The 114,242-nt window shown below is 65.3% G+C and carries 103 protein-coding genes and 1 riboswitch (1 of these 104 cut by a window edge); of the genes, 54 read left to right on the top strand and 49 right to left on the bottom strand.

The window, feature by feature from the left end; translation table 11 throughout:
* The 6 genes from AM586_RS09105 to yghU all read left to right on the top strand — a co-directional run.
* A protein-coding gene (locus AM586_RS09105) for an Hsp70 family protein (RefSeq protein ID WP_047823643.1) crosses the window boundary here: on the top strand, positions 1 to 923 show its end. The gene continues 937 nt to the left of window position 1, outside the view; the window shows 923 of its 1,860 coding nt (coding positions 938-1,860); its start codon lies off the left edge, out of view; its stop codon occupies positions 921 to 923.
* A complete protein-coding gene (locus AM586_RS09110) occupies positions 920 to 3,784 on the top strand; it encodes an Hsp70 family protein (RefSeq protein ID WP_047823641.1) in 2,865 nt (954 codons plus the stop codon). Before AM586_RS09105 ends, AM586_RS09110 begins: the two co-directional genes overlap by 4 nt.
* A gap of 97 nt (positions 3,785 to 3,881) precedes the next feature.
* Positions 3,882 to 4,244, top strand: coding sequence for a DUF6232 family protein (locus tag AM586_RS09115; RefSeq protein ID WP_047823639.1), 363 nt, complete (start codon positions 3,882 to 3,884; stop codon positions 4,242 to 4,244).
* Positions 4,245 to 4,381: 137 nt separating this feature from the next.
* Positions 4,382 to 5,380, top strand: coding sequence for an aldo/keto reductase (locus AM586_RS09120; RefSeq protein ID WP_082439724.1), 999 nt, complete (start codon positions 4,382 to 4,384; stop codon positions 5,378 to 5,380).
* A gap of 48 nt (positions 5,381 to 5,428) precedes the next feature.
* Positions 5,429 to 5,764, top strand: coding sequence for a TfoX/Sxy family protein (locus AM586_RS09125; protein ID WP_047823637.1), 336 nt, complete (start codon positions 5,429 to 5,431; stop codon positions 5,762 to 5,764).
* An 85-nt stretch (positions 5,765 to 5,849) separates the two neighbouring features.
* Entirely contained in the window at positions 5,850 to 6,704 is an 855-nt protein-coding gene (gene yghU, locus AM586_RS09130; RefSeq protein WP_060567044.1) for a glutathione-dependent disulfide-bond oxidoreductase, read from the top strand.
* A gap of 57 nt (positions 6,705 to 6,761) precedes the next feature.
* On the opposite strand, the gene AM586_RS28075 is transcribed toward yghU, so the two are convergent.
* Entirely contained in the window at positions 6,762 to 6,908 is a 147-nt protein-coding gene (locus AM586_RS28075) for a hypothetical protein (protein ID WP_156328131.1), read from the bottom strand.
* Positions 6,909 to 7,574: 666 nt separating this feature from the next.
* On the opposite strand from AM586_RS28075, the gene AM586_RS09135 reads away from it, so the two are divergent.
* On the top strand, positions 7,575 to 8,570 hold the full coding sequence (locus tag AM586_RS09135) for an endo alpha-1,4 polygalactosaminidase (protein WP_156328130.1): 996 nt from the start codon (positions 7,575 to 7,577) through the stop codon (positions 8,568 to 8,570).
* 67 nt (positions 8,571 to 8,637) lie between these two features.
* Here the strand turns inward: AM586_RS09135 and AM586_RS09140 are convergent, their stop codons facing one another.
* The 8 genes from AM586_RS09140 to AM586_RS09170 all read right to left on the bottom strand — a co-directional run bounded on the left by AM586_RS09140 (position 8,638) and on the right by AM586_RS09170 (position 20,777).
* Positions 8,638 to 10,617 (bottom strand): hypothetical protein, encoded by a 1,980-nt coding sequence (locus AM586_RS09140; protein WP_156328129.1) that lies wholly within the window; start codon positions 10,615 to 10,617, stop codon positions 8,638 to 8,640.
* Between the two features lie 51 nt (positions 10,618 to 10,668).
* Entirely contained in the window at positions 10,669 to 10,935 is a 267-nt protein-coding gene (locus AM586_RS28080) for a hypothetical protein (protein WP_156328128.1), read from the bottom strand.
* A gap of 113 nt (positions 10,936 to 11,048) precedes the next feature.
* Positions 11,049 to 12,428 (bottom strand): exopolysaccharide Pel transporter PelG, encoded by a 1,380-nt coding sequence (gene pelG / locus AM586_RS09145; RefSeq protein WP_229411084.1) that lies wholly within the window; start codon positions 12,426 to 12,428, stop codon positions 11,049 to 11,051.
* On the bottom strand, positions 12,425 to 13,933 hold the full coding sequence (gene pelF / locus AM586_RS09150; protein WP_109370452.1) for a GT4 family glycosyltransferase PelF: 1,509 nt from the start codon (positions 13,931 to 13,933) through the stop codon (positions 12,425 to 12,427). The genes pelG and pelF overlap by 4 nt, the downstream gene beginning before the upstream one ends.
* Complete coding sequence (locus AM586_RS09155; RefSeq protein WP_156328127.1) at positions 13,923 to 14,936, bottom strand: hypothetical protein; 1,014 nt, start codon at positions 14,934 to 14,936, stop codon at positions 13,923 to 13,925. Before AM586_RS09155 ends, pelF begins: the two co-directional genes overlap by 11 nt.
* Entirely contained in the window at positions 14,933 to 16,243 is a 1,311-nt protein-coding gene (locus AM586_RS09160) for a PelD GGDEF domain-containing protein (RefSeq protein ID WP_047823624.1), read from the bottom strand. The genes AM586_RS09155 and AM586_RS09160 overlap by 4 nt, the downstream gene beginning before the upstream one ends.
* Positions 16,244 to 16,359: 116 nt before the next feature.
* Entirely contained in the window at positions 16,360 to 19,944 is a 3,585-nt protein-coding gene (locus tag AM586_RS09165; protein ID WP_162600533.1) for a tetratricopeptide repeat protein, read from the bottom strand.
* Positions 19,941 to 20,777 carry an endo alpha-1,4 polygalactosaminidase gene (locus tag AM586_RS09170; protein WP_060567048.1) on the bottom strand — a complete coding sequence of 279 codons (837 nt, stop codon included), beginning with the start codon at positions 20,775 to 20,777 and terminating at the stop codon, positions 19,941 to 19,943. Before AM586_RS09170 ends, AM586_RS09165 begins: the two co-directional genes overlap by 4 nt.
* A 1,014-nt stretch (positions 20,778 to 21,791) precedes the next feature.
* Here AM586_RS09170 and AM586_RS09175 point away from each other — a divergent pair.
* The 6 genes from AM586_RS09175 (at position 21,792) to AM586_RS09195 (ending at position 25,093) form a co-directional block, all read left to right on the top strand.
* Positions 21,792 to 22,346, top strand: coding sequence for a PRC-barrel domain-containing protein (locus AM586_RS09175; RefSeq protein ID WP_047823590.1), 555 nt, complete (start codon positions 21,792 to 21,794; stop codon positions 22,344 to 22,346).
* An 84-nt stretch (positions 22,347 to 22,430) separates the two neighbouring features.
* The gene (locus tag AM586_RS09180; RefSeq protein WP_047823588.1) at positions 22,431 to 22,799 is read left to right on the top strand and encodes a nuclear transport factor 2 family protein; all 369 of its coding nucleotides are present in this window, start codon (positions 22,431 to 22,433) and stop codon (positions 22,797 to 22,799) included.
* Positions 22,800 to 22,809: 10 nt separating this feature from the next.
* On the top strand, positions 22,810 to 23,379 hold the full coding sequence (locus AM586_RS09185) for an alpha/beta fold hydrolase (protein WP_052233386.1): 570 nt from the start codon (positions 22,810 to 22,812) through the stop codon (positions 23,377 to 23,379).
* Positions 23,277 to 23,720 carry an alpha/beta fold hydrolase gene (locus AM586_RS28790; RefSeq protein WP_229411080.1) on the top strand — a complete coding sequence of 148 codons (444 nt, stop codon included), beginning with the start codon at positions 23,277 to 23,279 and terminating at the stop codon, positions 23,718 to 23,720. Before AM586_RS09185 ends, AM586_RS28790 begins: the two co-directional genes overlap by 103 nt.
* Positions 23,684 to 24,427 (top strand): helix-turn-helix domain-containing protein, encoded by a 744-nt coding sequence (locus AM586_RS09190; RefSeq protein ID WP_229412957.1) that lies wholly within the window; start codon positions 23,684 to 23,686, stop codon positions 24,425 to 24,427. Before AM586_RS28790 ends, AM586_RS09190 begins: the two co-directional genes overlap by 37 nt.
* A 129-nt stretch (positions 24,428 to 24,556) precedes the next feature.
* Entirely contained in the window at positions 24,557 to 25,093 is a 537-nt protein-coding gene (locus AM586_RS09195; protein ID WP_047823584.1) for a DUF6622 family protein, read from the top strand.
* Here AM586_RS09195 and AM586_RS09200 read toward each other — a convergent pair.
* Positions 25,045 to 25,878, bottom strand: a complete 834-nt coding sequence (locus AM586_RS09200; RefSeq protein WP_047823583.1) for an alpha/beta hydrolase — start codon at positions 25,876 to 25,878, stop codon at positions 25,045 to 25,047. The two genes, AM586_RS09195 and AM586_RS09200, sit on opposite strands and share 49 nt — an antisense overlap.
* Complete coding sequence (hrpA, locus tag AM586_RS09205; RefSeq protein ID WP_060567050.1) at positions 25,875 to 30,101, bottom strand: ATP-dependent RNA helicase HrpA; 4,227 nt, start codon at positions 30,099 to 30,101, stop codon at positions 25,875 to 25,877. The genes AM586_RS09200 and hrpA overlap by 4 nt, the downstream gene beginning before the upstream one ends.
* Before the next feature lie 46 nt (positions 30,102 to 30,147).
* Here hrpA and argA point away from each other — a divergent pair, with 46 nt between their 5' ends.
* The 4 genes from argA (at position 30,148) to AM586_RS09225 (ending at position 35,188) form a co-directional block, all read left to right on the top strand.
* Positions 30,148 to 31,470: an amino-acid N-acetyltransferase gene (argA, locus tag AM586_RS09210; protein WP_373887923.1), complete on the top strand. Its 1,323-nt coding sequence runs from the start codon at positions 30,148 to 30,150 to the stop codon at positions 31,468 to 31,470.
* A 154-nt stretch (positions 31,471 to 31,624) separates the two neighbouring features.
* Complete coding sequence (locus AM586_RS09215) at positions 31,625 to 31,897, top strand: oxidative damage protection protein (RefSeq protein ID WP_047823576.1); 273 nt, start codon at positions 31,625 to 31,627, stop codon at positions 31,895 to 31,897.
* 242 nt (positions 31,898 to 32,139) lie between these two features.
* Entirely contained in the window at positions 32,140 to 33,837 is a 1,698-nt protein-coding gene (locus AM586_RS09220; protein WP_047823574.1) for a triacylglycerol lipase, read from the top strand.
* The gene (locus tag AM586_RS09225; RefSeq protein ID WP_156328126.1) at positions 33,830 to 35,188 is read left to right on the top strand and encodes a T6SS immunity protein Tli4 family protein; all 1,359 of its coding nucleotides are present in this window, start codon (positions 33,830 to 33,832) and stop codon (positions 35,186 to 35,188) included. Before AM586_RS09220 ends, AM586_RS09225 begins: the two co-directional genes overlap by 8 nt.
* 13 nt (positions 35,189 to 35,201) lie before the next feature.
* Here AM586_RS09225 and AM586_RS09230 read toward each other — a convergent pair whose 3' ends face one another.
* The 3 genes from AM586_RS09230 to rpiA form a co-directional block, all read right to left on the bottom strand.
* Positions 35,202 to 36,434, bottom strand: a complete 1,233-nt coding sequence (locus tag AM586_RS09230) for a glycosyltransferase family 9 protein (protein WP_082439728.1) — start codon at positions 36,432 to 36,434, stop codon at positions 35,202 to 35,204.
* Between the two features lie 228 nt (positions 36,435 to 36,662).
* Positions 36,663 to 36,998, bottom strand: coding sequence for a hypothetical protein (locus tag AM586_RS09235; protein WP_047823568.1), 336 nt, complete (start codon positions 36,996 to 36,998; stop codon positions 36,663 to 36,665).
* 14 nt (positions 36,999 to 37,012) lie between these two features.
* Positions 37,013 to 37,690, bottom strand: a complete 678-nt coding sequence (gene rpiA / locus AM586_RS09240) for a ribose-5-phosphate isomerase RpiA (protein ID WP_047823566.1) — start codon at positions 37,688 to 37,690, stop codon at positions 37,013 to 37,015.
* A 149-nt stretch (positions 37,691 to 37,839) separates the two neighbouring features.
* Here rpiA and AM586_RS09245 point away from each other — a divergent pair, with 149 nt between their 5' ends.
* Positions 37,840 to 38,319 (top strand): VOC family protein, encoded by a 480-nt coding sequence (locus AM586_RS09245; protein WP_047823563.1) that lies wholly within the window; start codon positions 37,840 to 37,842, stop codon positions 38,317 to 38,319.
* A gap of 224 nt (positions 38,320 to 38,543) precedes the next feature.
* Positions 38,544 to 38,630: riboswitch (cyclic di-GMP riboswitch) on the top strand.
* A gap of 91 nt (positions 38,631 to 38,721) precedes the next feature.
* A complete protein-coding gene (locus AM586_RS09250) occupies positions 38,722 to 40,518 on the top strand; it encodes a S8 family serine peptidase (RefSeq protein WP_229411079.1) in 1,797 nt (598 codons plus the stop codon).
* Between the two features lie 85 nt (positions 40,519 to 40,603).
* On the opposite strand, the gene AM586_RS09255 is transcribed toward AM586_RS09250, so the two are convergent.
* The 5 genes from AM586_RS09255 to edd form a co-directional block, all read right to left on the bottom strand.
* Complete coding sequence (locus AM586_RS09255) at positions 40,604 to 41,296, bottom strand: PEP-CTERM sorting domain-containing protein (RefSeq protein WP_082439729.1); 693 nt, start codon at positions 41,294 to 41,296, stop codon at positions 40,604 to 40,606.
* A gap of 219 nt (positions 41,297 to 41,515) precedes the next feature.
* Positions 41,516 to 42,013: a hypothetical protein gene (locus AM586_RS09260; protein ID WP_060567052.1), complete on the bottom strand. Its 498-nt coding sequence runs from the start codon at positions 42,011 to 42,013 to the stop codon at positions 41,516 to 41,518.
* Positions 42,014 to 42,117: 104 nt separating this feature from the next.
* Entirely contained in the window at positions 42,118 to 42,696 is a 579-nt protein-coding gene (locus tag AM586_RS09265; RefSeq protein ID WP_047823560.1) for a hypothetical protein, read from the bottom strand.
* An 18-nt stretch (positions 42,697 to 42,714) separates the two neighbouring features.
* Entirely contained in the window at positions 42,715 to 43,341 is a 627-nt protein-coding gene (eda, locus tag AM586_RS09270) for a bifunctional 4-hydroxy-2-oxoglutarate aldolase/2-dehydro-3-deoxy-phosphogluconate aldolase (RefSeq protein ID WP_047823558.1), read from the bottom strand.
* 24 nt (positions 43,342 to 43,365) lie between these two features.
* Entirely contained in the window at positions 43,366 to 45,282 is a 1,917-nt protein-coding gene (gene edd, locus AM586_RS09275) for a phosphogluconate dehydratase (protein ID WP_047823557.1), read from the bottom strand.
* Between the two features lie 272 nt (positions 45,283 to 45,554).
* On the opposite strand from edd, the gene pgi reads away from it, so the two are divergent.
* Both pgi and AM586_RS09285 read left to right on the top strand, forming a co-directional pair.
* Complete coding sequence (pgi, locus tag AM586_RS09280) at positions 45,555 to 47,195, top strand: glucose-6-phosphate isomerase (RefSeq protein WP_047823555.1); 1,641 nt, start codon at positions 45,555 to 45,557, stop codon at positions 47,193 to 47,195.
* Positions 47,196 to 47,208: 13 nt separating this feature from the next.
* The gene (locus AM586_RS09285) at positions 47,209 to 48,105 is read left to right on the top strand and encodes an SMP-30/gluconolactonase/LRE family protein (protein ID WP_047823553.1); all 897 of its coding nucleotides are present in this window, start codon (positions 47,209 to 47,211) and stop codon (positions 48,103 to 48,105) included.
* A 14-nt stretch (positions 48,106 to 48,119) separates the two neighbouring features.
* Here AM586_RS09285 and AM586_RS09290 read toward each other — a convergent pair whose 3' ends face one another.
* On the bottom strand, positions 48,120 to 48,296 hold the full coding sequence (locus AM586_RS09290; protein WP_156328125.1) for a hypothetical protein: 177 nt from the start codon (positions 48,294 to 48,296) through the stop codon (positions 48,120 to 48,122).
* A 202-nt stretch (positions 48,297 to 48,498) separates the two neighbouring features.
* On the opposite strand from AM586_RS09290, the gene zwf reads away from it, so the two are divergent.
* The 4 genes from zwf to AM586_RS09310 are packed head-to-tail and all read left to right on the top strand — an operon-like array spanning position 48,499 to position 52,208.
* The gene (gene zwf / locus AM586_RS09295; protein WP_047823549.1) at positions 48,499 to 49,968 is read left to right on the top strand and encodes a glucose-6-phosphate dehydrogenase; all 1,470 of its coding nucleotides are present in this window, start codon (positions 48,499 to 48,501) and stop codon (positions 49,966 to 49,968) included.
* A gap of 18 nt (positions 49,969 to 49,986) precedes the next feature.
* Entirely contained in the window at positions 49,987 to 50,841 is an 855-nt protein-coding gene (locus AM586_RS09300) for an SIS domain-containing protein (protein ID WP_047823546.1), read from the top strand.
* 9 nt (positions 50,842 to 50,850) lie between these two features.
* The gene (locus tag AM586_RS09305) at positions 50,851 to 51,474 is read left to right on the top strand and encodes a glutathione S-transferase family protein (RefSeq protein WP_047823545.1); all 624 of its coding nucleotides are present in this window, start codon (positions 50,851 to 50,853) and stop codon (positions 51,472 to 51,474) included.
* Between the two features lie 35 nt (positions 51,475 to 51,509).
* Positions 51,510 to 52,208, top strand: coding sequence for a YjjG family noncanonical pyrimidine nucleotidase (locus AM586_RS09310; protein WP_047823543.1), 699 nt, complete (start codon positions 51,510 to 51,512; stop codon positions 52,206 to 52,208).
* Here the strand turns inward: AM586_RS09310 and nhaA are convergent.
* Positions 52,205 to 53,368 (bottom strand): Na+/H+ antiporter NhaA, encoded by a 1,164-nt coding sequence (gene nhaA / locus AM586_RS09315; protein ID WP_060567054.1) that lies wholly within the window; start codon positions 53,366 to 53,368, stop codon positions 52,205 to 52,207. The two genes, AM586_RS09310 and nhaA, sit on opposite strands and share 4 nt — an antisense overlap.
* Before the next feature lie 148 nt (positions 53,369 to 53,516).
* Between nhaA and AM586_RS09320 the strand changes: the two genes are divergently transcribed.
* Positions 53,517 to 54,014 carry a GAF domain-containing protein gene (locus AM586_RS09320; RefSeq protein WP_047823539.1) on the top strand — a complete coding sequence of 166 codons (498 nt, stop codon included), beginning with the start codon at positions 53,517 to 53,519 and terminating at the stop codon, positions 54,012 to 54,014.
* A 67-nt stretch (positions 54,015 to 54,081) separates the two neighbouring features.
* A complete protein-coding gene (tal, locus tag AM586_RS09325) occupies positions 54,082 to 55,011 on the top strand; it encodes a transaldolase (protein WP_047823537.1) in 930 nt (309 codons plus the stop codon).
* Positions 55,012 to 55,077: 66 nt separating this feature from the next.
* Here the strand turns inward: tal and AM586_RS09330 are convergent, their stop codons facing one another.
* Entirely contained in the window at positions 55,078 to 56,139 is a 1,062-nt protein-coding gene (locus AM586_RS09330; RefSeq protein WP_047823535.1) for a nitronate monooxygenase family protein, read from the bottom strand.
* A complete protein-coding gene (locus AM586_RS09335) occupies positions 56,136 to 57,362 on the bottom strand; it encodes a YbfB/YjiJ family MFS transporter (protein ID WP_047823533.1) in 1,227 nt (408 codons plus the stop codon). Before AM586_RS09335 ends, AM586_RS09330 begins: the two co-directional genes overlap by 4 nt.
* A 64-nt stretch (positions 57,363 to 57,426) precedes the next feature.
* Here AM586_RS09335 and AM586_RS09340 point away from each other — a divergent pair, with 64 nt between their 5' ends.
* On the top strand, positions 57,427 to 58,308 hold the full coding sequence (locus tag AM586_RS09340; protein ID WP_047823531.1) for a LysR family transcriptional regulator: 882 nt from the start codon (positions 57,427 to 57,429) through the stop codon (positions 58,306 to 58,308).
* On the opposite strand, the gene AM586_RS09345 is transcribed toward AM586_RS09340, so the two are convergent.
* Complete coding sequence (locus tag AM586_RS09345; protein WP_109370454.1) at positions 58,277 to 58,732, bottom strand: hypothetical protein; 456 nt, start codon at positions 58,730 to 58,732, stop codon at positions 58,277 to 58,279. The genes AM586_RS09340 and AM586_RS09345 overlap by 32 nt on opposite strands.
* 2 nt (positions 58,733 to 58,734) lie before the next feature.
* The gene (locus AM586_RS09350; RefSeq protein WP_229411078.1) at positions 58,735 to 59,271 is read right to left on the bottom strand and encodes a TetR family transcriptional regulator; all 537 of its coding nucleotides are present in this window, start codon (positions 59,269 to 59,271) and stop codon (positions 58,735 to 58,737) included.
* Between the two features lie 279 nt (positions 59,272 to 59,550).
* On the opposite strand from AM586_RS09350, the gene AM586_RS09355 reads away from it, so the two are divergent.
* The 6 genes from AM586_RS09355 to AM586_RS09380 all read left to right on the top strand — a co-directional run bounded on the left by AM586_RS09355 (position 59,551) and on the right by AM586_RS09380 (position 69,099).
* Positions 59,551 to 60,831, top strand: a complete 1,281-nt coding sequence (locus AM586_RS09355; protein ID WP_047823526.1) for an efflux RND transporter periplasmic adaptor subunit — start codon at positions 59,551 to 59,553, stop codon at positions 60,829 to 60,831.
* A 25-nt stretch (positions 60,832 to 60,856) separates the two neighbouring features.
* Positions 60,857 to 64,012: an efflux RND transporter permease subunit gene (locus AM586_RS09360; protein ID WP_047823523.1), complete on the top strand. Its 3,156-nt coding sequence runs from the start codon at positions 60,857 to 60,859 to the stop codon at positions 64,010 to 64,012.
* Positions 64,012 to 65,463 carry an efflux transporter outer membrane subunit gene (locus tag AM586_RS09365; RefSeq protein WP_047823521.1) on the top strand — a complete coding sequence of 484 codons (1,452 nt, stop codon included), beginning with the start codon at positions 64,012 to 64,014 and terminating at the stop codon, positions 65,461 to 65,463. Before AM586_RS09360 ends, AM586_RS09365 begins: the two co-directional genes overlap by 1 nt.
* Before the next feature lie 115 nt (positions 65,464 to 65,578).
* Positions 65,579 to 66,568, top strand: a complete 990-nt coding sequence (locus AM586_RS09370; protein WP_082439730.1) for a M28 family peptidase — start codon at positions 65,579 to 65,581, stop codon at positions 66,566 to 66,568.
* A 14-nt stretch (positions 66,569 to 66,582) separates the two neighbouring features.
* Positions 66,583 to 67,311: a haloacid dehalogenase type II gene (locus AM586_RS09375; protein WP_047823519.1), complete on the top strand. Its 729-nt coding sequence runs from the start codon at positions 66,583 to 66,585 to the stop codon at positions 67,309 to 67,311.
* Positions 67,312 to 67,452: 141 nt separating this feature from the next.
* A complete protein-coding gene (locus AM586_RS09380; RefSeq protein WP_307163301.1) occupies positions 67,453 to 69,099 on the top strand; it encodes a methyl-accepting chemotaxis protein in 1,647 nt (548 codons plus the stop codon).
* Positions 69,100 to 69,112: 13 nt separating this feature from the next.
* On the opposite strand, the gene AM586_RS09385 is transcribed toward AM586_RS09380, so the two are convergent.
* The 7 genes from AM586_RS09385 to AM586_RS09415 form a co-directional block, all read right to left on the bottom strand.
* Positions 69,113 to 70,738 (bottom strand): glycosyltransferase family 39 protein, encoded by a 1,626-nt coding sequence (locus tag AM586_RS09385; RefSeq protein ID WP_060567058.1) that lies wholly within the window; start codon positions 70,736 to 70,738, stop codon positions 69,113 to 69,115.
* Positions 70,739 to 70,903: 165 nt separating this feature from the next.
* Positions 70,904 to 71,248, bottom strand: a complete 345-nt coding sequence (locus AM586_RS09390; protein ID WP_047823515.1) for a hypothetical protein — start codon at positions 71,246 to 71,248, stop codon at positions 70,904 to 70,906.
* A 20-nt stretch (positions 71,249 to 71,268) separates the two neighbouring features.
* Entirely contained in the window at positions 71,269 to 71,847 is a 579-nt protein-coding gene (locus AM586_RS09395) for a DUF4337 domain-containing protein (RefSeq protein ID WP_052233380.1), read from the bottom strand.
* A gap of 2 nt (positions 71,848 to 71,849) precedes the next feature.
* Positions 71,850 to 72,548: a hypothetical protein gene (locus tag AM586_RS09400; RefSeq protein ID WP_047823513.1), complete on the bottom strand. Its 699-nt coding sequence runs from the start codon at positions 72,546 to 72,548 to the stop codon at positions 71,850 to 71,852.
* Positions 72,549 to 72,614: 66 nt separating this feature from the next.
* Complete coding sequence (locus tag AM586_RS09405; protein WP_047823511.1) at positions 72,615 to 73,982, bottom strand: ATP-binding protein; 1,368 nt, start codon at positions 73,980 to 73,982, stop codon at positions 72,615 to 72,617.
* Entirely contained in the window at positions 73,963 to 74,664 is a 702-nt protein-coding gene (locus AM586_RS09410) for a response regulator transcription factor (RefSeq protein ID WP_047823509.1), read from the bottom strand. The genes AM586_RS09405 and AM586_RS09410 overlap by 20 nt, the downstream gene beginning before the upstream one ends.
* An 88-nt stretch (positions 74,665 to 74,752) precedes the next feature.
* A complete protein-coding gene (locus tag AM586_RS09415; RefSeq protein WP_047823507.1) occupies positions 74,753 to 75,946 on the bottom strand; it encodes a pyridoxal phosphate-dependent aminotransferase family protein in 1,194 nt (397 codons plus the stop codon).
* A 323-nt stretch (positions 75,947 to 76,269) separates the two neighbouring features.
* Here AM586_RS09415 and AM586_RS09420 point away from each other — a divergent pair, with 323 nt between their 5' ends.
* A complete protein-coding gene (locus AM586_RS09420; RefSeq protein WP_047823605.1) occupies positions 76,270 to 77,592 on the top strand; it encodes a carbohydrate porin in 1,323 nt (440 codons plus the stop codon).
* A 10-nt stretch (positions 77,593 to 77,602) separates the two neighbouring features.
* Here the strand turns inward: AM586_RS09420 and hemW are convergent, their stop codons facing one another.
* The 4 genes from hemW to AM586_RS09440 are packed head-to-tail and all read right to left on the bottom strand — an operon-like array spanning position 77,603 to position 81,787.
* Positions 77,603 to 78,847, bottom strand: a complete 1,245-nt coding sequence (hemW, locus tag AM586_RS09425; RefSeq protein WP_047823505.1) for a radical SAM family heme chaperone HemW — start codon at positions 78,845 to 78,847, stop codon at positions 77,603 to 77,605.
* Positions 78,844 to 79,440 (bottom strand): RdgB/HAM1 family non-canonical purine NTP pyrophosphatase, encoded by a 597-nt coding sequence (gene rdgB, locus AM586_RS09430; protein ID WP_047823502.1) that lies wholly within the window; start codon positions 79,438 to 79,440, stop codon positions 78,844 to 78,846. Before rdgB ends, hemW begins: the two co-directional genes overlap by 4 nt.
* 28 nt (positions 79,441 to 79,468) lie before the next feature.
* A complete protein-coding gene (locus AM586_RS09435; protein WP_047823501.1) occupies positions 79,469 to 81,028 on the bottom strand; it encodes an ATP-binding protein in 1,560 nt (519 codons plus the stop codon).
* Positions 81,029 to 81,037: 9 nt separating this feature from the next.
* Positions 81,038 to 81,787 (bottom strand): alpha/beta fold hydrolase, encoded by a 750-nt coding sequence (locus tag AM586_RS09440; protein WP_373887924.1) that lies wholly within the window; start codon positions 81,785 to 81,787, stop codon positions 81,038 to 81,040.
* A 219-nt stretch (positions 81,788 to 82,006) separates the two neighbouring features.
* Here AM586_RS09440 and AM586_RS09445 point away from each other — a divergent pair, with 219 nt between their 5' ends.
* Entirely contained in the window at positions 82,007 to 82,450 is a 444-nt protein-coding gene (locus tag AM586_RS09445; RefSeq protein WP_047823497.1) for a nuclear transport factor 2 family protein, read from the top strand.
* Between the two features lie 6 nt (positions 82,451 to 82,456).
* Here the strand turns inward: AM586_RS09445 and AM586_RS09450 are convergent, their stop codons facing one another.
* From AM586_RS09450 to AM586_RS09465, 4 genes are read right to left on the bottom strand one after another with little or no spacing between them, the layout of a single operon-like run.
* On the bottom strand, positions 82,457 to 83,539 hold the full coding sequence (locus AM586_RS09450) for a glycoside hydrolase family 43 protein (RefSeq protein WP_047823494.1): 1,083 nt from the start codon (positions 83,537 to 83,539) through the stop codon (positions 82,457 to 82,459).
* The gene (gene rph, locus AM586_RS09455; protein WP_047823492.1) at positions 83,536 to 84,270 is read right to left on the bottom strand and encodes a ribonuclease PH; all 735 of its coding nucleotides are present in this window, start codon (positions 84,268 to 84,270) and stop codon (positions 83,536 to 83,538) included. The genes AM586_RS09450 and rph overlap by 4 nt, the downstream gene beginning before the upstream one ends.
* An 11-nt stretch (positions 84,271 to 84,281) precedes the next feature.
* Positions 84,282 to 85,226, bottom strand: a complete 945-nt coding sequence (locus AM586_RS09460; protein WP_047823490.1) for a PP2C family serine/threonine-protein phosphatase — start codon at positions 85,224 to 85,226, stop codon at positions 84,282 to 84,284.
* 7 nt (positions 85,227 to 85,233) lie between these two features.
* Complete coding sequence (locus tag AM586_RS09465; RefSeq protein WP_047823488.1) at positions 85,234 to 86,208, bottom strand: serine/threonine-protein kinase; 975 nt, start codon at positions 86,206 to 86,208, stop codon at positions 85,234 to 85,236.
* Positions 86,209 to 86,428: 220 nt separating this feature from the next.
* On the opposite strand from AM586_RS09465, the gene AM586_RS09470 reads away from it, so the two are divergent.
* From AM586_RS09470 to AM586_RS09485, 4 genes are all read left to right on the top strand, one after another.
* A complete protein-coding gene (locus AM586_RS09470; protein WP_047823487.1) occupies positions 86,429 to 87,316 on the top strand; it encodes a YicC/YloC family endoribonuclease in 888 nt (295 codons plus the stop codon).
* 165 nt (positions 87,317 to 87,481) lie between these two features.
* Positions 87,482 to 88,129: a guanylate kinase gene (gene gmk / locus AM586_RS09475; RefSeq protein WP_047823484.1), complete on the top strand. Its 648-nt coding sequence runs from the start codon at positions 87,482 to 87,484 to the stop codon at positions 88,127 to 88,129.
* A 120-nt stretch (positions 88,130 to 88,249) separates the two neighbouring features.
* Positions 88,250 to 88,453, top strand: coding sequence for a DNA-directed RNA polymerase subunit omega (rpoZ, locus tag AM586_RS09480; RefSeq protein WP_047823482.1), 204 nt, complete (start codon positions 88,250 to 88,252; stop codon positions 88,451 to 88,453).
* A gap of 111 nt (positions 88,454 to 88,564) precedes the next feature.
* Positions 88,565 to 90,805: a bifunctional (p)ppGpp synthetase/guanosine-3',5'-bis(diphosphate) 3'-pyrophosphohydrolase gene (locus AM586_RS09485; protein ID WP_082439733.1), complete on the top strand. Its 2,241-nt coding sequence runs from the start codon at positions 88,565 to 88,567 to the stop codon at positions 90,803 to 90,805.
* A gap of 38 nt (positions 90,806 to 90,843) precedes the next feature.
* Here the strand turns inward: AM586_RS09485 and AM586_RS09490 are convergent, their stop codons facing one another.
* Both AM586_RS09490 and AM586_RS09495 read right to left on the bottom strand, forming a co-directional pair.
* Entirely contained in the window at positions 90,844 to 91,209 is a 366-nt protein-coding gene (locus tag AM586_RS09490) for a VOC family protein (protein WP_047823481.1), read from the bottom strand.
* Between the two features lie 23 nt (positions 91,210 to 91,232).
* A complete protein-coding gene (locus tag AM586_RS09495; RefSeq protein ID WP_047823479.1) occupies positions 91,233 to 92,030 on the bottom strand; it encodes a prohibitin family protein in 798 nt (265 codons plus the stop codon).
* Between the two features lie 97 nt (positions 92,031 to 92,127).
* Here AM586_RS09495 and AM586_RS09500 point away from each other — a divergent pair, with 97 nt between their 5' ends.
* Positions 92,128 to 92,958, top strand: coding sequence for a YdcF family protein (locus tag AM586_RS09500; RefSeq protein ID WP_229411077.1), 831 nt, complete (start codon positions 92,128 to 92,130; stop codon positions 92,956 to 92,958).
* A gap of 202 nt (positions 92,959 to 93,160) precedes the next feature.
* On the top strand, positions 93,161 to 94,840 hold the full coding sequence (locus AM586_RS09505; RefSeq protein ID WP_047823477.1) for a bifunctional diguanylate cyclase/phosphodiesterase: 1,680 nt from the start codon (positions 93,161 to 93,163) through the stop codon (positions 94,838 to 94,840).
* A 3-nt stretch (positions 94,841 to 94,843) separates the two neighbouring features.
* Here the strand turns inward: AM586_RS09505 and AM586_RS09510 are convergent, their stop codons facing one another.
* From AM586_RS09510 to greB, 3 genes are read right to left on the bottom strand one after another with little or no spacing between them, the layout of a single operon-like run.
* Positions 94,844 to 95,161 (bottom strand): hypothetical protein, encoded by a 318-nt coding sequence (locus AM586_RS09510; RefSeq protein ID WP_047823475.1) that lies wholly within the window; start codon positions 95,159 to 95,161, stop codon positions 94,844 to 94,846.
* Positions 95,162 to 95,167: 6 nt separating this feature from the next.
* Positions 95,168 to 95,761 (bottom strand): biliverdin-producing heme oxygenase, encoded by a 594-nt coding sequence (locus AM586_RS09515; RefSeq protein ID WP_047823473.1) that lies wholly within the window; start codon positions 95,759 to 95,761, stop codon positions 95,168 to 95,170.
* A 5-nt stretch (positions 95,762 to 95,766) separates the two neighbouring features.
* Positions 95,767 to 96,333, bottom strand: coding sequence for a transcription elongation factor GreB (gene greB / locus AM586_RS09520; protein ID WP_047823471.1), 567 nt, complete (start codon positions 96,331 to 96,333; stop codon positions 95,767 to 95,769).
* A gap of 102 nt (positions 96,334 to 96,435) precedes the next feature.
* Here greB and AM586_RS09525 point away from each other — a divergent pair, with 102 nt between their 5' ends.
* The 3 genes from AM586_RS09525 to AM586_RS09535 are packed head-to-tail and all read left to right on the top strand — an operon-like array spanning position 96,436 to position 99,170.
* Positions 96,436 to 97,017 carry a hypothetical protein gene (locus tag AM586_RS09525; protein WP_047823469.1) on the top strand — a complete coding sequence of 194 codons (582 nt, stop codon included), beginning with the start codon at positions 96,436 to 96,438 and terminating at the stop codon, positions 97,015 to 97,017.
* A 12-nt stretch (positions 97,018 to 97,029) separates the two neighbouring features.
* A complete protein-coding gene (locus tag AM586_RS09530; RefSeq protein WP_052233378.1) occupies positions 97,030 to 98,526 on the top strand; it encodes a histidine kinase in 1,497 nt (498 codons plus the stop codon).
* Complete coding sequence (locus AM586_RS09535; protein WP_047823467.1) at positions 98,523 to 99,170, top strand: response regulator transcription factor; 648 nt, start codon at positions 98,523 to 98,525, stop codon at positions 99,168 to 99,170. Before AM586_RS09530 ends, AM586_RS09535 begins: the two co-directional genes overlap by 4 nt.
* A 52-nt stretch (positions 99,171 to 99,222) precedes the next feature.
* Here the strand turns inward: AM586_RS09535 and AM586_RS09540 are convergent, their stop codons facing one another.
* Positions 99,223 to 100,656, bottom strand: a complete 1,434-nt coding sequence (locus tag AM586_RS09540) for a PA domain-containing protein (RefSeq protein ID WP_047823465.1) — start codon at positions 100,654 to 100,656, stop codon at positions 99,223 to 99,225.
* Complete coding sequence (locus tag AM586_RS09545; RefSeq protein WP_047823463.1) at positions 100,643 to 101,074, bottom strand: post-PEP-CTERM-1 domain-containing protein; 432 nt, start codon at positions 101,072 to 101,074, stop codon at positions 100,643 to 100,645. The genes AM586_RS09540 and AM586_RS09545 overlap by 14 nt, the downstream gene beginning before the upstream one ends.
* Positions 101,075 to 101,413: 339 nt before the next feature.
* Between AM586_RS09545 and AM586_RS09550 the strand changes: the two genes are divergently transcribed.
* A complete protein-coding gene (locus AM586_RS09550; protein ID WP_047823461.1) occupies positions 101,414 to 102,979 on the top strand; it encodes a GGDEF domain-containing protein in 1,566 nt (521 codons plus the stop codon).
* Here the strand turns inward: AM586_RS09550 and AM586_RS09555 are convergent.
* Positions 102,976 to 104,010, bottom strand: coding sequence for a glycosyltransferase family 2 protein (locus tag AM586_RS09555; protein ID WP_047823457.1), 1,035 nt, complete (start codon positions 104,008 to 104,010; stop codon positions 102,976 to 102,978). The genes AM586_RS09550 and AM586_RS09555 overlap by 4 nt on opposite strands.
* Before the next feature lie 262 nt (positions 104,011 to 104,272).
* Between AM586_RS09555 and AM586_RS09560 the strand changes: the two genes are divergently transcribed.
* The 8 genes from AM586_RS09560 (at position 104,273) to AM586_RS09595 (ending at position 111,339) form a co-directional block, all read left to right on the top strand.
* A complete protein-coding gene (locus AM586_RS09560) occupies positions 104,273 to 106,315 on the top strand; it encodes a flagellin (RefSeq protein ID WP_047823456.1) in 2,043 nt (680 codons plus the stop codon).
* Between the two features lie 74 nt (positions 106,316 to 106,389).
* The gene (locus tag AM586_RS09565) at positions 106,390 to 106,746 is read left to right on the top strand and encodes a flagellar protein FlaG (RefSeq protein WP_052233377.1); all 357 of its coding nucleotides are present in this window, start codon (positions 106,390 to 106,392) and stop codon (positions 106,744 to 106,746) included.
* 110 nt (positions 106,747 to 106,856) lie between these two features.
* Complete coding sequence (gene fliD, locus AM586_RS09570) at positions 106,857 to 108,293, top strand: flagellar filament capping protein FliD (RefSeq protein WP_047823454.1); 1,437 nt, start codon at positions 106,857 to 106,859, stop codon at positions 108,291 to 108,293.
* Positions 108,294 to 108,321: 28 nt separating this feature from the next.
* The gene (fliS, locus tag AM586_RS09575; protein WP_047823452.1) at positions 108,322 to 108,783 is read left to right on the top strand and encodes a flagellar export chaperone FliS; all 462 of its coding nucleotides are present in this window, start codon (positions 108,322 to 108,324) and stop codon (positions 108,781 to 108,783) included.
* A 3-nt stretch (positions 108,784 to 108,786) separates the two neighbouring features.
* Positions 108,787 to 109,113, top strand: a complete 327-nt coding sequence (locus AM586_RS09580; RefSeq protein WP_047823450.1) for a flagellar protein FliT — start codon at positions 108,787 to 108,789, stop codon at positions 109,111 to 109,113.
* Positions 109,114 to 109,120: 7 nt separating this feature from the next.
* Entirely contained in the window at positions 109,121 to 110,251 is a 1,131-nt protein-coding gene (locus tag AM586_RS09585) for a flagellar hook-length control protein FliK (RefSeq protein WP_047823447.1), read from the top strand.
* Positions 110,235 to 110,597, top strand: coding sequence for an EscU/YscU/HrcU family type III secretion system export apparatus switch protein (locus AM586_RS09590; protein ID WP_047823446.1), 363 nt, complete (start codon positions 110,235 to 110,237; stop codon positions 110,595 to 110,597). The genes AM586_RS09585 and AM586_RS09590 overlap by 17 nt, the downstream gene beginning before the upstream one ends.
* Entirely contained in the window at positions 110,581 to 111,339 is a 759-nt protein-coding gene (locus AM586_RS09595) for a flagellar brake protein (protein WP_047823444.1), read from the top strand. The genes AM586_RS09590 and AM586_RS09595 overlap by 17 nt, the downstream gene beginning before the upstream one ends.
* A gap of 136 nt (positions 111,340 to 111,475) precedes the next feature.
* Here AM586_RS09595 and AM586_RS29170 read toward each other — a convergent pair whose 3' ends face one another.
* Positions 111,476 to 113,818 carry a family 43 glycosylhydrolase gene (locus tag AM586_RS29170; protein WP_060567060.1) on the bottom strand — a complete coding sequence of 781 codons (2,343 nt, stop codon included), beginning with the start codon at positions 113,816 to 113,818 and terminating at the stop codon, positions 111,476 to 111,478.
* Positions 113,819 to 114,242 lie beyond the last annotated feature (424 nt).

The raw sequence follows: 114,242 nt of genomic DNA on the forward strand, positions 1-114,242 counted from the left end.
GGCCGATCGTCGTGCCGAGCCGCGGCTCGAAGCTGATCGGCGGCTCGATCCGCACCGAACTCACGCGCGACGAAGTCACCGCCTTCATCACCGACGGCTTCTTCCCGCGCGTCGAAGCGAACGCCCGTCCGGCCACCCGCACGCGCGCCGGCCTGACCCAGGTCGGCCTGCCGTATGCGCAGGACGCCGCGGTGACCCGCCACCTGGCCGCCTTCCTCGGCCGCCAGGCCGGCGCCACCGCGGAGCTGGAAGGCTTCCAAGGCCAGGTGAACCCGGAACACAGCTTCCTGCACCCGACCGCGGTGCTGTTCAACGGCGGCGTGTTCAAGTCCGACATCCTGTCCAGGCGCGTGATGGACACCATCAACGACTGGCTGTACATGGAAGGCGCGGAACCGGCGCGCATGCTCGAAGGCGCCGACCTCGACCTGGCGGTGGCGCGCGGCGCGGCCTATTACGGCTATGCGCGGCGCGGCGGCGGCGTGCGCATCCGCGGCGGCACGGCGCGTTCCTACTACGTCGGCGTGGAATCGTCGATGCCGGCCATCCCCGGCATGGAACCGCCCATCACGGCCCTGTGCGTGGCGCCCTTCGGCATGGAAGAAGGCAGCGAGCTGGAACTGCCGGGCCAGGAATTCGGCCTGGTGGTCGGCGAGCCGGTCCACTTCCGCTTCTTCGGCTCGACCACCCGGCGCCAGGACCGCATCGGCGACGTGCTCGAGTTCTGGGGCCCGGACGAACTGCAGGAACTGAACGAGATCCAGGCCGAGCTGCCTGCCGAGGGCCGCACCCCGGGCGACGTCGCCATGGTCAAGCTGCATGCACTGGCGCTTGAAACCGGCACGCTCGAACTGATCGCCGTCTCGCGCGAGGGACAGCGCTGGAAGGTCGAGTTCGACGTGCGGGCCACCGAAAACCAGTGAACGCGTCCAGGGCGCCGGCCTGGCTGGTCGGCATCGACCTCGGCACCACCAACACGGTGCTGGCCTACGCCGCACCGGGGACGCAGCAGGTCGCGACCTTCGCCATCGAGCAGCTGGTGGCGCCTGGCGAAGTCGCCCCCGGCCTCCTGCTGCCGTCCGCCCGTTATCATCCCGCCCCCGGTGAACTGGCGGCGGGCGCACTGCAACTCCCCTGGCTGCATGCCGACCTGGCCGGCGTGCCGGATGCCGTGGTCGGCCGGCTTGCCCGCCTGCTCGGTGCCCATACTCCAGGTCGGTTAGTTGCATCTGCCAAGAGCTGGCTGTCGCACCACGGCGTCGACCGCACCGCCGCCATCCTGCCCTGGGGTGCGCCCGAGGACGTCCCCAAGGTCTCGCCGGTGGCGGCCAGCGCCAGCTACCTGGCCTACCTGCGCGCGGCCTGGGATGCGCGCCATCCCGGCCATCCCCTGGCCGAACAGGACCTGGTCCTGACCGTTCCCGCTTCCTTCGACGAAGGCGCGCGTGCGCTCACGCTCGAAGCCGCGCGCCTGGCCGGCCTGCCCAGCCTGCGCCTGCTCGAAGAGCCGCAGGCCGCCCTGTACGACTGGCTGCACCGCCACCGCGCCACGCTGAACGAGGAACTGGCGGGCACGCGCCTGGTGCTGGTGGCCGACGTCGGCGGCGGCACCACCGACTTCAGCCTGGTCAAGGTCGAGCTGGAGGACGGTTCCCCCAAACTCACGCGCATCGGCGTCGGCAACCACCTGATCCTGGGCGGCGACAACATGGACCTCGCCCTGGCCCATCTGGTCGAAGCCCGGCTGCTCAGTCAGGACAAGCGGCAGGACGGCCAGCAGTCACCGCAAGCGCGCCTGTCCGCTGTCCGCCTGGCCCAGCTGACCGAACGCTGCCGCTCGGCCAAGGAACAGCTGCTGGCGCCGGATGCGCCGGACCAGGTAAGCGTTACCCTGCTGGGCGCGGGTTCGCGCCTGGTCGGCGCCAGCCGGACCGCCCAGCTCACGCGCGACGACATCGAGCGCATCGTGCTGGACGGCTTCTTCCCGCTCAACGGCAGCCGCGAAGGCGCGAAGCGCGCGCGCGCCGGCATCGTCGAATTCGGCCTGCCCTACGCCAGCGACCCGGCCATCACGCGCCACCTGGCCGACTTCCTGCGCCAGCACGCCCGGGCGGCGCGCGAAGCGCTGGGCCTAGACGACGATGGGAACCTGCCTGTTCCTGACACCCTGCTGCTGAACGGCGGCGTCTTCCGCGCCGTCCCGCTGGCGCAGCGCCTGGCCGACACCCTGTCCAGCTGGCGTGGCCAGCCGGTCCGCGTGCTGCACAATGCCGACCCCGACGTCGCCGTGGCGCGCGGCGGCGTCGCCTACTCGCTGGCGCGCCAGGGCCTGGCCCCGGCCATCGAAAGCGGCTCGGCGCGCAGCTACTTCCTGCTGCTCGACGGGGTACCGGGCAGCGGAAAACTGAAAGCCGTGTGCCTGCTGCCGCGCGGCGAACAGCCCGGCATCGAAGTACGCCTGGCGGAGCGCAGCTTCGGCCTGCGCCTGGGACGGCCGGTGCGCTTCCACCTGGTCTCCACCACCGCCGATCCGCAGGGAAGCCCGCCGCAGCCCGGCGACCTGCTCGAACTGGATCCGGGCGAGGTGGTGCGCCTGCCGGCCATCGCCACCGTGCTGCGCGCGCGGAAGGCCGAGGCCAGGGCGGAGATCCCGGTCCAGCTGGCGGCCTCGCTGTCCGAGGTCGGCACGCTGGACGTGCATTGCGTGGCCGAGGATGGCAGCGGCCAGCGCTGGAAGCTCGAATTCCAGCTGCGCGGCCTTGACGAAGAAGCCCACGAGGACGAGGCCGACAGCGCGGCCATGCCGCCGCAGCTCGACCAGGCCATCGCGCGCATCGACCGCATCTTCGGCGCCCGCAACCAGCAGGTGGAAAGCCGCGAGGTGCGCCAGCTGCGCGGCGCGCTGGAGCATCTGCTGGGCAGCCGCGAGCGCTGGGAAACGCCGCTGCTGCGCCGCCTGTTCGACGCCCTGCTGGAGCGCGCCAGGGGACGGCGCCGCTCGGCCGAGCACGAACGTGTCTGGCTGAACCTGGCCGGCTGGTGCCTGCGCCCCGGCTTCGGCGATCCGCTCGACGAGTGGCGCATCGAGCAGCTGTGGGCCCTGTTCGAGGCCGGCGCGCAGTATCACAAGGACAGCCAGGTGCGCGCCGAGTGGTGGACGCTGTGGCGCCGCGTGGCCGGCGGCCTCTCCATTGATGCGCAACTGCGCCTGCTCGACGACTTCGCCTTCAACCTGCAGGCCGAGCCCGCGGACCGCGCCAGGCGTCCCGTCACCCTGGTCGACGGCAGCGAGGACGACATGCTGCGCCTGGGCGCCTCGCTCGAACGCATCCCCTCCGCCTACAAGGTCGAGATCGGCGACTGGATGATGCAGCAGATCATGGCGATCCCCGCGATGCCGAAACTGGATCCGAAGACCGCCGCCACCTACGCCCGCTACCTGTGGGCCCTGGCCCGCGTCGGCGCGCGCCAGTCGCTGCAGTCCAGCGCCCACGAAGTCGCAAGCATCGAGGCGGCCGAGCGCTGGCTGGAAAACCTGCTGCGGCTGGACTGGAAGCGCATCGAGCCGGCCGGCTTCGCCGCCGCCCACATCGCCCGCAAGACCGGCGACCGCTCGCGCGACATTGGAGAGCCGCTGCGCGAGCAGGTGCTGCACAAGCTCGCGGCCAGCGGCGCGCCGCCCAGCTGGGCTGCGATGGTGCGCGACGTGGTCGAGCTCGACCAGGCCAGCACCGCGCGCATGCTCGGGGATGCGCTGCCGCCGGGCTTGAAGCTGTTGCGCTGATCAAGTAGCGTACCTCAGCGTGACAAAGTGCGCATTTCTTGATGCTGAAAAAACGTAACATCTTCAAAATTATCAACGTTTTTTCTCTGAGGATGTAATGGAAGAGCGGACTTTTTTCGAGTATGACGATGTAAAGGTGACCAATGCTCGCTTTGTGAGCGGCGGACAGACCTACGTGATGAATAACGTTACCTCCGTAAAACCATTTGAGCAAAAGCCAAGCCGCTTCGGTGGGGTAGTTATCTTGCTCATCGGCTTGGCAATCATGATCAAAGCTAGCTTCATGGTGGGCTTACTGATAACCGCTGCCGCAGCTTATTACCTCTACCAACAGAAAACGATATACCACATCCTGTTAGCAACCTCAGCCGGAGAAACGAAAGCGCTGGTAACGTATCAACGCGATTATCTGGACAGCGTGATCGCGGCATTGAACGATGCGATTGTTTATCGCGGATAGTCTCAAACTCCTGTCAGCAGTCATCGCGCAGCATACCTCTTTGAAGAGTTAGGCCGTACTTTGATCAGTACGGTCAAGCGTGCGCCCATCCCGACGGTGTAGCATGCTCCGCAACCGAGCATGAGAAAGGATCCACCGTGAACCAGCGCTATCGACCGATCACGCGTCTGGGCCTGGGCGGCACCGGGCTGGGCGACATGTACCACACTACCAGCGACGAGGCGGCCGTCACGACCGTCGATGCCGCCTGGGAAGCCGGGATCCGCTACTTCGACACCGCGCCCAATTACGGCGCCGGCCTGTCCGAGCACCGCTTCGGCCAGGCCCTGCGCCGCCGTGCGCGCCACGAATACACGCTGTCGACCAAGACCGGACGCCTGCTGGCGCCCCACATGCCGGGCGAGATCGAAGCGCCTTTCGTCGGCGCCCTGCCCTTCAGGCGCGTGATCGACTACACCGCCGACGGCGTGCGCCGCTCGGTCGAGGACAGCCTGCAGCGCCTGGCCCTCGGCCACATCGACATCGCCTACGTGCACGATCTCTCGCCCGACATGTTCGGCAGCGAATTCGAGCATTACTACCGGATCGCCGCCGGCAAGGGCGGCGCCTTCGAAGGCATGGTCAGGCTGCGCGAAGAAGGCATCATCAAGGGCTGGGGCCTGGGCGTGAACACGGTCGATCCCTGCCTGCGCGCGCTGCGCGACTCCGACCCCGACATCTTCCTGCTGGCCGGCCGCTACACGCTGATGGAGACCACGCCGCTCGCGGAACTGTTCCCGCTGTGCGCGCAGCGCGGCGCCCACGTGGTGCTGGGCGGCCCCTTCAATTCCGGCTTCCTGGCCGGCGGCGAACACTACGACTACCAGCCGGCCAAACCGGCGCAGCACGCGCACCGCGAACGCCTGCGCCAGGTGGCGAGCCGGCACCATGTCGACCTGGCGGCGGCGGCACTGCAGTTCGGCGCCGCACACCCGGTCGTGGCGGCCACCATCCCCGGCGCCAGCAGCCCGGAACACCTGCGCCGCAACGCCACCCTGATGCACATGGAGATCGCGGCGGCGTTCTGGGAAGACCTGCGGGCCGAGGGACTGGTGCCGTACGACGCACCGCTGCCGCCGAGAAAAGCCGCGGCCTAGGCCTGCTCATCTGCTACCCTCAGGGATATTCCTTCCTTGAGGCCCCATATGGCAACCGAATCGAGCTTCGTCGACTACGTCCTGGAGACCGCCAGGCTGGGCAGCCGGCTGACCTGCCGGAAGATGTTCGGCGAGTACGCGCTCTACCTGGACGACAAGGTCGTCGCCTTCGCCTGCGACAACAGCCTTTTCATCAAACCGTCGAAGGCCGTGACCGCACTCGCGCCGGACCTGCCGCAGGGGCCGCCCTACCCCGGCGCAAAGGATTATCCGATCGCCGACGAACTGCTCGACGATCCGGACCTGCTGCGCCGCCTGATCGAGGAAACGGCCGCGCTGATGCCGCTGCCCAAGCCGAAGAAGAAGCCGGCGAAGGCCGCCTAGCCGCGCACGCCTGCCGTCTCCGGCAAGCCGGCCGATTTTGCGGCATCATCACTCTCCTCGATAGCACCCAGACAAGGAGAACAGAATGACCGGCAGCTCGAACCCCTTCTCGACCTACGTCCCGCCGCGGGTCTGGTCCCCCGCGACGCCATCGGGCGGCGCCTTCGCCAACATCAACCGCCCGGTCGCCGGCGCCACCCACGAGCTGGAACTGCCGGTCGGCAAGCATCCGCTGCAGCTGTATTCGCTGGGCACGCCGAACGGTCAGAAGGTCACCATCATGCTCGAGGAGCTGCTGGCCGCCGGCCACACCGGCGCAGAATACGATGCCTGGCTGATCAAGATTAACGAGGGCGCCCAGTTCGGCACCGGCTTCGTCGAAATCAACCCGAATTCGAAGATCCCGGCCCTGGTCGACCGCAGCGGCGAAAAGCCGCTGCGCGTGTTCGAATCCGGCTCGATCCTGGTCTACCTGGCGGAAAAATTCGGCGCCTTCCTGCCGCAGGACCTGCCGGCCCGCACCGAGACCTTCAACTGGCTGATGTGGCAGATGGGCTCGGCGCCATTCGTGGGCGGCGGCTTCGGCCACTTCTACGCCTATGCGCCGGAAAAACTGGAATACCCGATCAACCGCTACGCGATGGAAGCCAAGCGCCAGCTCGACGTGCTCGACCGTCTGCTGGCCGAGCGCCGCTTCATCATCGGCGACGAGTACACCATCGCCGACATGGCGATCTGGCCCTGGTATGGCGGCCTGGTGATGGGCGAACTGTATGAAGCCGCCGAATTCCTGTCGGTGCACAAGTACCAGCAGGTGCGGCGCTGGGCCGACGAGCTCATGGCCCGCCCCGCCGTCATGCGCGGCCGCAAGGTCAACCGCATGCGCGGCAAGCCCGAGGAACAGGTGGCCGAACGCCACGACGCATCCGACCTCGACTGAACTGCCTCCCCAGCCATGCGCTCACCGGGCGGCATCCGCACGCCCGGCGGCAATTCTTCAGTGGCGCAGGCGCGGCAGTGAACTTGCCAGTCCACGCAGGCGTGCAGCCAACACAGCCGCCAGGGCAACGCGTTGGGTGGGGATCGCTTTGCCGAGTGGACCGGCATTGCTGCAGCGCTGGGCAATCGTCATATTCTTCAGCATGTTGTCTGTTCTTCAATTTCCCACAAGAATAATCAGCCTGCCTGGTTGATTCTGTGCGGCACCTCGCATAAGAAACCGTCTCCTTTATCCAAGTTTCATCATGCACAGCACAGTCTGCGCAATCTGTCAAAAGATGTTCAATTTCTTCTCCCACTTTTTCTGTTGCGCGGAACAAACACATCTACAATAATGCAGTTTCTCAAAATAATTAATTTAAGAAACGGAACAAAAGATATTTCGCGTTCATTCCTGTAAGAAAATTCCTACTTTCAATATTGTTCCAATTATTTATTACTTTAATGTTCATTATCATTAAGGCCTTCTTCTCAGAAGGAAATCGATCAAAAGAACACAAAAAGATTTCAGACATTTAATATTGATATTCCCTCATCTTAATAAAATAAACATATTTAAATTTCCATAACGACTTCCGGTTCACACACGATTGACAAAGAAAGTTTCCACGGGCAATATCCCTGCAGAAATCGTTCAGCTGAGAAATATCAGATAGAAAACGATAACGCACGTGTTCCGATAAATCGACGCTAATTGATCATTTTTCAATTAGATCCAGATGAACACGTATTGGGGGGCAAAAGGCCGCAAATGACGGATCCAGCCACCCGAGTCGCCAAGCAGTCTTATTAACTCAAATTGGAAATTTCTGTGATCAATACGAAACTCTTTATTTCCGCCGCTGGCGGTTTGATTATTGCATCGGGTCTGGCAGCTTGCGGGGGCGGTACTGACTCGGCAAACCCCGCAGTCGGCGAATCTCCGCAACTGCTGGCAAGCATGAGCAGCTCCTCGACGAAGCGTGAACACCATATGAAACCGGCGCGCAACACGAGCGCGTCGAGCACCACGACGACCGATACGGCGACCGCCGCCGGCGCGACGATGACGGCAGCGGCCCTGAGCACGTCGACCGCCTCGACCCAGCCCGCCTCGGTCTGGGTGCCGGCACCCGGCACGTCTTTCCAGATCCAGTATGCGGGCACCCTGGACCCGAAGCTGAACGTCAAGATGTACGACGTCGATGCCTATGACACCTCTGCCGCGACGATCGCGGCGATCAAGGCCAAGGGCACCAAGGTCATTTGCTACTTCAGCGCCGGCAGCTATGAAAATTACCGCTCGGATAAGGCAAGCTTCCCGGCCTCGGTCCTCGGCAAAGTCATGGACGGCTGGCCGGACGAGCGTTGGCTGGATATCCGCCAGCTGACGGTCCTGCGCGGCATCATGGGCAAGCGGATGGATGTGGCGGCAAGCAAGGGTTGCGATGGCGTCGATCCGGACAATATGGACGGCTATACCAACGACACCGGTTTCCCGTTGACGGCGCAGGATCAGCTCAACTACAACAAGATGATTGCGCAGGAAGCCCATAACCGGAACCTGTCGGTGGGCTTGAAGAATGACGTCGACCAGGTGAAAGCACTCGCGCCTTATTTTGACTGGGCAATGAACGAACAGTGCAACCAATACAAGGAATGCGGCGTCTATTCGGCATTCACCGGCCTGAACAAGGCAGTATTCGGCATGGAATACAAGCTGGATCCGGCCGTATTTTGCCCGAAAGCAAATGCAGCGAATCTGGACTTCCTGAAGAAGCGCCTCAGTCTCGACGCGATGCGCATTTCCTGCCGCGAGAAATATTAAAACCCTGATAGAAGTCTTTAAGACAATGAGGGAAGGCCATTGCATCGGCCTTCCCTCATGATTTGCATTACCAGGCCGGAGCGGAAATCGTCACCGACTGGCTAGCACTAAGTTTTATGTTGGAAATTTTTTGGCCACCGTAAGACTCGGCGTTATTTCCATAACTGATGCCGGTGACCGGAATCGTCGCCGCGTTCACCGTTTGCAGGGTGATCTTGTTCGGCGATCCCAACACCAGGGTTGCCTTCGCGCCCGATGCGTTATAAGCCATCCTCGCCGCCATGATATTTCCGGTATCGATCTGGCTGGGATTGACGATCGGAAGCGTGAAGATCTGCTCGTATTTCGCCAGCGTGGCCTCGATCAAATCTCCGAGCAACGAGTTCTTGCCGTTATAGGCGCGCAGATTCGGCTGGTGGAACATCAGCGAATCGACATCGTACTTCAGCAGATAGCTCAACATCATCGTGGATTCCTTGTCGAGTACCTCGCTATAAGACAATGCATGGTCCCAATACGGGAACAGCCCGCCCGGTGCATAGAAGTGATTGTATTCCGATACCCACTCCTCGGGCGTTGACACGTTGTAGTAGAGGTTCGTGGGGTGGCGCGGCAGGATCAGGATGCTGGGCTGATACTTGCTGACATAGCCGGTATTCGGCGTCGGGTTATCCCAGCCGGGCTGCGAGGTATCGGACAATATGTAACGAATGTTCAAATCGGCAGCAGCCTGCAGGAAGTTCGGGTTTCCAAGCCCGGAAATATCCGGCTGAATCATGGTTTTCCTGGAATACACTCCCAATCCCAGGTTGTTTGCCATGTTGTTATTCTTGTTGATTTCCTTGTAGGCGCCGTTATAGGTGATCGCATCCAGGTTCGCGTGGGTATAGGTATGGTTGATCCACCGGAAATTCGACTGCAAGGATTTGATGGCGGGGGTCAGCGTATCGTTGCTGTACACCCCCGTCGCGCCCACGCCGTTGAACGGCATCTCCAGGATCAAGCTTGCAGCGGTAGGATACTTTGTACGCACACCCGTTTGCCATGCCGCCAGGCTTGCCAGGTCGGAGCCGCTCATGCGGAAAGTCGGGCCGAACTCGTTATTCCGGACCGGGTCCCACATGTCGTCATCGAGCAGCACGTCATCCGGCTGGGCGTTCATGTACACCTTCCGTGCGCCGAGGAATACGCCTTTGCTCACCCAATTCACGATGCCATAGCCGAGCGCCATCGTATGGACCAGGTAAGGATTGCCGTCGGCCGTGATCGTCAGGTTGGCGCGCCCGTCGGTGTAATTGAAGATGGAGGCGATCGCAAAGCCGTCCACGGTCTTCAGCAGCGGCACGGGATTCGTCGACGAAGCTGGTGTCGCCAGATAGGTCCAGGCGTTCGTTATCTTGATCGGATTGGCTGCATTCAGGTAGTTGAATACCGATTTGCCGGCAGTCGTGACGCTCGCATACACGGGCGAACTTGTCGTATCGACCCCGCTGTAGATATTCAGTCCGTAATTGTCGGGGGCGCCGGCCGGATAGGTATACAAGGTTACTTGGCGCACCTTGAATGCCGCCTCGTAATTCCACAGGGCCTGCCATTGGTCCGCGCTGAATGCGCTCACATAATCGCCGCTCGAGGTGTCGTAGCCAAGATTCCCGGTCGTCAGGATAATACCCTGGTAGCGCCCCGCCCCCGCGCCATCGGACAGCGTCGCCGCACTGAAGGGCGTCGTCTTCGCGATCAGCACGTCATAGGGTACGCCAATCTGATCGAGTGTCGATTTCATCCCCGCCAGGACGGGTTCCGTGCCGTCCGCGGATATCACCAAGAGTTTCATGGCGATCGATTTCGGCGTTTCCGCACTGGCCCGGTCTGGCAACAGCATTGCCAGCGCCAACATGGACACGAACAGGACGCTCCATCCCCCGGATAGGCGGCGCCGCGTCGGTTTTTCACGGATCAGGCGTGGAATACGGAATGCCCTGGTCAACATCCTCTGCAGTCCGTTTCTAAGCGACATTTCTTGCTGCACTAATAGCTGGTCCATCATCTGTACTCCTTGGCGGCGATATATTCAATGCATACAGTCGGTCGTTACCCGTCATTTCTGCTTTAATTGCTTCACAGCGCGCTGCGGTTTGGTGGACGGCAGCGGGTGGGCCACTTTCGCCCTTACAGGCTTGTGCTGCCGTCCTTTTGCCGGCATCTCGTCATTTGCGTTTGCAGCGTTTGCAGCGTTCGCAGCGTTCGCAGCCTGCGCAGTTTCCGTACCGCCATTCGCGGCAATAGCGTAACTGCCGCCAATGCAGAGGGCGGCGCCGATCAGGGCCTGCGCAACAAGCCGACGGGGATAGGATTTCATGGACATATTCACCTCCTTGGATGAGCCGACCGGATAGTCGGTAAATCACACGGCCGGCCCGATACCGCCATGTGCGTCTGCTGCCCGTCACCGGTGCATGCACCGGCGACAGGGCATAATCAAAATTTCATTGTTTGCAGCATGAAGGTTTCGTATTCGAGTCGTTCGAAGGTTCTCGACAGGGAAAACGCGCCGAGAATCGCAGTCAGCAATACCGCTACCGCAAAGCCATAGCCGTAGAATCGGGGGCCTGCGTAGAGGCTCATGAGGGAGAACGCGGTATTTGCCGCGAAAAACAGGACACATAGCGCCAGGGCGAGCTTGCGGCGGTCGAGATAGAAAAAGACGCTGAGCATCGCCAGCACGACCAACTGCATGCCGACAGCGATCAGGTCGACGCTGAACAGGGGACGGTAGAGCTGCGACATCCCGAACCAGCGCAGGATATCGCCACCGCACAACAGCACGATCAGCGTCGTTATTACCTGTACCTTGGCCATGTCGAGCAGGCTGGAAGTCACCACCTCGACCAGCTTGCGCTTCTCTTCCAGGATCGCCGTGTAGGTACCGCCTTTGGTCACGGTCTTGTAATAGCGATGGCACTGGTCCGCGACATCGACCTCCATCCGCACAAAAAACACCGCCATGCCGGGGATGATCGAAAGATAGGCGAGGAAGATCGGGAAATCGTAGATCGGCGAGGCCCGTAGTGGCGCAATGATCTGGACCCCCGTCAGCGTGTCGGCCCAGAAGATGAATTTATCGGACCAGACCCCCAGGTTGTAGAACAGCCCCGTGATGGCCAAGGTAGGGAAGATCTGTGTTTTCCGCAGGAAGGAAAATGCAATGAACTGCTTTGCCGGAAATTCTTTGACAATCATGTTCAAGAGGATGAAAAACATGGTCGCCTGCCCGCCGATGAAGCCTGCCAGCAAGCCTTCCAGTCCATAGTCCCGCAGCCACAGGGCCGCGCCGACCGTGATCGTATAACCGAGTGCGAAGACGAGCACCACCGCACTGGGAGAATGGATCGCGGACGCGAAGATCTGGAGTATCCAGATGCATGACAGCATGCTGAAGCTCGTCAGCATGCATAGACGGTAGACGAATGAGCCATCGAACCACAGCAGCGCCATGCTGCCGAAAGCCGTGCTGGCCAGCAGCGTGATGCACAGCGCCCCCATCAGGTTGGGCAGGACGAGGTCGCTGCGCTTTTCGAAGATGCGGTCGGCCACATAGCGCGTGAACACGATCTGCAAGGGTCCCGTAAGGATCAGCGAGCCTGCCATGAGGTAGCTGATGGATACCTGGAAGCGCTGCACGTTCAGCGATTGCACCGGATTGGCGGTCGTGAAGAGGCCGATGACCAGGATGGCGATGATCGAAATCACCCATGGGCCGCTGCCGACCAGGCCGGCATAGGTGTATGTCTGCACCATGCCGGACACCGTATTCTTGCGCATCAGGCGGCGCAGTTCGAGCGAGATCCCGGCCATCATGCGCCTCCAATCGTGTTGTAGATGTCGCGGTAGGCGTCGATGACGCCCGACTGGCGGTAATAACGCTCCACCCGCTGAATGCCCGCCCGCTGGGCAGCATGCCAGCGCGCCGGATCGCTCAGCAATTCGTAAGCGGCCACGGCCAGCGCGTCGGGATCGGAGATCGGCACGATGCTCCCGCCGCTGCCGAGCGCGCGGTCTTCGGCGCCCCTGCCTTCCACCAGGTCGCGGCAGGCGCCGACATCCGTGGTCAGCACCGGCAGGCCGCTGGCATAGCTCTCGCCGATGACCAGGGGAAAAGCCTCGCTAATGGACGTCAACACCATCAAGCCAAGCTGGGGCAGGATGTCGTCGATGCGCTGGAACCCGAGGAATTTGATATGCCGCTCGAGATGAAGCGTGCGCACCAGTTCCCGGCATTCGTCGACATAGGCCGGATCCTCTTCTTCCGGCCCGACCAGCCAGCCTTCGATGTCCGGCAACCTGGCCGACAGCAGGTGAACCGCACGGATGAAGGTCTTGATATCCTTGATCGGGACAATACGGCCGATCAGTCCCAGCACGTTCGGGATCCGGTCCGGGCGCTTTTCCCTGAGCGGCGCATAGCGCTCGACGTTGACGCCGTTCGGAATGATGCGGGTCCGGGCCGGATCGGCGCCATCGGCAATCTGGCGCTGGCGGTTCTGTTCGTAAAGGGAGATGACCGGGTTGGCGGCAGCATAGGCCAGGCGACCGATGCCTTCGAACAGCCGCAGCCATAACTGTTCGTGAAGCTCGAGACCATCCGCCGGCATCGCGTCGAGCGATCCTTGCCGTTCGCGCAAGAACAGCGACAGCAATTCGATTCGACGTTCCTTGGTATAGATCCCATGCTCGGTCAGGATCAATGGGCGCCGGGTCAGGCGCTGCAGCATCGCCCCAAGCAAGCCGGCGTAGCCCGTACTGACGGCGTGGACCATCCTCGTCGCCGGGATGGTACGCGCAATACCGGCCAGCCGGAGCAAAGGCGCATGCGTATTACGGACTGTCCAGAAATAGGACAGCATGGACGCATCCGGGCAGTTACGCTGATAGTTGCGCAGGATCTCCGCCCATGCCGCCTCGCTATGGAAAAACTCCTTTATGCAGGTCGCCGTGGCGCGCCCGCCCTGCAGCACGGCGCCATCGAAGACCTGCTCGTCGAGCGGCGCGGCCGGGTTGCGGAACCATTCGTGCAGCGCGGCATTGCTCTCGAAATAGGCCGGATTGCCGGCGCATGGCGCCGCCCTGAGCTCTTCCTCCCCCATCAGGAAATACCGGTGCAGCGCGACCACGTTCTTCGGTACTTTGTATTGCGGCACTTCTTCGGCCGAGGTCGCAGTGGCGCCAAGGTAAACCAGTGAGAAACGGAGTTCGGGAAGGCCGGTGATCAGCTCATGCACCCAGGACGACACGCCCCCGCGGACATAGGGATACGTCCCTTCCAGCAGCAGGGTGACGTCAGCCTGGACAGTATCAGCATGCACGATACCGCTCCTTCCAGTAAGCGGATGCCGAACGAAGCCGCCAGACCTGATCGCTGGATTTGCCCATGTTCAGCAGCGTGCCGATTTGCCTGAACTGGCCACGATGGAAAGCGATCTCGGCGAGGAAAGGCGCAACCTTGTCGATGGCGACACCGCCCACGGCCGCATGCAGCAGCGCGGCGCGGGCCGCCTCCAGCTGGCGCGTCTTCAACAGTATCCGTCCCAGCAAAAGCTGCAGGCACGCCTGTCGCGGCTCCATCGCGATACCCGCTTGTGCGTGTTCCCTGGCTTGTTCGAGCAGGAAAGCGGTCGCCCCGCCGCCGCCGCCGAGCAGCGCCAGCTCCCAGTAATCGTAGGCAAGCGCGCGGTGCGCAGCCAGGACCGTTTCCTTCGCCTCGCTATCGACCTGGCGCAAGGATTTTCCGATGCGCTCTTCGATGGCTTTCTCCTTACGTGTCAGCAGCGAGTAGGCCAGCAGCCGGACGTCATCGTCACGGTCCAGCAGGCCGATGCGCAGCAGCGGCGCCGCGCCTTGGGCGTCCAGGGACAGTGTGGCGATCAGCGCCCGCAGGCGGCTATGGCGCCCGGGCGCGCAGCGCAGGACGCCCATCAGGCAACGGTCGCCGTTGATCGCCCCTGCACGGCCCGGGCTCGCGCCCGTGTCGAAGCGTTCGCTGACATTCGAATGCAGCCATTCGGCCCGACACACGGGAGTTCGCTGCCGCCGAAGCGCCGGCACCAGGGCCAGAACCAGGCCGAGCATGCCGAGCACCGGCGTGGAAAACGCGACCAGCCACAGGAAAAACCATCCGCAACGCGGCATCGAGCGATAGGCCGCCGGGAACAGGCTCGGCAGCGCACAGGTCGCCAGCAGGCAGGCCCCCGCATGCAGAGCGATGACGCCAAGCGGCGCCGCCACCGTGGCGCGCATCGCCACCAGCAGGAAAAGACCGAAGACATCCATCGCGAATGCCATCGCCAATGCGATACAGGAAAAAATCACGACACTCTCTCCTTCAACACCTCGACGAGATAGGGCCGGGCCTGCGGAACCTGCATATCGCAGCCGCGCAAGGTGATCGACAAGGCCTCTTCCACGCTTTGCTTGTCCTGCAGTACGGTAAAGGAGGCCTGGATGCCTTCAGTGGCGATCCGGCGGCCGTGCAGTTCCGCCACGTGATCCCGAAGACGGTCCAGGTGGGCGTGGACGGCGTCTTCTCCCGGTGTCGGCATCAATATGACGACCACCGGATGGCTATGGCGGTCCCGGCAGTACCACGGCTGGTCGATGCCTCGAAACACTTCCAGGCACCGGACGAGCAACTGTTCGGATTTGGCAGGCTCGACGATCTTCAGGGTCACGATCGCCAGGCTCATGCCCTGGAAATTCGCCATGCTCATCCCATGCCTGAGACGGCCCAGGAGCATCCTGCGGTCGCCGACGGTGGCGAACAGGTCGACGTGGCTCGACAGGATTTCGGCGGCCTGCCGCGCGATGATGTCCATCAGGTCGAAGGTGTGCTGGTGGATGGCGATAAAGGACATATGGGTGATGCTGACCACCCCATGGATATGGCCCAGGGAATCCACCAGGGGCACCACGGCGATGGCCTGTTCCACGCCGTCGTCGTTGGCGCGGACGCTCACGACCCGGCCGCTGGTCAAGGCTTCGCGCAACAAGGGATTCGTCGGCAACAGTTCCGCGGCGCCGCCAAAGGTAGCCACGGGCCGCGAGCTGGACAATGTGCGATCCTTGATCTCGTACACCGCGCAGGCATGCACATGGCACGACTCGGCAAGGATCTGGAGCAGACAGGTGCCGATGCCGGCCAGGGGCTGTTCGGCATTCCCCCTGGATTTTGCCAGTTGCTCCTTGAGGCGCTGCAAAGAGGCGCGCAGGCTCGTCCGCGTGGCGCCCAAATGACGCTCCAGTTCGCTATGCGATGCCTGCAGCAGATGCAGCCTGGAGGCGAACTGCGCCAGGCGGAGCCTGTCCTGGGCGGCCAGCGCCCGCATGTCCCGCAGCTTGCGCCACCAATGGTCGTGGAATTGTCCGACGATGGCTGCGGCCACGAGATATACGGCGGCCTCGAACTTCGGAAAATGCGCGATGGCATGGGGCGGGTAGTAGGAGAGCTGAAAGGACACCAGCGTCAACAGCAGCGCGGCGCTGACGCCGCCAACGAAACCGTAGCGTATGGCGAACAGGGTCGGCACCAGCACATGCAGCGGAACCAGGGCATCGGCCAATTCCGGACGCAACAAGCCGAGGACTTCCGGCACGACGACCGCGAGGATCACGATTTCCACACATGCACTGCGGAGCGTCCCTTCCGGCTCCCACCAGGGTGAGGTATTTCCTGCTGTGTTCGACATCATCTTTCGTCTCCCCTTGTGATCATGCCAAATCTGCAAGCATTGATCGTTCAAAATTGATGTTGATAGGAAAAACGAATACCGTTGTTCGAGGCTGCAGTAACATTGCTGCGAACGTTGCTGTGAAATGCTTCGAAACGTAATTCGTTGCGCGCCGCGAGCGGGACGGCCAGCATGGCGCGCACGCTGTAGCCCAGGCGGCGATCGGGCCATTGCTCCCCGAGGATCCCGTCGACCAGGCCATGCCAGTGGCCGGGAACGCTGTCCTGGTCGCCAAAGAACAGGGTGCTGCCGACACCGGCCCAAGCGAATTTCTGCGGCACGATCTCACTCACGAGCGTCGAGGGCGGCACGACACCGCGCAGTGACGCAGGCAGGGAGTCGGCGAGCCGGTTGTGTTCCCAGCTGGCGCTCAGCCTCACCTGCCAGATCAGGTCCTTGCGGCGGAAACTGGTGCCTACGCCGCCTTCGAGGCGATACCCGCTGCCGAGCCTTTCGCCGTCGCGTGTGGCGTAGCGTTGACCGGCGATGCCGAGTTGTGCATACCTAGAATCGCCAAGGTCGATCGTCACAGAGCTGTCCAGCTTGCTCTTCTTGCCGATTGCCCTCATCAGGCCCGATTCCTCGCTCAACATATTCGCGGAGCCGCCGAGCCGCAGCCTGGCGGCGGGGCCGAGCTGGCCTGTCCATTCGGCCCGGCCGTAGAACAGGGAATCCTGGCGCCGGTGATTCGTCCCGACGGTGATGCCGGCATCCCCGTCGGCGAGCTGCCATTCCGCCGCGGCCGACAGATCTTCCTCGCTGCGATCGCGGAGGAAAGCGGCGCTCGAACCGCCGAGCGTCATCCGGGCAGCCTTCACGGTGGCGCGTGCGTCCCCGACCGGCATACCGGCGTTAAGTTCCAGCATCCGCAGATCGAGATTGCCGATCTGCCGCTTTTCCGCCACGATGCCGCCGCGCTTGCTCTGCTTCCAGCGCAGTTGCGTCGTCATCTCCGCAAGCCAGGGGTTGTCGGCCGTTTCCGAGTCCCGCGCCGCGGCCTCGGCAAGTTGCAGGGCCTCGGTATTACGTCCGAGCTGCTGCAGCCCGCTGACGCGCTCGACCGCGGAAAGGTGCGACGACGGCGAGTCGAGAATCGCCGCGATTTGCGCGCGGTCGTTGTCGACCTGGGCAAGCGCCAGGTACTGGCGCGCAGGCAGCGCGCCCTGGTCGAAGCGCGTGCGCTGCAACCAGCTGCGGGCGCTATCGTATTTCTTCTGCGCCAGCAGGGAGTCCACCAGCAATTCACGCATCGGGCCGGAACTGTTACCCTGCTGGATTATGTCGATCAACAATCCCTGCGCCGCGGCGTCGCCCTCGAACTCGCGCACCAGTCCCGCATACGACAGCATGAGCGGCGGCGCCAAGGGGGTGCCGAGCTGCTGCGCTTTCTGGAACTGCGGACGCAGCTGCTCATAGGCGGCGCGGCGCAGTGCCACGGCATCGTCGCCGCGGCCTGCCTGGCTGAGGGCCTCGGCATATTCCAGCGTCCATGCAGGCTCATCGGGCTTGGCGCGAAGCTGCCGTTCGAACCATGGCAGCGACTCCTTGCTCCGGTGCAGGCGCTTCAGGCCTGCGGCATAAGGCGCCCAGTAGGCCGGGTCCGTCGATGCCTCGGATTCCCACTTCTGGATCAGCCCGCTCAGCTGGACAGGGTCGCCGTCATCGATTTCAAACCACAGCAGGTTGACCCGGTCGGACACGGATGCGGGATTGAGCGCAAGCGCCCGGTGATATGCCGTGCGCGCGGCCGCCGTTTTCCCATCATGTTGCGCAAGGCGCCCGGCCAGCAACCAGTACATCTCGAGCTGTTCGAACTGTCCGGGCTTGTCCTTGGCGCTGGCCAGCAGCGCCCGCAAGTCGTTCCACCGCTGCGCGCGCGATGCGCTATCCATCGCCAGCAGCAGCCAGCGCGGCTCGTCGAACCGGCGATAGGCCTCGCGCGCGACCGCGATGGCGCCCTCATATTCGCCATGCGCGTTATCGGCTTCGATCAAGCGTTCGGCCACATGCACCTGGTCCGTGTTTCCTTTCCAGGCCGCCTGATAGGCATGTACGGCTTCGGCACGGCTGTCGGCTTGCCACGCCAGGTTACCGAGCAGTACCAGGTAGCGCTCGTCCCCGGGACCGGCCTGGGCGCGGACGGTACGCAGTCGCGCCAGCCCGTCGCCGGGCCGGCCGGCCCGTTCGAGCAGTATCGCTTCGCGCCGCGCAGCCTCGACCGGGCCGATCAGCGACGGCGGCATACGCCGCAGCGTCGCGATTCCCGCATCGAGGTCGCCGGTGAGGACCTGGGCCTCGCTCAAGGCAATCCATAGTTCGACCGGTGCGGTCCGGCGGGCGCAGTACGCGGACAGAAAATCCACCACGTCGCGCGACGAGGAGGCGCGTTGTGCGATTGCCAGCAGGGTCGCCTGCTCGCCCGCCGTAAGGTCCCGGTCATGCGTGGCCTTGCCGATCAGCTCCAGCCACAGCTTGTCCTCATCGCGCGCGTGCGCAATCTGCAGGGCCCGTTCCATGGCGGCACCCGACGGATTGCCGAGGGCAAGTATTGCCCATTGCTTCATCGCGACTTCCTGGGACGAGTTCCAGTCCGCTATTTGCGCCAGCCGCGTACGATGCTGGACGTCAGGCGCCAATGCCACCAGCCGCGTGGCCAGCACCATGGCTTCCGGCAGCGCGCTGGCCGACAGCTCGATATCCAGTTGCCGTTCGAGCGCCGGAACCGCCTCGGGCGACAGCATCAGCAGGGGACGGCCGAAGCGCTGGGCGCGATGAACGTCGTTTTGCGTCTGTGCGATGACCAGGGCACGATCCAGAAACACCGGATCGGTGCCGAACTGGCCCAGCATCTCATCCGCAAAGGCGAGCGCCGCAGCGCCATTGTTTGAGGCCACAAAATTGTCGAGTGCCAGCATGACGTAATTGCGCCGCGCCGCCATGGTCTGACCATCGGACATGGCGATCGTGCGATAGACGATCGCGGCCTTGAGGGGCTGTCCGTGCGCCAGCCAGTTGCGCGCAGTGAGTTCGAGCCAATGCCGCCGGCCCGCCGGATTCAGGTCCGCAAGGCGCTGCAGGGCGCGCGCCGCCAGGTCCGGACGATCGATTTCCTGACTGGCCTCTGCCAGCGTTTCCAATGCCTTCGGCGCGACCGGCAGCGACAACAACTTTTCTATATGCTCGGCGATGCCGGCCCGGATGCCGGTCCGTCGCGGATCCGACGCCAGGCTTTGCCGCATCATTGCCCGGTCAATGTGCAATAGCGCGAGGCGCGCCTCCGGGACCGAGGGCGCGGTGCCGTAGGCCAGCGGAGCGACCAGGCGGCGCGCTTCTTCCCACTGGCCGGTCTCGGCCAGTTCATTGGCCAACGAATAGCGGATCCGATAGTTATCCGGATCGGTTCGCAGCAGGACCCGCAGATAGGCAATCGACAGCGCATCGCGCTGATGGCGCGCCGCCAGGTCAAGGGTGCGGTGCGAATCCGGGAACAGGAAGTACAAGGCGCCGCAAAAGCCCACCGTCGACGCCAGCACCACGGAGGAAGGAATCAGATGGCGCGGCTTTGCGCCAGTACCTGTAGGCCGGGCGCTCATTTTGTCGGCTCGACGCTGAGGGTATCGAGCGAGGGCGTGGCGACCCATGCCGCAAAACCCAGCTCCCGGATGCGCTTTGCCGTATCCAGAGCCAGCCCGGGTTCAAGGGGCGATACGTAATCGATCACCGTGACCGGAAGACGGTAACGCGAACCGATGGTCTGCAGCTGGGCCAGCAACCATGTCCGGTCGGATTCCTGAACCTTGACATATTTGCCGGACGTCGCATCCCATCCCTGGAACAGCGATTCCGCCACCACCCCGTCTACCAGGTGGCCGATATCCGGCAGGATGTCGAATCCCCTGTTCAGCAACAGCCGTACGCCGGGAAAACGGTCGTGAATCTCGCGGACGATATTCGCCAGGGCACGTGCCTGGAGTGCTCTTCCTTCGGGATCCTTGACCGGAATCTGGTAGCTGTCCAGGGTGTCGAGGAAGAAGGCCCGGAATCCCTGCTGCCAAAGCGGCTTGATGCGCTTCTCGATCAGGAATTCGGTCCAGCCCTGCTGGGTCAGATCGGCAATGCGGCTACCCCATGCGGCGTTTTTCCCGAGAAACAACTTCGAATCAAGTTCGCCAGCCGATGCCCGCCAGCCTTCCGCCTCGCCGATACTGAGGTAGGCAAATATCACAGGACGGTTGGAGCCGAAGGCGTCCAGGCTGGGCAGGTTCTCCGCTTCGAGAACCACATAATCGTAATGCGACAACGCTTTTATGGGCACCGGCCGGCCATAAAAGAAAGCCACCGTGGGCGCTTCCGGACGCGTAATCGAGCATCCCAACAGGATTAATACGCCCGGAACGAGTTTCGCCAGGACGATCGATCGATCCAAAGCACTTCTCCTCCCCGGAATTCGGAAAGAAAAGGACCTGGAGCGACGAGGGCGATAGGACGCCCCCCTGCACCTGTTTAAAATGCCGGAAACGAGATTCATTTTTCTCTTTCAGCCAACCCGTGGCAACGGATCAGTTACGCAGGAAAAGATTTAATATTTTGCTGTGTCGCACTTAACATCAATTCTCAAACGTTCAACAACAAGTTATCACTCGCCCAATTTGAGTGCAAGAGGTTTCGGGAAACTTTAAACCGGAATTATTCGGCGAAAAACAACGATGAATTTAGAAAACTAATTTCTATAAAAAACATTTACAAATGTTAAGAAAAATTTTCATTACACAATCATCGCCCATCTCCTCCAAAAATCTACCCAAGATAGGCAAAAGTACTGGACAAAGAAGCAACAAATTACATAAAGTTTCTAATAAACATTAAAATTCCGAAAAATCATTTATGGCAATAGTATTTACTTATGCCATTAAAAAGCGTCGTCCTAGTGGCTTCATATTCCATTCAGAGCCAAGATAAAATAAATTTTCTTTTCTTACTGCGATCTGAACGCATTTGATTATGCTGAGCAGACAAGTCCCGGGATTCACAGCATAAGGAAGGAATGCACGATATCGACAAGATGAATTGTTCAATATTTATCTATCATTTTTTTAATTACTAGCGCGATTCACGAAAAGAAAATTCGATCAGGAAAATAGATTAAAACACCTTCAAGCTCGATTTAACTTTGTCATGCGTGATACATAAAGCCGATAACAATGCACATTGGATGGGCCGTCACATTTTCTTCACGGACCATCAATAAAGAAATAAAGAAATAAGGAAATATCATTTTCCCAAATATAACGCGCGTGTTTTAGATGGCTCCGTGAAAAAGGAGAAGCGCGCATACTAAGAAGCGCCGTTTCGCACTATTGATCGAAGTCAAATGCTTATGCCGCCTCCTCTCTAACTTGACCGGACGCCGGGATGGGCGCTTACTTTAAAGGAGAGCAGCATGAGTTATGCAGACCGCGACAAGTACGGCATGTACAAGGACACCGGCAGCGCCGGTCCCGGCCCCGCCCTGATGGGCGCGGATACCTTGCTCGGCGACAGCGTCGTCAACGGCGCCAACGACGACCTGGGCGACATCAAGGAGATCATGCTCGACATGAACACCGGCCAGGTCGCCTATGCGGTACTGGCCTTCGGCGGCTTCCTCGGCATGGGCGAGAAACTGTTCGCCGTGCCGTGGCAGGCGCTGCACCTGGACACCGTCAACAAGCGCTTCGTGCTGGACATCGACAAGGAACGCCTGAAGAATGCCCCCGGCTTCAACAAGGATGCCTGGCCGGACATGGCCGACGTCCAGTGGACCAACCAGGTCCACAGCTTCTACGGCACCGATCCGCAGCGCAGCGGCGCGCCGAGCATGGGCCCTGACGTGGCGACGCGCGGCGCGGGCGCCGGCGACCTCGCTTCCGGCAGCGGCATCAGCGCCGATCCGCGCGCCGGCAACCAGGGCGACGACAAGGACCTGAGCCACATCCGCGGCAGCAATATCGGCTGACGCGATTACCTGGGACGTAATCGCCGCGCCGCGCGTCGCCGGGCACACTGGTCTCCATCGACTCACCCACCACAGGAGACCAGCATGAACCACGCAGCCAGCCACGCCAGCATCATCGCCGAGCGCTACCTCGCGATCTGGAACGAGCGCGACGACATCATCCGGCGCGCCCGCATCGCCCAGCTGTTCGCCACCGGCGCCAGCTATGCCGACCCGATGATGCGCGGCAGCGGCATCGACGGCATCGACGCCATGATTGGCGCTGCCCAGCGCCAGTTCCCGGGCCACCGCTTCAGCCTCCACGGCACCCCGGACGGACACAGCGACGTGGTCCGCTTTTCCTGGACCCTCGCGCCCGACGGCGGCGCCCCGGTCGCGCAAGGCAGCGACATCGCCCACATGGACGACGACGGCCTCCTGGTCCGGGTGACCGGCTTCCTCGACGCGGCCTGAGGAGGACGCCATGACAGCGCATGCCCGCGTCCTCGGCCCCAACACCGTCGCCACCGCGAATGGCGTCCAATTGTTCTACCGCGACTGGCCCGGCAGCCACCCGCAAGCCAGGCCGGTCCTGTTCGTCGCCGGCTGGTCGATGGCCTCAGGCTCATGGGGCTACCAGATGATGGCCCTGCAGCGGCGCGGCCTGCGCTGCATCGCCTTCGACCGCCGCGGCCACGGCCGCTCCAGCGATCCCGGCGGCTACGACTTCGACACCCTGGTCGGCCACTCGATGGGCTGCAACGAGATCGTTCGCTGCCTGACGCGCTTCGGCAGCGCCGGCCGCGTCGAGCGCATCGCCCTGCTGGAGCAGTTCCGCAGCCGGCAGCTGCTGCGCGACTACCCGCTCTGGATCGAGGAAAACATCGAGCCTGCGCTGGGTTTCCCACCGCTCCCTGGTGCGAACGCCACCACCAAGGCCTGCTGGCGGCGATGGTCCTCGACAAATCGCTGCAGGCCCTGCACGACTGCCATGCCGCGGTCCAGGGCGCCGACATGGCCGGCGAGCTGCGCGCCATCGGGGTGCCGGTGCTGATCGTGGCCGGCGACCGCGACGTCTCGGCGCCGCTCGACCTGACCGCGCGCCGCAGCGCCGCGCTGATCCCGGATGCGCGCCTGCGCGTCATCGAGGGTGCCGCGCACGGCATGTTCCCGACCCACGTCGGCCAGGTGAATGCCGGGCTGCTTGAATTCATCGGCCAGGGCGGCTACATTGGCGCGACCGGACAGGAGGCTTCGACATGGACGACAAGCTTGGCCGCGGCGACGCCGGCTACTTCAATGACTTCGCCTCCGCGCTGCGCTACTGGCGCACGCGGCGCGGCGTCAGCCAGCTGCGGCTGTCGGCGGACAGCGGCGTCTCGCAGCGCCACCTGAGCTTCCTGGAAAGCGGCCGCTCCCAGCCGAGCCGCGAGCTGATCCTGAAACTCGGCATTGCGCTCGACGTGCCGCTCCGCCAGCGCAATGCGATGCTGCTGGCGGCCGGCTTCGCACCGGCCTACCAGGAGCGCAGCCTGTCCGATCCGGAGCTGGCCAGCGTGATGCAGGCGCTCGAATTCATGCTGCGCCAGCAGGCGCCCTTCCCGGCACTGGTGGTCGACCGCCTGTGGAACCTGGTGATGTTCAACGAGCCCGCCGCCGGCCTGATGCGCTGGCTGCTCGGCATGCCGCCGGATGCGCCGATCCCGCGCGACGGCTCGATCAATGTGCTGCGCCTGATGCTGAGCCCCGACGGCCTGCGCCGCCACCTCCTCAACTGGGAAGCCGTGTGCGCCGACAGCCTGCTGTGGATCCAGCGCGAGGCCATGGCCGACGGGCCGGGCAGCGAAGCGACCGCACTGCTGGCCGAATTGTCCGCCCTGCCCGGCATGCCCTCCGCCGGCCACGTGCCGAACCTGGAGCGGCGCGCGCTGCCCTTCCTGCCCCTGCAGATCGCGCGCGACGAGGTCCGCCTGAACCTGTTCACCACCATCACGACCCTGGGCACGCCGCACGACGTGACGGTGCACGAGCTGCGCCTGGAATCCTTCTTCCCGGCCGATGCGGCGACGGCGGACTGGTTCCGGGCCCGCTTCGGCGGCTGAACCGGCCGCGGTTTCGCGCCGCCGGAACCGCGTTTCGCGCGGCGCAAACGCGTTTCGTCGCATTCCGCCCCCATCCCACAAGGCATCGGGCACAGTGGCGTCAACTTAACCCACCTGACGGAGCCCGCCATGCTGCACCAGATCCTGAGCCACACCCCCACCTATGTCTGGGCCATCCTCGCCGTGCTGGTCTGGCGCGGCCTGGCCGCCCTGCGCGATCGCGAGGTGACGATCCGCAGCCTGTTCATCGTCCCCCTCGTCATGCTGGCGCTGGCGCTGCAGGACGTGAACGCGAAATTCGGTGCGAACGGCGCGGCGCTCGGCGCCTGGGCCGTCGCGGCGGCGGGCGCGGCGGCGCTGGCGTGGGCCTTCGGCCGCAGCCGCACGGCGCCGGGAGCGAAGCCCGGCCATGTGATCGTGCGCGGCAGCCCGGCGCCGATGGCGATGATGCTGGCGGTGTTCTTCACCAAATACGCGGCGGCCGTGCTGCTGGCGGTGCTGCCGCATGCGCGCCAGGATGCGCTGGTCGCGGCGGGCGTGTGCGCCCTGTTCGGCGTGTTCAACGGCTGCTTCCTGGGCCGTCTGGCGCGCGACGTGGCGGAATGGCGCGGCAGGACTCAGCGCGGCTTGAGCACGGCCCGGAAGGCCTTCAGCGCGGCCGGGTGATAGATGGTGGCATGCGATTCGTTCGGCCACGCGTCGTAGCTGAAACCCAGTCCTGCCTTGGCCAGACTCGCCGCCAGCGCAGCGGCGTCGATGCCGGGCGCGCCGTCGGCGCTGGCCGCGATCAGCAGGGTCTTCCCGCGGCCGGCGGCCGGCGGATGCGCGAGCAGGCGCTTCGCCAGCTCGCCGTTGTTCCACCACAAACTGGGGTCGATCGCGATATAGGTGTCGAACAGCTCCGGTTCCAGCGCCAGGGTCTCGACCACGAACAGCCCGGCCAGCGATTCGCCGACGATCGCCCTCTCCGGCGTGACCCGATAGCGTTTTTCCACTTCCGGCATCAGCTCCTTGCGGATGAAGTCGCGGTAGGCCTGCGAGCCGCCGACCGCCGGCGCGATGCTGCGGTCCTTTGCGACCTCGGTCGGGCCGGTGAGGTCGCGCCGGCGCTGCGTGTTTTCTATTCCCACCAACAGGAAGGGCCGCACGGTGCCGTTGCCGGCGCCGACCTGCAGCAGGCCGGCGACGTGCAGGAAGTCCTCCAGCATGCCGCCGTCCGGCATGTACAGCACCGGCAGCGGCGTCCCGGCCGGGATGCCGGCCGGGACGTAGACGTTGATGCGCCGGGTTTCGCCGAGCGCCACGGACCGGATGGTCCAGGTGTCGCCGATGGAGAGCGGCGCGGCGGCGGAGGCGAGCGCCGGCGCCGCGGGAGCCGCCGCGCTTGCCAGCGACATGCAGGCCGCCGGCGCCGCCAGGGCAAGGCGCAGCAACAGGGTGGACATCTTCATCGCAGCATCGACTCCCATACTTTTTGCAGACGTTTGCTGGACACCGGCATCGGCGTCCTCAGCTCCTGCGCGAACAGCGAGACGCGCAGCTCTTCCAGCATCCAGCGGAAGTCCGTCATGCGCGGGTCGAGGTTCTTCATCGGCTGGTTCTTGATGGTGCGCTGGAACTGGCTGGCCGCGCTCTGCCATTCCGCCATCAGCTGGGCGTCGCGCGAAGCGTTGGTGCGCAGCCTTTCGAGGCGCACGTTCATCGCCTTCAGGTAGCGCGGGAAGTGCGCCAGCTGGCTGTACTCGGTGTCGGCGATGAAGCGCTTGTGCACCAGGCCCTGCAACTGCGACTGCATGTCGCCGGCCACCGCCTGCGGCAGGTTCTGCAGGCGCTTGGGCATGCCGTGGAACTCGGCCAGGATCGATCCCGCCAGGCGTGCGATCTCGTTGATCAGGAGGCCGATACGGCCCTTGCCCTCGTCCTTGCGCTTGTTGAAGGACGCGGCATCGACCGGCAGCGGATCCTGCAGGCAGGCGATGTCGATCGCCTTGTTGATGATCTGCTCGCGCAGGTCCTCGGGCGAGCCGACCGACATGAACTGCATGCCCATCTGCTGCAGGCCGGGGATGTTCTTCTCGGCGAACTTGAGCTGGTCCTTGAGCTGCAGCGAGAACAGGCGGCGCAGGCCGATGCGGTGGGTGCGCGCGGCCACGTTCGGGTCGTCGAACACTTCCAGGTCGCAGTGCGTGCCCTTGTCGACCAGGGCCGGGAAGCCGATCAGGGTCAGCTTGCCCTGCTTGATCTCCAGGAGTTCCGGCAACTCGCCGAAGGTCCAGCTGGTGATATTGGTGGTGGCCGACGCAGGCTGCTGGCCGACGCCGGCGTTGGCCGCGCCCGTGGCCGAAGCCTGGGCCGCCGCGCTCTCCCTGCCTTTCGCAGCCGGCGCATTCGTGGCGGCAGCGGGGGCGGAAGCCGCGGGCTTGCCGAACGCCGCCTGCGCCCTCGCCTGGCCGCTGGCCACCTGGGCCGGCGTCGATTCCGCCATGCGCTGGAAACTCTGGCGCGCCTGGCTGCCCAGCTCCGCCTGCAGGGTCGCCAGGTTGCGCCCCATGTCGAGCTGGCGGCCATGCTCGTCGACCACCTTGAAATTCATGGACAGGTGGGCCGGCAGGGTCTCCAGCTTGAAGTCGGTGGTCAGCACGCGCGCGCTGGTGTGCTGGTGGAGGTCCGCGATCAGCGCGTCGACCAGGTCGCCGCGGCCGAAGCGCACCGGGTCCTGGTTGCGCTCGAAGAAGCCGGCCGCGTAGTCCGGCAGCGGCACGCAGTGGCGGCGCAGCTTCTGCGGCAGCGATTTCAAGAGCAGCTGCACCTTCTCCTTCAGCATGCCGGGCACCAGCCAGCCCGGACGCTCTTGCGGGATCTGGTTCAGCGCGAACAGCGGCACGGTGAGCGTGACGCCATCGCGCGGGCTGCCCGGCTCGAAGTGATAGGACAGGCCCATCTCGATGCCGGTGACGTTCATCGTCTTCGGGAACAGCTCGGTGGTGACGCCGGCCGCCTCGTGGCGCATCAGCTCTTCCTTGTTCAGGTAGAGCAGCTTGGGGTTGTCGCGCGAGGCGTCCTTGTACCACTTCTCGAAGCCGGCGCCGTTCACGATATCGCCCGGGATCTCCTTGTCGTAGAAGGCCGCGATCAGCTGGTCGTCGACCAGCACGTCGAGGCGCCGCGACTTGTGCTCGAGGTTCTCGATCTCCCTGATCAGCTTCTGGTTGTGGGCGAAGAAGGGCGCGCGCGTCTCGTAGTCGCCCGCCACCAGCGCGTCGCGGATCAGGATCTCGCGCGATTCCTGCGGGTTGATGTTGGCGTAGTTGATGCGGCGCTGGCTGTAGACCACGATGCCGTACAGGGTCGCGCGCTCGGTCGCCGTCACCTGGGCGCTGCGCTTCTCCCAGCGCGGCTCGCCCCAGGATTTCTTCAACAGGTGCCAGCCGATCTTCTCGACCCACTCCGGCTGGATCTGCGCCAGCGTGCGCGCGTACAGGCGCGTGGTCTCGACCAGTTCGGCCGCCATCACCCACTTGCCGGCCTTCTTGCCCAGCGAGGAACCGGGCCAGATATTGAACTTGATGCCGCGCGCGCCCAGATAGGCACTGTCCTCTTCCATCTTGTAGCCGATGTTGCCCAGCAGGCCGGTCAGCAGCGCCATGTGCAGCTGCTCGTAGGTGGCCGCGGCTTCGCTCAGGCGCCAGCCCTGCTCCCTGACGATGGTGAGCAGCTGCGAGTGCACGTCGCGCCACTCGCGCAGGCGCAGCTGCGAGAGGAAGTTCTCGCGGCAGTTTTCCTGCAGCTGGCGGTTGGTCTTCTTGTGCTCGATGGCCTGCTCGAACCAGCGCCAGATCTTGATATAGCTGAGGAACTCGCTCTTCTCGTCGGCGAATTTCTTGTGCTTCTCGTCGGCCTGCTGCTGGTACTCCATCGGCCGGTCGCGCGGGTCCTGCACCGACAGCGCCGAGGCGATGATCAGCATCTCGGTCAGGCAGTTGTTGTCGACCGCGGCCAGGATCATGCGGCCCACGCGCGGGTCGAGCGGCAGCTTGGCCAGCTTGCGCCCCATCGGCGTCAGCTCGTTGGCGTCGTCGACCGCGCCCAGTTCCTGCAGCAGCTGGTAGCCGTCGGCGATCGCGCGGCCTTGCGGCGGTTCGACGAAGGGGAAGGTCTCGACGTCCGTCAGGTGCAGCGACTTCATGCGCAGGATGACGGCCGCCAGCGAGGAACGCAGGATCTCCGGGTCCGTGAACTTCGGGCGCTGCAGGAAATCGTCTTCCTCGTACAGGCGGATGCAGACGCCGTCGGCCACGCGGCCGCAGCGGCCGGCGCGCTGGTTGGCCGCCGACTGCGCGATCGCCTCGACCTGCAGCTGCTCGACCTTGTTGCGATAGCTGTAGCGCTTCACGCGCGCCAGGCCGGAATCGACCACGTAGCGGATGCCGGGTACGGTCAGCGAGGTCTCGGCCACGTTGGTCGCCAGCACGATGCGGCGCGCGTTGGTGGTCTTGAAGACACGGTCCTGCTCCTCGACCGACAGCCGGGCGAACAACGGAAGGATCTCGACGTGCGGCGGGTGCTGCTTGCGCAGGGCCTCGGCGCAGTCGCGGATCTCGCGCTCGCCGGGCAGGAACACCAGCACGTCGCCCTGTCCCAGGCGGCACAGTTCGTCGACGCCGTCGACCACGGCGTCGATCAGGTCGCGCTTGTCGCGCGCGGCCTGGGCCTTGGTGGCCGGCTTGTCGCCGCCGCCAGTGGATGCGGCGACCGGGTCGCGGTCGACCGGGCGATAGCGCACCTCGACCTTGTACAGGCGGCCCGAGACCTCGATCACCGGCACCGGCTTGTCAGGCGTGCCGAAATGGCGCGCGAAGCGCTCGGCGTCGATGGTCGCCGAGGTGATGATCACCTTCAGGTCCGGACGGCGCGGCAGGAGCTGCTTCAGGTAGCCGAGCAGGAAGTCGATGTTCAGGCTGCGTTCGTGCGCCTCGTCGATGATGATGGTGTCGTAGGCCTTGAGCAGCGGGTCGGTCTGGGTCTCGGCCAGCAGGATGCCGTCGGTCATCAGCTTGACCCAGGCGCCCGGTTGCAGGGTGTCGTTGAAGCGGACCTTGTAACCCACGTGCTCGCCCAGGGGCGTACCCAGTTCGTGGGCGATGCGCTTGGCGGTGCTGGAAGCCGCGATACGGCGCGGCTGCGTGTGGCCGATCATGCCTTTCTCACCGCGCCCCAGTTCCAGGCAGATCTTCGGCAGCTGGGTCGTTTTACCGGAACCGGTTTCGCCGGACACGATGATGACCTGGTGCTTCGTCAGCGCTTCGGCGATCTCCCGGCGGCGGCCGGAAACCGGCAGGTCTTCGGGGAAGACGATCGGCGGGAGCGGCGTGCGCACAGGCGGCTTGCGTCCGGTTTGCTGCTCCTTGCGCTGCGGCTGCTCCTTGCGTCCTTCGTCGCGCGGACGGCGCTGCTCGCGGTCGCCGGACTTGCGCTCCTGCGCACCTTCGCCACCCTGGGGCGCGGCCGCCGGCGCACGCACGCGCGCCTCCGCGAGCGCGCTCGCGAGCGCCCCCTCGCGCGCGGGCGCGCGCGGCTTGCCCTGCCCCGCATCCTTGCGTGGCTGGTTGGAATTGCGGTCGGGGGAAGCTGCGCGCGCCGGGCCCGGCGAAGGCTTGTTACTCTGTTCTGACATTGATTTTTACAAGGTATTTGGTGCGCAAGTCGCGCAGCCAATTATAATGCGGCAAATGGAAAACCCTACCCAATTCGTCCAGTGGCTGCGCTCGGTCGCGCCGTATATTCATGCTTTCGGCGGCAAGACTTTCGTCGTCGCCTTCCCCGGTGAACTCGTCGCCGCCGGCGCCCTGCCGGTACTGGCCCAGGACCTGTCCCTGCTGGTCGGCCTCGGCATCCGCGTCGTGCTGGTGCACGGCTCGCGTCCCCAGGTCGCCGAGCAGCTCGATCTGCGGAACGTCGAGGGCCGCTTCCACAACGGCGTACGCATCACCGACACCGCCGCCATGGAATGCGCGAAGGAAGCTGCCGGCGAGCTGCGCCTGGACATCGAAGCGGCTTTCAGCCAGGGTTTGCCGAACACGCCGATGTCGAATGCCCATATCAGCATCGTCTCGGGTAACTTCGTGACCGCGCGTCCGCTCGGCGTGATCGACGGCGTCGACTTCGAGCTGACCGGCGTCACGCGCAAGATCGCGGCCGAGAAGATCCACCCGATCCTGCAGACCGAAGACAACATCGTGCTGCTCTCCCCGCTCGGCTTCTCGCCGACCGGCGAAGTGTTCAACCTGACCATGGAAGACGTGGCTTCGGCGGCCGCGATCGCCCTGCATGCCGAAAAGCTCATCTTCATCACCGAAACCCCGATGATGACGGATGCCGCCGGCGCCGAGATCCGCGAACTGTCCTCGCACCAGGCCGAAGCCGTGCTGCAGGCGGGCTTCCTGCCGTCCGACGCGTCGTTCTACCTGCAGCATGCGATCAAGGCCTGCCACAGCGGCGTCGACCGGTCCCACATCGTGCCTTTCCAGCTGGACGGCTCGGCCCTGCTCGAGCTGTTCACCCACGATGGCGTGGGCACCATGATCAGCCACGAAAACCTGGAGAGCCTGCGACAGGCCACAATTGAGGACGTCGGCGGAATTATCAAGCTCATCGAGCCGCTGGAAGCCGACGGCACCCTGGTCAAGCGTCCGCGCGAGCTGATCGAACGCGAGATCGACCATTTCTCGGTGATCGAGCACGACGGCGTGATCTTCGGCTGCGCGGCCCTCTACCCCTTCCCGGGCGAGAAGATGGGCGAGATGGCCTGCCTGACCGTGAGTCCGGACGCCCAGACCCAGGGCGACGGCGAGCGCATCCTGAAGAACATCGAAAATCGCGCCAAGGCCGCCGGCCTGACCAAGCTGTTCGTGCTGACCACCCGCACCGCGCACTGGTTCAAGAAGCGCGGCTTCGTGCCGGCCACCGTGGACGACCTGCCGAAGGACCGCGCCCACATGTATAACTGGCAGCGCCGGTCGCAGATTTTCATCAAGACCTTGTAAGGGATACGAGAACCGTAGCGAGCGGAAGCCGTGTTGGCCGAGAAGCGCAGCTGTACGCGAGTACGGCGAGCATCACAAGCCAACAATGCAACGCGCAGCAGGTTCCCGGTCCCTTATAATCTAGGTTTTCCCGAATCGAACCAGGAGCAAGAACATGGCGCGCACCGTCCACTGCATCAAATTGAACAAGGAAGCCGAAGGCCTGGACTTCCCGCCCTACCCCGGCGAACTGGGCAAGCGGATCTACGAAAGCGTGTCGAAGGAAGCGTGGCAGGGCTGGCTCAAGCACCAGACCATGCTGATCAACGAAAACCGCCTGAACATGGCGGACGCACGCGCCCGCAAATACCTGGCGACCCAGATGGAACGCCATTTCTTCGGTGAAGGCGCCGACGAGGCGGCCGGTTACGTGCCGCCGACGGCCTGATTCGTCTGCATTCCTTCCGGGCGGCGCGTTCTGCGCCGCCTACTGCCTTCCGGCATTCCTCGTTTTCTCTATTTTCCCCGCAATATTTCCTTTAAAAACATTGTGTGACGCAATTCTTTTGTGCACTGCACATTGCGTAAGTCATCCTTTGCCACCGATCTATCGTGCGCTTCAGATTGCCCGGAACCGAACGGGAGCGCCGAGCGTCTGTCTGTTTCAGCTTTTTACCGCGAAAGGCAGAAATGGCAGATCCATTGCGACGTTTAAAAGATCCCGTAATCAATGAGGACGGCAGCCTCCATGTACGCACGGTACTGACGCCGACCAGTTTGAAGACGCGGGGCCTGGTGTACAAAGGTTCTAACAAAGTTGTTCCTGTCATATTTATTCCGGGAACCATGGGAACCAATCTACGCGTCAGGCGACATGTACCCTTGCCGGCGGGCTATCCGTTAAAGCCCGGAGAACCGGCATGGCGGCCGCCGAACAGCGATGCCGCGTGCTGGTCTTATGCTGCCGATTGGAAGAAGCGCAGCCCGAAAGAGCGGCAGCTCATTCTTCATCCCGACTATGTCGAAGTCGACGATACCGGCGACCTGGATATCGCTTCATGTTATCTGGAACGCAGTGTCATGCGGGAACGTGGCTGGGGTGAAATATTCAATGGCTCCTATGGCAGCTTATTGTTCGAGCTGCAAAGCCATCTGGAAATGACATTCCATACGGACATGCTCAACAAGCGGCAAATCCGTCCTCATTGGAAAGAAGTCATGCAGGCAATGCAGAGCGATCCCTTGAAGCGCTGGGGCGTGCGCGCCGTAAGGCCATTGACGGAAAGCGAACTGGAAAGATACGCCGAATACCAGTATCCGATTTATGCCTGCGGCTATAACTGGCTGCAGTCCTGCGGCGAATCGGCCAGGCGCCTGGAACGGCGTATCGACGACATCATCCAATGGTGGAAGACGCGCAGGCATGAATGCGAGAAGGTCATCCTCGTCACCCATTCGATGGGAGGTTTGGTCGCGCGCGCCTGCGCCAAGCGCATTCCCGACAAGATTGCCGGCGTCATCCACGGCGTCATGCCGGCGCTCGGCACACCGCTGGCCTACCGCCGCCTGGCATGTGGTACGGAATGCGATAACCCTGCGAATGACGGCTACGAGAATCTCAAGGCAGGCAAATTCGCCGACATCGCCGGCAGGCGTCCCGAGGATACGACCCCGGTCCTGTCGGCAGCGCCCGGCGCGCTGGAGCTGCTGCCGAACCAGCTCCATCCCCGGCCCTGGCTGCATGTCAGCGTCATCACCGGCCCCGCTGCAGGTCAACGGCAGGGAACGGCCAACGACTGCCTGCATTTGCCGAACGAATCCGAGCCGAATCCTTACGATCTGTACCGCGACATGCATTCCTGGTACCGGCTGGTCAATCCCGACCTGGCCGATCCCGCCGGCTTGTATGAAACAAAAAAAGGGGGCGCGATAAAGAAAATCAGGAGCGCCATCGATACCGCCGAGGCATTTCACGCCTGGCTGGCGGATTATTATCATCCGGCCACATTTGCCTATTACGGCGCCGACAGGACGCATCCAGCTTATGGCCGGATTCGCTGGGTGGCGCAGCAATCGGCGCATGGCGCGATGGTTCCGGTAACCCCCTCGAACATACTGCACGCCAGGTATCTTGCCCATGAACCGAATGGCGCACGAAAACTCAGGATCGAGGGCAAGGCAGATCTTACATTTTCTGTTGAGCCACAAGAGTCCGCCGGCGACGACACAGTATCGTTTCAATCCGGCGCGGGCCCGGCCGGCAAAATAAAGCAGTTATTTGCCACCCGCGGCTACCGTCACCAGGAAAGCTATAAACACCATGACACCATCCTGTTGACTTGCTATTGCATCGTCAAAGTTGTCCAGGAACTGGGACAACATGGATAAGGAAAGCAAAAAGCCTAATCCGGTGATTGGTGTCCTGGTGGCACTTTATGGGCTTTTTCTTTTGTATGGCATAGGGAGTTCGATGATGGATCGCTACACGGTGGCACAACTGACACAACACATGAAGACAGCCTGTGTTGGCAGATTTCTCATCGATCTGCCCGCATCCATGGAGCATTCGTATGGCCAGGCCTTCGTCAACGGGCTCTGGATTTCCGGACAAGAAGAAACGAGGCAGGAATTCGAAGCCCGTGTATTGGCAAGGCAGGCGGAAATCGATGCCGAACCGAACGAGCTCGGCAAACGGAATATGGAGAAGATCGAGGAGTATGAAAATAACGGTTTTACAGGGAAGATCTTCATATTCGGCCGCCAGGCAACGAAAGGAACGGAGCACGGCAAACCGGTCGTCTGGGTCGACGTGAAGCTGGAAGCCTACGTTCATTCCCATGGCAGGAGTTTCAACTTCAGGACGGACGGCTATGATGTCGACCGGACAGGCAACCTGCGGCGCCTGATGGACAAGCTCAGGCTGGTTCCAGCAAAAGAGATTCCCACGGCCGCCGGCTTCTGCTTCGGCCTCGGCATGTTCGTCGACCCCTTGCCGGCCGACTTCAGCGAAGGGGTGGTGCTGTTCGCCGGCTTCCCCGACCATCCCGACCTTGCGATGGCGTTCAATATGCGCGCCGGGACCGAGCCCGACAAGGAAGGACGCCTTGAGCGGGATACGGCCGTCGATGCGGCCATGCCCGCATGGCAGCGGGCGCTCATGAACAAACTGAGAAAAGGCAGGCGGGCCATCAACGGCATCGATGGCGAAGAAGTCGCGGAAAAATGGACCGAACTGAATTTCGTCCACACCTTCGCTTTCAACTGGGAAGTGAGCGGCACAAGAGACGATGTCTTCCTTCCCTTCATGCATCTGGAAATGTCGACCGGCCACCCCGTCAATGCCGGAGCGCGTCCCGGCATCGGCTTCCTTGGCGAGGATGCGCTGATCGAGTTATGGGACAGGATCTCGTCCAGCATCCGGGTCCGCCCCACCAGCGCCACGCTGCCGGCCAGGCTTGACGCGCCGCCACCTCCCGACCTCGGCGACACCACCTCGGCAGGCGATGTCTGTCCTGAAACCGGCTGGTGGCAATGCCAGGATGGCGGATACGACGCCAGTGTGGCGGGAGGCCGGCGCCAGTTCCTGAAGAGGGGCCAGCGCATGCCGCAGGCCCTGCTGCTGCATCCGCAAACGCTGTGGGAAAAGCTGCGCGGCGTACAGTCCAGCTACCGGCTCGCCAACCCGACCGTCTGGACACTCGTCGACCGCCGCAGCGAAGCGCGAACGACGGCCTCCTGAATACTTGGGGGTGTCAGGGCCGGCGGGCAGCCAGCACCGCCATCACGTCCTGTACGCCGATTTTATCGACCCAATCCTTGCGGTGCGGCGCCGTGATCACGGTGCTGTTCGCCTTGTCGATCGGCACCCATTCGGGACTGCTCTGCCGCATCAGGGCGATCACCGGCACATGCACCGCATTCGCCAGGTGCATCACGGCAGTCTCCACCGATATGATGAGCTCGCACAGGCTGAGAATGGCCGGCAGCTGGAAGAAATTGTCTTCGGCGCTGAACAGGAAGCTGCGCTCCAGTCCCGCCTTGGCGAACAGCTCGCGGGCCCGCGCAAGTTCCTCGGGCACGACGTTGACGACGAAGCCGGCGTCGCACCAGTCCGGCTCGCAGCGCATGGTCCGGATCAGTCCGATGATCCGTTCCAGCGGCCAGCTGCGCTCCACCGATTTGGAAAAGCCGTTGACGAACACGACGCTCGAGGGCTTGCCATCGGCCCGCATGAAACCCCAGTCGGCGAACTGCGTGCGCGCATAGTCGATCCATTTGTCGGCGATGTCGAGCACGGGGAAGCGCGCGGCCGGCGGGATGTCCAGGCCGAACAAAAGGTCGAACCAGCCGGCGTAGATGTCGCTGATGTGCTGGTCCGGATGCGTGGCCACCGAATAGGGCGGGATGAAGGCGTCCAGCTTGCGGTAGATGAGGTGCTTGGGCAGGTCGTAGGGTCGCACCCGCTTTTTCTGCCCTACCACGAAACCATGCGGACTGATACTGCGCGCCATGAGGGCGTACTTGTGGCGCTCCAGGACGGCGAGCGAGACCACGACCGGATAGTCCTCGCGGCGCGCTTCTTCCAGCGATGCCCGGTAAGCCTGCGGGCTGTAGGTTTCGGCGTAGACCTTGTCGATGTAGGGGCACTCGGCCAGCCAGTCATACAGCGCGTACTTCTTGAGATGCGGCCATTCCGACGCGCGGCTGGTGCGGCGGCGCTCGTCGACCCAGAGGTGGATCTTCAGGTGCGGATACGCCCGCGCAAACGCCTGGAAACCGCTTTGCAGGTAGGCGAAATCGCCGAGGGCCAGGTGGGCAATGAAGAGGATCTTGTCGGCCTGCCGCAGCAATGCGGGAGGGACCAATGGCGCCTGCGCCGCCGGTGCATCGGCATCGAGGGCGCCGAGCGCCGGGACGAAAGCGGATTTACCGACACGATTGCGCCAGGACCCCGTTCCGGTGGAGTGTTCACCCGCTGGTTTCATATTGCTCAGACCTTGCATGTAGACGATGCGAAAATTCTATGTGCAATAAGCTGCTGGAAATGCAAACAAACCGTAAGAGTTTGTAAAGTTAGGTCAAGACGATAGCATGGTGCACTGCAAAAGTCCGCGGCGGTCCGGATGAAATGGGCGTGCAAGGACGCCTTGCTGCGCAAAGGAGACGATGACGTCGGGCGAGCGATGGCGCTCGCGCGAACGGGGAAAGGGAACTTACATCTGGCGGCACTGGCGCAGTTCGCAGCGCGCCATGAAGATTTTGCCGTTTTCGCACTGCATGCGGTAGACCTCGACCGGTCCCGGCTCGGTGACCAGGCTGGCGCCCTGCCCGCCCGTGCAGGACTGCTGCCGCGCCATCTTCTCGACGGTGGCCGAGGAGACGCCGATGCGGAACGGCAGCTTCTGGATCGGCGTGCCATCCGCGTCGACCAGGCCCGCGGCCCTGGCAGGCGCCGGCGCCGCGGCCTGGACCGGCCGGGCCGGCTGGTGGAACCAGGCGCAGCCGCCGAGCAGCGCGGCAAGCGGCATCAGGATGAAACCAGGTTTCATGCCGCTCTCCGTGTTCAGAACGTGAGGGTCTTGACGCCGTCCGCCATGCCCAGCAGGCAGACGTTGGCGCCGCGCTGGGCGAACAGGCCGACGGCGATCACGCCGACGATCTGGTTGATCTCGTTTTCCAGCGCCACCGGATCGGTGATCGACAGGCCTGCGACGTCGATGAGGTGGCCGCCGTTGTCGGTGACGAAGGCTTCGTCAGTGCCCGGCTTGGTGCGCAGCTTCGGCTGGCCGCCCAGGGCCGCCAGCTTGCGCATCACGGCCGCGCGCGCCATCGGCACGACTTCGACCGGCAGCGGGAACTTGCCCAGGGTCTGGACCAGCTTGGAGCCGTCGGCGATGCAGACGAAACTCTTCGACACCGACGCCACGATCTTCTCGCGCGTCAGGGCCGCGCCGCCGCCCTTGATCATGCTGCCTCCGGCATCGATCTCGTCGGCGCCGTCGACGTAGACGGAAATCGATTCGACGTCGTTCAGGTCACGCACGTCGATGCCGTGGCTGCGCAGGCGCGCTGCGGTGGCTTCCGACGACGCGACCGCGCCCTTGATGCGGTCCTTGATCTTGCCGAGTTCGTCGATGAAATAGTTGGCGGTCGAGCCGGTGCCGACGCCGATGATTTCGCCGTCGACCACGTAATCGATGGCAGCGCGGGCCACGGCCTGCTTGAGTTCGTCCTGGGTCATGATGATCTTGGTAGGTGAGAAATGCCGACATTTTAACGGATGCGCGAACGCAGATGCTGCAAGCGCTTGCAAGCCTTGCCGGGAGCAAGACTGCTAGACTGGCCTGCCTTTCATTGTCGACATCGATCCCACTACCTGAGGAGACGAGCATGGCCAGCAAAAACACGATTTGCCTGTGGTTCAAGGGCGATGCCCTGGATGCAGCGACGTTCTACGCCGCGACCTTTCCGGACAGCGCAGTCAAGGCGGTCCACCGCGCGCCCGGCGACTATCCCGCCGGCAAACAAGGCGATGTGCTGACGGTCGAGTTCACGGTGATGGGCATCCCCTGCCTCGGCCTGAACGGCGGACCCGGCGTCACGCACAGCGAAGCCTTCTCCTTCCAGGTCGCGACCGATGACCAGGCCGAAACCGACCGCCTCTGGAATGCAATCGTCGGTAACGGCGGGCAGGAAAGCGTGTGCGGCTGGTGCAAGGACAAATGGGGCCTGTCGTGGCAGATCACGCCGCGCGTGCTGTCCGAGTCGATCGCCGATCCCGATCCGGCGGTGGCCAAGCGCGTGTTCGAGGCGATGATGACGATGACGAAAATCGATGTGGCGGCGGTCGAGGCGGCGCGGCGCAACTGAGGGCACGCGCGGCGCCAGTTACAAAAGCCGCAATACCAGATTCCATTTAATTAACAGTCATTAAATTTCCGACAAATCCGTCAAAATCGGCGCCTTACAGCAAGGCAAGGACGCCGATTTACCATGCCAATTTGTTGATTTGTTTCCACAAGGAACATAAATTCTACGTTTCCAGTAAGAAATTAGTTGTAACCAGGAAATGACGTAGATATACTCGGTTCATCATCTGCAAAGGGCAAACTCCGCGAAAGTGGAGGACGCAAAGTCAACGGTCTAAAGGGCGCGAGCCCCATGACGGCAGGACTGCCAGACACCGATCTTTCGAGCACGGGGCATTCTGCCGCGCTCGCGAAGCGGCCTGCCAGCCATCCTGCCTTTATCAACCATAAACAGGATATCGCCATGCACACTGCTTCGAACCAGATCGCTTCCTTCCGCAAATCTTCCATCCTGGCCGTCGCCGTGATCGGCGCCCTGATGGCCGCATCCGGCGCCAGCATGGCCGCCCCCAAGGATGCGTATGCGCGTGGCCGCGTGATCATCGAAGCGCGTCCGGGCCTGTCCGATACGGCCCTCGACAACATCCTGAAAGAGCACGGCGGCAAGCGTCGCAAGCTCGGCCAGAGCCGCATGTACGTGGTCGACCTGCCGGGCAACGCGTCGGAGACCGCGGTCGCGGCTGCCCTGTCGCACCGTCCGGAACTGAAATTCGCCGAACTCGACCGCGTGGTCCAGGCCACCGCGACCGCCAACGATCCCTACCTCGGCAGCGAGTGGCATCTCACCCAGGTCGGCGCCACGAGCGCCTGGGACACCACCCAGGGCGCGGGCGTGACGATCGCCATCCTGGATTCCGGCATCAACGTCAACCATCCCGACCTGGTGAGCCGCCTGGTCCCGGGCTACAACTTCTACAATAACAATACCGACCTGACCGACGTGTGCGGCCACGGCACCGCGGTGGCCGGCGTGGCGGCGGCGAGCACCAACAACGCGACCGGCGTGGCCGGCGTGGCCGGCGCGGCCCGCCTGATGCCGATCCGCGTCGCCTTCAGCGACAGCACCACCGGCGGCTGCACCGCCTATTACAGCACCATCGCCAGCGGCCTGACCTATGCCGCCGACAACGGCGCCCGGGTCGCCAACATCAGCTACGGCGGCGTCGCGGGCAGCAGCACCATCATGAGCGCGGCCAAGTACATGAAGAGCAAGGGCGGCCTGGTGTTCGTCTCGGCCGGCAACAGCAATATCGACGAGAACATCAGCACCGACGGTTCGATGATCGCCGTCTCGGCAACCACCACCAACGACGCCAAGGCCAGCTTCTCGAGCTGGGGCAACTTCGTGACGCTGTCGGCACCGGGCACCGGCATCATCAGCACGGACAGGAACGGCGGCTACTCGACCTGGCAAGGCACCTCGTTCTCGAGCCCGCTGAGCGCCGGCGTCGCCGCGCTCGTCATGGCAGCGCGCCCCGACCTGAGCGGCGAGCAGGTGCAGTCCATCCTGTATTCGACCGCGGTCGACCTCGGCGCCGCCGGCCTCGACCCGGTGTTCGGCTACGGCCGCGTGAACGCCGCCGCCGCCGTCCGCGCCGCGGCAAGTTTCGTGGTGCCGGCCGATACGACCGCGCCGACCGCTTCGCTGGCCGCCCCGCTCGCCGGCAGCACGGTGTCGGGCGCGGTGCCGGTGACGGTCAATGCCAGCGACAACGTCGGCGTGGCGCGGGTCGACCTGGTCGTGAATGGCACCGTGGTCGCCACCGACACCACGGCGCCGTTCAGCTTCAGCTGGGATTCGACCGGCGTGGCCAACGGCAAGGTCAGCGTAAGCGCTGTCGCCTACGATGCCGCGGGCAATGCCGGCAGCGCGTCCGCCGTGAGCGTCAACGTGTCGAACGTCACCACCAGCGTCGCCAAGGACACGACCGCGCCGGTGGTCACGATCACCAATCCGACCGGCGGCACCGTCAACGGCAATGTCTCGGTGAGCGTCAACGCCACCGACAACGCCGGTGCAGCGGGCATCAAGCTGACCCTGGCGATCGACGGCGCGACCAAGGCGCAGGGCACTGGCGGTTCGCTGGGCTACAACTGGAATACCAAGAAGATCGCGGCCGGTACGCATACCATTACCGTGACCGCACGCGACGCGGCCGGCAATACCAGCACGAGCTCGGTCAACGTGAGCTCGCGTTGATGACAGCGGCGGGCCACGGCCCGCTTGCAAAAACAAATATGGCGCCCTCGGGCGCCATATTTTTTGCCGCTTCAAGCCCGCAGCATCAGGCCTTGTTGCGCTTGCGCAGCGCCACCACGCCCAGCATGCCCAGGCCCATCAGGGCCAGGCTGCCCGGCTCCGGCACGTTGCCGCCTTCGCCGCCGCCCGAGCCGCCTTCGCCCAGGTCGCGCGCGAAGAAGACTGCATTGGAGTAGCCGGGGATCTGGCCGCCATTGTTATGCCACTGGATTGCCCAGCTGCCGTTCAGCGTTGCGCCGGCGCCGATCGTTTGATCGTCGAACAGGAAGGCCGTCGACGTGTTGCCGGCATGGATGTCGAGCACCAGGTCCAGCATCAGCGCGCCAGTGGTGGTGTTCTTAACAGTCCAGGTTCCATCCGCCGCCAGCGTCAGGATCAGGCCATTGCTGGTGACAGTGCCGCTGGTTTTTGCGATCTTGCCCAGCAAGGACCAGGGGGTCGAAGTATCCGTGGCATAGGCGTCGAAGGCGCTGCCGAAGCCGGAAGTGTTACCTTGGGGGCCCTGTGACGGGTTGACGTTAGAAAACGCACAGGCAGTGGACCAGGCGCTGTTCAGCGTCACATCGTCCGTGGTTGCATTGGCGACCGAGCCCTTTGTTACATTGATAACGCTGCAGCTTGCGCCAACTGGGGCTGCAAATGCCGCCGTACCGGCCAACATGCCGGTAGCGCAAAACAGAGAAACTGCCAGGTTCTTCACGAGTTTGGACCGGTTCATATTACCCTCATATAATTAATTAGGTGGGTCTGTCAGCAGACACGTAAATATTAGCAATAGACGTGCCTGCTCTTTAAGGGCTTGATTACATTAGATATTTTTATCACGGACGGTTACAAGACAGCGAAAATGTAAAGTTCGTCGACACGACAAACTTACCCTTCGTGAATAAAATAAATCGGCCAGGGACGGCGCAGCTTCATGCGCAGGACAGGCGGATCACTCCCCCGGCGGCAGGCAGCCGAACAGGCGCTTGCCCGGCCGGTCGCTGTCCCAGATCTGGTGCACGACGGCGCTGCCGTCATGCTGCTTCGCCAGGCAGAAGCGCGCTTCATAGGCCTGGGCGACGCCGCGCCCCTGGGCGGGGCGGGCGTCGATGCGCAGGTAGTAGACCTTGCCGGTTTCGAGCGCTGTCGCCCGGGTTCGCGGCAGCGATGCGACCTGGCCGCCGTAGGGCACGCACATGGAGAAGCTGAGGGGAAAGGTACGCTCGGGCGGCATGGTCATCTTCCACAGCAGGCGCTGGCCGTCGGAGACGGTCACGGCGTGGAAATCCGGCGTACCCGCGCGTTCTTCGCGCGGGCTGATGGTGAAGCAGGGACCGCCGCGCGGGCCTTCGCGGACCTCGGCGGCGCCGGTGCGCGCCAGGGCGGCCTGTACCGGAATCAGGGTGAGTGCCAGGGTGGCCAAGGCACCGGCGCGGAATGACGGCTGCATAAAATATCCCACAGGAAACAAACGTACGGACGACAGCCTACGTTGCTGGGCTCGAGCGGGGGTTGATTCGACGCAAGTGGTTTACACAAGCGTTTGGGACAGCGCTACGAACTTGGGTCCCCGCCTGCGCGGGGACGACGGCTCGACATGAACTTGCGCGCTCCGCCGCGCGGCAGTTGCCCGCGGTCCGATGGGTTGGCCAGGAAACCCGCCAGCACCTGTTCGTACAAGTCGATCCGGTGCGCATGGCGACGCTGGCGCACGACGCGCGGCAGGCGCAGGAACTTCAGCGCGAAATAATCGGCCAGCAGGTCGCCCTGGGCTTCCATGTTGTAGTCGGCCAGGCTTGCGCCTTCGCGCAGTTCGTAATAGTAGGAAAGACCGATCCGGATCGCGCCGCGCAGGCGGACCGGATAGCCGAGCTGGTGCTGCCAGACGTGCACCATCTCGTGCATGAACCAGTGGATGACTGTCGGATTGCCGAGGCTGTAGTCGGGCAGGAAGCAGGAGTGGTGGAAGTAGATGCTGCCGTTCGGGGTCATGGCGCAGTTCTTCGGCTGCAGGCCCAGGGGCAGGTAGCGGCGGTTGTGGACCCGCACGCGCGTGTAGTCGATGGCGCCGCCGAACAGCAGCGACGCCATCGCGATCTCGCCCGCGGTCAGCCCGCGCGCCAGGCGCCTCATGTGCGCCTCATGTACGCCTCAAGCAGCCGCGCGCAGGCCCGACGCGGCCTTGGCCAGGTCGGTGATCAGGTCCCAGTCGCCGGCCTTCATCGCGTCCGCCGGGGTCAGCCAGGAGCCGCCCACGCAAGCCACGTTCTTCAGGGCCAGGAACTGCGGCGCGGTCTCGATCGAGATGCCGCCGGTCGGGCAGAAGGTGACGTCCGGCAGCGGGCCGCCGATCGCCTTCAGCATGCCGATGCCGCCTGCCGGCACGGCCGGGAACAGCTTGAGCTGCTTGAAGCCGGCTTCGCGCGCCAGCATCACTTCGGACGGGGTCATGCAGCCCGGCAGCAGCGGCAGGCCGCTCTTTTTCGCTGCCTCGATCAGCGCCGGGGTCAGGCCCGGCGACACGCCGAACACCGCGCCGGCATCGCGCGAGGCGGCGAATTCTTCCGGCTGGGTCAGGGTGCCGACGCCGACGATGGCGCCTTCGACCTGGGCCATCGCGCGGATCGCCTCCAGGCCGTGCCTGGTGCGCAGCGTCACTTCGAGCACACGGATGCCGCCGGCGACCAGGGCCTTCGCGAGGGGAACGGCGTGGTCCGGATCGTCGATCGCGATCACCGGGATCACGACGGCCGATTTCATGATGTCGAGCAGGTTCATATCAGTACTCATCGTTGTGCTCTCTTACTTGGATTTACGGAACAGGAAGTCTTCGTCGGAACCCGGCATGATCTCACCGGAATCAAGGCCTTCGTGCAGGGGAACGGTGGTCTCGATCGGCGACGGCAGCGGGAAGTGGGCGGCGCCCTGCTCGGCCGCGCTGACGGACTTGCGGAACACCTCGAACAGCTCGCGGCCCATCCCGATGTGGCTCTTGCTCAGGTCGGCGGTGGCCATCTTGCGCGATGCCCACACGTCGGCCGGCACCAGCGCCTCGAGCGTGCCGGCGGTCGCGTCGACCCGGATGATATCGCCGTCGCGCACCAGGCCCAGCGGACCGCCGGCCAGGATTTCCGGCGACACGTGGATCGCCGCCGGCACCTTGCCGGAAGCGCCCGACATGCGGCCGTCGGTGACCATCGCCACGTGGAAGCCGGCGTCCTGCAGGTTCGACAGCGCCGGGGTCAGCGCGTGCAGTTCCGGCATGCCGTTCGCGCGCGGGCCCTGGAAGCGGATCACGGCGACGAAGTCGCGGTTCAGGCTGCCAGCCTTGTAGGCATGCATGAAATCTTCCTGCGAATCGAAGGTCAGGGCCGGCGCCTCGACGATGTGGTGTTCCTTCTTGACCGCCGAGACCTTCATCACGGCGCGGCCCAGGTTGCCCTGCACCAGCACCAGGCCGCCGTCGGGGCTGAACGGATTGGTGTACTTGCGCAGCACGTTCTCGTCGCCGCTCTGCTCGGGCAGGTCTTTCCAGACCACCTGCTCGCCGTCCAGGAAGGGCTCCTTGCAGTGGGCGCGCAGGCCGCGGCCGAGGATGGTGTTGACGTCCTCGTGCGCCAGGCCGGCGTCGAGCAGTTCGCGGATCACGAAGGTCGGGCCGCCGGCGGCCTGGAAGTGGTTCACGTCGGCGTCGCCGTTCGGGTAGACGCGCGCCAGCAGCGGCACCACTTTCGACAGCTCGTCGAAATCGTCCCAGTCGACCACGATGCCGGCCGCGCGCGCGATGGCGATCAGGTGCATCGTGTGGTTGGTCGAGCCGCCGGTCGCGTGCAGCGCGGCGATGGCGTTGACGATGCACTTCTCGTCGACGATATGGCCGATCGGCATGTACTCGCCGCCCTGCTGCGAGATCTTCACGGCGTGTTGCGAGGCCGCGCGGGTCAGCGCGTCGCGCAGCGGCGTGCCCGGCGTGATGAAGGCGGCGCCCGGCAGGTGCAGGCCCATCACTTCCATCAGCATCTGGTTGCTGTTGGCGGTGCCGTAGAAGGTGCAGGTGCCGGCGCTGTGATAGGCCGCCGACTCGCCTGCCAGCAGCTCGTCGCGGGTGGCCTGGCCTTTCGCGTAGCGCTGGCGGATCGCCGCCTTTTCCTTGTTCGAGATACCGGTGGTCATCGGGCCGCCCGGCACGAAGATGCCCGGGATGTGGCCGAAGTGCAGCGCGCCGATCAGGAGGCCCGGCACGATCTTGTCGCAGATGCCCAGGTAGAGGGCGGCGTCGAACATATTGTGCGACATCGCGATCGCGGTCGACATGGCGATGGTGTCGCGCGAGAACAGCGACAGCTCCATGCCCGGCTGGCCCTGCGTGATGCCGTCGCACATGGCCGGCACGCCACCGGCGAACTGGGCCACGGCGCCGATCTCGCGCACGGCATCCTTGATCACTTTCGGGAAATACTCAAACGGCTGATGCGCCGACAGCATGTCGTTGTACGAGGAAACGATGGCGACCGACGGCTGCTTCTGCTCGATCAGCTTGAGCTTGTCGTTGGCCGGGAAGGCCGCGAAACCGTGCGCCAGGTTCGTGCACGCCAGCGTGCCGCGCTGCACGCCCTGCACGCGCGCCGCGTCCAGATGGGCCAGGTAAGCCTGGCGCGACGGCCGGCTACGCTTGATGATGCGTTGGGTCACCTTCTCTACTACGGGATGCACCGCCATGATCGTTCCTTATGAATTGGATTCCTGAAATTTTACTACAAAATATACCGGGGCGCATCCAGGCACCCCGTTCTTGAATGAAGCCTTGGGAAATTCGAATGTTGATGGTGGGCACGTGGTACCCACCCTACGGCGACCGGCAGGGTTGGCACCACGTGCCCCCGCGCTCCCCGCCGCACAATTTGTAGTGATTTTACGTCCGCTTCCTGTATGATTCGATAACCTGCATAAAATGACATCATACCGTCCATACTGCCCGAATCCCACTATCCATGCGCCAACCTCTTCTCACCACCACCGCCAGCTACCAGTCGCTCCGCAACCATGCCGCCCAGGCCCGTGAATGGCAGATGCGCGAACTGTTTGCACAGGATCCGCAGCGTTTCGAACGCCTGTCCGCCGAAGCCGCCGGGCTGTTCCTAGACTATTCAAAAAACCGTCTGGACGGGCGCACGCTTGAACTGCTGGCACAGCTCGCGCGCGAGCGCGGCGTCGAGCGCCTGCGCGACGCCATGTTCGCCGGCGAGAAGATCAACCTGACCGAAAACCGCGCCGTCCTGCACACTGCCCTGCGCGCGCCCCGCACCAGGCAGATCACGGTCGACGGCCAGGACATCACCGCCGACGTGCACGGCGTGCTGGACCGCGTCAAGGTCTTCAGCGACAGCGTCCGCAGCGGCGCCTGGAAAGGCCACACCGGCGCGCCCATCACCGACATCGTCAACATCGGCATCGGCGGCTCCGACCTCGGCCCGAAAATGGTCTGCCTGGCGCTGCGCCAGTTCGCCCATCCGCGCCTGACCATGCACTTCGTCTCGAACGTCGACGGCCACGACATGGACGCCGCGCTGTCGCGCGTGAATCCGGAAACCACCCTCTTCATCATCGCCTCCAAGACCTTTACCACGGCCGAGACCATGATGAACGCGAACACGGCCCGCGCCTGGTTCCTGCAGCAGGCGCCTGAAGAAGCCCTGGCAAAACACTTCGTCGCCGTCTCGACCAACGTCGAGGCGATCAAGACCTTCGGCATCGATCCGGCCAATATGTTCCCGTTCTGGGACTGGGTCGGCGGCCGCTATTCGGTCTGGTCGGCGATCGGCCTGCCGGTCGCGCTGTGCGTGGGCTTCGGCTACTTCAGCGACTTCCTGGCCGGCGCGCATGCGATGGACGAACACTTCCGCACCACCCCGATCGAGCAGAACCTGCCGATGATCATGGGCCTGGTCGGCTTCTGGAACCGCGAGTTCCTGGACTGCCCGTCGGTGTCGATCGCGCCCTACCACCAGGACCTGAACCGCTTCCCGGCCTACCTGCAGCAGCTCGACATGGAAAGCAACGGCAAGCGCGTCACGCGCGCCGGCGACCCCATCACCGACTACGAAACCGGCCCGGTGATCTGGGGCGACGTCGGCACCAACGGCCAGCACGCCTACTTCCAGCTGCTGCACCAAGGCACCGACGTGACCCCGATCGACTTCATCGCCGCGCTGCGCCCGGCCCACGAGTTCCACAACCACCATGCGGCCCTGCTGGCCAACTGCTTCGCCCAGTCGGAAGCCTTCATGAAGGGCAAGACGACCGACGAGGTGCGCCAGGACCTGGCCGGCCAGCCGGCGGACGAGATCGAGCGCCTGGCGCCGCACAAGACCTTCCCGGGCAACCGTCCCAGCAACACCATCCTGATGGATTACCTGAACCCGGCCACGCTGGGCGCCCTGATCGCGCTGTACGAGCACAAGGTCTTCGTGCAGGGCGCGCTGTGGGACGTCAACAGCTACGACCAGTGGGGCGTCGAACTGGGCAAGGTGCTGGCCAAGAAGATCGAAGCGGAACTCAACGGCGACGCCCAGCCGGCGCAGCACGACAGCTCGACCAACGGCCTGATCGCGCGCGCCAAGGCCGCCGTCTGAGCGGGAGATTCTCATGAAAACCGAACAATTCGTGGTAGTGCATGACGAGCCGATGAAGACCGGCGAATGCCCGATCTGGCACGCGGTCGAATCGGCGCTGTACTGGGTCGACATCCCCGACTTCATGGTGCACCGCCTGCACCCGGCCAGCGGCAAGTATTCGTCGTGGAAGATGGACAGCGAGCCCTCGGCGCTGGCGATCGACGTCGACAACAACCTGATCGTCTCCACCCGCAATGGCTTCGTATACCTGAACACCAGCAGCGGCGAGGCCGAGGAGATCGCGCCGGCGCCCTATGATACGAAGATCATGCGCTTCAACGACGGCCGCGTCGACCCGGCGGGCCGCTTCTGGGTCGGCACCATCTACGAACCGCGCGACCAGCCCAAGGCCGAGATGTACGTGCTGGACCAGGGCAAGCTGCGCCTGGCCTGGAGCGGCGGCATGACCAACTCGAACGGCCTGGCCTGGACCCTGGACGGCAAGACCATGTTCCACGCCGACACCACCAGCCACCGCATCGACGTCTACGACTACGACCTCGCCACCGGCACCGCGTCGAACGGCCGCAACCTGGTCACCTTCGAAGCCGACAAGACCAGCGGCACCTACGGCGGCCGCCCGGACGGCGCCGCCATCGACAGCGAAGGCAACTACTGGATCGCGATGTACGAAGGCGGCCGCATCCTGAAGCTGTCGCCGACCGGCGAGCTGCTGCAGCAGGTCGACCTGCCGCTGAAGTGCCCGACCGCGGTCTGCTTCGGCGGACCGGACCTGCGCACCCTGTACGTGACCAGCGCCTGCGGCGGGCGGCCGGCGGAAGAGCTGTCGGCGATGCCGAACAGCGGGAAGGTGCTGGCGTTCAGGGTCGATGTGGCGGGACTGGAAATGCCGGAGTATCGGGGCTGAACCGGGACGCGGGATCAGCTGCCTTCCTCGTCTTCAATAATCCGGGTAATACTGACAGCCGCCGGGTCGCTTGCCGGGAAGGACTCCTCCAGTCCTTCATCCAGCAAATCGCTGGCATGTTTCGAGCTCGTGACGGCCGCTTCATGATAGTGACCCGATGGCACCGCCTGGGATTTACCGATGTTATCCACGTCATCCTCCTTGTCGCGACGTATCCACACTGACGCAGCCTGCATGCTGCTGCACCCGAAGCCAGTCTACGCGCTTTCGCTGGCCGGGATATGGCAGCATAGGCATGCAAGACCGAAGACGTAGTAAATTTACTTGCGTGATCAATAATCGTGTAGTAAATTTACAATTCAAGCTCACTCTCTTCTTACGATCAGATACCCCATGGCTCTTTCCGATTTCGATCTCGTTTTCTTCGGCGGCAGCGGCGACCTCGCGATGCGCAAGCTGCTGCCCGCGATGTACGCCCGTGACGTCGCCAACGACCTGCCGCCGACCGCACGCATCATCTGCGTGGGCCGCGAGGACATGTCGCAGGAAGACTTCCTGCAGATGGTCGAGACGAACTCGAAGCCGCACATCAAGGAAAGCGTCGACGAAGCCGCGTGGAAGAAGTTCCTTGACCGGATCACCTGGGTCGCCGTGGATGCCGTCAACCTGAAGAGCTATGCCGGCCTGGCCGAGGCGCTGCGCCGCGACGAGTCGCTGACCCGCGTGTATTACCTGGCCACGCCGCCCTCGCTATTCGCGAAGATCTGCGACAACCTGGCCGCCAGCGGCCTGGCGACCGCGAATTCGCGCGTGGTGCTGGAAAAGCCGCTGGGCCGCGACCTGGCATCGGCCAAGCAGATCAATGCGGACGTCGGCAAGGTCTTCGCCGAATCGCAGATCTACCGGATCGACCACTACCTGGGCAAGGAGACCGTGCAGAACCTGCTGGCCCTGCGCTTCGGGAACATCCTGTTCGAGCCGCTGTGGCGCCGCGAGTGGATCTCGGACGTGCAGATCACCATCGCCGAGAAGATCGGCGTCGGCAACCGCCTCGGCTACTACGACAACTCCGGCGCCCTGCGCGACATGCTGCAGAACCACCTGCTGCAGCTGCTGTGCATCGTCGCGATGGAGCCGCCGACCTCGATCGCGCCGGACGCCGTGCGCGACGCCAAGCTGCAGGTGCTGCGCTCGCTGAAACGCTTCACCCCGACCACGCTGTCGCAGAACATCATCCGCGGCCAGTACCGCGCCGGTTACGTCGACGGCCAGCAGGTGCCGGGCTACCGCGAGGAGCCGGGCGCGCCGAAGCAGTCGAAGACCGAGACCTTCGTCGCCATGAAGGCCGAGATCGACACCTGGCGCTGGGCCGGCGTGCCCTTCTACCTGCGCACCGGCAAGCGCATGGCCGACCGCCTGGCCGAGATCGTCGTGCGCTTCAAGCCGATCCCGCATTCGATCTTCAACCAGCCGACCTCGAGCTTCCAGCCGAACAGCCTGGTGATCCGCCTGCAGCCGGACGAGGGCCTGTCGCTGAACCTGATGGCCAAGACCCCGGGCGACTCCATGCGCCTGAAGCAGGCCGAGCTCGAACTCGACTTCCGCGAGCAGTTCAAGGCGCCGCGCATGGAAGCCTACGAACGCCTGCTGCTGGACGTCCTGCGCGGCCAGCTGACCCTGTTCATGCGCGGCGACGAGCTGGAAGCGGCTTGGGAATGGGTCGAACCCATCCTCGATTACTGGGAGCAGGACGATACCTCGCCGGTGCCTTACTCCTCGGGCACCTGGGGCCCGGCGTCGTCGAGCGCCCTGATCGGCCGCGACGGCCTGCAGTGGCGCGAAGAAGCGCTGCCCGAAGACTGACCGAGCCCGGGAGCCAAATTGCTGCTCGATTCGATCCGCACCCAGCTCGACTCGCTGTCCAAGTCCGAGCGCAAGGTGGCGCTTGCCGTGCTGGCCTCGCCCAGCGCCACGGTCAGCCAGAACATCACCGCGCTGGCGCGCGCCGCCGGGGTCTCGGAGCCCACCGTGGTGCGCTTCTGCCGCACCCTCGGCTACGACGGCTGGCACGAGTTCAAGCTGAAGCTGGCGCAAGGGCTGGCGCTGGCCCTGCCCGGCGCCAGCGAACAGCCGGCCCAGGACGACCTGGCCTCCGACCTGGTCAACAAGATCTGCAGCCGGTCGATCAACACCCTGCTCGACCTGCGCAACAACCTCAAGCCCGAGCTGATCCAGAAGGCGCTGGACATCCTGTCGCGCGCCAACAAGATCGAGTTCTACGGCCAGGGCACCTCCGGCTTCGTGGCCGCCGACGCCCAGCACAAGTTCTTCCGCTCCGGCGTGCCGACCATCGCGTATACCGATCCGGCGATCCACTCGATCGCCGCGGCCCTGCTGCACGAGGGCGACGTGGTGGTGGCGATCTCCCAGCGCGGCAACAACCCCGCGCTGACGCGTTCGGCCAAGCTGGCGCGCCGCGGCGGCGCCGAGGTGATCGTGCTGGCGCCCTCCGGCACCCCGCTGGCGGACATGGCCAGCCTGCTGATCCCGATCGACCTGGTGTTCGCGATCGACCCCTACACGCCGATCTCGGCGCGCCTGGCCTACCTGGTCGTGATCGACGTGCTGGCGGTCGGCCTGGCGCTGCGACGCGGGCCGGAGTTCAGGAAGAAGATGCAGAATGCACAAAAGGCGCTGCAGGAGTTCGACATGCAGTTCGATTCGTTTATTGGTTGAGTTGCGCGGATGATCACCGTCTGGGGCAACGCGGACTCGGTCAACGTGCAAAAAGTCCTGTGGACCTGCGAAGAACTCGCGCTGGCTTACCACCGCATCGATGCCGGACGCCATTTCGGCGTGGTCGGCACGCCGGAATTCCTCAGCATGAATCCGAACGGCCTCGTGCCCACCATAGCCGACGATGCTTGCGTGGTTTGGGAATCCAACACCATTGTCCGGTATCTTGCCGGCCGTTATGCGCAGGATGGCCTGCTGCCGACTGCGCCCGGCGCGCGCGCCGACGCCGAGCGCTGGATGGACTGGACCAATTCGACCTTGTGGCCGGCCCTGCTGCCACTGTTCCGTGCCTTCATGCGCACGCCCGCACACGAGCGCGACCCGGTTCGGATCGAAGAACAGCGCCTGGCCGCCCTTGCCACCATGCGCATCCTCGACCGCCACCTGGCGGGGAGCGATTATGTCGGCGGCGCCGCGTTCACCGTGGGCGACATCGCGGCAGGATGCGCGGCCTGGCGCTGGTTCGCCCTGCCGATCGTACGCGAAGACCTGCCCGGCCTGCAGGCATGGTTCGACCGGCTGGCCAGCCGTCCGGCCTTCCGCAAGGCGGTCATGACGCCGCTGACCACCTGACACGCATGACTCGTCCGCGAGGTAATATATAGCGGATGAAACACACGCTCTTCCTTTTCGACCTCGACGACACGCTGCTCGACTTCAAGGCGTCCGAACGGCTCTCCTTCGTGCGCACCATGCAGGCGCTCGGCCTGCACGAGGGCGTCGACGCCCTGTTCCCCCACTACCAGGCCATCAACCTCGGACTCTGGCAGGAGTTCGAACAAGGCGTGGTCTCGAAGGACTTCCTGAAGGTCGAACGCTTCCGTCGCACCTTCGCCCGGAGCGCCCTCGACCTCGACGCCGAAGCGGCCAGCCACCTGTATCTCGAATCGCTGTCCGATACCGTGGTCCTGATCGACGGCGCCAAGCAGGTCTGCGAGGCTTTGTGCGCGGTCGGCGAAGTCGGCATCATCACCAACGGCGTCGAGCACATCCAGCAGCGCCGCATCGCCAGCTCGGGCCTGCGCGAGCACATCTCCTTCATCTCGACCTCCGAAGCCTGCGGCCACGCCAAGCCGGACAGCCGCTTCTTCGACTACGCCACGAAAATGGCGCGCGCCTTCGCGAAGCACAAAACGGTCATCGTCGGCGACCGCCTGGACGCGGACATCCTCGGCGCCAACCGCTTCGGCATCGACAGCTGCTGGTTCAATCCCGGCCGGCTGGGGAATGCGTCGGCGGCGGTGCCGAGCTGCGAGGTGAACTCCCTGCACGAGATCGTGCCGGCCCTGAAGAAGCTGGCGGCCTAGGCAGGCCTGGCCGGCCCGCCCATCAGCTTCAGCCAGCCGAACCCGGCCAATCCCGCCACCAGCGAGGCGAGCAGGATCGCCATCTTCGACCCGTTGACCAGCTCCGCCTGTCCCGCGAACGCCAGGTTGGTGATGAAGATCGACATCGTGAAGCCGATACCGCCGAGCAGTCCCGCGCCCAGCACGTGACGCCAGCCGAGGTCCTGCGGCAGCCGGCACAGGCCCAGCGCCACCGCCGCGAAGCTGAACAGGAAGATGCCGACCGGCTTGCCGGCGACGAGGCCGAGCAGGATGCCCAGGCTGTTCGTCGTCAGCAGCTGCGCGGGCCAGCCGGCGCCGACCAGGATCCCGGTGTTGGCCAGCGCGAAGAGCGGCAGGACCAGGAAGGTCACGGGCTTGTGCAGGGCGTGCTCGAGCCGGTGCGAGGGCGAGGCCGCATCGTCCTGCGTGCTTGAGTACGGGATCGCGAAGGCCAGCAGCACGCCGGCAATGGTCGCGTGCACGCCGGACTTGAGCATCAGGAACCACATCAGCGCGCCGCCGAGCAGGTAAGGCGCCAAGGCCATGACGCGCAGCACGCGGTTCATGGCGAGCAGCGCGCCGAACACGGCCAGGGCGCCGAGCAGCCAGGCGATCGACAGCCCATCCGTATAGAACAGGGCAATGACCACGATGGCGCCCAGGTCGTCCATGACCGCCAGCGCCGTCAGGAAGATCTTCAGCGAGGCCGGCGCCCGGCTGCCGAGCAGGGCCAGCACGCCCAGCGCGAACGCGATGTCGGTCGCCATCGGGATGCCGACCCCGGCCTGCGTCGGCGTGCCGTTATTGAAGCCGAAGTGGGTCAGCGCCGGGACCATGATGCCGCCGGCGGCGGCCAGCATCGGCAGCAAGGCATTCCTGAAGTCCGACAGCTCGCCGTTGTACAGCTCGCGTTCGAGCTCGAGCCCGATCAGCAGGAAGAAGACGGCCATCAGGGCGTCGTTGATCCAGAGTTCGACGCTCAGCCCGGCGATTTGCAGGCGCCAGAAACCAAGCCAAGCGGCGCCCAGCGGAGAATTCGCCAGCGCAAGCGAGAGGATGGTGCACAGGATCAGGACGATGCCGCCGGCCTTGCCCGAGGCGGCGAATGCCTTGAAGGTATTGGAGAGGGAGGTGATCATAAGGTCGCGTAAGAGCCGCGTGGCGGCCCGACCATCGCACATCCTGTCACGCCCGGCGGCGTGATCACCCTTGCGGGCATTGTAACCCGCTTGCGGATGCTGGCGGTAAAATAGGCGTTTCGATCAGTCTGCCCCTGGCGCCCATCCCATGCACATCAATCCCGAACGCAGCACCCGCCCCGACTACGACCTGCTGGTACGCCAGGTCGCCAGCATCCTCGAAGGCGAGCGCGACCTGACCGCCAACGCCTCGCAGTTCTCGGCCCTGGTCTATGACACCCTTGCCGACCTGAACTGGGCCGGCTTCTACCTGACCGTCCCGGCGAAAAACGGCGACGGCCAGGACCTGCTGGTCGGCCCCTTCCAGGGCAAGCCGGCCTGCGCCCGCATCCCCTTCGGCCGCGGCGTCTGCGGAACGAGCGCCGTCAAGCGCGAGACCATCGTGGTGCCGGACGTGCACGCCTTTCCGGGCCACATCGCCTGCGACTCGGCCTCGAACTCGGAAATCGTGATCCCGGTCGTCAAGGCCGGCCGCCTGGTCGGCGTGTTCGACATCGACAGCCCGACGCTGGACCGCTTCTCGGACGAGGACAAGGCCGGGCTGGAAGCCATGGTCGCGGCCTTCGTGGACGCGACGGATTGCTGATTTTTCGAGCACCTCCGCTGAAAACGGTACAATCCCGGAATTCGACTTCAACACACCCTCACGCATCATGAACCAACTCGAGCAACTCAAGCAGTACACCACCGTGGTGGCCGACACCGGCGACTTCCAGTCGATCAAGGCCTACGCGCCGCAGGACGCGACCACCAACCCGTCGCTGATCCTGAAGGCCGTCCAGAAGCCGGAATACCGTCCGCTGCTGGAAAAAGCCGTCGCCGACGCGAAGGGCGCAGGCGTCGAAGAGATCGTCGACCGCCTGCTGATCGCCTTCGGCGTCGAGATCCTGAAGTACGTGCCGGGCCGCGTCTCGACCGAGATCGACGCCGCGCTGTCCTTCGACACCGAAGCCACCGTCGCCAAGGGCCGCGAACTGATCGCCCTGTACGAAGCCGCCGGCATCCCGCGCGAGCGCGTGCTGATCAAGATCGCCTCGACCTGGGAAGGCATCCGCGCCGCCGAGATCCTGGAAAAGGACGGCATCCGCTGCAACCTGACCCTGCTGTTCTCGCTGTGCCAGGCCATCGCCTGCGCCGAAGCGGGCGTGCAGCTGATCTCTCCTTTCGTTGGCCGCATCTACGACTGGTACAAGAAATCGACCGGCACCGACTACCAGGGCGCCGACGATCCGGGCGTGCAGTCGGTCAAGCGCATCTACCAGTACTACCGCAAGTTCGGCTACAAGACCGAGGTGATGGGCGCGAGCTTCCGCAACACCTCGCAGATCCTGGAACTGGCCGGCTGCGACCTGCTGACCATCTCGCCGGACCTGCTGCAGAAGCTGGCCGACGCCGACGCGCCCGTGGAGCGCAAGCTCGCGCTTGACTCGTCCGTCAACATCGACAAGATCGCGATGGACGAGAAGACCTTCCGCTTCATGCTGAACGAAGACGCGATGGCGACCGAGAAGCTGGCCGAGGGTATCCGTGCCTTCGTGGCGGATTCGGTCAAGCTGAAGAAGATGATCGAAGAGCTGCGCTGATCGCACGTCGTCCCCGCCTTCGCGGGGACGACGATGATTCGGCGGCTGCTGGCCGCCGTTTTCCGTTTACATTCCCATCTCCGCCACCAGCGTCCGCACCATCTCCGCGGCCGGCAGCTCGCGCGCCAACGGCGCCCCCTGCCCCGCCCAGTGCGCCGCGAACTCATGCCTGCCCGACTTCGCCGCGGCGGCGTGCAGCTGCTTGGCGGCGTCGTAGGCGACCGGATAGGGCGCCGCCGGCGGACTTCCGGCCGCGTCGCCATGCGCGATCAGCTGGTTGAGCATGCCGCGCGCCGGGCGGCCCGATATCGCCGCCGTCATCCGCGTCGCCGCGGCCCGCTCGCTCTGCAAATTCGCGCGATACGCGCCGCTGGCCGACGACTCCGGACACAGGATGAAGGCGGTGCCCAGCTGCGCCGCCACCGCGCCCAGGTCCAGCGCCGCCCGGATGCCGGCGCCGTCCATGATGCCGCCCGCCGCCACGACCGGCAAGCCGGTCTTCTTCACCAGCAGGCGCACCAGCACCGAGGTGCTCAGGCGCTCGTCGCTCTCTTCCTGATCGAACATGCCGCGGTGGCCGCCGGCCTCGATGCCCTGGGCCACGATCGCCTGCACGCCCGCCTGTTCGATCGCCCGGGCTTCGCGCAGGTTGGTCGCGGTCGCCATCGTGAACACGCCGGCCTGGTGGAAGGCGGCCAGGCGCTCGCTGGACGGCAGGCCGAAGTGGAAACTGACGACGGCCGGGCGCAGTTCGAGCAGCATGCGGAACATGTCCTCGTCCTCGTTGAAGGATTTATAAATCTCGTCGAGCGCGGACGGCGCCGGGATGCCGGCGTCGGCGAACAGGGGCGCGAGGTGGCCGAGCCAGGCCGCTTCGCGCGCGGCGTCGCGCTGCGCCGGTACATGGCAGAACAGGTTCGCGTTGTAGGGCCGGTTCGTCAGGCCACGCATCTCCTCGAGCATCTGGCGCGCCTGCGCCGCGTTGCTGGCGCCCAGCCCCAGCGAGCCGAGGGCGCCCGCGTCGGACACCGCCGCCGCCAGGCGCGGGGTCGACACGCCGGCCATCGGCGCCTGGATGAGCGGATACTCGATGCCCAGCCGTGCAAGGAACTGCTGCGATGCATTCATGGATTCCCCTTTCGATAACGATACAGATAAATAGCGCTCGCCAGCAGGCCCAGCGCCGACAGCGCCAGCGCCAGGTGCAGTCCGGCGGACTCGGTGACCGTGAAGCGGGCGATGGCGGCGCTGGCCAGCGGCCCCGCCAGCTGGCCGAGCGCGAAGCCGGCCGTCATGCGCCCCAGCACGCGCGTGGCCTGCCCTTCGGCACGCGCCCGCGCTTCCTGCATGCCGGTCATGGTGATCACCATGAAGGTGCCGCCGACCAGCAGCGCCGCCAGGGTCACGCTCGCCAGCGAGGTCCACACCGCCGGCAGCAGCACGCCGACTGCCATGATCACATGCGCGGCCGCCCATACCACGAGGCGATCCGCCCGCGCCAGGCGCCAAGAGACGATCAGGGTGGAGAGGGCCGCGGCCGCCCCGAACACGGGCCAGGCCAGGCCGAACACGCGCGGGTCGTCGACCAGTTGCCGCGCCAGCGCCGGCAGGTAGGTCGCGGGCAGGATGTAGCCGAAGCCGAACAGCGTATAGCAGACGACCAGGCCGAACGTGGCCTGCGGCGCGGCGGCCTTGGCGGGCGCAGATCGGGGCACCGGCACGGGCACGGGCGCGGGCGCAGACCCGGACGCGGGCGGAGGCGCGGGAAGGCTGCGGCTCAGCAGCAGTGGCGGCACCACGGCCAGCGCGGCCAGCGCCGCCAGGCCGATCCACATCCGCGACGATGGCAGCACGCTCCCGAGCAGCAGGCAGAACAGGCCGGCCGTGGCGATGCCGATCCCGACGCCGGCGAACTGGACTCCGGCCAGGCCGGGACGTCCGAGCGCGGCGAGCCAGCCGAGGCCCCAGGCGCTGGTCGCCACCAGGACCCAGGCGCTCATCACGCCCGCCAGGAAGCGCAGCGCGACCCACCAGGGCAGGGACGCGGTCCAGCCGACGCCGGCCGTGATCAGCACCGTGCCCAGCAGGCCGAAGGCCAGCAGTTGCGCCGGCCGCGTGCGCATGCGGCTCGAGGCCAGCGCTCCGGCCAGGTAGCCGAGGTAGTTGGCGGCGGCGAGCATGGCGCCGGCATGGCTGTCGAGCAGGCCGTCGCGCACCATCAGCGGGAACAGCGGCGTGAAGGCGAAGCGGCCGATGCCCATGGCGACCGCCAGCGCGGCCATGGCGGCGACGCAGACCGCCGTGGCGGTCCGGCCGGACCGGGCGGCGATCGGGATTGTTGTAGTGTCCATGCCTCCATTAAAGCGCAGCCTGGGCGCGCTGACCAATGAATAAAAATGAACTATCATTCTCGCCATGAGAACGATCGACCTGGAAGCGCTGCTGATCTTCCGCACCGTCGTCAGCGAGGGCGGGGTGAACCGCGCCGCGGAAAAGCTGCACCGCGTACCGTCCAACGTCACCACCCGCATCCGCCAGCTCGAAGCATACCTCGGCGTGCGCCTGTTCCGCCGCGACGGGCGCAAGCTCAGCCTGACCGCGGAAGGCAAGACCCTGCTGAACTATGCGATGCGCCTGCTGCGCCTGGCCGACGAGGCGGTCGACGAGCTCCGCACCGGCAAGCCGCAGGGCGTATTCCGCCTCGGCTCGCTGGAAAGCACGGCCGGCAGCCGCCTGGCGCCGATCCTGTCGCGCTACCACGCCGCGCATCCGGGCGTGGTGGTGGAACTCGTCACCGGTACCACCGGCACCCTGCTCCACCGCGTGCGCAATGTCGAGATCGAGGCGGCGTTCGTGTCCGAGCCCTTCACGGCGCCGGAACTGGAAGCGCTGCCGGTATTTCATGAGGAGCTGGTCCTGATCACGCCGCGCAGCGTCAAGGCGATCCGCGGCGCGAAGGACCTTGCCGGCCTGACCATGATCGCCTTCGCCCAGGGCTGTTCCTACCGCCGGCGCCTGGACGACTGGCTCGGCAGCGAGAACGTGATCGCCGAGCGGGTGCTGGAATTCGGTTCCTACCAGGGCATGATCGCCTGCGTCGCCGCTGGCACCGGCTTTGCGGTGGTGCCGAAGAGCGTGCTGGGCGCGCTGCAGGCGGCCGACAAGATCCGGGAGCACAGGCTGCCGGAGCGGATCGCGGCCAACCGCACGCACCTGGTGTGGCGCGGGCAGGCGTCGCTGGCCCTGGCGGGCCTGATCGAGATGCTCACTGCTTGCGGTGAAAGCGCCGCGAGCTGACCGGGCGGCCGTTTACGTACTCGATGACTTCGATGTGCCGGGTGTCGTAGACCAGCGGATAACTGATCCGCACGTCCTCGTCGACGCGCCCGCAGCTGCTGCTGCGCAGCGTCAGCAGATAGGTCGGCAGGCTGCCCTTGGCGCCGGCCACGAACCTGGTCCCGCGCCCATCGCGGTACACCGTGCCGGGCTTTTCGATCTTCGGCGCGAATTCCTGGACACACGCCGGCGCCGACTTGTCCGGCCCGCTCCAGCGCATGCGCCCATCCTTGATGTCCAGGACCGTGTAGCCGCCTTGCGCCTGCGCCGGGTCGTCCAGCAGCCAGCGCCCGGCGAACGGCAGGGATTGCGCCAGCACGGCCGGCGCCGCGGCGAGGCCGAGGCAGGCGCCCAGCAGGCGCGCACGCCATCGCGCTCCGGCCATCTTCACGACGCCTCGCGCGGACGGCCCGCCCGCAAGCCATCCATATAGGGATCGATCACGCACCGGCCCAGTTCCAGCAGGTCGAAGCCCTTGGGGTCGAACATCCAGTTGCGGATCAGCCCATCGATCATGGTCCACATCGCCAGCGCCACGGTGCGCGGCTCGACGCGGCAGCCGATCTGGCCCTTGTCGCAGGCCAGGCGGATGCGGCGTTCGGCGCGCGCCATCCAGCCGCTCATGCTGTCGCGACGGCGCACCCGCACGGCATCCATCTCGTCGACGAACTCGACCTTCAGGGTCGCGATCTCGAACACGCGCCGCGCGCCCGGGTCTTCGACGGTGCGGCGCAGCACCGCCAGCATGTAGTCGCGCAGGTCGGACAGCGGATCGCTCGATTCCGACTCGTCCAGCACCTGCAGCTCCGCTTCCAGCGGCAAGGTCGCGCGGTCCATCATCGCGTTGAACAGTGCGCCCTTGTCATCGAAATGCCAATAGATCGCGCCGCGCGTCACACCAGCTTCGCTTGCGATATGCTGCAAGGTCGTTCTCGATACACCTTGTTCAACGAACAGTTTCTCTGCGGCATCAAGGATGCTATCTCGCGTAGCAGCGGCCTCTTCTTTGGTTCTGCGGGCCATCGGCGCCTCTCCATTTTTGTGGTCATAAAACACTAAACATACACTCGTGATAGTATATCGCCGTTTATCGAAACGCCAGTGACGAATCGTCATGCGGAGCCAACGTAGCTGCCGCAGGGCGGTTTTGTCCTTTTTTCCAACAGAAGGAAGCACTTAATGCGCTCTGCCCACTCCTCTACCATGAATCTGACCAGGATCGCCGCGTGCACCCTGACCGCCCTGGCCCTGCTGTCGGCCTGCGGCCACAAGGACGCCGCCCAGGCCGGCCCGGGTGCCGGCGGCAAGATGCCGCCCCCGCAAGTCGGCGTGATCACGACCAAATTCCAGCAGGTGGCCCTCGAAACCGAACTGCCGGCCCGCGTCGAAGCCATCCGCACCGCGGAAGTGCGCGCCCGCGTCAACGGCGTCGTCCTGAAGCGCCTGTTCACCGAAGGCAGCATGGTCAAGCAGGGCCAGTCCCTGTTCCAGATCGATCCCGATCCCTACCAGGCACAGGTCAACAGCGCCCAGGCCGCCCTCGGCCGCGCCCAGGCCAACCTGACCTCGACCGCCGCCACCGTCGAGCGCTACAAGCCGCTGGTCGAGGCCCAGGCCGTCAGCAAGCAGGAGTTTACCAACGCCGTCGCCGCCAAGGCGCAGGCCGAGGCCGACGTCAACGCCGCCAAGGCGCAGCTGCGCATCGCCAAGATCAACTACGACTACGCCAACGTCTACGCCCCGATCTCGGGCCGCATCGGCCGCGCCCTGGTGACCGAAGGCGCGCTGGTGTCCGCCACCGAGGCGACCCAGATGGCGCTGATCCAGCAGACCGACAGCGTCTACCTGAACATCACCCAGTCCGCCGCCGAACTGCAGCGCCTGCGCAAGAACGCCGGCGGCCGCGGCATCGATTCGGCGATCCCGGTTTCCGTGGTCCTCGACGACGGCTCCGAACTGGGCCGCAAGGGCAAGCTGCTGTTCTCCGACGTGACGGTCGACCCGTCCAGCGGCCAGATCACCCTGCGCGCCCAGATCGCGAACCCGGACAGCGCCCTGCTGCCGGGCCAGTACGTGCGCGTGCGCCTGGCCCAGTCCGAGCTGCCGAACGGCATCCTCGTTCCGCAGCAGGCCGTGACCCGCGGCGGCCAGACCGGCGACACCCTGATGGTCGTCGGCGCGGACAACAAGCCGGTCCAGCGCACCGTCAAGATCGCCTCGCAACAGGGCGAGAACTGGGTCGTCACCGGTGGCCTGAAGGAAGGCGAGAAAGTGATGGTCGACGGCTTCCAGAAGCTGCAGATGCTGCCGCCGGGCACCCCGGTGCAGCCGGTGGCATGGAGCCCCGTGTCTGCCGGTACGCCGGCTGCCCAGCCGAACGCCGCCGGCGCCCAGGCCGCGAACGCCGCGCCGGCCGCCGACACGCCGAAGGCCGGTTCGCCGGCCGCCGGCGCCGCAGCAGGTACGGGCAACACCCGCCAGTAAGAGCAACCAGAAACAGGACTTCCCAATGGCTCGTTTTTTTATTGACCGCCCAATTTTCGCCTGGGTGATCGCGCTGTTCATCATGGTGCTTGGCGGCGTCGCCATCAAGCAACTGCCGATCGCGCAATACCCGACCGTGGCGCCGCCGTCGATCGTCGTCAGCGTCGCCTATCCCGGCGCTTCGGCGCAGACCCTCGAGGACTCGGTCATCTCCGTGATCGAGCGCGAGATGAACGGTTCGCCCGGCATGGTCTACATGGAGTCGACCAGCCAGGCCAACGGCACCGGCTCCATCACGATCTCCTTCGAGACCGGCACCGATCCCGACCTGGCCCAGGTCGACGTCCAGAACCGCCTGTCGCGCGCGACCCCGCGCCTGCCGGCGGCCGTGACCCAGCAGGGCGTGCGCGTCGACAAGGCGCGTTCGAACTTCCTGCTGTTCACCATCATCTCGTCGGACGACCCGAACTGGGACCCGATCGCGCTGGGCGACTACGCCTCGCGTAACGTGCTGCCCGAGATCCAGCGGATCAAGGGCGTGGGCCAGGCCCAGCTGTTCGGCACCGAGAAGGCGATGCGCATCTGGATCGATCCCGCCAAGCTGGTCGGCTTCAAGCTGTCCGCCGCCGACGTCAACAACGCGATCCGTACCCAGAACGCCCAGGTGGCCTCCGGCACCATCGGCGAACTGCCGCTGAACGCCGGCCAGCAGATCACCGCCACCGTGGTGGTAACCGGCCAGCTGTCGAACGTCGAACAGTTCGGCAACATCGTGCTGCGCGCGAACCCGGACGGCTCGACCGTGCGCCTGAAGGACGTGGCCCGCATCGAGATCGGCGGCCAGGCCTACACGACCGCGGCGCGCCTGAACGGCAAGCCGTCCAGCGGCATCGGCGTGCAGCTGTCGCCGACCGGTAACGCGCTGGAAACCGCGCAGCTGATCAAGGCCCGCATGGCCGAGCTGCAGAAGTATTTCCCGCACGGCATGAAGTACGCGATTCCCTACGACTCGACCAAGTTCATCCAGATTTCGATCAAGCAGGTCATCGAGACCCTGATCGAGGCCGTGATCCTGGTGTTCATCGTGATGTTCGTGTTCCTGCAGAACATCCGCTACACCGTGATCCCGACCATCGTGGTGCCGGTCGCCCTGCTCGGCTCCTTCGCCACCCTGCTGGCGCTGGGCTTCTCGATCAACGTGCTGACCATGTTCGGCATGGTGCTGGTGATCGGTATCGTGGTCGACGACGCCATCGTGGTGGTGGAGAACGTCGAACGCATCATGTCCGAGGAAGGCCTGCCGCCGCTGCAGGCGACCCGCAAGGCGATGGGCCAGATCTCGGGCGCGATCATCGGCGTGACCGTGGTGCTGATCTCGGTGTTCGTGCCGCTGGCCTTCTTCGCCGGCGCGGTCGGCAACATCTACCGCCAGTTCTCGGCGGTGATGGTGTCCTCGATCGCCTTCTCGGCCTTCCTGGCGCTGTCGCTGACGCCGGCGCTGTGCGCGCACCTGCTCAAGCCGGTGGAAGCCGGCCACCACATGGAGAAGCGCGGCTTCTTCGGCTGGTTCAACCGCAGCTTCTCCACCGGCGCCAAGCGCTATGAAGGCTTCGTCGGCAAGATCCTGCGCCGCACCGGCCGCGCGATGGTCGTGTTCGTGCTGCTGATCGGCCTGGTCGGCCTGGTCTTCAGCAAGATGCCGAACTCCTTCCTGCCGAACGAGGACCAGGGCTACATCATCGCCAACATCCAGCTGCCGCCGGGCGCCACCGCCCAGCGTACCGACGCCGTGCTGCACGCGATGGAAAACTACGTCATGAAGCAGCCGGAAGTGGCCGACATGGTCGCCGTGACCGGCTTCTCGTTCTCCGGCCAGGGCCAGAACATGGGCCTGGCGTTCATCCCGCTGAAACCCTGGGACGAGCGCAAGGCGAAGGGTTCGGACGCACAGAGCCTGGCCGGGCGCATCACGATGCACCTGGGCGCGCTGCGCGACTCCTTCATCTTCGTGGTGAGCCCGCCGCCGATCCCGGAACTGGGCCGCGGCGCCGGCTTCTCCTTCCGCCTGCAGGACCGCGGCGGCCTCGGCCACGCAGCCCTGCTGCAGGCGCGTAACCAGCTGCTGGGCATGGCGATGCAGAGCAAGGTCCTGACCGGCATCCGTCCGGAAGGCCTGGAAGATGCGCCGCAGCTGCAGCTCGATATCGACCGCGACAAGGCGCAGGCCCTGGGCGTGACTTTCGATGCGATCAACACCGCGATCTCGACCTCGCTCGGTTCTTCCTACGTGAACGACTTCCCGAACGCCGGCCGCCTGCAGCGCGTGGTGGTGCAGGCCGACGCCAAGGACCGCATGCAGCCGGAAGACCTGCTGCGCCTGAACGCCATGAATACCAAGGGCCAGCCGGTGCCGCTGTCGGCATTCGCGTCCACCAGGTGGATCAACGGTCCGCAGCAGACCACCCGCTACAACGGCTATCCGGCGATGAGCATCACCGGCGAACCGAAGCCGGGCTATTCGTCGGGCGACGCGCTGCAGGAGATGCAGACCCTGGCCGCCAAGCTGCCGGCCGGCTTCGCCTACGAGTGGACCGGCCAGTCGCGCGAAGAGATCCTGTCCGGATCGACCGTGTTCGTCCTGATCGGCTTCTCGCTGCTGGCCGTGTTCCTGGCCCTGGCTGCGCTGTATGAAAGCTGGTCGATCCCGGTCTCGGTGCTGCTGGTGGTGCCGCTGGGCGTGCTCGGCTCGCTGCTGGCGGCGACCATGCGCGGCATGCCGAACGACGTCTACTTCAAGGTCGGCCTGATCACCGTGATCGGCCTGGCGGCGAAGAACGCGATCCTGATCATCGAGTTCGCGAAGGACCTGCAGGCGCAGGGCAAGTCGCCGATCGAAGCGGCGCTGCAGGCAGCCCACCTGCGTTTCCGTCCGATCGTCATGACCTCGCTGGCCTTCATCCTCGGCGTGCTGCCGCTGGTGATCGCGAACGGCGCCGGCGCGGCTTCGCAGCGCGCCATCGGTACCGGCGTGATGGGCGGCATGGTCACCGCAACCGCACTCGGCGTGCTCTTCGTGCCGGTGTTCTTCGTGGTGATCCGCAGTTTCTTCAAAGGCAGCGACCGCACGCGCAAGATGTACGCGCACGAAGAAGACACCACTGTCATCAACGAGAAAATCTGATGAGCGACATGAAACGACTCAGCACTACTCTGCTTCCCCTCACGCTGGCGCTGTCGCTGGCAGGCTGCGTGAACCTGGCGCCCAAGTTCGAGCGCCCGGCGGCGCCGGTGGCGGGCGCCTTCCCGACCGTGGAAGGCACCGTCAGCAGCGGCAACGCGGTCGCCGCCCAGGCGCCCGCCAACATCGCCTGGCAGCGCTTCTTCGCGGACGCCCGCCTGCAGCAGCTGATCACGCTGGCGCTGGCGAATAACCGCGACCTGCGCGTGTCGATCCTGAACATCGAGCAGGCGCGTGCGGCCTACCAGATCCAGCGCGCAGCGCAGCTGCCGACGGTCAACGGGGTCGTCAACGAGAACCGCGCGACCACCGGCGGCCAGAATAATCCGGTCACCACCACCTACCAGGCCGGCTTCGCGGTGTCGGCCTTCGAGCTCGACCTGTTCGGCCGGGTGCGCAACCTGTCGCAGGCGGCGCTGTCGCAATTCCTCGCCACCGGGGAAGCGCGCAAGACTGCCCAGATCAGCCTGATCGCGTCGGTAGCCAACACCTACCTGACCTTCCTGGCCGACGAGGAACTGCTGGCGCTGACCCAGCAGACCCTGAAGACGCGCGAGGAATCGCTGCGCCTGAGCCAGCTGCGCTTCGAGAACGGCGTCTCGTCCAAGCTCGACCTGCAGCAGGCGGTCTCGCTGGTCGAACAGGCCCGCACCACGCTGGCCCAGGCCCAGCGCCAGCGCGCCCAGGACCTGAACCTGCTGACCCTGCTGATCGGCCAGCCGATCCCGGACAACCTGCCGCAGGGCGCCACCCTGGCCGCGACCCAGCTGCCCGACCTGCCGGCCGGCCTGCCGTCCGACCTCCTGATCGCGCGGCCGGACATCCGCGCCGCCGAGCAGCAGCTGATCGCCGCCAACGCCAACATCGGCGCCGCCCGTGCGAACTACTTCCCGCGCATCTCGCTGACCGCCACCGCCGGCACCGTCAGCAACGAGCTGTCGGGCCTGTTCAAGAGCGGTTCCTACGGCTGGACCTTCTCGCCGCAGGCGCTGCTGCCGATCTTCGACTTCGGCGCCCGCCGCGCCGGCGTCGAGAGCGCGCGCGCCGGCCGCGACATCGCGGTGGCGCGCTACGAGCAATCGATTCAGACTGCGTTCCGCGAAGTGGCGGACGCGCTGGCCGGCCAGGCCACCTTCAGCGAGCAGCTGCGCGCCCAGCAGGCCGTGGCCGCGGCCGAAGCCGACCGCTTCCGCCTGTCCGACCTGCGCTACCGCAGCGGCACCGCCAGCTACCTCGACCTGCTGGATGCCCAGCGTTCGCTGTTCAGCGCCCAGCAGCAGGCGATCCAGGCAAACCTGGCACGCCTGCAGAACCAGGTCACGCTGTACCGCGTGCTGGGCGGCGGCTGGAGCGAACCCGGCAGCGCCAACGGGAATGCGACCGCGGCGCGCTAGGCCTCGACGCTAGTTTCTGCGCGCCATTGAAGGGCTCCCAACCGGGGCCGTCCTGCGATTTCGGTATCATGGAATCGCAGGACGGCCCCGGTTTCTTTTTGCCTGTCTCCATCTCATGCGCACCTTTCTACGTGATCACTGGAACGCCCTTGCCGCCATCGTTCTTCTGGTGCTGCTGGCAGCGGTGACCGTCAATCCAGGCGCGGCGGTCCCCGAGCTTCCGCTGGCGGCGCGCCTGCGCGCCCACGTGACGGCCATCGCTTCCAGCGAACACGACACCGCCACGCCGGCCGAACGCGAGCAGGCGGCCCGCTACATCGAAAGCGTGCTGCGCAGCGAAGGCTACGCGATCCGGCGCCGGGAATACCGGGCCGGCGGGGAGATGGTCCGCAATATCGAGGTCTCCATCGCGAACGTCGCCCCGCACACGAAGCCGGCGCGCATCTTCATCGTCGGCGCCCACTACGACTCGGCGCCGGGCGCGCCCGGCGCGAATGACAACGGCAGCGGCGCCGCCGCCGTGCTGGAACTGTCGCGCCTGCTCAAGGACATGCGCCCCAGCCAGGGCACGGAAGTGAAGTTCGTCTTCTTCGTCAACGAGGAAGCGCCCTGGTTCAAAGGGGAAGAGATGAGCGGCATCCAGCACGCGCCGGTGCTGGAAACCATCGGCTGGTACACGCAGCAGCGCCACGGCCGGCAGCCGCCGGCCGGCACGGAGAAACGCTTTCCGGATGGCGGACGCCCGGACGCCGGCCGCCCGGACGCCGGCAATTTCATCGCCTTCGTCGGCACGCTGGAATCCTCGCGCCTGGTGCAGGACGCCCTGTCGGCCTTCCGCGCCGTCTCCGACTTTCCCGCCCATGGCCTGGCCGCGCCGGCCTATGTGCAGGGCGTGACCCTGTCCGACCACGCTTCCTACCGGCGCTTCGGCTATCCCGCCATCATGATCACGGACACCGGCTTCATGCGCTACCCCTACTACAAGATGGCAGCGAACGACGGCGCCGACGGCACGCCGGACAAGCTCGACTACGACAGCACCGCACGCGTGTTGCAGGGCCTGGCGCGCACGCTCAGGGCGCTGGCGGCCGGTGCGCAGGGCTGAGGCGGGAGGCGCGCATGACGTGCAGGCTCCAGCAGGTCGGCTTCCTCGGCTTCGACGTGTTCGGCACCGTCGTCGACTGGCGCTCGGGCGTGGCGCGCGCGGCCGCGCTTTTCCTGGAGCGCTACGACATCGAACTCGATCCCTTCGCCTTCGCCAACGCCTGGCGCGCGCTGTACCAGCCGTCGATGGAAAAGGTGCGTTCGGGCGAGCGGCCCTGGGTCCGACTCGACGTGCTGCAGCGCGAGAACCTCGAACGCCTGCTTGCCTCGCACGGCGTGGCGGTGGACGACATTCCCGAGCAGGACCTGGCGGACCTGACGCGCGCCTGGGAAAGGCTGGATCCCTGGCCCGATTCCGTGGCGGGGCTGACGCGCCTGAAGCGCCGCTTCGCCATCGCGCCGATCTCGAACGGGCATATCGCGGGCATGCTGTGTCTGGCCCGCTTCGGCGGCCTGCCCTGGGACGCGATACTGGGCGCGGAAATCGCGCGCAACTACAAGCCGCAGCCGGCCACCTACCTGGCGTCGCTGGACGCGGCCGGCTTCGCGCCCGGACAGGCGGCAATGGTCGCCGCGCACAATGGCGACCTGCGCGCCGCCCGGGCCCTGGGCATGCGCACCGTGTTCGTATGCCGGCCGCATGAATACGGGCCGGACCAGGACACGGACCTGCGTGCCGAAGACGACTGGGACGTGGTGGCGGCGTCGCTGACCGAGGTAGCGGACATCTTGGGCTGCGCCTGAGCCCCCGCACGCACGCACGCTGCAAATTTACGACAATGTGCACCGCCAGCGTGCAAAATTTTTCCGCACTGCAAGTAATTACTCCATACTTACCTTGGGTATTATAAAAATTAATTATTCATACCAAGAGGAAAACCGGAGATGATGAAGTACTTCCTGCGTCACATGCGCATCGGTAGCCGTCTGACCGTTGCTTTTGCCCTGATCCTGGCGCTTGCCGCCATTGCCACCGCTTCCGCCCTGCTGGCCGCCCGCGCCAACGCCGACGCGACCGAAAAGATGCTGGCAGTCCCGCTGACCAAGGAACGCCTGGTATCCGACTGGAACACGAACACGTATTCAGCCATCGTCCGCACCTCGCTGATCGCGCGCAGCAACGACACGACGCTGAGCACCGTGTTCGCCAAGGACATCGCCGACAGCGTCACCAGCACCACCGAGATCATCAAGAAGGTCGAGCCGCTGCTCGACTCGCCGGCGGAAAAGGAGCATCTGAAAAAGGTGCAGGCGCTGCGCGCCAGCTACCAGGCCGCCAAGGTCGAGGTCATGAATGCCAAGAAGGCCGGCGACGCGATCACCGCCGAACGCCGCTACGACGAAGGTTTCGCGCCCGCCGCCCGGGCCTACTCGGCCTCGCTGCAGGAATTGCTGGCGATGCAGCGCAGCACCATCGACCAGATGGCGCAGGCCAGCCGCGCCGCCACCGACGAACGGGTGCGCCTCGTGCTGCTGCTGGGCGTCCTGATGATCGCACTGGGCGCATTCGCCGCGGTGGCGATCACGCGCAGCATCGTCCGCCCGCTGTCGCGCGCGGTGAAAGTGGCCGAGACGGTGGCCGACGGCGACCTCACCGGTTCCTTCGACCGCGGACGCGGCGACGAGATCGGCGACCTGCTGCGCGCCATGCAGACCATGAACGACGGCCTGGCGAAGGTGGTGTCCGAGGTGCAGCAAGGCACGCGGACGATCGCTTCCGGCTCCACCGAAATCGCGAGCGGCAACCTGGACCTGTCGGCGCGCACCGAACAGCAGGCCAGCTCGCTGGAGGAAACCGCCGCCTCGATGGAAGAATTGACCTCGACCGTGCGCCACAACGCCGAGAATGCCACCCAGGCCAACCAGATGGCCCAGGCGGCATCAACGGTCGCCGCGCGCGGCGGCGAGATCGTCGGCCAGGTGGTCGACACGATGGGCGCCATCGACGGCGCCTCGCGCAAGATCGTCGACATCATCGGCGTCATCGACGGCATCGCCTTCCAGACGAATATCCTGGCGCTGAACGCAGCGGTGGAAGCGGCCCGCGCCGGCGAGCAGGGCCGCGGCTTCGCGGTGGTGGCTTCGGAAGTGCGCAACCTGGCGCAGCGCTCGGCCACCGCGGCGCGCGAGATCAAGGGTTTGATCGGCGACTCGGTCGCCCAGGTGAATACCGGCACCAAGCTGGTGCAGCAGGCCGGCGCCACGATCGAGGAAGTCGTCGCCAGCGTGGCGCGGGTGGCGGACATCATGGCCGAGATCACCGCGGCCAGCCGCGAGCAGAGCGCCGGCATCGACCAGGTGAATGCGGCGATCACGCAGATGGACCAGGTCACCCAGCAGAACGCGGCCCTGGTCGAGGAAGCCGCCGCGGCGGCGTCCAGCATGCAGGAACAGTCGGCGCGGCTGGCGCAGCTGATGGCCCGCTTCCGCCTCGCGGAAGCCGGCGCCGCGGCCCCGACGGCGCGCGCGGGCGGCGCCCGCCACGAACCTGGCGCCCTGCCGCGCCTGGCCTCGGCCGTCGCCGCACATTAAGCGAAACGGACCTTCAGGAACGGCGCCGGTACAGCCGGAACCGTTCCCGGTCGTCCGCAGGCCGGCTCCCTTCCCAGACCGCGGTCCAGATGCGGCTATCGGGTCGGTGCGGCGCCTGTCCGTGCGAATCTTCCAGCAGCAGCAGCCGGCAATCGGCATGCGGCTGCAGCTCCAGCCTTTGCGTGATCACGCCGTCGTAGTAGCGCAGCATCGCCCGTTCGCTCTCCCCGAGTCCATCGCTGGCAATGCACCCGGCGGATGCCGGCAGGGCCGAACGCAGCGACGCGAAGACTTCCCGATAGGACTTGACCTGGTCGGTCCATGGCATGAACAGCCCCGCCAACAGCAGCCAGCACAGCGCAAGTCCGACGGTCCAGGTCTGGAGCGCGGCCTGCCGCGGGCGGCGCCAGAACATCAGCGCGATGCCCACGACGCTCGCGGCCGCACAGCATCCGAGGACGGCGGCGCGGATGCGCCGCTCGGGACTGGGCGGCAGCTGGGCGTACAAGGCGTCCAGCTGCAGCGGATTACCGGAAAACATGATGTAGCCCCACCCCAGCCACACCAGCAGCGCGATGCCGCCAAAGACCAGTTGCCCGGACCGGCGCCACACGCGCTCGGCGCGCGCTCCGGGCGACACGGCGCTGCGGGCGCCCAGCAAGGACAAGGGCAGCAACAGGGGCAGCGCATAGCCGCCGCGTGCGGAGGCGGAAAACGTCAGCATCGCGAGCACCACGCCGCACATGAGCAGGCATGCCTGCATCAGCTCATCGGTACGCAGCGCCTGCCGTTCGCGCCACAGGGACAGCAGGGCCAGCGGCGCGGCCGGCAGCGTGATCCACCACAGATTGCGCAGCCAGAAGCCGCTGTCGTGGGGCGCGCCGAGTTCGGGCACCGAGAAGCCGACGAAACGCCCGATATTGTTCAGCCAGAACCAGTCGGAAAACAGCGCCGGTGAGCGGAGATACAGGGCCGCGGGCCAGATCAGCAGCCAGGGCAGCGCAGCAAGCAGCGCCGCCAGGACGGTATGCAGGTAGGCGCGCCGGCGCCAGCGGCTGAAGCACAAGGGCAGCAACAGCGCGGTCAGGCCGAACACGCCGGGCGCGATCAGGCCTTTCGCGAGAAAGCCGACCCCGACCCCGGTGCCGATTTCGCATCCGCTGCTCAGCGGCCGCTCGCGCCAGCGCGGCAGGCCGGCCAGGCCGATCGCCACCCCGGCCAGCAGGGCCAGGTCGGTCAGCATCTGGTGCGCATAGGCTTCCAGTCCAAGGCAGGCCAGCAGCACGAACACGGCGCTGCGCCCGAACTCGCGATCGCGCCAGCGGCGGCCGCAACGGGCGAGCGCAGCGCAGGCCAGCAGCACGAACAGGCCACTCGCCAGGCGCGCGCCGTCGGCCAGCGGCAGGACCGGTGCAAGGCAGCGGGCGCTCGCCACCGCCGCCCAGTAATACAGCGGCGGCTTTTCCATGAAGGCTTCGCCCGCCATCGTCGGGACCACGAGGTCGCCCGTGTCCGACATGCTGCGGACGATCTCGGCGATATAGGTTTCGTCCTGTTTCCACGGGTCGTGGCCGGTCAATCCGGACAGCGCATACACGAGAACGAAGCAGACGAAGGCCCAGCCGCGGGCGGCGAGCATGAAGCCCCGCCCGCGGCCCGGCGGAGAGCCGGGCGCCGCCGGCATCCGCTGCCGCGGGGGGACATCGGGTGCGGCAAGGGTACGCGAGAAGTCCATACGCAGCGATTCTAGCCACGCATGCATCACGCAAGGATTACGGTCTAGTCATCTTTGAGATTCGTCACCTCAAGCGGCGCAAGACTTGCCGTGCGGGCCATGGAAGCCCTTGGCTTTCGCGTCCGCTTCCGGCATGTACTCCCCTTTCTTGGTCTTGCCGTAGTACTTGTCGCCCTCGCAGTGGTAGACCTTGCTGGAGGTGTTGACCCACACCTTGCCGGCGCCGCCGCCGGGCGCCTGCGCGGTTGCGGCGGGCGCGGCCTTGGCGGCCTTGCCGGTCTTGCCGGCGGGCGTCACGGTGCTCGAGGCCGCGCTGCCGGAGGCCGGGGCGACCGGATTCGGGACGGTGGTTTGCGCCAGCACCGAGCCGGCCATCAGCATGCCCACGATGAGGGCGATCGACGTTTTCTTCATTACACTTCTCCTTTAAAAAATCATGACACCATAAAAGCGGAGGCCGCAGCACCGAGGCCCACCAGCGCCGCGCCCCCGACGCCCCACAGCAGCCAGCGGCGGCGCGTCAGCACGGTAATGGCCGCCAGCGCGACGGCGATCTGTACGCAACTGAGCGCCAGCGCCAGCCGCTCGTGCGGACGCAGCTTGGCATCGGACTCGGCCGCCAGCCTGCGCGACTCCGCCTCCAGCCGCACCGCCGTGCGCTGCACCTCGGCCCGTTCCCGGTCTTCCTTGGCGCGCTCCGCGACGAAGCGCTCCCGCACCGCCGGCTCGCCGGCCAGCGCCGCCGCCGCATCGGCGATGTGCGCCTTGGTCGACCTGGCCTGGTAATAGGCCCACTGGTCGCTGGCCTGGGTCTGCTTGAGGATGCTTTCGTTTTTCAGGAACATCGCTTCGGTCTGCGCGTTCCCGCTCTGGTAATTGATGAGCGCCCCGACCGTCGACAGGATCGCCGTCATCAGGGCGACCTTTTGCGCCAGGCCGTCCTGGTCCCGTTCGGCGGCCTCTTCGACCGCATGCTCGTGCGGCGTGGGAATGTCGTAATCGTCGTCGTCCATGTCTATGCCAGTATGTTCACGGCGCGCGCCGCCACCAGGCCCACCGTCAGCAGCGAGGCGCTCGCCTCCACCATGAAAAGCACCTTGACGCGGACCGTGAGCGGCAGCGTGTCGGTTGGCGAAAAGGCGGTCGCGTTGGTGAACGACACGAACAGGTAATCGAAAAATCCCGGCGTCCACTCCTCGCTTCCCGGCAGTCCGGAGCCCATCTGCGGGAACAGGAAGTCGGCAACCGGCTGTTTCACGAAGGCGCGCGTCGCCGGGCCGCCGCGGTCGATATTCCAGAACCATAGCGCGAACACGACGACGTTGGTGAACCAGATGTTCAGTGCGTCGATCAGCAGGCTTTGCCCGGTCGTTCCCCTGGCGCCGTACAGCAGGGCGTGGAGCACGACATACAGCGACTGGAAGTTGATCAGCGTGATGATGGCGGTCAGCACGATCGCCGCGCGCCGGATGATGCGCCGGTGGCGGTGGATGAGCTGCCAATGATGCTCGCTGGTGGCGCGGCGCATCTGGCTGTGGCTCCAGGCCGTGGCGACCGACAGCGGCGCCAGCAGCGCCACCTCGAGCACGGAGGCCAGCCACCATGGGAAAACGGTCAGCTTATTGATCAGGATGGCGTTGAGCGCCGCCGTGACCAGGATTGCCCCGCGTGCGATCCAGAACTCGCGCATGTGCCGTTCGAGGTTTCTTCGCATGGGGCGAGTATGCCTCGTTTCCGGACGCGCACGAATCGCCACGGATTACCGTTTGGCAATGTTCAGCTAGCGCTTGGGGAACACGAGGCTGACTTCCAGGCCCGGCCTGGCGTTGCGCAGCTGCACGCTGGCGCCATGCAGTTGCGCGATGGCGCTCACGCTCGACAGCCCGAGGCCGTTGCCCGGCAGGTGGCGGCTCTGGTCGACCCGGTAGAAGCGTTCGCACAGGCGGCCGATGTCGGCTTCCGGCACGCCCGGGCCGTAGTCGCGCACCGACACCACGCTGTCCAGCTGGCCGCCGTGCACCCCGATGTCGACATGGGCGCCGGACTGTGCGTACTTGATCGCATTGTCGATCAGGCTGGCCAGCGCGGTCGCCAGCAGGTCGCGGTCGCCGTGCACGCTCAGCGTCTCCACGCCGGTGTAGCGCAGCACCATCCCGCGCTCCTCGGCGGCGGCCTCGTACAGTTCGACCATGTCGCGCGCAATGGCGGCGATGTCCAGCAGCCCGAAGGAACGGGTGCGCACGCCGCTTTCGGCGGCCGCGATCTGCAGCAGCTTGTCGAACAGGCCGATCAGGTTGTCGATTTCCTCGATCGCCAGGCGGGCGTCGCCGACCAGCGCGCGTGGCTCGGCGGAGGCCTCGAGCGCCCGCTCCAGCCGGCTGCGCACCCGGCTCAGCGGCGTGCGCAGGTCGTGCGCGATCGCGTTCGACACGTGGCGCACCCCTTCCATCAAGGACTCGATGCGGTCGAGCATCTGGTTGATGTCGGCGCCGAGCCGCGCGAACTCGTCGTTGCCCTGCACCGCGATCCGGCTCGACAATTCGCCGGCTTCGATGCGCGCGGCCGTGCGCCGGATGTGCCCGACGCGCGCTTCGATCAGGCGCCGGAACAGCTGGGCGCCGGCGAAGGCCAGCAGCAGCGATACCGGCGAGCTGATCAGCAGCGCCCGCTCGATGACCTCGCGGATCGCATCGAGTTCGCTCAGGTCGCGCCCGACCACCAGCCGCCGGCCATCGCCGAGCGGGAGCGCCGTCAGGCGCACCGACACCAGCCCCTTGCTGCGATGGACTTCCTCGAAGACCAGCTCGCCCGGCGGCGGCAAGGGTCCCTGCAAGGCCGGGAGGTTGCCGATCAGGATCCGCCCGTCGCCGTCGACCAGGCCGACCAGTTCGGTGTCGCTGTCGATCCGGTCATGCAGCTGGAGGTCGATCTGGCGCACCAGGCCGACGTCCCCTTCGTCGCGCCAGGCGCGGAACAGGTTCTGCGCGATGGCCTCGATCTTGTTGTCCAGCGAACGCTCGAACACGCCGACCGTGCCGAAGTAGAAGATCGCCGACAGCGCCGCGACCGACAGCGCCACCAGCAGGCCGTAGCCGACCGCCAGCCGCGCGGCGATCGAGCCGCGCAGGCTAAGACGCAGCCGGGCCATAACCCGAAGGGCTCAGTACATAACCGGCGCCGCGCACCGTGTGGATGAGGGGTGGATCGAAATCCTTGTCGATCTTGCTGCGCAGGCGGCTGATCTGCACGTCGATCACATTGGTCTGCGGATCGAAATGGTATTCCCAGACGCCTTCCAGCAGCATGGTGCGGGTCACGATCTGGCCCTCGTGGCGCATCAGGTACTCCAGCAGGCGGAATTCGCGCGGCTGCAGGTTGATCGCGACGCCGCGCCGCGTGGCCCGGCTGGTGCGCAGGTCGAGCTGCAGGTCGGCCACCTGCAGCTGGGTCACCTCGTGCGACCAGCTCGCCCGGCGCGTCAGGTTGGCGACCCGCGCCAGCAGTTCGGACATCACGAAGGGCTTGGCCAGGTAGTCGTCGCTGCCGGCGCGCAGGCCGCGCACGCGCTCGTCGACGCTGTTCAGGGCGCTCAGGATCAGCACCGGCGTCATGTCGCCGCGCGCGCGCATCTGCTCGAGGATGCCGACGCCGTCGACCTGGCCGGGCAGCATGCGGTCCAGCACCACGATATCCCAGCGCCGTTCGCGCAGCCGGGTGCTGCCGTCGCTGCCATTGTCGAGCGCAAGCACGGTGTAGCCGGCGGACTCGAGGCCGGCGCGCAGGTAGTCGCGGGTTTCGGCGTCGTCTTCGATGACGAGACAGTGTGGCATGGCTGCTAAGAGGAAAAAAACTCAGTATAGGCGAGTGGGCGGGCCTTGGGGGATTACGGTTCCGTAAGCCGGGCGCCGCGGCCGCGGATCACGCGCTCAAGCGCGCCATCACGTCGACCACGTGATCGATCTGGGCGCGGGTATGGCCTGCATTCATCATGAAGCGCAGGCGCGCCTGGCCCACCGGCACCGCCGGGAACTGGATCGCGTCGACGTGCACGCCCTCGGCCCGCAGCGCACGCGCGAAGTGCTGGCAGCGCGCGGCGTCGCCGATCAGGACCGGCACGATCGGCGTGGCGGTCGAGGTCAGCTCGTAGCCGAGCGGGCGCATGCGCTCGACGAAGTAGCGCTGGTTGTCCCACAGGCGCGCGCGGCGCTGCGGCTCTTCCTGCAGGATGTCGAGCGCGGCCAGCAGGGCGTTGGCCTGGTCCGGCGGCGGCGGGCAGGTGAAACCGTAGGCCGAACTGGTCAGGCGCAGCACCTCGGCCATCTCGCTGTCGAGGGCGACGAAGCCGCCGATCGCGCCGAGCGCCTTGCTCAGCGTACCCATCTGCATGATGGTCGGGCTGTAGCAGCCGAAGTGCTCGGAGGTGCCGCCGCCGTTCGCGCCCAGCACGCCGGTTGCGTGGGCGTCGTCGATGTACAGGATGGCGCCGTAGCGCTCGGCCAGCCGGGTCAGTTCCGGCAGCGGCGCGATCGTCCCTTCCATGCTGAACACGCCATCGCTGACGATGATCGGGCTGATCCCGTCGGCGGCCTTGAGCAGCGATTCCAGGTGGTCCATGTCGGCATGGCGGTAGGTATGGCGCTCGGCGCCCGACATCAGGATGCCTTCGCGGATGCTGATGTGGTTGTACTCGTCCGTGAAGTAGGCGTACTTGCGCCGCTTCTTGGGACGGAAGCCGTGCAGGCGCGCCAGCATGCCGGCCTTGGTCAGCGTCGACAGCACGCCGATATTGGTCATGTAGCCGGTGACGAACAGCACCGCATCGGTCTTGTGCTTGAGGGCGCCCAAGCGACGCTCCAGCTCGCGGTACACCGGCAGGTCGCCGCCCAGCAGGCGCGACTCGCAGTTGCCGACGCCATAGCGGTCGAGGCCGGCCTTGGCGGCTTCGACCAGGCGCGGGTGATTCGCCAGCGCCAGGTAGTTATTCGTGCTGAAGGAGACGGCGGCCTCGCCGTTGACGCGGAACACCGGGTCCGGCAGCGTGTCGTGCACCGCCGATTCGTGATGGATGGCGTGGCTCTGCAGCCAGTCGGCGATATCGCTCAGGTCGTGCATGGTGGTCGTGGTGCGGTCTTGGTTGGAAGTCGAATGGGACGAGGCGCAGTGCGGCGGCGCGGCGGCCGCGGCAGGGATCGGCCGGCGGCCGGCATGCGCGAATCGAGCGCAGTATAGGTGCGCCGTATCGGGAGGAAAATTACGGTTCGGTAATGTCGATGACAGCAAGACAATCTTTACCCCGAACTGTTGTAAGGACGGCTCAATTACCGAATCGTAATGACATGCTGCGCCGCAGCAAACTATCATGCGCGCCGGCCGCAATCCGCCGCCGCTTTGAAAACGTGCATGGCAATATGCTGCGCATCCCGACGGAGAAAGCGATGTGTTTCGATCAATTCAAGCAGGCTGCGCCGTGGCTGCTGCTGGCCGCACTGGCGCCCGCCACGGTGCGCGCCGATGAACTGCCGCAGGAAGAAACCTGGAACGCCCACGCCCAGGCCACCTATGTCTGGCAGCTCAAGCCATCCTTCCCGGCCTCCTACAGCGGGCCGGCCAGCCTGCTGCCGCAGCGCGAGACCGGCTATTCCTTCAGCGCCACCGCCGCCTTCGGCCTGCGTCCGTGGGCCGGGGCCGAGCTCTACCTCGATCCGGAACTGGTGCAGGGCAAGGCGTTCTCGAACCTGCACGGCCTGGGCGGCATGAGCAATGGCGAGCAGCAGAAGACCAGCGGGCCGAATCCGACCCTGTACCGCGCGCGCCTGTTCCTGCGCCAGACCTGGGACCTGGGCGGCGAGCGCCAGGCGGTGGCATCGGACCTGAACCAGCTGGCCGGCGCGGTGTCCAGGCGCCGTCTCGTGCTCACCGCCGGCAACCTGGCCGTCAGCGACATCTTCGACAACAACGCCTATGCCCACGATGCCCGCAGCCAGTTCCTGAACTGGGCGCTGCTGGCGCACGGGGCCTGGGATTTCGCGGCCGACGCGCGCGGCTACAGCTGGGGCGCGGCGCTGGAATACATCGACGGCCCCTGGGCGCTGCGCGGCGGGCGCTTCCTGGTGCCGGCCGAGTCGAACGGCCTGGCGCTCGACAAGCGCATCTTCCGCCACTACGGCGACCAGCTCGAACTCGAACGCGCCACCGCCTGGCTGGGCCAGCCCGGCAAGCTGCGCCTGCTGGTGTTCCGCGACCGCGCGCGCATGGGGGGATTTGGCGACGCGCTGGCGGCGGCCGGCGGCGGCGTGCCGGACGTGGCGCAGGTGCGCCGCGAACGCAGCAAGCTCGGCGCCGGCCTCAATGCCGAACAGGCGCTCGGCGAGGACGCCGGCCTGTTCGTGCGCGCCAGCTGGAACGACGGGAAGTCGGAAACCTATGCCTTCGCCGAGATCGAGCGCTCGCTGTCGGCAGGGCTTACGCTGCAGGGCTCGGCGTGGGGACGCGCCGGCGACACGCTCGGCCTGGCCCTGGTGCGGAATAGCCTGTCGGCGGCGCACCGCGCCTACCTGGCCGCCGGCGGCGTCGGCGCCTTCATCGGCGACGGCCGCCTGGACTACCGGCCGGAATCGATCGCCGAGGCGTATTACCGGATTCCGCTGGCCGCGGGCGCCGCGCTGTCGCTGGACTTCCAGCACATCGCCAACCCCGGCTACAACCGGGCGCGCGGGCCGGTCGACGTCGGCTCGCTGCGCCTGCATATCGCCTACTGAGAACCCGGGCTCAGTCGCCCAGGAACATCTCCTGCAGGTCGTTCAGGAAGCGCTGTCCCAGTTCGGTCGGCCTGATGAGCTTGAAGTCGCGGTAGATCAGGCCCTTGGCCTCGGCCTCGTTCAGGGCCTTCTCGATGGCGGTAATCGACATGCCGGTGCGCTCGCCGAACAGGTTCGGGTCGAAGCCTTCGGTCAGGCGGAGCAGGTTGAGCATGAACTCGAAGCCCATCTCGCCGCGCGCGATCTCGCGTTCCTCGTGCACCGCGTTGCCCTTCTGCGCCGCCTCGATGAAGGAAGCCGGCTGCTTGTAGCGCGCCTGGCGCAGCACGCGGTGCGGGAAGGACAGCTTGGAGTGGGCGCCGGCCCCGATGCCGAGATAGTCGCCGAAGGTCCAGTAGTTCAGGTTATGGCGCGCGCGGTGGCCCGGCTTCGCATACGCCGACACCTCGTAGTGCTCGTACCCTGCCCCGGCCATCGTCTCGAGGATCATGTCCTGGATGTCGGCGCTCTCGTCGTCGCTGGGCAGCTGCGGCGGATACTTCGCGAACACGGTGTTCGGCTCCATCGTCAGGTGATACAGCGACAGGTGCGGCGGCGCGAAGCCCAGCGCGGTCTCGATGTCGCGCCGCGCTTCCTCGAGCGTCTGGCCGGGCAGCGCGTACATCAGGTCGAGGTTGAAGTTGTCGAAATTCGCCTGCGCTATCTCGACCGCGCGCCGGGCTTCGTTCTCGTCGTGGATGCGGCCCAGCGCCTGCAGGTGCCGGCCATTGAAACTCTGGATGCCGATCGACAGGCGGTTGATGCCGCTGGCGCGGTAGGCCTTGAATTTCTCGGCCTCGAAGGTGCCGGGATTCGCTTCCATCGTGATCTCGGCATTGATCTCGAGCGGCAGCAGGGTGCGCAGGTCGGACAGCAGGCGGTCCAGTCCCGCGGCCGACATCAGGCTCGGCGTGCCGCCGCCGATGAAGACGGTGTGGATCTTGCGGCCCCAGATCAGCGGCAGCGACTGCTCGAGGTCGGCGCGCAGCGCGTCCAGGTATTCCTGCTCCGGGATCGGGCCCTTCGACTCGTGCGAATTGAAGTCGCAGTAGGGGCACTTGCGCACGCACCAGGGCCAGTGGATGTACAGCGACAGCGGCGGCAGCGCCGCCAGGTTCAGGGAACCGGGCTGCAGGTATTGCAGGGCGGCGGTGGCGGGCGAACGCGGCTCGAGGTTCGCCGCGATGCCATTGCCGACGGGTTTGATCGGGATCATTTCAGGAGCTCGCCCAGTTTATCGACCAGGACCCGGATCGCCTGGCCGCGGTGGGAAATCGCATTCTTTTCGGACGGCTCGAGCTCGGCGGTGGTCCTGCCGAGTTCCGGGATCAGGAAATAAGGGTCGTAGCCGAAGCCGTTGGCGCCGCGCGGCGTGTCGACGATCCGGCCGCGCCAGACGCCGTCGGCGATCACCGGCTGCGGATCGTCGGCATGGCGCACGTAGACCAGCACGCAGTAGTAATAGGCCGACCGGTCGGCGTGGCCGGCGAGATCCTGGATCAGCTTGTCGTTGTTGCGGGCGTCCGACTTCGGCTCGCCGGCATAGCGCGCCGACAGCACGCCGGGCGCACCGCCGAGGGCGTTCACGCAGACGCCGGAATCGTCGGCCAGCGCCGGCAGTCCGGTCAGGCGCGCGGCGTGGCGGGCCTTCTGCAGCGCGTTCTCGATGAAGGTGCCGAAGGGCTCCTCGGCTTCGGGAACGTCGAATTCGCCCTGCGGATGCAGTTCGAAACCGATCGGCGCCAGCAGCTGGGCAAATTCCTTGAGCTTGCCTGCGTTGTTGGAGGCAAGGATGAGGCGTTGGGTCATGATGTGTTCGGGTAGCGCGGGGAAGGCGCTATTTTAACGCCGCGGGCGCCTGGCCGTCGCCGAGCAGCAAGGGCTTGAGGACTTCGAAGTCGATCGGTTTTGTCAGGTGATGGTCGAAACCGGCATCGAAGGCGCGCTCGCGGTCTTTTTCCTGGCCCCAGCCGGTGGTGGCGATCAGGGTCCTGGCCATACCTCCGGGCAAGGCCCGCAGGCGGCGCGCCAGCTCGTAGCCATTCATGTCGGGCAGGCCGATATCGAGCAGGACCACGGCCGGATCGGCGATGGCGATGAGTTCCAGCGCCTGCATTCCCGAATGCGCGACCACGACCTTGCAACCGGACAGTTCGAGCGCCATTGCCAGCGTCTCGGCCGCATCCTGGTTATCGTCGACCACCAGGATGCGCACGCGGGCGGCGTCGGCAATCGCGGGCGCCGCCGCGGCCGGGCAGGAAGCGCCCACGGCAAGCGGCAGGCGCACGGTGAAGGTACTGCCCTTGTGCAGTCCCGCGCTCTCCGCCCCGATGCTGCCGCCGTGCAGTTCGACGATCCCGCGCACCAGCGCCAGGCCGATGCCGAGGCCACCCTTGGAGCGCTCCAGCGCCGGCTCGAGTTGCGAGAACATGTCGAACACGGTGGCGAGCGCGCTTGCGGGAATGCCGATGCCGTTGTCGCAGACCCGTATCTCCGCCAGCTCCGGCGTACAGGCCAGGTGCAGCTCGATCCGGCCGCCGTCCGGCGTGTACTTGGCGGCATTGGTCAGCAGATTCAGCACCACCTGGGCGAGCCTGGTCGCGTCGCCGTCCACGACCACCGGTGCGTCGCAGATAAACAGCTGCAAGTCATGCCGCGCCGTCCGCATCGTCTCGGCCAGGTCCTGTGCGGCGCTGCGCACCAGCGCGGACAGCTCGAGCGGCGCCCGGCGCAGCTGCATGCGTCCCTGCGTGATCCGCGAGACTTCCATCAGGTCGTCGACCAGCCGCGTGAGATGGCGCAGCTGGCGGTCGAACACCTGCAGCAGGCGGCCTTCGCCCGCCTGCCCGAACTTCAGCTTGAAGACGTCGAGTGCGCTGCGCATGGGCGCCAGCGGATTGCGCAGTTCGTGCGAAAGGGTGGCCAGGAATTCGTCCTTCCGTCGATCCGCCGCCGACAGCTGCGTGTTCAGCTTCTTCAGCTCGGCTTCGGCCGCTTCCGCGGCCTTGCGTGCAGCCAGCAGTTCGCGCTCGTAAGCGCGCCGGTCGGACGCCTTGAACAAGGCCCAATGATCGACGATCCCGCCCGCCTCCTGGCGCCGCATGATGTTGATCAGCATGGGCAAGCGTTCCTGGCGGCGGTTGCGCAGCTCGACCTGCACCTCGGCCACCGAGCCTTGTACTTGAAGGATCGGCTGGCAATGCGTGTTATAGAAAAGGCGAGCGCCGATCGGCAGCAATTCCTGCGCGCGCATTTTCCCGACGAGGTCGCTCTCGTCGTAGCCGAGCCAGCTGCAGGCCGTGCTGTTTGCCCTGAGTATCAGGCCATCGCTGGCGGTGAGCAGCAGGGCGCACGCTGCGTGATCGAATAATGTGTCACCGGAAGGCGATTCTGCCATCACAACAGGTCAGCGCAGGGTGTGCGCGAGGAAGTGATCGATCGCACGCGAGCTTTCGGTGGGCGCGCTCATGTGCGGGCAATGGCCGACGTTGTCGATGATGTGCAGCGTGCTGACCGGCAGCTTGCGGTGCAGGAACTCCCCTACCGAACGGGGCGCCACGATGTCGTCGGTGCACTGCAGGATCAGCGCCGGCACGGTCGAGCGCGCCACGTCCGAACGATGGTCGGACAGGAAGGTAACGCGGGCGAAGTGCTTGGCGATCTCGGGGTCGTTGCGGCAGAAGCTGCTGGTCAGTTCCGCGCGCAGCTCGGGACGATCCGGCACACCCATGATCGCCGGCGCCATGTTGCTGGACCAGCCGAGGTAATTCGCGTCCATCGTTTCCAGCAACTCGTCGATATCCTCGCGATCGAAGCCGCCGATATAGTCGCCGTCGTTGATGTAGCACGGCGACGGGCCGACCATGATCTGGGCGCTGAACTTGTGTGGCGCCTTGATCGTGGCAAGCAGGCCGATCATCGTACTGACGGAGTGGCCGACGAAGATCACGGGGCCGCTTGCGAACTCGTCGATGATCTCCAGCAGGTCGTCGGCGTAGCCGTGCAGGCTGCCATATTTGTCACGGTCGTACGCCGACAGGTCCGAACGCCCGCTGCCGACGTGATCGAATTCAATTGTACGGAAACGTTCCTCGTAGGCCGGCGCGAGAAAGCGCCACATGGTTTGATCGCACCCGAATCCGTGAGCAAACACCATGGTCGCCGCGCCTTTGCCAGAGACATGAACGTTGTTGCGGTTCTTCACGAGCGACATCGTTTAGTTTCTCTTACAAAATTTAACATTCGGAATTATACGCATTAATGCTGAGTACAGGCGCCAACATGCCGCGTCCTCGTCGGGAATCCTTGACATCTCCTTAAGCGGTACTAGGCTGATTCATCGGCCAAGCGAGGCCGACATTCTGAAGGAGACATCATGGACGCACAGCAAAACAAGCAACTGGTGCAGGAAGCCTACCGGATGTTCCAGAGCGGCGATATCCGGGGCATCATCGACCGCTGCACCGACGACGCCGAATGGACCAGTCCGGAATCGGAAGTTGTGCCTTTCGCCGGCAGCTTCCACGGCAAGCAGGGCATTGCCGAGTTCTTCGGCAAGCTCGATGCGAGCACACAGGCGATCCGCTTCGAGCCCCGCGAATTCATTGCGGAAGGGGACAAGGTCGTGGTGCTGGGGCATGCCACCTGGCACGTCAAGTCGACCGGGCGCGAACTGGACACGCCATGGGTCCACGTGTTCACCCTACGTGACGGCAAATTCGCCCGCTTCGAAGCGCACAGCAATACGGCGGCGGCCAATCGGGCGTTCCAGCCGGAACAGCCAAGCCAGGCGTCGATGGGAAGCCAGTTGCATCACTGAGTTGCATCACTGAGCCGCTTCACCGATCCGCGCAAGGAGTCGCGGCGCGACGCCTTCCCTGGTCATTTTGACCTTCCTGATCGTGCCGTCCTCGTTGAAATACAGCCGGTCGATGGCCATCTCGCGGTGATGGCCATTCTTGTCGTCCAGCGGACGCCGGTGATAGACGATATACCAGTCATCGGTGCCCGGGATATTCACCACCGAGTGATGCCCCGCTCCCCTGGCGATCCTGTCGTCCTGCTCCAGGATCGTGCCGATGCGCCTGAACGGCCCGATCGGCGAGGCGCCCATCGCATAGGCGACGCGGTAGTCCGGCCCGGTCCATCCGCCTTCCGACCACATCAGGTAATACACGCCCTTGCGCTTGGCCATGAAGGAGCCTTCCACATACGCGGGATCCGGCGTGATTTCCTTGTAGGTCTCCCCGTCCGGGAATGGGACCAGGCCGAGCAGGTCCGGCGCCAGCTTCACCACGTTCGCGTGCTTCCAGCCGCCGTAATACATGTAGATCTGGCCGTCGTCGTCCTTGAAGACCATCTGGTCGATCGGCTGGGCGCCGTTGCGGATCTCGCCGATCAGCGGGTGGCCGAGCGCATCCCTGAACGGGCCTTCGGGACGGTCGCTGACCGCGACGCCGATGCCCCCGGGCTGGCCCTTGCCCTGGATATCGTTGGCGCCGAAGAACAGGTAGTACTTGCCCTTGTGTTCGATGGCCGAGGGCGCCCACATCGCGTAGGCGGCCCAGGCGACGTTCGCGACGTCGAGCACGTGCGCATGCTTGGTCCAGTGCACCAGGTCGGGCGACGAGAAGGCGTCCAGGAAGGTCTGCCTGAGGTAGGTCTCGAAGACGATGCCCGGCTGGGCGCGCATGCGCTGCTGTTCGGGCGTGAAGGACCGCGATCGGTCCGGCTTGCCATAATCGTCGGAATAGGTCGGATAGATCCAGTACTGGCCCTGGAAGATGCGGATTTCCGGATCGGCGTACCAGCCGGGGACGATCGGGTTGGCGGCATGCGCGAGCGTGCCGGCGGCGGCCAGCAGCAGCGCAAGCAGGCTGCGGGGGCGCCGCAGGCCGGGCGCGCTCATCCCACCAGTCCCAGCGCCCGCTTCTGCACGGTCACCAGCTCGCGCACGCCCTGTTCGGCCAGGTCCAGCAGGCGGTTCATGCCGGCGCGCGAGAAGGCCGCGCCTTCGGCCGTGCCCTGCACTTCGACGAAGTGGCCGAGGTCGGTCATGACCACGTTCATGTCGGTGTCGCAGTTCGAGTCTTCGATGTAGTCGAGGTCGAGCACCGGCATGCCCTGGTAGACGCCCACCGAGACCGCCGCCACGAACTGCTTGACCGGCACCGACGCGATCAGGCCGCGGCCGACCAGGGCGTTGAAGGCGTCATAGGCCGCCACCATCGCACCGGTGATCGAGGCGGTGCGGGTCCCGCCGTCGGCCTGGATCACGTCGCAGTCCAGGTGCAGGGTGCGCTCGCCGAACGCTTCCAGGTCGAAGGCCGCGCGCAGCGAACGGCCGATCAGGCGCTGGATCTCCTGGGTGCGGCCGGACTGCTTGCCGCGCGCCGCCTCGCGGTCCATGCGCGTGTGGGTCGAGCGCGGCAGCATGCCGTATTCGGCGGTCAGCCAGCCCTGCCCTTTGCCCTTCAGGAAGCCCGGCACCTTCTCTTCGATGCTGGCGGTGCAGATCACCTTGGTGTCGCCGCATTCGATCAGCACCGAACCCTCGGCGTGCTTGGTGTACTGGCGGGTCAGGCGGATGGCGCGCAGCTGGTCGACGGCGCGGTTGCTGGGGCGGGCGGTGAAAGTCATGCGGGTCCTTGTTATTTGAGTAGCTGTGATGATTTTTCGATCGCGTCGCGGATCTCGGCGATCGCCTTTTCGATGTCCTCGTCGCCGAAGTCCTCGGCGTCCTGGCCGATTGCCGCGGGCTGCTCGGCCAGGCGGGTCGTCACCTCGCCTTCGGACAGCAGCATGGTCGAGACCACGCTGTCGTCGCCGGGGCCGGCAGGATCGGACGACTGCGCGCCGGCGCCCTGCCACTGGATGGCCAGCGCCGTGGTGTTGTCGCCGCGCGAGCCGGCGATCGCGGTCGCCATGCCGATCATGTCCGGCACCGCCTGCACGATGGTGTGGGTGGAGAGCTGGTGCACGATCTCGGTGTCGGGCAGGATGCCCCACAGGCCGTCCGAGCAGAGCAGCAGCACGTCGCCCGGCTCCAGGCTGGCCTGGCGCGACAGCTCGACTTTCGGCGGCGTCGACGCGCCCAGGCAGCTGTACAGCTTGTTGCGGTCCGGGTGCGTGTTGCGCTCGCCGGGGTCGGCCAGGCCCTTGGCGATCAGGTGCTCGATGTGCGAATGATCGCGGGTGCGCGCCAGGATCTGGCCGCGCCGCAGCCAGTACAGGCGCGAGTCGCCGCAGTGCGCCCAGACGGCGCAGTTGTGCTGGACCAGGCAGGCGACGATGGTGGTGCGCGGGCTGTCCGCCATCGCGTGCTCGCGGGCGTAGCGCTGGATCGCTTCGTGGGCCTGCTCGAAGGCCTCTTCCAGGAAGCGCTCGGGCTTCTTCACATACAGCGTGGCCTGGCTGCGGAACAGGGTCGACATGGTCTGCAGCGCGATGCTGGCAGCGACCTCGCCGCGCTGGTGGCCGCCCATGCCGTCGGCCAGCACCAGCAGCAGCGCCTCGCGTGTGTAGCTGTAGCCCATCCGGTCCTGGTTGATCTTGCGGCCGCCGATATGGCTTTGCTGGTAGACGGAAAACTGCATGGGCTTCCTAAGCGAATGGGTTGATGCGGTTGACCAGGCTGCGCCAGCCGGATGCCGGCGGCCGCGCCTGCGCCACCGCAGCGCCCGCCGCGCCGGCGCTGAATCCGGCCTGCAGCACCTTCTGCACCGCGAACACGCTCTGCGGACGCGCCAGCGGATCGAGCGCCAGGCAGGACCGCAGCATCGCCACCAGCTCCGCCGAATAGGCCGCTTCGATCCTGTCGATGCGGGCCGCCATCTCGTCCTGGGTCTTGCGCTGGTCGGCCGGCTGCGGCGGCGCGCCGGCCATGCAGGCGTAGATCGCCGCGCCGATGCTGTAGATGTCGGTCCAGGGGCCGAGCATGGCGCCCTTGATGTAAAGGTCGGGAGCCGCGAAGCCCGGCGTGTACATCGGCGCGAGGGTCGGCAGGTCGGTGTTGATGGTCTGGCGCGCGGCGCCGAAGTCCAGCAGCAGGGGCGTGCCGTCGGTACGCAGGTAGATGTTGGCCGGCTTCAGGTCGAGGTGCAGCAGCTTGTTGGCGTGGACCTCGCGCAGGCCGCCGCAGACCCCGTTGAAGGCCTGGCGGATGAAGCCCTCGCTGGCGCGCTGTCCGCGGGCCAGCAGACGCGAGATCTGCTCCTGCAGCGAGTGGCCCGACTCGTAGGCCATGACCATATACACCGTGTCGTTGGCGCGGAAGAAGTTCAGGACCCGCACCACGTTCGGGTGGACGATCTTCGCCAGCGCCCTGCCCTCCTCGAAAAAGCACTTCAGGCCGATGCGGAAGACCGGCAGGTTGGCCTTCGAGATGACCGGGACAAGCTCGCCTGGCTGGCGCAGCGCCAGGGCGCTGGGCAGGTATTCCTTGATGGCGACCGCGTTGCCGTCGCCGTCATATGCAAGATAAACAATACTGAACCCGCCGGACGCAATTTTCTTTACAATGCGATATCCGCCAATTTCCAGCCCTTCGGGCAGGGGAGCGTTATTTTGTGCAGCCATCTGGGAAAGTATTCCTTGCGTAACACGGCGATTGTGTGGATAAATCACCGCTTTGTAAAGAATAAAGGAGCCACGTGGAGCGTCTAAGAAAACCTTCAGGGCAAGGCGCGTCGTCGAAGACCGTACGCAAGTACGGCGAGACGATGCAACGCCGCCATGGAGGTTTTGTTAGGCGCTCAGGTTCCGTGATTATCCGGGGACTCAATTGAGCATTTCTAGCATGACAGGTTATGCGGTCGCCACCAGCGAAGGCGCTGCCGGCACCCTCACGATCGAGATCAAGAGCGTCAACTCGCGCTTCCTCGATCTGCAGTTCCGCATCAACGACGAGCTGCGTGCGCTCGAACCGGACCTGCGCTCGGCGATCATGGCTGCGATCACGCGCGGCAAGGTGGAAGTCCGCCTCTCGTTCGGCCGCAAGGCGGCGAGCGGCTCCCAGGTGCTGAACCATGAACTGCTGGCCGACCTGGCGCGGCTGCAGGGCGAGGTCACGCGCCACTTCGTGTCCGCTCCCCCGATGACGGTGGCCGAACTGCTGCGCTGGCCGGGCGTGATCGAAGAAGCGCAAGTGGGCCAGGAATCGCTGCAGGCCGACGTCGCCGGGCTCACCCGGCAAGTGGTCGCCGCTTTCGTGGACAGCCGCAAACGCGAAGGCGCGGCGCTGGAAGCGATGCTGCTGTCGCGCATCGAGTCGATGGAAGCCATCGTCAAGCGCATCTCGCCGCTGATCCCCCAGGTGATCTCGCAGTTCCAGCAAAAGGCGGTCGAACGCATGCAGGATGCGCTGGGCCTTGCCGGCCACGGCAATCCGCAGGTGTTGACGCGACAGGAAGTCTTCGAGCGGATTCGCCAGGAAGTCACTTTGTACGGCATCCGCATCGACGTCTCCGAAGAGCTGTCGCGCCTGACCGCGCACCTGAACGAGACCCGGCACATCCTCCAGAAAGGCGGCCAGGTCGGCAAGCGCCTGGACTTCATGATGCAGGAACTGAACCGCGAAGCGAACACGCTGGGCGCCAAGGCCTCGGTCAAGGAACTGGCGGACGCGTCGATGGAGCTCAAGCTGCTTATTGAGCAGATGCGCGAACAGGTACAGAATCTTGAATAATCGAGGGTCGGAGCCCGGTTTTCACGGGTGGGCTCTGACCCCGACTGAATAACGCCGGGCAAATTGCACGACACGCGTGGGCACGGGGTGTCCACCCTACGCTGTGTAGGGTGGGCACCCCGTGCCCACCTTTAATTCCGAAACACACGTAGCAAAGGAACAAGCATGCACACCAACGCATTCTCCGGCAGCCTCTTCATTGTCGCCGCCCCTTCCGGCGCCGGCAAGTCGACCCTGGTCAACGCGCTGCTGGCGCAGGAGCCGGGCATCAAGCTGTCGATCTCGACGACCACGCGTCCGCCGCGTCCCGGTGAGCAGGACGGCGTCCATTACCACTTCACCACCGCCGAGGATTTCGTCGCCCGCGCCGACCGCGGCGAATTCCTGGAATGGGCTGAGGTACACGGGAATTACTACGGCACCAGCCGCCTGACCGTGGAACAGGAGATGAAGAACGGCACCGACATCCTGCTGGAGATCGACTGGCAGGGTGCGCGCCAGGTGAAGAAGCTGTTCCCGGATGCGGCCGGCATCTTCATCCTGCCGCCGTCGATCGCGGCGCTGGAGGAGCGCCTGCACAAGCGCGGCACCGACGAACCGCACATCATTACGCGACGTTTGCTGGCGGCGGGCGGCGAGATCGCTCACGCTCCCGAGTTCGAATATGCTATCATCAACGAAGAGTTCAACGTCGCCTTGTCCGAGCTGCAGGCGATTGTCAAAGCGACACGAGCACGATTCGCCCAGCAGGCGGCCCGCAATGCTTCGCTGTTCGCACAGTTAGGAATCCACGCGCATCAACCGCAAAGCTAAGACCCTCGGGGTCGGAGCCCGGTTTTCACGGGTGGGCGCTGCCCCCGACTGATCAGAACAACAGTCAGCATCAAGTCAGCCGGTCAGAAGCCGGCTTTACATCATTTCTAGGAGCACACCATGGCCCGCATCACCATCGAAGACTGCCTGAAAAACATCCCGAACCGCTTCCAGCTGACCCTGTCCGCCACCTACCGTGCGCGCCAGCTGCTGCAGGGCCACACCCCGAAAGTCGAAGCCAAGGACAAGCCGACCGTCGTCGCCCTGCGCGAAATCGCTGCCGGCAAGGTTGGCCTGGAGATGCTGAAAAAGGTCCCGATGTAATTAGCTGGGCCCGGATCCCAACTGATTATGTGCCTGAGCTCGTCGTGGCTTGGTCAGCCCCTGACTTATTCTGATATGCTGTCCCCACACAGCGGCTGATTTTCTTCGAGTATGACCTTGTCTCCACCGGATTCCATCCACTCAGGCAGCACCAAAGGCCGGCCCAGCCGGCCGGCCAACAAGCCGCAGGAAGCCGAACAGGCGCCCGCTCCGGGCGTCGCGTCGATTTCCCACCTGGCCAGCAAGCTGGCCGACTACCTCACGCCCGCCGAACTCAAGAAGGTCAAGGAAGCCTACCGCTTCTCCGACGAGATGCACCTCGGCCAGGTACGCAAGTCGGGCGAACCCTATATCTCCCACCCGATCGCCGTCGCCGAGATCTGCGCCGACTGGAAGCTGGACGCCCAGGCCATCATGGCCGCGCTGCTGCACGACGTGATCGAGGACCAGGACGTCAAGAAGGAAGAGCTGCTCGAGCGCTTCGGCCCGCAGGTCGCGAACCTGGTCGACGGCCTGTCCAAGCTCGAGAAGATCGAATTCCAGAGCGTGGTCGAGGCCCAGGCCGAGAACTTCCGCAAGATGCTGCTGGCGATGGCGTCGGACGTGCGGGTCATCCTGATCAAGCTGGCCGACCGCCTGCACAACATGCGCACGCTGGGCGTGATGGCGCCCGCGAAGAAGCGCCGCATCGCCAGCGAGACCATGGAAGTCTACGTGCCGATCGCGCACCGGCTGGGCCTGAACGACATCTACCGCGAACTGCAGGACCTGTCGTTCTCGCACCTGTACCCGCTGCGTTACCGCACGCTGGCGAAGGCGATCAAGGCCGCGCGCGGCAACCGCCGCGAAGTGGTCCGCAAGATCCTCGACGCCGTCAAGAACACGCTGGGCGCGGCCGGCATCCAGGCCGAAGTCTACGGCCGCGAAAAGACCCTGTTCGGCATCTATAAGAAAATGCGGAACAAGCACCTGTCGTTCTCGCAGGTGCTGGACGTGTACGGCTTCCGCGTGGTGGTCGACACCGTCCCGAACTGTTACGTGGCGCTCGGCACCCTGCACGCCCTGTACAAGCCGATGCCCGGCAAGTTCAAGGACTACATCGCGATCCGCAAGATCAACGGCTACCAGTCGCTGCACACCACCCTGATCGGCCCCTACGGCACCCCGGTCGAATTCCAGATCCGCACCCAGGAAATGCACCGCACCGCGGAGAGCGGCGTGGCGGCGCACTGGCTGTACAAGACCGGCGACCAGAACATGTCGGACCTGCAGCAGCGCACCCACGCCTGGCTGCAGTCCCTGCTCGACATCCAGCAGCAGACCGGCGACTCGGCCGAATTCCTCGAGCATGTCAAGGTCGACCTGTTCCCGGACTCGGTGTACGTGCTCACGCCGAAGTCGAAGATCATCGCCCTGCCGCGCGGCGCCACCCCGCTCGACTTCGCGTACTCGATCCACACCGGCATCGGCGACCATACGGTCTCCGTCAAGATCAACCACGAGCCGGCCCAGCTGCGCACCGAGCTGCGCAACGGCGACATCGTCGAGATCGAGACCGACCCGAATTCGCGTCCGAGCCCGACCTGGCTCAGTTTTGTGCGCACCGGCAAGGCGCGTTCGGCGATCCGCCACTACCTGCGCACCATCAACCTGAACGAATCGGTGGAACTGGGCCAGGAACTGCTGGCGCAGGCGCTGGGCCAGCTGGGCATCCAGAGCGAACTCCAGCAAGGCACCATCGAGAAGCTGCTGGCCGAGTCCTCGGTCAAGTCGATGGACGAGGTGTACGCCGACCTCGGCATCGGCAAGCGCATGCCGGCGCTGGTGGCGCGCCACATCTTCGGCCTGATGGACAACCAGGTCGACGCCCTGCCGGCCCAGCCCAGCAGCTCGCCCGAACTGGATCCGGTCACGATCTACGGCAGCGAAGGCGTGGCGGTGCAGCTGGCGCCCTGCTGCCTGCCGATCCCGGGCGACCAGATCGTCGGCCAGCTGCGCCGCGACCAGGGCCTGGTGGTGCACACCGGCGACTGCTCGCAGGCCAAGCGCCTGCGCGCCAAGGAACCGGACCGCTGGATCGCGGTCCAGTGGGGCACGGAGCTGAACCGCCGCTTCGACTGCCGCATCCGCCTGCTGATCAACAACGAGAAGGGCATCCTCGCCCGGGTCGCCGCCGAGATCGGCGAGTCCGACGCCAACATCACGTATGTGGGCATGGACGAGGACGACGAACACATGATGACCCAGCTGCGCTTCACCATCCAGGTGAAGGACCGCGTGCACCTGGCCCACCTGATCCGCAACCTGCGCAGGGTGGCGGGCGTGAACCGGGTCGAGCGCGAGCGGACGTAGCCAGCGAACGTGACCGTGGGCACAGGGTGCCCACGCGTTCAGCGCACCTGGGCCACATCGAACAGCGGATTCTCGATCAGGCCGATCACGTTCCCGAACGGATCCTTCAACTCCGCCACCTTGATCCCCTCCCCCACATCCTGGATCGCCTCATGCTCGCCGGCCCCGAGCGCCACGATGCGCGCGACCTCGGCCGCGATGTCGTCCACGCCCCAGTACACCACCGAGCCGCTGGTGCCCGGCGTCCCGTCCGGCACCAGGCCGAGTTCGAAGCCGCCGATGGCGAAGCCGACATAGAAGGGCTGGTCGAAGTACGGTGCGGCGCCGAACACCTCGCTGAACCAGGCCTTGGCCTTGTCGAGGTCGGACACGGGGTACTTCACGGTGCGTAATCCCTTGATCATGCTGGTCTCCTGTTCTGGTTGACTTACTTTGCGTTGCTGACGTTGATGAAGGGGATCGCGCCGCCCGCCACGTTGGGCAGCTTGCCGTCCCACTTTTCGATGGCCTGGCGCTGGTTCTCCATCTCGCGCAGGCGGATCAGTTCCGGCGTCACCTGCTGGCGCTGCACGGCCAGCGATTCCGCCTCGGCCTTGGCCTGGGCCACGCGCTGGCGGGCCTCGACCTCGATGCGCTGCAGGTCGCGCTCCGCCTTCAGCTTGAGCTGCTCGGCCGTGGTCTTCGCTTCGATCGCCTCGTTGAACGAACGCGAGAAATTGAAGTTCACGATCGAGAACTCGTCGACCATGATGCCGTGCCGCGCCAGGCGTTCGCGCAGCTGGGTCACGATCTGGTCGCGCACGTCGGTGCGCTTGGCGATCAGCTCCTCGGCGGTGAAGCGCGCGGTGACGGCCTTCACGGCTTCCTGCACCGAAGGGATGATGATGCGCGTGCCGGGCTCGTTGCCGAGGTCGCGGAACACGGTCACCGCCGCCTCCGGCCTGACGTGGTAGTTCAGGGCCACGCGGGTATGCACGGTCTGCAGGTCGCGCGAGGCGGCGTCGCCGTCGCCCTCGCCCTTCTGGATCGAGACGTTGACCAGGTTGAGCTTCTGCGCCAGCGGAATGCGGAAGTGGATGCCCTCGCTCAGCACCTCGCTGCTCGGACTGCCGAACGTGGTCATCACGCCGCGGTGGCCGGCGGGCACGGTGCCGAAGGGCGCCAGCGCCACCACCAGGACGACTGCGATGCCGATGGCGAGGGCCTTGAATGGCAAGCTGTTCATGTCGATGTCCTTTCCGATGTGTCACGAACGATGTGTTGATGAACTACCAAGGAAGTGTATAGTGACAGCAACAATAAAGACACCAGGAAATTCAGATGTGGGCCTGACACCGGTACTCGAACTGCTCAACGCCATTCCGCGCGACCTCATCCTCCCGCCCGCCAATCTATTTTTGCTGATCCTCATCGGCTTGGGCATCTGGCGCCGCTGGCCGCGCGCCGGACGCCTCATTGCCGGCACGGGCCTGGCCTTGCTCGCCTTCCTGTCCAGTAACGCCGGCGCCAGCTTCTTCGTTGCGCCGCTGGAACGGATGACGGCGCCGCTGCAGGCGCCCGAGCGGGCCGGTGCGCAGGCGATCGTCGTGCTTGCCGCCGGCAGGCTGCAGGATGCCCCCGAATACGGCGGCCGCGACATTCCGGACTACGTCGCCCTGGCGCGCCTGCGCTACGCGGCGCACCTGCAGCGCCGCACCGGGCTGCCGGTCCTGGTCAGCGGCGGCAATGGCAGCAGCGGCCTCGCCCCCGCCGCCGCCGCCGAGGAATACGCCAAGGCCGATGCGATGGCAACGGCCCTGCGCGAGGACTTCGGCGTGCCGGTCAGGTGGATCGAGCCGCGCTCGCGCGACACCGCCGAGAACGCGGCCTACAGCGCCGTCCTGCTGCATGCCGACGGCATCCGGCGCATCCTGCTGGTGACCGATGCAATGCACATGCCGCGCGCCCGCAGCGCCTTCGAGCACGCAGGCATGGAGGTGATCAGCGCGCCGACCATGTTCTTCGGCAGGGAGGCGCAGTCGCTCAGCGCCTGGCTGCCCAGCGCCGAGGGCATGCGCCGGTCCTGGTATGCGATCTACGAATTGCTCGGCATCGCCTGGTACAGGATGCGATACGCCGGCCAGCTTCCAACGCCGGGTGTGGGTGACCAATAAAGTCGCCATGCAATTGGATTAAATTTCCAACGAGGCGCATGCCATTCCCTAAAAGATGCACTATATCTCTACCCTGGTTCAAAACGATCCCTGTGTTGCATCGAGGAATTCTATTGGCTTTTTTCTTGTTCCCTGCTACGCGCCGTCGCTCCCGCCGTGCTGCATCGAATGAGAAACATCGGCAAGGAAGCGGAGAGCGCATTTGAAAAGAGCAACATATTTCCAACGCGTATTCCTCAGCAACCAGCGTGTCGCGCGACTCAGCTTTCCAGTGTTCCTCTGCGCCATCGCGATCATCGCGTACGTCGTCTACACGACGGGCGGGATCAAGTTCGTATTCTCGCACTCCATGTATTTGCCCATCCTCCTGTCAGGGTTCATCTACGGGCTCTGGGGTGGACTTGTCGTGGCGATCATCGGCGGCCTTGTGCTCGGCCCATACATGCCGATTGATTCCGCCACGGGCGAAATGCAGGAAACCTTGAACTGGATCTACCGGACGGTGTTTTTCGCCTTGGTCGGCGTGTTAAGCGGGGTGGCAAGCGATAGCGTGCGTGCCCAGGTCCGGAAACTGGAATGGGACTCCCTTCACGATCCCAAGAGCGGACTGCGTAACCGCGCCGCCCTGGTCGCGGATCTGCAGCACATGGATCCGTTTTCCCATCCCCGCAAACCCTTTGTGCTTGCCGTCGTCTCCATCGATAACATCGCCGACCTGAGGACGGCTTTCGGCGTGGACGTGGTGGACGCCATCGTGGAGCAGCTGGCGCTGAGGATCCGGTCCACGTTCAAGGAAGGGGTGGAAATTTACCGCTCCAGCATCGAGCGCATCAGCGTGCTTGCCATGCCCGGCGCGGCAGGGGAAGCTGACCGCTTCCTTGAGGATCTCGAAAAGCTGCTCCAGTCCCCGTTGCAGATCGGCCAGGTGCCCGTGCATGCGGACGCCAGCATCGGATACGTGCGGGGGCCGCTGCCGCCCGATACCTCGCAAGGTCTGGACACGCTCATCCTCGAGGCGGAGGCAGCGGCGCTGGCCGCGCACCGCGGTGCCCAGCACAGCGTGCACTACGACGCCGGGTTCATGATCACCGTAAAGGAGAACCTGTCGCTGCTAAGCGACCTGCGGCTGGCCATGGAGGACGGCGACCTCACGCTCCGGTACCAGCCCAAGGTGGCAATCCGCTCCGGCCAACTGTGCGGCGTCGAGGCATTGATCCGGTGGTGGCATCCTCAACGTGGCTGGGTCTCGCCGAACGTCTTCATCCCTTGCACCGAGCAGAGCACACTGATCCAGGCAATCGTCGAGTTCACGCTGAGGCGCTCGCTGGAGCAGGCCAGGAGATGGCGTGAGCAGGGAGAGTCGATCCCGGTGGCCGTGAATGTCTCCCCCAGGAATCTCACCTACCGTGGTTTCGTCGACAAGGTGTTCAGCCTTCTCGACTTCCATGGGGTCGACGGCGAACTGCTCGAGCTGGAAATCACGGAGGGCGCACTGATGACGGACATGGAGCGGGTGGTCATCGAACTCAACCGACTGGCGCAACGGCGCGTGCGCATTACGATCGACGATTTCGGCACGGGCTACTCTTCGCTGCAGTATCTGCATCGCCTGCCGATCTCGCACATCAAGATCGACCAGTCGTTCGTGCGGCGCGCGCTTACCGAAGAAAGCGCTTCGCACATCGTCGAAGCGGCAGTCACCCTCGCACACCGGATGGGGATTACGACGGTCGGAGAGGGCGTGGAGGATCGGGCCACGTACGCAGCGCTCGACGGCATGGGGTGCGACATTGTCCAGGGGTACTTCGTCGGCCATCCACTTACCGAGGACGAGTTTGCGCACTGGCGCGACCGTCACAAGCACGGATTCACGGTCACCTGAACGTCAAACCTCGTCGTTCGCCCGCCCGAGACTGCTGCGCAGCCAGTCGCGCCCGCGCGCATCCAGCGCCTTGTCGATGACTTCGGCCGGCAGGCTGTATACCGTGGCCCAGGTGGCGCGACCGTCCGCCGCGTTCGAGGGAAAGCTGGTGGTCTCGATCGGCCAGTGGTATTTGCGTTTCAGGGAGCGGACGATGGCGGCCAGGGTCACGCGCCCGCGCAGGGGTTCGGCGCCGGCCTGCTCGGCGTTCGACAGCAGGATCGCGAGGACCAGGCCGCGCGCCGTGCGGGGGCCAGGGAAGATGGGGGATTTTTTCGGCATGGCGGCCTAGCGCGGACAAAGCCGGCCGCGCAGCGCCAGCATGCCGTCGAAGGCCGCGCAGGCCCCGGCGCAGGCTTCCTCGATCTCTTCCGGCGTGCGCACATGCTCGCGCAGCGCCAGCATGAAGGCGCGCCAGCGCGGACCGGGACCGGCATCGATGCCCTTCAGGTAGCGCAGCGGATGCGGCGCCAGGCGTTCGTGCAGGCGCTGGTAGAGCACTGCGCCGCCCAGCTGCGAGCCTTCGATCACATAGCACACGCCCCAGCGCCAGGCCGGGCTGGCGTCGGGCGGCCAGACCGCATCGGCCGATGACGCCGGCGCGAGGACGGGCGGCATGCCCTGCTCGTCCAGGTCGCGCTCGATCAGCGCCAGCCTGCTGGCCTGGTCGAAACGGGGGTCGTCGGCAAAGCCGGCCAGCCAGTCCTGCAGCGGCGCCAGCCAGGCGCGCAGCATCGCCAGGTGGCCGGCGTAATCGTCGAGGGAGGCGTCGGGCGCGCCGATGGGCAGGCCGCTGTCGAGTTCCTCGTGGCGGCTGGCCGTGGCCGAGCGCAATGCCGCGAGCGCATCCGGCGCGCGTACGGACTCTGGGTGCTGTGTCATGAAAATCAGTCCGTGGTGGGTTCCGGATACTCGACGCCGAGGATTTCGAGCTCGTCCGTGCCTTGCGGCGTCTGCAGGGTGACGACGTCGCCTTCGCGCGCCTTGGTCAGGGCGCGCGCGACCGGCGAGACCCAGCTGATCCGCCCTTTCAGCGGATCGAGCTCGTCGATGCCGACGATGGTGACGGTGTGCTCCTCGCCCGCCTTGTTCATGTAGGTGACGGTGGCGCCGAAGAAGACCTGGTCGTTGCCGTGGTGGACCGAGGGATCGACTACGAAGGCCGAGTCCAGGCGCTTGGTAAGGAAGCGGATGCGGCGGTCGATCTCGCGCAGGCGGCGCTTGCCGTAGATATAGTCGCCGTTCTCCGAGCGGTCGCCGTTCGAGGCGGCCCAGTGCACCACGCGCACGACTTCCGGCCGGTCGACGTCGATCAGCTGCAGCAGCTCGTCCTTGATGGCCTTGTGTCCGGCCGGGGTGATGTAGTTCTTCGAGCCGGCCGGGATCGCCTGGGCCAGCGCAAGGGCTTCATCATCGTCGTCGTTATCGGACTCTTTTACAAATGCCTTATTCATAAGTCTTATTGTAGCCGTAAGCGCACAAATGTGATGCATACGCGGCACGGCTGCGGCGGGCATGCCGCTCTTTTCCCGTATCATTCGGGCATGACACGAGCCATGACGAATGCGCGCACCCGGCTGTTCGCGCCGCTGGTGCACCTGGCCGCCATGTTCCTGCTGCTCGAGGAGTGGTGCTGGGACGTGGGGGCGCGGCTGGGCGCCCGCCTGGCGCGCTGGCCGCTGCTGGCGGCGCTGGAGGGCCGCGTGCGCCTGCTGCCGCCCTGGGGAGCGCTGTGCCTGTTCGTGCTGCCCGGGCTGCTGCTGTTGCCGGTCAAGCTGCTGGCCCTGCTGGCGATCGCGCACGGCCATGCCATCTCCGGCATCGCCACCATCGTGATCGCCAAGCTGGGCGGTGCGGCAGTGGTCGCGCGGCTGTACGCGCTGACCCTGCCGACCCTGCTGGCGGTGGGCTGGTTCGCGCGCTGCCATGGCTGGTTCATGGCATTGAAAAACCGCTGGGTCGGACGGCTGCGCGCCAGCCCGGCCTTTGTACAGGCCGGACGCCGGCTGCGGGCCGCGCGGCGCGCGCTGCGGCGCTGGCGCTACCGGCGCGGCGTGCGCGCGCGAAGCCGCCACGCCAGCCGCGTGTCGCGGGTGCTGCGCCGCTTCGTGGTCCAATGGCGCGCACGGCGCCGCTGACGGAACCCTATCATGAACGATGACCTGACACCTTCTCCCGTCCCCGCCCTGGCTCCGGAAATGCAGGCGGCGGCCACCGAGATCTACCTGATCGACGCCGCGACCCTGCTGCTGGTCGACGCCAACCAGGCCGCGCGCCAGAACCTCGGCTACGAGCTGGCGCGCCTGAGCGCCATGACACCACTCGACCTCGCCCCCGAGCTCGATGCGGCCGGGCTGCACGCCCTGCTGGCTTCGCTGGGACAGGAGATCGGCGCCCAGGTCAGCCTGTGCACCCGCTTCCTGCGCGCGGACGGCAGCCGCTATCCGATCAAGCTGTGCTTCCTGCGCATCGTGCGCGACAGCCGCGAACTGTTCCTGGCGATCGGCGACGACCAGTCGCTCGCCCAGGCCGCCAGCGCCGCGCTGCAGCAGTACCAGGCGCGCTTCAACGCCGTAGTCGACCATACGCCGGGCCTGGTCTACCAGTTCGTGCTGAACCCGGACGGCAGCACGGCCTTCCCCTACCTGAGCGAAGGCTGCTCCGCCCTGCTGGGACTGTCGGTGAGCGAGCTGCAGCAGGATCCGGAACGCTTCCCGCAGCTGATCCTGCCGGAAGACCGCAAGAGCTACCAGGAGGCGATGCTGGCCTCGAAGGCCGGCGCCAGCGCCTGGAACTGGGAAGGCCGGATCCGCATTAATGCCACCTGGAACGACGTCAAGTGGATCAACCTGCGCGCCTCCCCTTCGCCGCTTGGCGGCGGCGGGATGCAGTGGGACGGCATCATGACCAACATCACGGCCAGCAAGCTGGAGCAGGAAGAAATCCGGCGTTCGCGCGCCCGCCTGGCCGAGCTGACCGAGCACAGCGCACAGGTCAAGGAGCAGGAGCGCACCCGCATCGCGCGCGAGATCCACGACGACCTCGGCGGCAACCTCACGGCGATCAAGATGGCGCTGGCCATGCTGGCGGCGCGCCTCCCGCCCGATCCGGCCCTGCAGGAAAAGGCGGATTACCTGGACAGCCTGGTCGACCGCAGCATCGAGGCCGTGCACCGGATCTCGCTCGACCTGCGGCCGTCGACGCTGGACCTGGGCATCGTCGCCGCGCTCGAATGGCAGGCGCGCGAGTTCGAGAAGCAGATGGGCATCCCCTGCGTCTTCCGCGCCGACGGCACGGACATCGAGGGCGAACTCGACCCGGACCATGCCAGCGCCCTGTTCCGCATTTTCCAGGAAACGCTGACGAATATCGCCAAGCATGCCGGCGCGACCCGGGTGACGGTCACGCTGCGCCGCCAGCGCCAGCACCTGACCCTCGCCATCTGCGATAATGGCCGCGGCATCACCCCGGCCGACCGTCTCAAGCCGCAATCCTTCGGGCTGCGCGGCATGAGCGAGCGCGCCCGTGCGCTGGGCGGCACCCTGACCTTGTCGGCGGCGCCCGGAGGCGGCACGATGGTGGTCGTCAAGATCAGGCTGGCCGCAAGGTCGGCAGCGGCCAGGCAACCCGAATCCACCCAAGCATGACAGAAAAAGCCAGCATTCGCGTTTTTATTGCCGACGACCACGCCATCGTGCGCGCAGGCCTGAAACAGATCCTCGCCGAGGAACGCGACATCAGTGTCGTGGGCGAGGCCGAGACGGGCCTGGACGCCGTCAAGCTGTTCCGCAAGTCGCGCTGCAACGTGCTCCTGCTCGACATCTCCCTGCCCGACCGTAACGGCATCGAAGTGCTCAAGCAGATCAAGGACGACAAGCCGGAGCTGGCCGTGCTGATGCTGTCGATGCACCGCGAAGACCAGTACGCGATCCGCTCGCTGAAGGCCGGCGCGTCCGGCTACCTGACCAAGCAGAGCGCGCCGCGCGAGCTGGTCAATGCGATCCGCCAGGTCGCCGGCGGCCAGCGCTACGTGAGCGCCCAGCTGGCCCAGGTGCTGGCGGCCCAGCTCGGCGAAGACCACGACAAGCCGGTCCACGACACCCTGTCGGACCGCGAATACCAGACCCTGACCATGATCGCATCCGGCAAGACGGTCAGCGAAATCGCCAGGGAACTCTCGCTGTCGGTCAAGACGGTCAGCGAGTACCGATCCCGCCTGTTGTCGAAGATGAAGCTCAAGACCAGCGCCGAACTCACCCACTACGCGATCCGCAACCAATTGATCGATTAAAAAAAACCGCCTGCGGACAGGCGGTTTTGCGTGGCTGGCCAGACGGCGCCGATTACCAGCCGATGTCCTTCAGCAGTTCGAGGGTCAGGTCGATTGGCGCCGTCACCGAGTGCGTCAGGTCGGCATTGATGGCCGGCTCCATCAGCAGGTTGCGCGAGGCCGCGGTGTTGTAGTGCGACACCGACGAACCCGGCTCGTACACGCCCGGCGTGTACATCGTGACGCGGCGCTGTGCGTCGGCGCCCGCGAGCAGGGTCTTGGACAGCTCGAACTTGCCGACGGTGCCGTTCAGATTACCGTTCGGCTTGGTCAGGCTGGCGGCGATCATGGCGCCGTCGGCCTGCGTCACACGCAGGGCCGGAATCGTGATGCTCGGATCCGCGCCGCCCATGCCGGCCACCGGGCCCGGTGCATTGTCGGCCACGATCACGCCGATCGCGCCGGCGTCCTGGGCGTTCTTGACCTTGACCGCGAAGCCGCAGGCGCCGCGGCTGACCAGCGCGATGTTACGGCGGACCGCCGCGGCATTCGCCGCATTGAACGGCGTGCAGGCCGAACCCGGGCTGTCAGCCTGCAGGGCGACCTGGACGACCTGGCCGGTGAGCGGCGACTTGTCCAGCTTCGGGCCGAAATCGGCCGTGCCGACCGCGTACAGGTCGCCGGCCGGCGAGTTGGCGCCGACACCGACGATGCGCAGCTGCGGCACGGCGGAGAGCACCGCCGGCACGGCCGCGGTCACGCGCGGACCGGTCCAGGACAGGCCCGCCGGCTTGAGCGCGGATGCGGCGCGCTCGGCGTCCGTCATGTTGACCCACAGCTTGTTGGTCGTGTTGTCGAGCAGGTTATGGTCCCACACCGATGGATAGCCGGCGAACTGGGCGCCGGTCTGGCCGTTCGTAAAGGTCTGGAATCCCAGGCCGTGACCCATTTCGTGCAGCAGGGTCGCGACGAAGTCGACGTTGTTGCCTTCGTTGGCATCCAGGCCGAAGTAGAACGAGGTGCCCGTCAGGCAGCCCGCCTTGCCCAGTTCGGAATTGAAGCGGGCATTGATCTGCGGGCCGGGCTGATCCGAAATCTCGCTGCCGTACAGCTTGTTGGCCAGGGCGTAGGAATAGATGGTGCCGGCTTTCGGCGCGCCGGGGAAGTCGGCAAACACCTGGGTAGCGCCGGCGCTGCCGAGTACGGCGCCGGTGGCGGTGCAGGCCAGCGGCGTGAACTGCGCATTGATGACGATCGGCACCGAACTGCTCAGGGTCGCGCCCCAGATATTGGCGGCATACGTGAACGCGATCAGGCGCTGCTGGCCCAGCGTGGTGCCGGTATTGCCGCCAACCGGGTTGGCCGGAGTCGGGTCATTGAAACCGACGCCAGGGGCGTTCACGTTGTTGATCACGATCTTCGCAGTTGCCTGGGCCGCGCCGGCGGCGCCGCATGCGAGGGCCAGGGCCACCGCCGCTTGGGTCAGGCTTGGCTTATTCGACTTCATGCTGGTGCTCCTCGGAATGCGTGGTCACAGGCTTGCTCAGGGCGGTCTCGGCGGCAGTCTTGCCCTGGAAGCAATCGGCTTCGAGCTTGCCGCCGGCGTCGCGGCGCACGACCGAATAGGACACCGACTCTTCATCGACGTAAGCGGCGGCGATGCCATTCTGCTGCAGGCGCACGACGCCGGCGGCCGGCGCGCCGGCGGCCTTGCGCGCGGCTTTCTGGGCGGCGCGATCGGCGGCGCGCAGGTCGTTCAGCTGTTTTGCTTCGGCGGCGGTGGCGTTGCGGATCTTGCCGGTGGCCGGGTCCTTGTGGACGGTCTGGCCAGCCTGGCCATCCTGTCCGGCGGCGAACGCCGAGCCGGTCAGCGCGAGCGCCGCGATGGCGACCACGCTGCGCAGTGTGAATGCAGGGATATGCATGTGTTTGTCTCCGGTATTTGCTTTGATAAATACATTACTGTTCAGTCCGCTCTTGCGTCGGCTGAGGGCAAATATAGCTTCGGAGATAATGAAACCTCGAAAATGTTGTTAAAAATTTTCTATCGTTATTCATGCTATTTGCATATATTGTTTGGTTTCTACTCTCAAGAAATTGAACGCCGGGCTGTCTTGCCTCCGTTGTTTTCCTGTCGAGGCTTGGCTAGGGCCCGCCAATACCGTCTGCATAACTGAGGTGGTTTTCGACGTTTTTTCGAGTGATCGAAATAGAAAAACAGGATTACGATGGAAGAATAAATATTCCAAGTAGCAACGTCCGACATGTCCAGCCCCACCCAGAACCCGGCCGAGATCGCCCGGGAAGCCTTCCGCCGCCTGGCGGCGCGGCGCATTGCGCCCACGCCCGATGCCTACCGCGACATCTATAACGAGATCGCGGGCGCGGTCGCGCCCGCGGCGCCGGCCGCGCCGGCCGGCGCCTCCGATCAGGGCGCGGAAAAGGTGCTGTCCGGCTTCGCCTACCGCCTCGCCGACACGCCGGGCGAGCTGGCCGAGATCGGCACGCGCCTGAACCGCGCGGTCAAGCAGCGCGACTGGGACGGCTATGCGCGCATGCTGTCGCAGCTGGCCGAGAAGCACCTGCGCCGCCATACGCATCCGGTGATGGCGCTGGGCCTCGAGGACGCCGACGCGAAGCAGCTGCGCGACCTGCTCAGCCGCACGCTCACCTTCGCGGTCGCGGCCCTGCTGCCGTCCGGCTCGCCGCTGGCCGGCGAAGCCGAATCGCTGGGCACGGCCGTCAGGAGCGCGCACGGCGAAGCGGCCCTGCAGGAGATCGGCGCGCGCTTGAAGGAGTTGTGCTTCCAGATCGAACTGAAGAGCGGCGACAGCGCCGAGCAGCAGGAGTTGCTGCTGCGCCTGTTCAAGCTGCTGCTGGAGAACGTCAGCGAACTGCTGGACGACGACAACTGGATGCGCGGCCAGATCGCCGCCGTGCAGGACCTGATCGGCGGCCCGCTCGACGCGCGCGCGCTGGAAGACGCCACGCGCAGCTTGAAGGACGTCATCTATAAACAGGGCCAGCTGAAGCACGGGATTGCCGACGTCAAGCTGACCATGAAGAACATGATGATGACCTTCATCGACCGGCTCGGCTCGGTGGCCGCCTCGACCGGCAACTACCAGGAAAAGATCGGCGGCTTCTCGGAGCGCATCCGCGGCGCCGCCAACATCGAAGAACTCAATCTGGTGCTGGAAGAGGTGCTGCGCGAAACCCGCGCGGTGCAGGCCGAGGCGCTGGCCTCGCGCGACAGGATGATCGCCGCGCACAACGAAGTGCAGGAAGCGGAAGCGCGCATCCGCGACCTGGAAGCGAAGCTGCAGCACATGAGCGAGCTGGTGCGCGAAGACCAGCTGACCGGCAGCCTGAACCGACGCGGCCTGGACGACGTGTTCGAACGCGAAAGCGCGCGCGCCGACCGGCGCGGCACGCCGCTGTGCGTCGCCCTGCTCGACCTCGACAATTTCAAGAAGCTCAACGACACCTACGGCCACCTGGCCGGCGACCGCGCCCTGCGCCACCTGGTGAAGGTGGTGAAGGACACGCTGCGCTCGATGGATGTGATCGCCCGGTTCGGCGGCGAGGAATTCCTGATCCTGCTGCCGGAAACGGACGTCGAAGCCGCCAGCGCGGCGATGGTGCGGGTGCAACGCGAATTGACCAAGCACTTTTTCTTGCACGACAACGAGAAGATGCTGATCACCTTCTCCTGCGGCGTGGCGCTGCGCCGCCCGCACGAAGACCAGGCTTCGCTGATGATGCGCGCGGACCAGGCCATGTACAGGGCCAAGACCAGCGGCAAGAACCGGGTGGTAAGCGCCGACTAGACGGCGGCCAGGCCCCGGTAACGGGCGGCCTGCGCGCTGTCGCCCAAGCCTTCGTACAGCACGGCCAGGTTATGTGCCGCCAGGTGGCTGCCGCGCCCGTGCACCGATCCGTCGAGTTCGGGCTGGTCGCCAATCTCGAGGCAGCGCAGGAAGCTCGCCTCGACCATCGGCAGCAATTCGTCTGCCGCCGCCGGGTTGTGCACGGTCCAGTCCAGCAACAGGTCGCCCAGGGCGAAATAGTAATCAGGCGAATGCTGCCAGTAGGCCATTTCGCTGTCGGCCAGTTCGATCGCCTCCTCGTGCAGCTGGGCTTTTTTCAAGGTAAATATGGCGCGCACCACCAATTCATGGCGGAACGCGGCGTCCCGCGCCGACAGCGCCAGCGCCTGGCGGTAGGCCGGCGCCGCCTGCGCGAATTCGCCCGCCACCTCGTGGTTCTTGCCGAGCTGGTACAGGAGGTAGGCATCCTGCGGGTTGTCTTCGAGCGCGCGCGCCAGCAATGCCTGGTTGCGGCCGTGCTTGCGCGCCAGCGCTTCCGGACGGTACCCGTCGTGGCGCACCGCCAGCGGCAGGCGCCGCCGCGGCAGCATCGAGACCGGCTGTTCATGGATGCGCCCGATGTAGCGCACGTCGCGCGGCAGCAAGCGTGGGATCCACGAGGTGGCCAGTTCGATCCTGCCGTGCAGTTCGAACTCGCTGCTCACGGGCAGCAGGCCGACCACCGGCCCGCCCGCCAGCACCGCCGCTAGCGCCTCCCGGTCGACCGATTCCAGCCACTCGTCCGCATCCAGCACGAGGTTCCAGGCCGAGGACGCCAGGCCCAGCGCGGCATTGCGCGCTGCCGCGAAGTCATCGCACCATGCGAAGTCGTGCACCTGGGCGCCGTGGCTTCGCGCGATCTCCACGGTGGCGTCGCTCGAGCCTGTATCGAGCACCACGATCTCGTCGACGATCCCGCGTGCCGACGCCAAGCAACGCCCGAGCTTGGCGGCCTCGTCGCGCACGATCATTACCAGTGCCAGTTGTTTCATTCCAATCTCCTCATGCAACGATGGCTCATCCGGCGATTATACCGAGGAGCATTCCTCTAGAAATATTGTAATCATTAAAATTTAATGTCACTTTTGCCATTTTTTTGGAAATAAATAAAAATATTTTCGTTCTCGGTATCAACTTTTCCCGAGGTCTACCGTTACCAGCAACAACAGCGGTTTGATTGCTCCAGAACACAGGGGCAGACCAAAGTGAACAGCGGCAGGTTGCCCACCCCTACAAGCAAGTTTGGAGAAACAAATGTCCAACGTCATCAATACCAATATTTCCTCGCTCAACGCACAGCGCAACCTGTCGACCTCGCAGTCCTCGCTGGCGACCTCGCTGCAGCGCCTGTCGACCGGCCTGCGCATCAACAGCGCCAAGGACGACGCCGCCGGCCAGGCGATCGCGACCCGCATGAGCGCGCAGATCAGCGGCATGCAGCAAGCCAGCCGCAATGCCAATGACGGTATTTCGATGTCGCAGACGGCCGAAGGCGCGATGGGTTCGGTGAACGACATCCTGCTGCGCATGCGCGACCTGGCGGTCCAGTCCTCGAACGGCACCAACAGCACCGACGACCGCAAGACCATCCAGAACGAAGTCGACCAGCTGTACCAGGAAATCGACCGTATTTCCGGCAGCACCGAATTCAACGGCATCAAGCTGCTCGACGGCTCGGCCAAGAGCAACAGTTTCCAGGTGGGCGCCAACGCCGGCCAGACCATCTCGTTCGGCATCAAGGAAGTCTCGACCAAGGCAATGTCGCTGAACAGCACCAGCGCGCTGGGCGACCTGAACAGCGGCCGTGTTCAAACCGGCGCAGCAAATGGCGCCACGACTGGTGACTTGGTCATCAACGGCAAAGAGGTGACGTTCGCCGCCGCCAAGGCCGATGATTCGGTCCAGGAATACAAAAATGCGATCAATGCGAGCTCGGGCTCCACTGGCGTGACCGCTTCGGCCTACAACGTCGTCAAGGGCACCGCGGGTGCCAGCGGCGTGACGAGCGGCCTGCAGATTACCGTCGACGGCGCCGACGGCAGCCCCGGCACCGCGGTAACGATCGACAACTCGTCCGGCATGTCGGACCTGGTCGACAAGATCAACAAGCAGGTCGGCGGCGTGACCGCGTCGATCGGCAAGGATGGCGGCCTGGTGCTGTCCAACGACACCGGCGCCAAGATCACCATCGGTGCCGACACTGCCAACGGCGGCAGCGTGACGGGTTCCGGCCTGACCGCGGGCGGCAACGAAGGCTACCTGTCGCTGACCAGCGGCAATGGCGATCCGATCACGCTGAGCACCAAGGACGGCGTTGCCGCCACCGCGCTGAACAAGTTCGGCTTTAACGCGAGCAGCGGTTCGAGCCAGGTGTCGACCACCGGCCAGATCTCTGCATCGTCGGCCACCGCCACCGCTGCCAGCACTGCCCTGAACACTACCCAGGGTGCAGTGCTCGCCACCGACGACATTAAGGTCAACGGCGTGGCGATCGGCACCAGCGGCGCCAGCGCCGGCGAAAAGGCAGCGGCCATCAACGCCCAGCACGACAAGACCGGCGTCACCGCGACCGCCAGCACCACCGCCTACCTGACGATGGACTTCACGACCGGCGGCAACATCACCATCAACGGCGCATCGGTTACCGTCAACACGACCGACGACACCGCTGCCGTCGTCAAGTCGATCAACGACGCAGGCATCTCGGGCATCACCGCATCGACCGACAGCACCACCGGCAAGCTGAAGCTGACCTCGGCTTCGGGCAGCGACATCGTGCTGGGCGCCGACGCCGCCATCGTCACCGACGTCAGCAGCGACCCCAAGTCCACCGGCACCAACGCGGTCAACGCCAGCGAATTCGTTGCCGTGCGCGGCGAACTGAAGCTGTCGGGCGACAACGGCGCCGCAGTCCGCGTCGAAGGCGATGCCACCAGCGTCGCCAAGCTCGGCCTGGTCGCCCAGGGCGGCAACGACGAATCCGTCGGCGGCAAGCTGGACATCACCACCCAGGCAAATGCCCAGTCGGCCATTACCCGCATCGACAAGGCTATCTCCTACGTTGCCGAGCAGCGTTCGAACATGGGCGCCGTGCAGAACCGCCTGAACACGACGATCTCGAACCTGGCGACCACGACCGAGAACACCACTTCGGCCCGTAGCCGGATCCAGGACGCCGACTTCGCAACGGAAACGGCCAACATGACCCGCGGCCAGATCCTGCAGCAGGCCGGCACCGCGATGCTGGCCCAGGCCAACTCGCTGCCGAACGGCGTGCTGTCCCTGCTGCGCGGTTAATCCGCCAGTAGGCGCCTGAAACGCAACGCCCGGCCGCTTCCCTGCGGCCGGGCTTTTTCATTACAGGAAGCGATATGGAAATCCGACCACTTGCGCACAGTCCCCAAACGACCGTCGGCAGCATCGAACGCGACCTCCCGGCCACAGCGCAAACGCCCGCGACTGCCGCGCTCGACCCGTCCGGGCGCAGTGCTAGTCCCGACACCAAGGATGCCGGCCTGTCCCAGGCCATCGACCGCATCAACAAATCGCTATCCGATGCCAACCAGGGCATCGAATTCTCGGTTGACCCGGACAGCGAGCGCGTCATCGTCAAGGTCGTCGACCGCGAGACCAAGGAGGTATTGCGCCAGATGCCGAGCCAGGAAGCGCTCGACATCGCCAAGGCACTGGACCGCAGCCAGGGCCTGCTGATCAAGCTCAAGGCGTAATCCGCAGCCTCGCGGCGGCGCTCTTGGAAATTGGCCGGTAAAACCCCCTCTGCACGACAATTTGATCGGCCCGGTCGCACGGTATATTGCTCACTCGTTGGAGGAGATTTATGACAACCATCAGTTCCGCTGGCATCGGGTCCGGCCTGGACGTAGACGGCCTCGTCACTCAGTTGATGGCGGTCGAGCGCCAGCCGCTGACCCAGATCGACAAGAAGGAGGCCAGTTACCAGGCCAAGCTGTCGTCGTTCGGCACGCTCAAGTCCGCCCTGGCCGACTTCCAGACCGCGGCCAAGGCGATCAGCACGCCGGCCCAGATGTCGCCGATGAAGACCAGCGTGGCCGACAGCACCGTCATGGGCGCCACCGCCGGCGGCGGCGCCGTGGCGGGCAACTACAACATCGAGGTCAAGAGTCTGGCCCAGGCACAAAAGCTGATCTCTTCCACGGCTTATACCGCCACCACCAGCACAGTCGGCAGCGGCACGATCTCGATTGCCCTGGGCAGCTACGCCAGCGACGGCACGTTCACGCCCGATGCGTCCAAAACCGCCAAGACCATCACGATCGACGCCACCAACAATACCCTTGCCGGCGTGCGCGACGCGATCAATGCAGGAGATGCCGGCGTCACGGCCAGCATCATCAACGACGGCACGAACAATTATCTGTCGCTAAGCTCGAAGACGACCGGCAAGAGCAGCGCGATGCAGCTCACCGTCACGCCGCCCGCCAACCAGGATCCGGCGGCGCCTTCGCTGTCTTCGCTGGCCTTCGACGGGTCCCCCGCCAGCGGCATGAAACAGACCGTGGCGGCGAGCGATGCCGTGATCGTGGTCGATTCGATCGAGATCACCAAGCCGACCAATACCATCACCGACGCCATCCAGGGCGTCACGCTCAATCTCAGCCATACGACCGCGGCCGGCGTCACCACCGCGCTCTCGCTCGACCGCGACACCGCGTCGGTGCGCACCGGGATCGAAAACTTCGTCTCGGCGTATAACAAGCTCAGCAAGGCAATGAGCGACGCCACCGCTTTCGACACCTCGACCGGCACCGCCGCTCCCTTGAACGGCGACAGCACCGTACGCTCGATCCAGACCCAACTGCGTGGCATCCTAGGCAGTGTCATCAGCGGTGCCGCCCGCGGTTCGTCGACCCTGCCGGACATCGGCATTACCTCGCAGCGCGACGGCACGCTGGCGATCGATTCAAGCAAGCTGAGCGCCGCGCTGGCAGACCCCAACCGGGACATGACCGCGCTGTTCGCCAGCCGTGGGACCAACAAAGGCTTCGGCGCGCAGATCGACGCGGCGGTCGGCCGTATCCTGAGCCCGGTCGGTACGCTGCCGAGCCACACGAACACGTTCAACTCCTCGATCAAGGATCTCGAGAAGCAGCGTACGGCGCTGAATACGCGCCTGGCTGCCACCGAGGCGCGCTACCGCGCACAGTTTTCCGCGCTGGACACCATGATGGCCAATATGTCCTCCACCAGCACGTACCTGACGCAACAACTGGCTAGCCTGGCGAAGCAGAGCTAGCCTTTATCGACAACAAAAGGATATTGATATGTTTGGATCAATGCGCACTGGCGCCAACGCATATGCCAACGTTGGGCTCGAAACCGGAATCGCCGCTGCTTCGTCGCACAAGCTGATCGTCATGTTGTATGACGGCGCGCTGGTTGCGCTGCTCGCCGCGAAAACCAATATCGCCGCACGCAACATCGCGGCCAAGGGCAGTGCGATTTCGAAAGCGATCGCGATCATCGACAACGGCCTGCGCGCGTCGCTCGACAAGGAATCCGGCGGCGAGATCGCCGCCAACCTCGATGCGCTGTACGAGTACATGAGCCGTCGCCTGCTGCATGCCAACCTCGAGAGCGATGTGCCGGCTATCGACGAAGTGCACCGCCTGCTGTCGGACCTGCGCGAGGCCTGGGTTTCAATCGACGACAAGGTCAACCAATCGGCTGCCCTCGCCGCGACGCCCTCGTCCACCTTGAAAGCTGCTACCCTGGTAAGTGCTTGAATAATGATGACCGGACAAGACATCGTATCGGTCTATGAGGCAATGGTCGGCATCACCGACCAGATGCTGGCGGCCGCTACCGAGAACGACTGGGACCGCGTGGTCCAGCTCGAGCAGCAGTGCAATGCCTGCGTGCGCCAGCTGAAGGCCAGTGGCGACGGCCAGCCACTGGCCGCCCCGGAGCGCGTGCGCAAGGCGGACGCAATCCGCAGGATGCTCGCCAGCGACCGCAAGATCCGCGACCTCACCCAGCCGTGGATGGCCAAGCTGTCGGCCCTGATGAACAACAACGCGACCGAACGCCGCCTCGCGCGCGCCTACGGCATCTAAGTAGTCAATGCTGCCGCGCGACCCCTTGTCGCTGACTCCGGTCGCGCGCGCCGGCGCCGTCCTTCCGGTTGCCGATCCGCGCCAGCAGGCCTTCCAGCGCGCCCTCGCCGGCCAGCTCGGCCAGTCCATGCAGGCCGAGGTGCTGTCAAAGCTCCCGGACGGCAGCTTCGTGGTGCGGGTGGCCGACATGGCGGCCCGCATGCCGCTGCCGAACGGCGTCCAGGCCGGCGCCCAGGTGCCGATGACCCTGGTCGCGCTGCATCCCCGCCCCACCTTCGCGCTCGCCACCGCCCAGGGTGGGCAGGCGTTCGCCGAAGCCGGGCCGGCGCTGGCGGAAGCCGCCGGCGCCCAGGGCGCGCCGCTCGCCTTCCTGGAAGGCAGGGAAGCGGCCGCGCTGACGCGCGCCAGCGCCCTGCTCGCCAAAACCCAGGCCCTGCCCACGCCCGCGGCCACGCCCGGCGACGCCGGCGCTTCGCTCAGCAAGACCGGCAAGGCGCTGGGCGACGTGATCGCCGCCGCCCTCGCCAGCGAGACCCGCCAGACCGCCGCGCTCGGCCGCACGCCGCTGCTGGGCGCGCCGGGCGCCGGCGCCGCGCAGATCGCCGCCGCCCTGCAGGAAGGGATGGAGAAAAGCGGCCTGTTCTACGAATCCCATGTGGCCGAATGGGCGCAAGGGACGCGTGCGCAGGCGGAGCTGGCGGCCGAGCCGCAGGCGCGCGGCATGGCGCCGCCGAGCGATCCCGCCACCGCCCAGCTGATCAACCTGCAGCTGAACGCCCACGAACAGGCACGCGTCGCCTGGCAGGGCCAGCTGTGGCCGGGCCAGGAACTGCGCTGGGAGATCGAACGCGAGCGCGACGCGCCGGACGGCCATGCCGGCGGTCACGGCGACAGCGAAGATGGCCAGGGCAACTGGCAGAGCAGGTTGACGCTCCGTTTCGGCAGTCTGGGCGAAGTGGCGGCGAAGGTCGTTCTGTCCGGCGGCCAGCTGCACATCCGCCTGGACGCACCGGCATCGGCGCGCGCCCTGCTGGAGGCCGGCAGCGGCCGCCTGGCCGATGCGCTGGACGCCGCCGGCACGCCGCTGGGCACGCTGGCGATCCACGACCTGACGGACCGCGATGAGCAAGGAAAATAACACCCGCCGCCAGCATGCGGTGGCGCTGGCCTATGGCGCCGGCGACGCCGCGCCGAAGGTCGTGGCCAAGGGCCAGGGCCTGGTGGCCGAGCAGATCATCGAACGCGCGCGCGGCGCCGGCGTGTTCGTGCACGAATCGAAGGAGCTGGTGTCGCTGCTGATGGAAGTCGACCTCGACCGGCAAATTCCACCGGCCCTCTATCGCGCCATTGCCGAACTGTTAGCATGGCTTTATTATATTGAGTCAGCGCAAGCCGCCGGCCAGGCTTCCCCCCCGCCTCCGGACACGACGCGACTCCTGCAACCAGAAGAATCACCGGTTGGAACAGATGCAAGCAATCACTGATGCCGAACTTGAAGCCTGGCACGACTACGAAGTCGAGTCGCGCCGGGAAATCGTCGCGCTGCTGCGCCAGATCTCCGAAAAGAACCAGCTCGTCCGCGTGCTGATCCGGGGCGAGGCCGACGTCTGCGTCACCTCGATCCTCGACGTCGATCCGGACAGCAACACCATGATCCTCGACCGCCCGGTCAGCCGCGAGCAGATCCAGCGCATCGTTGCCGCCGGTACGGTGCGCTGCGAGACCTCGCTCGACAAGATCCGCATCCTGTTCGGCGCCGACGGCCTGAGCGAGATCAACTACGACGGCGGCACCGCGGTGCGCGCGAATATCCCCGCCAGCCTGATCCGCCTGCAAAGGCGCGAGTACTACCGGATGGCGACCCCCGTCAGCAATCCGGTGCGCGTGACCATTCCCCTGCCGGCCGAGTTCGGCGGCAAGCTGGAAGCCTTTCCGCTGGCCGACATCAGCTGCGGCGGCATCGCAATCCTCGACAACAAGCAGGTGCTCGGCACGACCATCGGCCAGACCTACGTCGGCTGCCGCCTCGATCTGCCGGAGATCGGCCCGGTCATGACCTCGCTGCAGATCCGCAATTCGCTGGACATGACCCTGCTGAACAACAAGACCAACCGCCGCCTCGGCTGCCAGTTCATCGACATCTCGCGCGGCAACCTGGCGGCCGTGCAGCGCTACATCACCAAACTCGAGCGCGAACGTAACGCGCGCCTGGCCGGCCTGGTTTAAAACAAACCGGGGTCAGACTCCCGATTTTGGAAATATGCTTTGGGCAATTTCCAAAAATCGGAGTCTAACCCCGTTCTGAAAATCGGAGTCTGACCCCGTTCTGATTCCTCACCCCGGTGTACAGCAGCGCTCGCTGCTAATGCGCCAGGCCGGCGACTTCGGCATCGCTCAAGGCCCGGTTATAGATGCGCAGTTCGTCCATCGAGCCCTTGTACGGGGTGTCCCACCAGTTCACGCCGAGCGCAAACACGCCGCTGACCGTCGTAAAGACGTCCGGGAAATTGCCCCCGTTAAAGCGCCGGACGCCGTTGACGTAGACATTCACCGCGCCGTTGTTGACGCTGAAAGCCAGGTGTGACCACTGGCCGGTCGGGACATTCATGCCCAGGCCGGCGTCGTACCAGGCCGTGCCCGACCACAGCATGGTCGCGCCGTTGACGAAGTCGTGCCCTTTCGGCAGGAGGCTGACCCAGGCGTCTGGCGTGCGCGCGCCGAAGAAGGTGGGCGTGTAGGCCGTGAGCTGGGCCGGCTTGACCCACAGGGAAACCGTGTAGCTGTTGGTCGAGATCAGGCCGTTCGGCAAACGCACGCCGGTGGCGCCATCGAAGACGGCCGCGTTGCCGCGCAGGCCGGGCTCGTAGCCGAGGTTGCCGCCCGCCGCATCGATCCGGTTGCCGACGACGGCGCCGGCGCCGAAGCTGCCGTTCGAATCATTGAGGTTGCCGTCGAAGGCGTAGTACGCGACCAGGCCGCCGAGCCTGGTCACCGTGACCTGGAAGCTCTTCGTGAGTGTCAGGGCGCCTTTGCTGATCCTGGCCGTGAGCGTCACCGTCACGCTGCCGCTCGCCGGCGTGGTGACGATGCCGGTATTGCTCACCACCGCCGGATTCGAGGACGTCCAGGCGATCACCGTGCCGCGCGATCCGGCCGTGGGCAGCGGAATGTTGCCGGTCACAGCACTGGTGTTGCCCAGCGTGAGTTCGTTATAGACGGCGGTCAGCACCTGCATATCGGTACGCGGGACCAGCCGGCTGCCGAACACGGCGATGCCTTCGCGCGACAGCGCCGAGAAGCTCGTCACATAGCTCTTCGAGGTTTCATCCCACTGGCGGAGGAATAAGCCTTTATAGGTCGAGGCGCCGGGAATATCGATTTCGACCTGGTTGCTGCCGACCAGCGCCCATCTGCCCGTCACCGCGCCGCTCACCGTGCCGTTCGCATTCAGCGTGATGAGCCGGGATTTCTTGATGCTGGCCGAGATATCCTTGCCGTGATTGACATACATGTAATCGCCCATCACGGCTTCGCGATGTACCGTGGCCAGCGTTTCATTGGTGTTGCGATAAGGCGCAACGACCGGCCAGCCGTCGGCATTCATGAACATCTGGTGTACGCGGATTTCATGCTGTTCGCCGCGTTCCGGAAAACGCGTATGGAAAATCAGGAAGTGCTTGCCGGTGGCCGGGTCGTAATAGGCCGAATTGTGGCCGGGCGAGACATAACCGGTGCCGATGCCGGTGCCGGGATCGCCGAGCTGGCGCTCGAACAGGAAATTCCCCATCAGTTTCACGCCGTAGGGCGCAATCGAGGCATCGTCGAACAGCGGCTTCGACGGATCGGCCTTCACATTCGCCATATTGTTTCCCTGCGCGTCGACATATGGCCCGTCGGGATTCGTCGAACGCGCCACGCGCATATTGTATCCACCGTTCGCATCCAGGCCACCGAAGGACGTGAACATGTAATAGTAGGCGGTCGCCGGGCTGTACATGACATAGGCGCCCTCGATCCGGCTGTGATTACCGCCGATCAGGCGCTTGCCATAGCCTTGCCCCGGGAATGGCATGCCATTCGCCGGATTCATCTGCATGATGAAGATCCCGCCCGAATAGGAGCCATAGATCATCCACAGTTTGCCGGCATTGTCGAAGAAGACATTCGGGTCGACGGTGTTCGGATGCCTGAGCGCATCGTAGATCGTGCCGTCGTAGCTCGGCTGGCCCCACATCCCGGATTTCAGAATGATGCCCTTGTTGACATAGGGCCCCTCGACATTGTTGGCGACGGCCACACCCAGCGCCGAGACCGGTGAATCGCCCTTGCAGGCGTTGTAGTACATGTAGAACTTACCGTCCGCCAGCTGCCGTACATCGGGCGCCCACAGGGTGGTCGACTGGGCCCACTTGAAGGTCTCCGCCAGTTCGGTGTAGACGTTTGCCGAGCCGTTCAGGAACAGCGGATTGGTGGCGCTGACGCTGCTCGTCATCTGCGTCCAGTTCATCAGGTCCTTCGACCTGGCGGAAGCGAGGTGCGAGCCGAATACATAAAACGTGTCCCCGACCTTGATCACCGATGGATCGTGCACGGACGCATTCTGGAAAGTGATCGGCGTCGTTCCCGCCTGGGCGGCGGCATTGCCGCATACGAAAGAGCAGGCCAATAGGGCGCCCACCCCGAATAAGGACAGGGTTTTTTTCACGGAGTTTCCGATGTAATAATTATTCGATGGATGAATACGGACCGTACTCGGCGATGCGTATCCATCGGGAGAATGCGTGATTTTCCGGAGGCCTGCAACTGCACGCCGATGCATGAAAACGCGCTAAATAGCGGGAAAATGCGCAAATTTCCATTGCGGAAATCGTTGCGATTCCAAAAAAACGATTTTTAATCGATCAATCGAAATTAATGATATTGCAGCACTCCGAACGATAACGTTTTTTCGCATTAAAGCGCTTTTAGCCGGCAAAAACTCATCGCCGTTTACGGGCGACCATGTGTATTTATTTCCACAGCCTACGTTTAAAAAAACGCAAACCGGGGTCAGACTCCCGTTTTTGGAAATGAGCTTTGGGCAATTTCCAAAAACGGGAGTCTGACCCCGGTTTGATTTGGTTTGGGGA

The organism is Massilia sp. WG5 (assembly GCF_001412595.2).
GTDB lineage: Bacteria > Pseudomonadota > Gammaproteobacteria > Burkholderiales > Burkholderiaceae_D > Telluria.

Coding starts and splice junctions, on each gene's coding strand:
- AM586_RS09560 (WP_047823456.1), top strand. CDS start 104,273: ATGTCCAACGTCATCAATACCAATATTTCCTCGCTCAACGCACAGCGC.
- AM586_RS09340 (WP_047823531.1), top strand. CDS start 57,427: ATGAGAACGATCGACCTGGAAGCGCTGCTGATCTTCCGCACCGTCGTC.
- AM586_RS09395 (WP_052233380.1), bottom strand. CDS start 71,847: ATGGACGACGACGATTACGACATTCCCACGCCGCACGAGCATGCGGTC.
- AM586_RS09410 (WP_047823509.1), bottom strand. CDS start 74,664: ATGCCACACTGTCTCGTCATCGAAGACGACGCCGAAACCCGCGACTAC.
- rpiA (WP_047823566.1), bottom strand. CDS start 37,690: ATGACCCAGGACGAACTCAAGCAGGCCGTGGCCCGCGCTGCCATCGAT.
- AM586_RS09495 (WP_047823479.1), bottom strand. CDS start 92,030: ATGAACAGCTTGCCATTCAAGGCCCTCGCCATCGGCATCGCAGTCGTC.
- AM586_RS09405 (WP_047823511.1), bottom strand. CDS start 73,982: ATGGCCCGGCTGCGTCTTAGCCTGCGCGGCTCGATCGCCGCGCGGCTG.
- gmk (WP_047823484.1), top strand. CDS start 87,482: ATGCACACCAACGCATTCTCCGGCAGCCTCTTCATTGTCGCCGCCCCT.
- AM586_RS09510 (WP_047823475.1), bottom strand. CDS start 95,161: ATGCCGAAAAAATCCCCCATCTTCCCTGGCCCCCGCACGGCGCGCGGC.
- AM586_RS09220 (WP_047823574.1), top strand. CDS start 32,140: ATGGCAGATCCATTGCGACGTTTAAAAGATCCCGTAATCAATGAGGAC.
- AM586_RS09230 (WP_082439728.1), bottom strand. CDS start 36,434: ATGAAACCAGCGGGTGAACACTCCACCGGAACGGGGTCCTGGCGCAAT.
- AM586_RS28790 (WP_229411080.1), top strand. CDS start 23,277: ATGGTCCTCGACAAATCGCTGCAGGCCCTGCACGACTGCCATGCCGCG.
- AM586_RS09215 (WP_047823576.1), top strand. CDS start 31,625: ATGGCGCGCACCGTCCACTGCATCAAATTGAACAAGGAAGCCGAAGGC.
- AM586_RS09485 (WP_082439733.1), top strand. CDS start 88,565: ATGACCTTGTCTCCACCGGATTCCATCCACTCAGGCAGCACCAAAGGC.
- fliD (WP_047823454.1), top strand. CDS start 106,857: ATGACAACCATCAGTTCCGCTGGCATCGGGTCCGGCCTGGACGTAGAC.
- AM586_RS09125 (WP_047823637.1), top strand. CDS start 5,429: ATGGCAACCGAATCGAGCTTCGTCGACTACGTCCTGGAGACCGCCAGG.
- AM586_RS09200 (WP_047823583.1), bottom strand. CDS start 25,878: ATGAAGATGTCCACCCTGTTGCTGCGCCTTGCCCTGGCGGCGCCGGCG.
- AM586_RS09525 (WP_047823469.1), top strand. CDS start 96,436: ATGACGAATGCGCGCACCCGGCTGTTCGCGCCGCTGGTGCACCTGGCC.
- AM586_RS09165 (WP_162600533.1), bottom strand. CDS start 19,944: ATGAGCGCCCGGCCTACAGGTACTGGCGCAAAGCCGCGCCATCTGATT.
- AM586_RS09330 (WP_047823535.1), bottom strand. CDS start 56,139: ATGAATGCATCGCAGCAGTTCCTTGCACGGCTGGGCATCGAGTATCCG.
- AM586_RS09390 (WP_047823515.1), bottom strand. CDS start 71,248: ATGAAGAAAACGTCGATCGCCCTCATCGTGGGCATGCTGATGGCCGGC.
- fliS (WP_047823452.1), top strand. CDS start 108,322: ATGTTTGGATCAATGCGCACTGGCGCCAACGCATATGCCAACGTTGGG.
- AM586_RS09195 (WP_047823584.1), top strand. CDS start 24,557: ATGCTGCACCAGATCCTGAGCCACACCCCCACCTATGTCTGGGCCATC.
- AM586_RS09445 (WP_047823497.1), top strand. CDS start 82,007: ATGGACGCACAGCAAAACAAGCAACTGGTGCAGGAAGCCTACCGGATG.
- AM586_RS09380 (WP_307163301.1), top strand. CDS start 67,453: ATGATGAAGTACTTCCTGCGTCACATGCGCATCGGTAGCCGTCTGACC.
- AM586_RS09590 (WP_047823446.1), top strand. CDS start 110,235: ATGAGCAAGGAAAATAACACCCGCCGCCAGCATGCGGTGGCGCTGGCC.
- AM586_RS09320 (WP_047823539.1), top strand. CDS start 53,517: ATGCACATCAATCCCGAACGCAGCACCCGCCCCGACTACGACCTGCTG.
- AM586_RS09465 (WP_047823488.1), bottom strand. CDS start 86,208: ATGGCTGCACAAAATAACGCTCCCCTGCCCGAAGGGCTGGAAATTGGC.
- AM586_RS09400 (WP_047823513.1), bottom strand. CDS start 72,548: ATGCGAAGAAACCTCGAACGGCACATGCGCGAGTTCTGGATCGCACGC.
- hrpA (WP_060567050.1), bottom strand. CDS start 30,101: ATGTCAGAACAGAGTAACAAGCCTTCGCCGGGCCCGGCGCGCGCAGCT.
- AM586_RS09265 (WP_047823560.1), bottom strand. CDS start 42,696: ATGAGGCGCCTGGCGCGCGGGCTGACCGCGGGCGAGATCGCGATGGCG.
- greB (WP_047823471.1), bottom strand. CDS start 96,333: ATGAATAAGGCATTTGTAAAAGAGTCCGATAACGACGACGATGATGAA.
- AM586_RS09470 (WP_047823487.1), top strand. CDS start 86,429: ATGACAGGTTATGCGGTCGCCACCAGCGAAGGCGCTGCCGGCACCCTC.
- AM586_RS09435 (WP_047823501.1), bottom strand. CDS start 81,028: ATGGCAGAATCGCCTTCCGGTGACACATTATTCGATCACGCAGCGTGC.
- AM586_RS09310 (WP_047823543.1), top strand. CDS start 51,510: ATGAAACACACGCTCTTCCTTTTCGACCTCGACGACACGCTGCTCGAC.
- AM586_RS09565 (WP_052233377.1), top strand. CDS start 106,390: ATGGAAATCCGACCACTTGCGCACAGTCCCCAAACGACCGTCGGCAGC.
- pelG (WP_229411084.1), bottom strand. CDS start 12,428: ATGATGGCCGGGATCTCGCTCGAACTGCGCCGCCTGATGCGCAAGAAT.
- hemW (WP_047823505.1), bottom strand. CDS start 78,847: ATGATCCCGATCAAACCCGTCGGCAATGGCATCGCGGCGAACCTCGAG.
- AM586_RS09535 (WP_047823467.1), top strand. CDS start 98,523: ATGACAGAAAAAGCCAGCATTCGCGTTTTTATTGCCGACGACCACGCC.
- AM586_RS09370 (WP_082439730.1), top strand. CDS start 65,579: ATGCGCACCTTTCTACGTGATCACTGGAACGCCCTTGCCGCCATCGTT.
- AM586_RS09115 (WP_047823639.1), top strand. CDS start 3,882: ATGGAAGAGCGGACTTTTTTCGAGTATGACGATGTAAAGGTGACCAAT.
- AM586_RS09225 (WP_156328126.1), top strand. CDS start 33,830: ATGGATAAGGAAAGCAAAAAGCCTAATCCGGTGATTGGTGTCCTGGTG.
- pgi (WP_047823555.1), top strand. CDS start 45,555: ATGCGCCAACCTCTTCTCACCACCACCGCCAGCTACCAGTCGCTCCGC.
- AM586_RS09450 (WP_047823494.1), bottom strand. CDS start 83,539: ATGAGCGCGCCCGGCCTGCGGCGCCCCCGCAGCCTGCTTGCGCTGCTG.
- AM586_RS09385 (WP_060567058.1), bottom strand. CDS start 70,738: ATGCTCGCCGCCCGCGGCTGGGCCTTCGTCTGCTTCGTTCTCGTGTAT.
- AM586_RS09285 (WP_047823553.1), top strand. CDS start 47,209: ATGAAAACCGAACAATTCGTGGTAGTGCATGACGAGCCGATGAAGACC.
- AM586_RS09460 (WP_047823490.1), bottom strand. CDS start 85,226: ATGCAGTTTTCCGTCTACCAGCAAAGCCATATCGGCGGCCGCAAGATC.
- AM586_RS09140 (WP_156328129.1), bottom strand. CDS start 10,617: ATGATGGACCAGCTATTAGTGCAGCAAGAAATGTCGCTTAGAAACGGA.
- AM586_RS28080 (WP_156328128.1), bottom strand. CDS start 10,935: ATGTCCATGAAATCCTATCCCCGTCGGCTTGTTGCGCAGGCCCTGATC.
- AM586_RS09180 (WP_047823588.1), top strand. CDS start 22,431: ATGAACCACGCAGCCAGCCACGCCAGCATCATCGCCGAGCGCTACCTC.
- AM586_RS09550 (WP_047823461.1), top strand. CDS start 101,414: ATGTCCAGCCCCACCCAGAACCCGGCCGAGATCGCCCGGGAAGCCTTC.
- AM586_RS09415 (WP_047823507.1), bottom strand. CDS start 75,946: ATGCACGACCTGAGCGATATCGCCGACTGGCTGCAGAGCCACGCCATC.
- AM586_RS09335 (WP_047823533.1), bottom strand. CDS start 57,362: ATGGACACTACAACAATCCCGATCGCCGCCCGGTCCGGCCGGACCGCC.
- AM586_RS09375 (WP_047823519.1), top strand. CDS start 66,583: ATGACGTGCAGGCTCCAGCAGGTCGGCTTCCTCGGCTTCGACGTGTTC.
- AM586_RS09580 (WP_047823450.1), top strand. CDS start 108,787: ATGATGACCGGACAAGACATCGTATCGGTCTATGAGGCAATGGTCGGC.
- eda (WP_047823558.1), bottom strand. CDS start 43,341: ATGAACCTGCTCGACATCATGAAATCGGCCGTCGTGATCCCGGTGATC.
- nhaA (WP_060567054.1), bottom strand. CDS start 53,368: ATGATCACCTCCCTCTCCAATACCTTCAAGGCATTCGCCGCCTCGGGC.
- AM586_RS09515 (WP_047823473.1), bottom strand. CDS start 95,761: ATGACACAGCACCCAGAGTCCGTACGCGCGCCGGATGCGCTCGCGGCA.
- AM586_RS09490 (WP_047823481.1), bottom strand. CDS start 91,209: ATGATCAAGGGATTACGCACCGTGAAGTACCCCGTGTCCGACCTCGAC.
- AM586_RS09420 (WP_047823605.1), top strand. CDS start 76,270: ATGTGTTTCGATCAATTCAAGCAGGCTGCGCCGTGGCTGCTGCTGGCC.
- tal (WP_047823537.1), top strand. CDS start 54,082: ATGAACCAACTCGAGCAACTCAAGCAGTACACCACCGTGGTGGCCGAC.
- zwf (WP_047823549.1), top strand. CDS start 48,499: ATGGCTCTTTCCGATTTCGATCTCGTTTTCTTCGGCGGCAGCGGCGAC.
- AM586_RS09595 (WP_047823444.1), top strand. CDS start 110,581: ATGCAAGCAATCACTGATGCCGAACTTGAAGCCTGGCACGACTACGAA.
- argA (WP_373887923.1), top strand. CDS start 30,148: ATGCGGCAAATGGAAAACCCTACCCAATTCGTCCAGTGGCTGCGCTCG.
- rph (WP_047823492.1), bottom strand. CDS start 84,270: ATGACTTTCACCGCCCGCCCCAGCAACCGCGCCGTCGACCAGCTGCGC.
- AM586_RS09305 (WP_047823545.1), top strand. CDS start 50,851: ATGATCACCGTCTGGGGCAACGCGGACTCGGTCAACGTGCAAAAAGTC.
- AM586_RS09345 (WP_109370454.1), bottom strand. CDS start 58,732: ATGGCCGGAGCGCGATGGCGTGCGCGCCTGCTGGGCGCCTGCCTCGGC.
- AM586_RS09440 (WP_373887924.1), bottom strand. CDS start 81,787: ATGGTGTTTGCTCACGGATTCGGGTGCGATCAAACCATGTGGCGCTTT.
- rpoZ (WP_047823482.1), top strand. CDS start 88,250: ATGGCCCGCATCACCATCGAAGACTGCCTGAAAAACATCCCGAACCGC.
- AM586_RS09175 (WP_047823590.1), top strand. CDS start 21,792: ATGAGTTATGCAGACCGCGACAAGTACGGCATGTACAAGGACACCGGC.
- AM586_RS09245 (WP_047823563.1), top strand. CDS start 37,840: ATGGCCAGCAAAAACACGATTTGCCTGTGGTTCAAGGGCGATGCCCTG.
- AM586_RS09530 (WP_052233378.1), top strand. CDS start 97,030: ATGAACGATGACCTGACACCTTCTCCCGTCCCCGCCCTGGCTCCGGAA.
- AM586_RS09250 (WP_229411079.1), top strand. CDS start 38,722: ATGCACACTGCTTCGAACCAGATCGCTTCCTTCCGCAAATCTTCCATC.
- AM586_RS09260 (WP_060567052.1), bottom strand. CDS start 42,013: ATGCAGCCGTCATTCCGCGCCGGTGCCTTGGCCACCCTGGCACTCACC.
- AM586_RS09365 (WP_047823521.1), top strand. CDS start 64,012: ATGAGCGACATGAAACGACTCAGCACTACTCTGCTTCCCCTCACGCTG.
- AM586_RS09355 (WP_047823526.1), top strand. CDS start 59,551: ATGAATCTGACCAGGATCGCCGCGTGCACCCTGACCGCCCTGGCCCTG.
- AM586_RS09545 (WP_047823463.1), bottom strand. CDS start 101,074: ATGCATATCCCTGCATTCACACTGCGCAGCGTGGTCGCCATCGCGGCG.
- AM586_RS28075 (WP_156328131.1), bottom strand. CDS start 6,908: ATGCTGAAGAATATGACGATTGCCCAGCGCTGCAGCAATGCCGGTCCA.
- AM586_RS09585 (WP_047823447.1), top strand. CDS start 109,121: ATGCTGCCGCGCGACCCCTTGTCGCTGACTCCGGTCGCGCGCGCCGGC.
- AM586_RS09555 (WP_047823457.1), bottom strand. CDS start 104,010: ATGAAACAACTGGCACTGGTAATGATCGTGCGCGACGAGGCCGCCAAG.
- AM586_RS09255 (WP_082439729.1), bottom strand. CDS start 41,296: ATGAACCGGTCCAAACTCGTGAAGAACCTGGCAGTTTCTCTGTTTTGC.
- AM586_RS09235 (WP_047823568.1), bottom strand. CDS start 36,998: ATGAAACCTGGTTTCATCCTGATGCCGCTTGCCGCGCTGCTCGGCGGC.
- yghU (WP_060567044.1), top strand. CDS start 5,850: ATGACCGGCAGCTCGAACCCCTTCTCGACCTACGTCCCGCCGCGGGTC.
- AM586_RS09185 (WP_052233386.1), top strand. CDS start 22,810: ATGACAGCGCATGCCCGCGTCCTCGGCCCCAACACCGTCGCCACCGCG.
- AM586_RS09540 (WP_047823465.1), bottom strand. CDS start 100,656: ATGAAGTCGAATAAGCCAAGCCTGACCCAAGCGGCGGTGGCCCTGGCC.
- AM586_RS09360 (WP_047823523.1), top strand. CDS start 60,857: ATGGCTCGTTTTTTTATTGACCGCCCAATTTTCGCCTGGGTGATCGCG.
- edd (WP_047823557.1), bottom strand. CDS start 45,282: ATGGCGGTGCATCCCGTAGTAGAGAAGGTGACCCAACGCATCATCAAG.
- rdgB (WP_047823502.1), bottom strand. CDS start 79,440: ATGACCCAACGCCTCATCCTTGCCTCCAACAACGCAGGCAAGCTCAAG.